This window comes from Fibrobacter sp. (genome assembly GCA_024399065.1).
Lineage (GTDB): Bacteria > Fibrobacterota > Fibrobacteria > Fibrobacterales > Fibrobacteraceae > Fibrobacter.
Genome location: JAKSIB010000013.1, coordinates 1 through 99040, shown reverse-complemented (window position 1 = coordinate 99040; position 99040 = coordinate 1). Strand labels below are relative to the sequence as shown.

Genomic DNA, 99040 nt, shown 5'->3' with positions numbered 1-99040 from the left:
CCTAGAATCTGATGTTGGAACAAACTATTTTTGCGAAAAACCCTTGACACTACCCGTCAATTTCAACGTTGCCATAAAGATTCTTGCATTCAATGACGAACGTGTGTTTGCGGGTCACCACCAGATAATCAATCTGGGCGGAAAGTCCGTTCTTCTCGATGTTCACATCGTGAGCAATCAGCATGTCCATGCCGCTGTTCTTCAGCTCGTAGGCAACCTGCCGTTCCCCAAACAAGCCCGCATCGGCAGCAACGATCTGACGGTCAATTTTATCCTTCAACTTACCGGAAGACTTGTCGGACAGGGCTCTCATCTTAGCGATGAAATCTTCTGCATCACTCCCCTCTTTCACCAGGACGGGACCAAAATATTTATTGAAAATCGTTTCTAGAATGGACATAGCTTTACTTATTATACATTTTCAAAAGCAAATGAGGAAATTATTTGGAGCTATTTCTATTCTAAATTGCAGCTAAGTCTTCTTTTACTCAACTCAGAATGTTGGATTAGTAATGATCGCAATTCGTGAAAGTATATTGCACGATTTAAACCTTCCTTCCGGAATACTCAGCATCCATTTCTTTTTCATATTTTTCCAGGATTTCCGAGTAAAATGAGGAATAGTCACTCTTTTTTGAAGGCGGAACAAAGAACACTTTCTTTTTTGCTCGTGTCATAGCCACATAATAGAGTCGCCGTTCTTCTGCATAAGGGAATTCTTCCGAAGTATCTAGGAACAACTGCATAATAGAAGCATCGCCAATATTGCTGGGGAATCCTTTACGACCATTCTTGTTGTTCAGAATGAATACATAATCCGCCTGAAGCCCTTTGGAAGCATGGACTGTCATAAATTTGATGTCCAAATCCTCTCGGCCACGAAGCGTAATCTTGCCTCCATCATGGATTTCTATTTCCTTGATGAAATTGGTCATAACGCGGATATCATCTTTATAACGCCCAAGGAATAATACAGAACTGCCCTTCGGCATTTCATTAAATCGCCAGTTCCACAGTCCAACCCCTAGCACATAATCTTGATTCTGGGACATCGTCTTTAAGGATTTTTTTACTTGAGTGGGATTTTTCATGACGAAGGAGCCACTTGCTTCAATAAGCCTCTGAGGGAATCTATAAGTGGTTTCAATCTTCCCCACATCCGTCTTGCCCCAGAACTGATCAAATTTCAAAATATAATTCACATCACTGCCTGCAAATCGGTAGATGCTCTGCCAATCATCTCCAACACAAAAAAGCTTATAATCCGATGAAGCCCGCAAAGCCTTCAGCAAATTGAATCGAGGTTTAGAAATATCTTGGTATTCGTCAACAATTACGAACTTATAAGGATTCTGGAATTTACCCTCGCGAATGACTTTCGCAGCATCATTTATCATATCATTGAAATCAATCATGTTCTTGGAGGCAAGCATTTCAAGATACGCTCCAAAAATCGGTTCAAAGAGATCAATGATATCGTTATTATTCTTTCGTTCCAAGACATTTGACAGCTGAGCATTCAAAGAACGAAGCTTTTCCAAGGTGAAGTTATTGGCCTTTGTGTGGTTAATCATTGTCGAAAACAACGAAGTAATGCATTTCATCACTTGACTGGAATCATGCTGATCCTGCAACAAAGCCCATAGTTCACAGCTTGGCATCGGCTTGAATTCGACGCCCATCTTTGCAAGACGATTCTTTAGGCACTCCAAAAGGTTACCCTCAAATTTTTCATAGGCAAAGCACTCCACCAGTTTCGTATTATTCAGCCTATGAGTCTGTCGTTTCCAAATCATGCTATCCATGTATGCCTGGCTAGCAGATTTACCGTCCCTTTCCTTGAACTTATCAGACACTCGCCCCTTCCTATTTATACCGAAATATTCAATATAGATATCATAGTCGGGTAAATAGAAATCCGGCTGATATTGCCTACGTTCAGCAGTAGCCGTTGGAAGCCTATAGGGTTCCTCGTATTGAAACTTCACCTGGTTTTGGAATAGGAAATTCGCGATATCCAGTTCACCGTAACTTTTGACCGCAATTCCATTCAAGGTCTTGGGAGGATTTTCTTTCGAAAATCGTTTGTAATCCTCTGGATTGTCGAAATCATCCCTACTTTTGGACTTCGTTGGATCAAATACCAGGTATTTAACCAGATGATCCGTATAATCCTTATCATTAAGCTTTTGGCGCAGCTGATCCATGACAAAGTTGGAAACATCCAGAAATACAGCCTTCTTTCCATCAACAGAGCCGAGAATCTTATTTCCCAGGGCATGAAATGTACTCGCCGTGATAGGCAAATCAATATTCGCCTTAATTTGCTCATTCATGTCCCTAGCCGATTTTTCAGTAAAAGACAGCAACAAAATATCTTCCGGCTGATAAAAACCCTTCTTCAGGAGATACTTGACCTTCCCTACGATAGTCGTTGTCTTTCCGGTTCCCGCGCCAGCCAGAATCAACTGGTTCGGGTATTCCTTGATAACAGCATCTATTTGCTGATTATCTAATGGATGGCCGTTTACGCCACCAATAACCTTTGGTGCCTCAGTCTTGCGATTTGAATATACCAACAGATTATGAATTTTCTTGCGTTCTTTGAGAGATGCTGTAACCTCAAAAAGTTCCTCCCACACCTTCTTATATTTTAAATAGTGAGGATTTTGCAGGAATTTGTCCGGAGTATATTTTTTAAGATTATCTAATGCTTCTTTATTCGATTTACGCCAATAAGCAAGATCTTCATGAGTACAATACCTGAAAGAATCGTTAAACATATCAAATACGCTGGATATGCAGATTTCAGCGAGTTCCGCTAGAGGTAAGCACCTTGTTTCCTCATATATTCTGAGATATGAGTCAATTGACGCTTCCATAGCTTTAAAGCTTGGGCATTTCTTAAGCTCTTTCTTTGATAAAACAAATATATCTTGCCAAAGAGGCTTATTAGATTCTAGCCAAGCCGTATAGACGTCGGCATTCTCCTTCAGACCCTTGCGTTCTTTTTCGGCTAATTCAATCCGTTCTATAATGCCACGACACAACTGCTCACGTTCTGCAGCGAGAGCATGACGTTTAGCAAAGAAATTACGGATGAAGGAGAACATATCAACCTTACTTCAATGAGATAACGGAATCATCTCCTAAACTACTTCGCAGTCTTTACAACGTAATCTAGCATCAGCGTGATATCCTGATACCACATCACTATACTTCCATCATGTTCGGCAACAAAAACGTAACCATTCTCATCATCTTTTCTTTTATATAAGATTCTGATTTCTTGATTCTGTTTATTTGTGTAATAGGCGTACTTAACAGCACCATCTGTTGATTCTGCATGATAGTGGATGTCGACTTTTTTATCGCAAGCAAGCAAATAAAGAACATAAGAATAAAGTTCTCTATTTATAGAGCTAGTTTGCATTTTAGTCAACAGTAAGATATCATCATTATTGTTTCTGCGAATAAAACGTTTTGGAATTTCAAAAATACTCTTGCCGTCTCTATCACTTGATTGACCGTGAAGACTATTTAAGATTCTAGCTTCCTTAACGAAATAAACCTTCCAACGTTCATTTTCATCAAAAGACTTACTACCAACGATAGCTTCAAGCTGAGGGATAATTTCTTTCTCTGAATCAACGCTGTCCATTAATTCTTTAAAGAACGATCTCTTATTGCCATTACGGTCCCTGAAGAGACGACCAAAACCATGGTCGCGATCACTATCCACCAGGAAACTTTGAATAGGTTTATTGGAAGGAAGCATATAGCTATCGGGACCACCATAGCAAAGTAACGCTCTTTTAAATAAAGAATTTTCCGCAATTTCAACCTTTTCGCCATTCTTATCAAAGAATAAATTGAACTTTTTATAGTATGATAAGAATTTGTCAAAACATTCCTGGTTAGACATTTCCTCGGACAGGATTTTGTTTAAAAGGCCATTTTCATTGATTTCCCAAATTCCTGAGAAATCAAATAGCATGCTGAGATTCCCTCCTAGGAATCCTTTTTCTGCTTCATATATTGCGTCACGCCATTCTTTACTATTCTTTATCAATTTTGACTTGATTGATTCTTCAACAACTTGTTCTGTGGTAAATGCAGTAAAACGATAAAGACCATGATCTTCTTTTTTCAATGATGCAAAGAATTCGTATATATCAAGAGTTTTACCAGCTTCAATCACTTGATATATACTTCGAGCCATCGCAAAGAATACGTCCATCTGCAAATTTAACGTTGGCTTTATTAAGTTATGGACAACTCGAAGTAATCTATTCAATTCAAACTCTTTATCGAAAGAACCATCAGGGTTCGAATATTTTAGCAGAAATTGGTATTCTGCAAAAAGAACAAGAATTTCCTCATTAGATTGTGCACGTTTTTCGTCTAAGGAGCCAATCAACCGCAAGAATGATTTTTTCTCATCTACATAAGAAATGCCAATTTCATTTACATTTGCAAAATGTATATCAGAAGTGGTCTTTTTTCTATAAACCAAAATATCAAGGAGGCGTTCTATTCTTTTGAAAGTTTCGCAAGATAGTACCGGTTTAGACGATTTTATAGGACCGATATCGGCAAAAGCATCTTTAAATAGTCTTGAAGTAAAACGAGCATCAGTTTCTTCAGTCAACGTTTTAAGTACATCGCGAATATTTTTTTGAGCGGATCTTACAGCCTCATCTTCCAGATTTACCACATAATCCATGAACATGGCAAATCGAAAAAATTTCATCATGTGAGCATCGTAATTCGTCTCAATGAATTCTTTACCTGTTACCGGATCTATACTTTTCTTACGAAATTCTGGATTCCAAAAGAATTCAGACCAAATTCCATTCACCTTACCCAAGAAAGAATCTCTTAAAGATTCACTATCTTGCACTAAAAAATTGCTAAGCTGAGCTTTAAAATTTTCAAAATGAGTGAGAGCCTTTCCGCGAGCGTTCATTTTAATATAAATGTTATCCGTCAAACCAATATCATTTATATTAAGATAAAGGAAGCGAATTGGAGCATCCTCGGATGTTAGCAAGTCGAATACGCCGTGCAAGTCATAACCTTTTTTTATTGTATTTTGTGCCTTTTCATGGATGGCATCAAGCATCACGAGCATAGACTTGATGGAAGAATCATTTTCAAAATCCGAAAAGAACCAGTAGTAGTTTCGGATTTCATCAGATATTTTAAATGTATCCGAAACATCATCTAACAACAAAACAACTTTTTCAACAAGGTTACTGCAGAACTTTCCGGTTACATGTCGAGTTTCATACTGGAAAAATCCCAATCTCTTCTTTACTTCTGAATCTGCAATTTTCTTTGAGTATTGTGCAAAATACCAATGCAGTAAAAAAAGCGTTGTTAATCGCTGCTGACCATCAATAGGAATAAATCTTTCTTCTTCAACATTCCCATAGATAAAGTTAATGTCCAGTATTTTTTTCGGATTAACAAGAGACTCAAAAATGTCATTTAAGAAATTATCTCTAATATGAGATGAAGTCTCATCCATTCGGCCTTGGGCATAATCTCTTTGAATTCTAGGTATATAGATGTTAAAGCCATCTGAGGTTTTATTGAGAATTTCCCAAAAACTTTTTTCCGTTGCTTCAGGCATGCAAATCATTTCTGCACTCATACTATAAAACCTCACTTAAATACTTAGAGATGCAATCAATCAAATCCTTTTTGTACGCATTTTTATCGTCCGAATGCCATCTTAGAAGATTTTTGGATCCAACAAAAGCCTTCATAAAGACTTTTTTTGTACAAAGAGGAATGAAAACATCCTTCATACTGTTTTCCAATATTGTTTGACGTTTTATCGGGAATACTGCATTTCTGTAAGAACGATTTGTTCCGGAATCTAGCAAAGTCAAATTTGCGATTGAATTATCTGTTCCCTCAAAATCTTCAAAATATTTAATCACAGCTTCATAAAGTTTTTTGAAATCATCCGCACCTGGTTGATTTTTATCCAAATAAAGTTTCTTTGATTCTATATCAGAAAGCAAAGTCGCAGCATTTCTGCCATCTTCTAAGCATATTTCATTTAATTCTGGTAAGACCTTTAAGTTTTTTAACCAAATAAGGCGATCATTATCTTCGGAGTCATTTCTACCATTGGTCGGCATACCATCAGCAACTGCGTTAATATGCTCTATGTCCCATGATATTTCTTCATCTTTGTATTTTTCAAATGGGAAACGTCCATTTTCCTTGCATAATTCAAGCCATGCAATATTGTACAAAAGCAAGACCTTCCTTACGCCATCCGAATTATCATAATCTAAAGATTCTACACAGGATTCAATGTCAGACTCGTCTGCTTTTTCATCACCAAAAATCAGTTGTTTTACTTCTGCAATAAGTTGTTGTTCGAAGTATCTTTTATGGCCAATACCTTGATCGTGTTCATTACGATATAGCTTAGAGAGTTTTAAAATGACATCAATATTGTCTGATTCAGCACAACAAACTATAAGTCCAATTTTGTGATACCAATGCACATTTTGGAACCAGTCCTTAAACATTCGATAATATTCACAGACTTCATCCCAAATGCATTTGACATATCCAACAGATTTATCCTTCTCCAAATAACGAACATAATTGCTGAATACATAGAAGGCGTATTTATCTTTATTCACACCTTCAAAGTCAACCGTAAATCGTTCTTCATTTGGATATTCCTCATCAGCATTTTTAAGGATGCGATCGTTTATATCTCTTGCCATCACCTGGAAAATAAAATCAATCCTTGTTGCATAACGATGTTCTCGATCGTTTACAAGAAAACTCCAGAATGATTTTTCCATCAATTTTGACTCTATTTCATCCCATTTTACAGAAATGTTCATTTGAGTTGATTCAAGATCTTTTGACAAATCTGCATTTTTTCGCAGTAAAAGAGCTTTAATTAATTCCGCATTGGTGAGCGGAATTTTACCCATATTTATTTTGGTAAAGACATCAATTTCCTTTTGTTGGTCACAGTTTAGAATCTCATACCAAATAACTTTTAAACCATTATCAAGAATCTTTTTAATTTCGTTTACATCACCGCGAATATGTACATCTTTATATAGGTTCTGAAAATAATCACATACGTATTTATAGGCATCGAGAATATAATGACAGTCTATATCACTCTCGTAATCCGACATGTTATCATCAACGGAAACCGCATCTCCGTAAGATTTCTCAAGCAATTCATTAAGACATGTTTCAAGACGTTCTTTTCCGTTATAATGCAATTCAAAAGGCATCACTTCAGGAGCAAATCGACTGGCTATAGCTCGGTAAAAAACGTAAATAAGGAATATCGTGGTTAGGCGCTGTTGTCCATCAATAACCTTATATGCTCCACCTTCATTTTTTGTAACAATTATGGGTTGAAGGCAATAAAATGATTTTTCGTCTTTCTTACAGTGGCTAAACTCACGAACATCTTCTAATAGATCTCGTACTTCTACTGGAGTCCATCTGTAACCACGCTGATAGGCGTCAATAAAGAATGACACATTCATTTCGCTTATATCAGCGATAGATTTAAGAGATACTTGAGTTTCGTTAATTACAGACATAAAGCCTCTTATTTGCTCGTAATAAACCACAGTGAATCTACCGACAAGGTATAGATTCAGCAAATTTTTTCAAAGTAAATTCTGTTTTGAAATCGAGGTGATTCCAATTACGCATAATCTTCAAAAAAATACCTATGTAAGCAAGTCTACAAACATCAATATCTACCTTTTTTTGAAGTTTTGCTGAGTGTGCAACCTCACAGCGAGCAGCATACAGAACTTTCAATTCTTCTCTTGCTTTCAATGTTTTTACAAAAGTAGTATGGGTCAAAAATTTTCTTATATGACGATACAAACGATCTGTATTTCCTTTTTCATATTTATCTACACATAGCGATTCTATCGCTATCGCCAAATTCAGTGCAGCATCTTCTTCTTTGAGTTGATATGAAAAACTTAAATGATAAAATTTTAAAGACTGAATTATTTTTTCACAAAAACTTTCTTCAAACAAGTTCAAAGATGCTTGCAAGCGTTTTTTCTTTAGAAAATCCATACACCGAATGACATCGGCATATGCATTGCGGCTAACAACAGACCACTTTGTAGCATACTCAAAATTTAATTCTGTTAAAGCGAATAATTCGTTAGCCCGAATGTTGAAGGGTACAGACATCAAATCAGATTTTTTTGCAGATAAATTTGTTAGAGATAGAAAATGCTTATAATCCCATGTTTCAAAATTATTTATTCTTGTAGACGAAATGATGTTACCACTTAATTTCTTTTTCATCAATGCAGAAATTAAAGTAAGTGTATAAACAGTCATTTTCAATTCAAATAGGATATACTTATAGCCATCGTACACACTACTTGGTTTTCTTAATATTGGTATGACGAGAATCGGATTATAGGCAATCCATTTGTAAACATCATTAAAACTGTATTGTTCAACATTTATATCAGAAATATTAAAATTCTTTAAATACGAATTTATAACGGTTTCTGTTTTTTTAAAACTATTTGTTTGTGGAAATAACGCACATTTCAAGTTTTTTTCATAAAAAAACTTCACTCGCTGTTTCTTCCAAAAGAACAGAAAATCGTCATTAACATAGCCCCAACCTCGTATCGGAAAAATGAGAAAATCCGGGGAACCACAATAAAACTTTGATAAAAAAGACGCAATGTTATTGTAAATATTATTTGAGGAGTGAAGAGGTGTGGCTCCTGCATTTTTCGTTAAGTAATCATAACAAAAATCGGCAATATAATTTAACGATATATAACACTGTTCCGAAACAAGGATCTTGGATACAGGATCAATTATTGTATCCAAACTATTCATAAAAGCAGTTTCTTTAGACGAATCCTTATTTTTACAAACAAAATCTTCTATAGAATCGTATTGAGAAAACAACTTTTGTTGTCCAACAAAAAAGCCAACAGCCTGTTTTATTTTTTTTACGATACGGACCTGATTAATCTTATTAATCGCATCAGAAATACTCACATTACACCTCGATTTGGCCGGTCATGAGGAGCGGGAGGAGGGCGTTGCGTTGGGTGGTCAAGGATTCGATTTGTTTGGAGTTTAACAATCGTTTTTGGAAGATTGGCGTAATTATACTATTAAATATTTCCAGAGTATCAAAATCTGGATAAACAACAAGTAAACTTTCAATATCAGATGGATTTATTGATGGGTATGAAGAAACACTATTCGCGGCAATCGTGCTCAAATACTGTATAGTACTTTCTTGAGATAAAAATGAATAAAGATAAAATGAAATATCCCCAACATTTTCTTTAGCATCAATAGTAACAAAACCCGTTGAAACTATTAAGTTAGAAGGAGGTTTTAATAAGATTCCAAAATGACGCTGTTCCGGACGAACCGTTGAGTACACAATAGTTCGATCTTTGACCTTTCGTTTCGCTCGACTTGGAGCATCCGCATATTTTTGAAAAGATACCTCTTCAATTGTATTTTCAAAAACGCCTGATGTTTCTAAATAAAGAATTTCATTAAATTCATTTTTTTTAGCAGTTGAACAATTTACATCAACCAAATCACCTAGTTTCTTCACTTCCCAATCTACAGGAATATTCCGATTAAGGACTTTATTGTAGACCTTTTCCTTCCCCGCGCATTGGAGGAAGGTGTAGTCGTAGATTGTCTTGGCGGTTTGTTCCAACACGCGATTCTGAGCACGAAGATTTTCAATGCGTCTATCAAAGTCAGAAAGCATATCACCGACTTTCTTTTGAACCTTCATACTCGGCAGCATGATTGGCATGTCTTCCATCGTAGATACAGCAAGTGTAAAGCGCATTCCACTTCCGGTTGCATTCAACTCGAAATATTTTTTGATGTAATCAGAGCTCATAAATGCATTCAGATACTTGCCATACACAATATCTTCATTTGGTTTCGCCAAGGCGCAATGGTAGCCAAGAACGACATCTTCAAAATCATCTGCAATGTAAGTAGAAATACCGATGTCATCACGAGTTTCACTATCCTTGGTAAAGGCGACAAAACCTTTCTTCAAAGAAAGCTTGTTTATATTACTATCGCTAGCCGATGCCACCATAAAAGAATCGTAGTCAGATTGCTTGATAGCCCAATTGTGGTAAACATCCGTAAAATTGCAAAGTCTTACAATTTTTTCACCCGGTTTCGTCTTTTTATCTACACTGCTGATCACAATTTCCGCAATATCAGCCAAACGATATTTTTTCATTTCCACAGCCATACAAATTCTCTATTGTTAAGTGTTAATCACTCAAAGGACACTTAAATTTTCATTCCTTTAAGGTTCTTGAGAATTTGATTGTCAAGTTCTAGTCCTTGGGCAGAAAGGGTTTCCAGTTCCTTGGCAAAGCCCTTTATCTTGGCCTTGAATTCCTCTGGCGTAATCTCTACGTATTCCACCTTGATATCAAAATATTGGCCAGCACTTAGACTGTAGCCTTTTTCCTTGATATCCTTGTAGCTTACGGCAACAGAAAAATTTTCTACATTTTTCTTTTTACGGAAGGTAGTTACAATCTTTTCGATTTCCTCAGGGCGTAAACGACGCTTCTGATTATTGCCTTCCTTGTATTCCTCGCCAAGTTTGCTGGCATCAATCAGAATAACCTTATCGGAGTCCTTCTTGAGAGATTTATCGAAGAACAATACGGAAACATTAGTAGGGGTGTTTGCAAACACATTGCCAGGCATGCTGACAACACCATTAATAATATGTTTATCCGTTAAGTGTTCAAGTATTTTATATTCAACACTCTTTTTCCCTTGTCCCTTTTTGGGCGGTTTACTTGTTAAAAAGCCTGTTGGAATAACAATAGCACCCTTGCCATCAGGTTTTATAGAGTTAATCACATGCTGAATAAAGCAAGTGTAAATGGCCATCTTGGGCTTGTTTGGGTCAATATTCTTCACCTTATTGGGAATACCAGCCCAAAAGCGAACACTGTCTGCTGCTAGGGTATCGGAATATTCAGGGAAGTCTAATTTGAACGGCGGATTACTTACCACAAAGTCAAACTTCTTGAGACAGCCATCTTTTTCAACATGGGCAGGCTCCAAAAGGGTGTTTCCCTGAACCACATTGGGCAAGCTACCTACCAAATTATTCAGAATCAAGTTCAATCGCAGCATTTCGCTGGACTTATCCGAAATATCCTGGCTGTAAATGGAACAACGGTCCTCGCCCACCTGGTGCGCAAGTGCCATAAGGAGCGTTCCAGTACCAGCACTGGGGTCATAACAGGTTGCACCCTTGTATTCAACTTCTGGATCCACCAAAAGCTGAGACATCACTTGTGCAATGGCTCGCGGGGTGAAGTATTCAGCATACTTGCCGCCACCGGCATTGTTGTAATCCTTAATCAAGTATTCAAAAATGCCGCTAAAGAAGTCGTACTTTTCATTGAAAACTTCTTCAAAGTTAAATTCGGCAATGTTCTTCACCAAAGCCTTGGCAAAAGCATCTCGCTTACCGATGTCAGTAACATAGGGGGTAACTGCAGCAAAAATATTCACCTTTGCCTTTCCCGATGTCACCACGGAGAACTGATCTTGATTGAAGGTTGCAATATCCACCAAAGTGGAATCCAGTAAAGCCGAGAAATCGCCCTGTGTAGAGGCGTTGTATAAATGGCTTAAAGTCTGATGAGGTTTGATTAAGGGAACTCCCCCACCCATGTAAGAGAATAAATCCTCCACCTCTTCATCAGTAAAGGAGTCGTATTCAACATCCCACTTTTCAGCTTTACTTAGACGCTTTTTGTATGGAGTCTTTTGATTCTTTGCTTCGAAGGCAAACTTATCATTAAAGAACTTGTAGAGAAATATCTCGGTGATAATCTTATACTCGTTACCACCATTTGCAAGACCGTATGCACCTGTAGTACTCTTAAGTGCGTCAATAAGTGCAATGGTTTTAGCTTTAAGTTCTTCGGTATTCATTTACACTCCATAACTATTATACTGATTGATATATTCATTAGAAATCAGATTGCTAATGAATTTTCGATCATCTAGACTTGCAATTAAATCAAGATCCATGAATTTGTGGCTTACACTGCCCAAAATATCCTTACGAAGTTTATCTTCGTTTTCGACGATGCCAGGATTCTTTTCAAAGAGATCGTCTGCAGAACTCTTGATTTCAATAAGGCTCTTCTGAATTTCAAATTCATCTTTAGAAAGCAAGGGTTTTTCTTTTTTGTCGCCTTGAATTCGCTTGGCATTTTCTTCAACAATTCGCTTGTGAACACGAACAAAACGTTCATCATCTTTGTAGTGAGCCTTTAACACACGATTCTTGCGATTGATTTCCTTGATTTTAGACATTACATCTTTCAAGTAGAAAATACTGTCTTCGGCTTCGGTCTTGTCCTTGGGAATGTAGCCGTGTTCTCTAAAGTATTTCTTGAATTCTTCGATAAGATTGACGAACTTGTCTTCCTTTTTATCGAAGTTTGCATCAAATTCAGCACGAACCTTTTCGGCTTCTTCCTTGAGACTATTAATGATAATCTTGAGCTCTTCTGAAATGCCCTTACGGAATTCAAAGTCAAGGCTATCAAGAATAGAATTGATCATGCCAGACACATCTTCACTATGGTCATTGCCTTCCTTGAAGTTAATAGTCGCAATGCGTCGATCTACTTCACGCAGCAAAACAGGAATGCCGCCAGGCAGCATGTTCTTGTACTTGTCCTGAAGTTCTTCGTTGCCACTAGAACGGATTCTATTGCCAAGGCCCTTAGCGTCTTCAAGGATTTTACGAAGATGGTACAACGGTTCCTTGTCATCAATTTCATCAATGACTTGACGGAATTCCTCATAATTTTCTGTAGGGAAATTCCACAAGAAGTTGGTCAATTCCTTAATCTGCTGCTTGACTTCTTCGGGATTTTCAATAATCACCAGACCAGGATTTGCAGGAATATCTTGATCAATGTCTTCCGTGGTTTTATTCAATTCTCGTAAGTAGCGGTCGTTGGTAGAATCAAAGTTTTCCTTGATATCTACAAAATCCACCACATAGCCATACTTGAAATCCTTGTACGGGCGGTTAACACGAGTCAAAGCCTGCAACAAATCATGACCATCAAGCTTACGGCCAAGATATAGTTTCTTCAAACGACTGGCATCAAAACCGGTAAGGAGCATTTTGTTAACAATCAAAAAGTCTGTTGTCATGTTCTTTTTGTAATCAACAATGTATTCTTTACGTTCCTTTTTGTCGCCTTCATCATGAAGGATCAACGACGCCTTCAAAGGCTTTTCAAAGAAAGAAGCGTTGTAATGCATCAGCTTATCAGCAGCCATGGTTGCAATTTCTTCTTTCTTTTTGTCAATAACGCTTACTGCAAAATCGTATCGTTCATTCCAAAGACTGTAAAGCTGACGAGCCTGTTCGTTGGTTTTGCAAACAATCATGGCTCCGATAGACTTATCTCCACATTCTACACGGAACGACGTAAAATCATCGATGATATAATCCAGCAATGCATTCAAATACTTCGGATGCTCAATGATGGTGTCTTTATCAATGTCGCTCTTTTTTACCTGAATCTGACTTGTCGAATTATGTTCAAGTTCATCAAGAATACCCTGCAAAGTCTCTTTGTAGTGGGTTTCTATAGGCTCACGCATTAACTTAAGGGTGTAACCATCGGCAATGGACTTGTCGTAATAGTACGTGTGAATATAATCGCCAAATACACGCCAGGATTCACGTTCTTCTCGAAGTAGTGGTGTGCCGGTAAGGGCGAGTTTAACAGCGTGCTTGTCCGCACTCAAAAGATTAGCCAGGAAAGCACCTTCGGGATTGTAGCCTCGATGAGCTTCATCAATAAAGAAAACTCTTTGCAATTTGGTATTGTAGCCTGCAGAGATATCTACTGGAGCTTTATCTTCGGCAAACTTCTGGATATTCACCACAGTGATTTCCAACTTGCCTTCGGCGCTCTTTACCAGCTCCGTATTCTTGATATCGGCCATAAGCTGGGCACGGTCTTCAACAGTCTGCACAACAAGACCTCGAGCCTGAAACTCTTCGCAGGCTTGTTCCATCAAGTCAATACGGTCCACAATGAAATAGAACTTTGCTGGAACAGACTTCTTTGCAAAATAATCCGTAAGACTCTTTACAGAGTAATATGCCAAAGCCGTTTTACCAGACCCCTGCGTATGCCAAATAATGCCGCTCTTTACACCTTCATCCAGTTTTTTACGGATTGCATAAGATGCGAAAAGCTGTTGATAACGCATGACGTGCTTTTCTAGAACCTTAATCTTTTCGCCATTTTCTTTTTCGATAGTCTTTTCCACATAGGCGAAGCCATAGCGAAGTAAGAACAAGAAACGTTCCCTACTCAGCAGCGAAGTCAGAATTCGGTTTGTAGGAGTAGTCACCTTGCAGTTTGTGACATACTCAGGATGGCACTTGAGAGAAAGGCAATTTCTATGCTTAAGAATCAGTTTTTCAGTATCTTCTGAAACATCTTGATATGGATACTTGGGTCCAAACTTTTCATCTTCTTCGCGGAATACATTGAAAAAAGCTTTTTCTTTGCCAATGCATGCATAAAATGCGCCCTGAACAGGAACTCGGTTGGTATTATCGTATTCCTGGTTGTTACTAAAAATCATCAACTGGGTGATGTTTAGAAAACGTCTAAAGCTTTTGTTAGGCAAGCGCTTTTGGTTAGTGCGATTTTGCTCAGCAACAACACCTTCTGCATTATTCGGCTTTTTTACCTCTATAAAAGCCAAGGGTAATCCATTCACAAAACAGGTGACATCAGGACGGAAACTGTCCCCTGTTTCCTGATTTTCGCAAGTAAGTTCTGTAGTGACAAGCCAACTATTATTTTCTGGATTTTCAAAGTCAATCAGCTTGATTCCTGAATTAGAAGAGAGAACTTGGTAAAATTCTCGACCAAGGTCGTCACTTCCAAGCTTACTCAAAGCAAACTTTGCAAAAATTTGAAGATCATGAGGCTTTTGATCCGGGTTCAAACGAGCAAGAGCCTTAAGGAATTCATCGGTAAGAACGTTATTATTCTTATCAAGTTTGCCTACTGGAGTTCCTTCGCCGTATTCAGCAAAATAAGTGTACCCCAAACGGCACAAATGGAGTGCCGCAGGAACCTGAACTCTAGTGCATTCGTTAAAACCAGCCATATTTACCTAACTCTAAAAAACATTCACCCAAGTGGGAATGTATTATATAGGCAATATAATTTAAAAATGAAGTCGTCAAGGCCGCGTCTTTTTTGTAATAGGCTTTTTGGGTTGCATCAAAGCCTTCAGTTTCTTGTGTATGGGGTGATTCCTGACAAAATGCTTTTTGGCGAAGGCAATGCGCTGTTCCAAGGGTATCTTGGTGTTTGCCAAGAGATAGCGGCTGAATCGGTCCACATAGTCGTAGGGGTCCCACTTGCCCATGTGCGCGCAGATAAAGTCCAGGAATCGATCAACGTCCATGTCGTCGGCCTTGCAGCAAATGGCTTCCGACATCCAGGCGAATCCGGCGTCGTTGTCGTAATCCGGGGACTTGCGGTCGTAAGGACATTCCTCCTCCCCCTTGTAGTAAAGACAGAATTGCAGATTTCTGGCTTCCATTAGGGCCTCCTCATGAACATAAAGATAACCTTTCGGGTAGGTCGCAAGGTCGCCTAGAAAGCGACAAAAAATGTCCTTGACAGTTACTGCTCAAGAGAGTATATTTTAGGTGCAGAATTGTGTTACCTCTGCTTTCTTACATTCAAACATCAGACCGTTTATAGCGAGGTATTGACATGAAGCCCATTAGCGAAATGCTTAACCGACAGCAGAACAAAATTACCAATCGTGAAGCGGTAGAACGTATTCATTCCGACAGCATGCCAAAAACAACGCTGAAGGAAGTCGAAGTCAAACTGCCCAATTACACGAGATGAGTAATCGTCTACAAATAGAACCTGTCAACGAAAACACATTCAAAACCATAGATGTCCGAGGCTGTTTTTCCAGCCCTAAAGTCAATGATTTCCATAGTCTTTTTGACTGTTCCTGGAATTTTGACCGTTTGGTTTTGAAGTCAAGCGAAGGAAATCGCGAACTTTTGAATTTACAAAAGAGCGGTTCTTTCAATGCATTTGCATGTATTGATGCTGAAAATGAAAGCCCGATTGCATTTTTCACCCTAGCCGCATCAACATTGTGCGTCCCTGCCCAATACCGCAAAGGTAAGGATCCTGCTTCTTGGGACTCCTTCCCTTCTATACAAATCGACTACCTTTTTGTGGACATGGATCTACGGAAATGCGGAGTAGGTTCTTTCATTTTAAACTGGATAAAGAAACAATCCCTTGATAGACGTTTTCAATTTGAGGCTTTCCGTTTCATATACTTGAATTCCATCAAAACTGAGCAGGCTATAAGATTTTATAAAAAGAATGATTTTGTTTTTGCAGACTGCGATGACGAACTAGATATTGAGCAAGCTTTAAATGATGGCACCTTCTGCGACGACAAAGAAATGGTCGTTCCCATGTTCTTTGACCTGAACAGCCTCAAGCTATAATCATCCACGATAGCCTCCTTTTAATTCAAAGATACCCATTCCCGAGTGCCGCGTGGTCGCTTGTATGGCGACAAAAAAAGGCCGTCCTCGGGCGACCTAAAGTCAAGTTATGATCATATTTTTCACGATTCTCAAATTCGTAAATCGGTCGATTCTGATTGAAAATATCCCTAGGGCAAAGGAAGATTTCCAGGTCAAAGACCCGACCTACACCCTTGACTCCATCCTCCTTCACCAAAACATCAAAGCGGATATAGCGGCTTGTATTTATCCATTTTTCCTCCATGTTAAAAGGCTGCCTACTATTAACACGCAGGAAAAATTTGTTCGAACGTCATATTATTGTAAAAAAAACTTAGGAGGGGTACGCCCTATTCCTCCCCTTCCTCACATTCCTTCTCGTATTCCCAGTCTTCTTCCAGGTCGCTCTTGGGAATTTCGAAGTCGCCGAAACACTTGCCCTTGGTTTCTGCCGTGAACTTTTCGGCATCTTCACGGGCGCTGCGGGCGATATAGGTCAAATAGCGGAATTAAAGGAACAAGAACCCATGAAAAAAGATGACATTAAAAAAAGCCCGCCGGCACTAAAAACCAGCGGGCTTTTGAGAATTAAACAGTTATTCTTTATCCTTTACGCAACGGATGGATATTGCATAAGCTGTCTTAGTTTCAGTAAAAGACATTTTTCCTTTATTAGGGTCATCATCAGCATAGTCAAAAGCCAAGGTGGAATACGTACTTGTTGACCCAATTAATGACAGCAAATCAGCCGTCCAGAATGCCGTATACTTGTCAGGATTCCAACAATCGGACGATCCACAATTACCTGTGGGAACGACACTGAATCCCAGTTCATCAGTTCCGTCCCATGTCGTGGATCTCAAAACTTCGGACGGATCGCCGGTTCCCCCACATGTGGCACGAGCGATTAGATCCTCAAAATCAGCCTTCGACGGCAAACGCCAACCCTCAGGGCAAACACCATTTGCACCGTAATAAAGCCGTTGTCCACCGTTAGTATGTACTTTTGTATTGACGGAAGAAGCAGGATATTGAATGTTTTCAGCAAACCATGTCCGATCACCGATGGTCACAGTCTTGTACTCATGATCATCGCGAGTATCGGTATAGGTACCCTTAACAGTCTCTTCACAGGGGGCAGCGCTGGAGCTCGGAACAGATGCGCTAGAGCTAGGAGCAGCTTCGCTAGAATAGGATGCGCTGGAGCTAGGAGCAGCTTCGCTAGAATAGGATGCGCTGGAGGTTATCGGAGCGGCCGCGCTGGAGGTTGCTGTGCTGGAGGCAGTATTTTGAATAAGTTCACCGTCGCCAAAGCAAATCCATTTTTCCGGATCATAGGGAGTGCTTCCGCACAAGGGCTCTTTGAGAGTGACGTAATTGTCACCGCAGATAAGTTTCACGACACCATTGCCTTTGTCACTGATGCTGCAGCTGGTACCGTTGTCGCCCTTGTCGCCCTTATCACCCTTCAGGCTGGCAAGCCAGTCTTCCAAGGACAATTCGGATTCAGCCAGTTCGAAGGCGCTCTTGCCGTTCCTGAGGGTGTCTAGGACTTCGCCATCGCAGCTAACTTCGATGCCTTCATTAATGATTTCGGCTGTACAGCTGGTGCCGTTGTCGCCATTGTCGCCATTGTCGCCCTTATCACCCTTGTCACCTTTCTTGCCGTCCTTACCATCCTTGCCGTTTTCGCCGTCCTTACCATCCTTGCCGTCTTCGCCATCCTGGCCCTTCAGGGGAACCCATTCCCCATCAGCACAGAAATACAGGGCAGCGGAATCAGTCACATAGGCCATTGCGCCCTGGTTGCTTTCGCTGCATTCACCAAGCTTCTCGTCAAAAATCGAGACGTTAGATCCTCCGTCAGATACGGTAGATTCATCTCCGCAAGCAGACAATCCCAAAATAACAGCAGATGCAACTACTGCATATTTACCAAATTGAGCACTCATACTCACTCCTTTAAAAAAAATCACGCGTTAAATGTAAGAAAAAAAAAACGATTTTGTCTACAAAAAGTAAGTCTATTTTTTTCAGACAAACAAAGCTTCTTGTGTATGGGGTGATTCCCGACAGAATGCTTTTTGGCGAAGGCTATGCGCTGTTCCAAGGGTATCTTGGTGTTTGCCAAGAGATAGCGGCAGAAACGGTCCACATAGTTGATTTCAAGATTCGCAAGAAGTTTGAATCAGTCCGTGAAAAAAAATACTTGGAAAGAAGTATTCAAGGGTTTCGAACTGCGTCAGACTTTGCGCATTGAGTTCCCCATTGATAGTAAAAAGACTTCGCTAGTTCTTCTCGCCCTTGGTAAAGCATGGCCCGATCTTGAAGTTGATAACTACCCATCATGGTCTCCTTTAGAGGGAGATGGAAGCCCGGTATGGGAATGCCCTATTCCTTAAAGCGGTACTTTCCCTTGCCGTGGCCCACAACAGGTTCTATCAAATCGAGGGCTTGCAATTTTTTCAAGGCAGCCGACGCCGATGAGGCTCCGCAACCAACAACTTCCATGACCCTAGAATGTCCAAAAATTTCATCAAGTTCTATTCCCCGTATAAACTTCACCAAATTTTCTTTGGCGGTCTTATTAAACGAGGATTCTTCCACAGCTAGTTCAATCTTTGCCTTTTTAGCATCAATTGTTGGTTTTTCAACACTAATTGTTGGTTTTTTGAAGTCAATTGTTGGTTTTTGACCTTTAAAATCCACATGCATGAACCGATTTTTCAGTTCATTATGTTCGCCCATGAGCATATTTCGGAAGAATTTTTCCAAGAATTCAGGATTTTTATCGATTCCCTTCTGCAGATTCTTATAGTTGGCGCGGACCAGGGCGTTTCTGAAATACCAGGAGTTCTTCGCAAAAATGTCGTTAGAAACCTTGAAGCCCAAGGAACGCAAGTACTTGATGGTAAATACAGCAGTCGTTCTCGTATTGCCTTCGCCAAAGGCATGGATTTGCCACAGTCTCGAAACAAAGTAGGCCAGGTGTTCCACAATTTGGTCCATGGATAAGCCTCCATAGATAAAATTGCGTTCCTGCTCAAAGTCGTAATCCAGGGCCATCTTCAGTTCAAAGGCTGCCCCGTACATTACGGACGCCCCGTTCAGAACCCATTCCTTTTTAGAAATGTCGTAGTCTCGGATTTTTCCGGCAAACTTATAGATTCCCTGGAATAGTTTTCCGTGAATTGCAATCAGGTACGAGGGCGAGAAATTGAAAGACTTTTCGCTGAGAATTTTTGCGATGCGTGCAGAAACCTTGTCAGCCTCTTCGGCATCATCTTCGTCGTCATTCCGTTCAGTCTTTAACTCGTAATAACTGTTGATCAGTTTCTGAGCTTCGTCAATGGTAATGTCGCCATCGATGTTACGGCGGGCAGTCTCAAAAAGGTACTTGGAAGGAGTTAGCCCATCGACCTGCTGCAAGCCAATTGCCGCGGACCAGGCAGAAGACATTTCATGCCGACTTGGTTCTGTATGACGAATGTATTCGTCAAAGTCTAGTTCAAACTTTTTCTTTTCCATTGCTCGTATGAACGATATGCGTACCTTGATTGTTTATATGAGGGAAATATAAGAAAAGTTACCCTTGTAATTCCAATGGCGGCCATCAAACCAGCAGAATTTCCAAAGCATTTTATTCTGCGTCGCAGTCGCCCCAGGAACATGCTTATATTCAAAGTCACTCATGCCCATGCAACCGGCAACGCCGTCTGCAACACGATTTTCAAGCAGATGCACATTCTGAATTTTTGTCGCCTCGTTACAGAAGAATTCAATTTTTTCTTCGGAAGTCAAAAAATCACGGTCCTTGCCGTAGTGAGACTTTTTCTCTGTAATGATGTCGTGATTGCCAAAGCACAAATACACCTTGGCATATTTCGTGGCGATGAACTTCAAAAACTCCACATACGTAAAGTAATCGTTGGCGATATCCCCCGCAATGCAGCAGGCATCGGCTGGCAAGAAGTTCCGCTCATAGATCTGTTCAAAGGCATTCTGCAGCGGCTCCCTGGAGCGGGTCATGGGGCTGTAGAAATCAACATGCAGGTCACTTATAAAATAATACTTCATCCTTCAAACTCCTTACAAACAATTCACGATAACGTCCACCATTATTTCCTTTTCTTCGGGCCTGGAGTGGTATGTGCAAATTTTGCACATGAGATGTTTTCTTGAGTTCAATTTTCAAAAGGGCATAGTTTCCCCATTGAATTTTGAACCATTTTTTTGCAAAACAAAAACACCTGATTTTCCATCAGGTGTTCAGGAGACTATCCGTAACGCTCGGGAGGAATAGTAGCTTATTCAAGAATATTGGCAAGGGCGCTTAGGTAAAGGTTTTGTAAAACCAATTATAATTCGTAAAAGGAGATCCCCGCCTTCGCGGGGATGACATGCAAAAGGTAGCCGGGGATGACATAAGACGGAAAACGCCCTATTCCTCCCCCAATTCCACGCCGTTCCTGCGGAATAAGGCGATGATTCCGTCATGTAGGGCACGAAGGACCTCGCCGGCCCCTCGAGGGGGAATCATATATCCACTTGTTTTCTTGCTTAGGAACTTGTAGTAATCCTTCGAGCCGTCAAGAATTCCATAATTGCACGGCATTTTCGCAGGCAGTGCGTCGATGCGCGCCTTATTATCCTTGATAAATTTCTTTACCTCATCGGCCAGGGGCTTGCAGGTTGCAATCAGGTGGTAATGTTCCGCCTCGTCGCGAGGATTATCCACGCATGGGGTATAGCCAAAGGTTTGGAATACGGTGTAGACGCGTCCGTCAAAGTACAGAAGGTAGCCCTCCTTTCTGCAGGGGAAGCCTCCTGCCCTGCTGTATTCAAAGACAGTACGCCCCTTGGGCTTTTGCGTGTTCAGTCTATCTGGTTTCATCATGGTCTCCTTTTTGATTTAAAGATAACCACTCCCGAGTGCCGCAAGGTCGCTTGCGTGGCGACAAAAAACTTCCTTGACAGCTGCGGCACAATGTTCAAAACAACGCACTGAAATTTCAACGACAGCCTTGACAACTAGTGCTTATATGTATAAATTTTATGCATCGACGAGCCGTCAGAACGTGCAATTGCATTTCTACAGGACCTCTGAGAGGGGTAAAGCCTCTCGGCTGCGCACTTAAAGCAAAATTTCGGAGGTCAAATGTCTTATCCAGCAATACACATCGCCCAACTTCTACTGACAAAGTTTAAGGATCAGTCTCACTCGCAAGAGCTCATGACCAACCTTAAATTGCAGAAGATGCTTTACTACGAGCAGGGCTTTCATCTTGCCGCCTTCGGCACACCCCTCTTCAACGAGAGTATCGAAGCATGGATGTACGGCCCAGTTGTCCCCGCTGTTTACGAACATTTTTCCGACAAAGGTTCTAGCGGTATCGAACCCGCAGAAAACGAAATCTTCGACTTGAGTGAAGACGAAGCCACCTTGTTTAATAACGTTTTCGACGTTTACAACCAGTTCTCCGCAACAAAACTGGTCGAAATGACACACTCTGAACCTCCCTGGTGCAATTCCGAGGTAGGAAGGGGCTGCGTTATTTCAAACGAATCCATGGAAGCGTTCTTTAAAACAAGGCTGAGCTAATGGGCAAACTTTGGCGACATCAGTAACCATTAAAGAGAAAGTAGTACTCCAACTTCCTAATAAAATCCACCCATACGTGCAAATTTTGCACATACCACTTTGGGATCAATTTCCCCTTCCTGAATGGCATTTCGAATATGGCGGCCAATTACAGCACGGTCTTTTAAAAGGTAGCCGGGGATGACATAAGACGGAAAACGCCCTATTCCTCCCCCAAATCCACGCCGTTCCTGCGGAATATGGCGATGATAACGGCGTGTAGGGCACGAAGGACCTCCCCGGCCCCTCGAGGGGGAATCATGTACCCGCTAGCTTTCTTGCCCAGGAACTTGTAGTAATCCGTCGAGCCGTCAAGAACTCCATAATTGCACGGCATTTTCGCAGGCAGTGCGTCTATGCGCGTCTTATTATCCTTGATAAATTTCTTTACCTCATCGGCCAGGGGCTTGCAGGTTGCAATCAGGTGGTAATGTTCCGCCTCGTCGCGAGGATTATCCACGCATGGGGTATAGCCAAAGGTTTGGAATACGGTGTAGACGCGTCCGTCAAAGTACAGAAGGTAGCCCTCCTTTCTGCAGGGGAAGCCTCCTGCCCTGCTGTATTCAAAGACAGTACGCCCCTTGGGCTTTTGCGTGTTCAGTCTATCTGGTTCCATCATGGTCTCCTTTTTGATTTAAAGATAACCACTCCCGAGTGCCGCAGGGTCGCTTGTGGGGCGACAAAAAACTTCCTTGACAGCTGCTGCACAAGAGAGTATATTTTCAACAACCAACCAAAGTAAAACCGTTTTTTTTGAACGCTTGTAAAACGGAAGGAAAATCAAATTGCAACAAGAAGAAATCGTACTTTCTCGTCAATGGAACATTCAGGTCATGTCCAATGCGCAATTAAAACATTTTGTATCCGAAGTGGACGCGCTTTGTGATGACGACAAACTTCAAGTTGTCGCCATTATCTTGGACTCTTTAAGGTCTTCCCCGAAGAAGGCTCTAGATGACAATGCGGTTATGCAGCTGTTTGAGAAATTCAATGGTTGTATTAAATCCTCAGCAAAGCTGGACTGCCGTGAAGAAATGAATGCTTATCTTGACGAGAGGTATGGCGTATGAAAAAAGTTTTCTTTGACACAAATATCCTTGTCAACTGGCTCATATCAACAAATTCCTGTCACGAAGACTCTGCTACATTGATAAAACGGTGCCTACAAGGAAAAATCAAGGGATATGTAAGTTCTCATTCTCTTACCGACGTATTCTACATCACTAGAAAGCATTTTTCTGTAGATGATAGAAAGAGCTTCCTGAGTCTTATAATCGATCGGTTCAACATTATCCCTGAATATGCCAACATGTTTTCTGCGGTTATTCATGATCCCAACAACAAAGATCTTGAAGATGGACTACAGATTCAATGTGCAGAAAAAGAACACGTAGATTATCTGGTAACAGAAAATTTGAAGGATTTTTTGGGCTCTAGAGTAAAAGTCCTTTCCGCACAAAGCGCCGTGTCAGAATTACGATAAGCAAATGAGGTAGCCCTCCTTTCTGCAGGGGAAGCCTCCTGCCCTGCTGTATTCAAAGACAGTACGCCCCTTGGGCTTTTGCGTGTTCAGTCTATCTGGTTCCATCAGGACCTCCTTTTTGATTCAAAGATACCCATTCCCGAGTGCCGCAGGGTCGCTTGTGGGGCGACAAAAAACTTCCTTGACAGCAGCTGCTCAAGAGAGTATATTTTAGGTGCAGAATTGTGTTACCTCTGCTTTCTTACATTCAAACATCAGACCGTTTATAGCGAGGTATTGACATGAAGCCCATTAGCGAAATGCTTAACCGACAGCAGAACAAAATTACCAATCGTGAAGCGGTAGAACGTATTCATTCCGACAGCATGCCAAAAACAACGCTGAAGGAAGTCGAAGTCAAACTGCCCAATTACACGAGATGAGTAATCGCCTACAAATAGAACCTGTCAACGAAAACACATTCCAAACACTCCTTCCCTTCTATACAAATCGACTACCTTTTTGTGGACATGGATCTACGGAAATGCGGAATAGGTTCTTTATATTCCATCAAAACTGAGCAGGCAATACAAGGAAATGGTCGTTCCTATGTTCTTTGACCTGAACAGCCTCAAGCCGTAATCATCCACGATAGCCTTGTCAACTGAATTTACAGTTCTTTTACATTTTCGCCCTTTACAAAACAGGTGGTTTAGTTACATTACATCCCGAGCGTTACGAATCGTCTCCTGAACACTTGAGTTAATCAAGTGTTTTTTTCTTATAGGAGATAATATGCCCTCTCAAAAAACAGAAATCGCCTCGCTGTTGGCGGATTGCGCCTTCAAGTATGTATATACCCGCGACAACCCAAAATCCCGGGAAAACTTGCGGCAGCTGATGTCTACGCTCATTGGCAAAAAGCTGAAAAAGGCGGAGCCTCTAGCTACAGAAATTTTCGCGTCCGCACAGCCCAATACCGAAAAGACATCCCGCTTTGATGTGCGCGTGGTCATGGACGATGGCGACGAGGCCGATGTAGAAGTCCAGCTATGGACCGAAAAGGACGATTACGCCAAGCGGCTTTCGTATTATGGAGCCAAGCTCTATGCCTCCCAGGCGGTCAAGGGCGCTAAATATAAGGAACTAAATAAATGCTATCAGATCATCATTTCGCAGGATTGCATTTTCCCGCATACATCCTGGCTCCTGAATTTGGATATTTCCGCGCAGGAAAATCGCATGTTCAAATTCGACACCATGCACTGGTGCATTATTCAGCTGAATTACTTGGAGCAGGCAATCCGCGAGGATGCGGGACACGGTAACAAGTACTTGCAAAACCTTCTGGATTTGTGTAAATTTATCGCGGAACCCACCCGGGTTGAACCTTTTGAAGATGTGTACGAGGACCTTATGGCATTCAGCGCAGACCAAATCGAAGCCTACCGCAAGGAAATGGAAGAACGCCGTAGGCTTGACGCGATTTCTACCCGCAAGTACACCGAAGAGCTGATCAAACAGCAGGAAGAACAAATCGCGGCAAATAAGCAGGTCATTGAAGCCAACAGGCAAGAGCTTGCGGCGAATAAACAGGAGCTTGCTGCCAACAGGCTGGAACTGGAAGCAGAAAAAGCCCGTGCCGACAAATACGCCGCAATCCTTAAACAACACGGCCTGCTGTAAAAGTTAATAAAGCTCCCCGCTCACTTATATATTATTCCATACATGAGTTTCATGTCGATTTCAGTTTTTGCTTTGGCCTTTAGCGGTCTTGCCGCTTATGCAATGGCAGCAACACCTTTTGCCACGGTTCCATGGAACGGGCATGTGGGTGCCGCAAGCTTCACCTTTGACGATGCCATGGAAGATCAGATCAAGAACCTCACCCCCATTCTGCAAGATATGCCCGAGGTGAGGGTCACGTTCTTCCTTTCTAACATGGGCGGAAACAACCTCCACCGAAACGGTGCGGGCTTTGCAAACCTGGCCAAGATGGGTAACGAAATCGGAAACCACACCGACGGGCACTTGCAGCTCCCCGACCAGAGCGCAGACAAGCTGAAATCCGAGATCACGGACTTTGCCACTGAAATCGAAGAGGTCATGGCCGAAAACGGGGCTGAGGTTAACGTGACCGCCGTGGCAACGCCATTCTGTGCCAACAACGAAACCGTTTCTGGCGAAATCGACAAGCGTCATTTTATTAACCGCGACTGCGGCTGGCATGGCCGCAACGACTGGGATGTGGAACCCAAGTGGCTAGGCATGGCTTCTCGCGTGTGGAATTCCTCTGCCACCGCCGCCGATGAACTTTTGGGCGCGTTGGATACTGCCGCCTACATCGGGAATTTTGCCGGAGCCAATCCCTGGGAAGTTCAGGTGAAGGGCGGCTCCTGGCTTGTGCTTTTGAACCATGGCGTCTCCAACGAAGGCGGCATGAGCATGACCCCCGAAGAAATCAAGAGCGCCTTCCAGCGGGCCATTAAAAACGACTTGTGGACTGCGCCCTTCAGCACCGTTGGTGCCTACCACATGGCTCATTTTACTTTGGATAAGGCCGAGGCCAAGGCCGATGGCGACAGCTACAAGGTCAGCTGGGAACTGCCCCACCAGCATTTGCCCAAGAGCATTCCCCTGAAAGTCAAGCTTACCGAAGAGTTCCTGAAGGAATCGGGCTTTGCCGCCACCGACAAGATTGTGCTGGTCCAGAACGATAAGGAAATCTCCCCCGCCGCCGACGGCAGCTACACTCTGGAATTTACAGCCCTGGGCGTTACCATCCGCAAGCAGGAAACCCAATCCATCGGCAGGCCCGTCAAGCAGGAACTGCGTAATCCAGGTCACAATTTAATGTACGACTTGAACGGAAAACGCCTCGAAACCAAGAACACACACAAAGTCAAGGTTTTTAGATAAAAATAAGATTGATAATCCTTCATTTTTTGTGTAGATTATATGCGTTAATTTTAAACCATAAAAAGGACTAATATGCGTAATTGCTCCTCCCTCAAGCTTGACGGCCCCTGCAAGGTCTATCTCGAAGAAAATGAACTTCCGAAGGCATGGTACAATGTCCGTGCCGATATGAAGAAGAAGCCGGCACCGCTTCTGAACCCGGGTACCGGCAAGCCCATGACCGCCGCCGAACTTGAAGGAGTTTTCTGCTCCGAACTGGTGAAGCAGGAATTGGACAACGACACTCCGTACATCGAAATTCCCGAAGACATCCGTACGTTCTACAGAATGTACCGTCCGTCTCCGCTGGTTCGTGCCTACTTCCTGGAACAGGCTCTCGGCACTCCGGCCCACATCTACTATAAGTTTGAAGGTAACAACACCAGCGGTAGCCACAAGCTGAACTCCGCTATCGCCCAGGCCTACTACGCCAAGCAGCAGGGCCTCAAGGGTGTGACCACCGAAACTGGTGCAGGCCAGTGGGGTACCGCTCTTTCCATGGCTTCTGCCTTCTTCGGCATCGACTGCCAGGTTTACATGGTGAAGTGCTCCTACGAACAGAAGCCCTTCCGCCGCGAAGTGATGCGCACCTACGGTGCTTCCGTCACCCCGTCTCCTTCCATGAACACCAATGTTGGCCGCAAGATCAACGAAGAATTCCCGGGCACCACCGGTTCTCTCGGCTGCGCCATTTCCGAAGCTGTTGAAGCTGCTGTGACTCAGGAAGGCTACCGCTATGTTCTGGGTTCTGTGCTGAACCAGGTTCTGCTGCACCAGTCCGTGATCGGCCTGGAAGCCCAGGCTGCATTCAAGAAGATCGGCGTCAAGCCCGACATGATCATCGGCTGCGCAGGTGGTGGTTCCAACCTGGGTGGTTTGATTTCCCCGTTCATGGGTGAAAAGCTCCGTGGCGAAGCTGACTACGATATTCTGGCTATCGAACCTGCAAGCTGCCCCAGCCTTACCCGCGGTAAGTACGCCTACGACTTCTGCGACACTGGTAAGGTCTGCCCGCTGGCCAAGATGTACACCCTCGGTTCCGGCTTCATTCCGTCTGCAAACCACGCCGGTGGCCTCCGCTACCACGGCATGAGCTCCATCCTTTCTGAACTCTACGATCAGGGCCTCATGCGCGCTGCTTCCGTGGAACAGACCAAGGTGTTCGAAGCTGCCAAGCTGTTTGCCCAGACCGAAGGTATCCTCCCGGCTCCGGAATCCAGCCACGCTATCCGCGCTACCATCGACGAAGCTCTCCGCTGCAAGGAAACCGGCGAAGCCAAGAACATTCTGTTCGGCCTGACTGGTACCGGCTACTTCGACATGGTTGCTTACCAGAAGTTCAACGACGGTGAAATGAACGACTACATTCCGACCGACGAAGACCTGGCTAAGAGCCTTGCTCAGCTCCCGAAGGTTGAAGGCTAATAGGCGCGAAGCGCAAGGTTCCAGGCTCGAGGTTCGAGAACGCGTTTCTTGAGCTGGCGAAGGATCTAGCAATCAAGTCCTGCAAGTTTATGCTTGCGGGGCTTTTTTATATTTAGGCGCGAAAATAACACTGCTGAAACACTGCGAGGTTCTCATGGAAAAGCGTACCAATCTTTTGACCAATGCTTTGATTTGGTTTGGCGTTGCGGTTTCTGTTTCTGAAATCGAGGCTGGTCTTGAAATTGGCGTGGCCTCCCCTGCCGGCGGAATTTGGCTGCCCTTGATTCTCGGTCATGTGCTGGGTGGCCTTATGCTTTTTGCCGTGGGCCTTATCGGTGCCAAGGTTCGCCTGAACGCCATGGAGACTACGGTTTCCACTTACGGTAAGTACGGTTCCAAGTTTTTCGCTTCCTTGAACTTGCTTCAGCTGGTGGGTTGGATTGCTGTGCTGAATGCCCAGGGGGCCATGGCTTTGGGTGGATTGAATGTGCCGCTCTCCATGCCTGTTGTTTGCGTACTTTTGGCTGTGCTGATTGCTGTGTGGATTTTCATTGGTCTTAAGAACGCCTCCAAGATTTCCATGGTGACCATGTCCCTATTGGCAGTGTTGCTGGCTGTGCTGACCGTTAAGTTGTTCGGTGCCATGGTCGTTGGTGCCGGGGTCACTGATGCCGCAGGGGCTCAGGGTGCCGCAGGTTCCGCCCACGAGGCTCTCACCTTCTGGCAGATTTTCGAGATTTCCATCGCCATGCCCCTCTCCTGGCTGCCGGTAATTTCCGACTACACCAAGGATGTGGAAAAGCCTTTCAAGGCTACGGCGGTTTCTGCTGCGGTCTATACTCTAGCAAGTTTCTGGATGTATTTCGTGGGTATTCAAATTGCAGGTACCGGTAGCGATATCGCAGGTGCAATCCTTTTGGCTGGCCTTGGTATTCCGGGCGTGATCATCGTGGTACTTTCTACTGTGACCACCAACTTCCTTGCTGCAAACTCCGCCGGCGAATCTGCAAAGTCCATCTACGGCAAACTGAATCCGAAGGCCGTTGGTGTTGTGGTTTGTGCCCTCAGCACCGTGCTCGCTATCTCTGGAATCGTGGATCACTACATCCACTTCCTTTACCTGATTGCATCTGTGTTCGCCCCTATGGCAGCGGTGCTTCTGGTAGCATTCTTTGCCGTGAAGGAACACCTGAACAAGAAGTGGTTCTGGGCCTTGAATCTTGTGGCATGGCTTGCTGGCTTCATCGTTTACCAGGTGGCAGGAGGCTCCCCTGTGGGCCCCACCATTACATCCCTCGCCGTGTCTGCTGTGATTACGCTGCTGGCTAAGTTAAAGAAGTAATTCTTTGGAAAGAGGTTCCTAGAACAGCTTCAGGAACTTTGCTGCTTTGCGGTGGTTGGCGGGGATTCCGCGGCCCAAGGCATCGAACTTTACGCCGTCTTTTCGAAGGGCTGGAGAAGTTCTGTATGGCAACTTCTTTTCGACAATGCTTGCGGGGGGAACATCTCCGCCACTGACCTTGTCTTCGTCGATGGAGTACCACATGGAGTAGCTGAAATCGGGAGTTGCTTCCTGGGGTGCTTCCGTGAAGTTTGCGCCGTACATGGCGTCATTCAGCATTCCGTCATCTACCATGCCGTAGAACACGCCCTGGGTCAATTCCTTGGAGAAGTTGTTTTCCAGGTCGCCGCGGAGCTGTGCGGTACCGCTCAATTTCTTATCGGCCACGGCCCACATAACTCCGTAAACTTGTGCGTTATCGGCAATGGTGCTGTTCACGATAATGGAAAGTGCGCCTACCTTTGCTTTGCCCTTGATTGTTCCGCTCACGAGCCAGGCATCGTCTTCAAGAACTGCGTCGTCGGTGATGGTGCCGCCGGTAACGAGGGCTCGGCCTTCGATTCGGGCGCTTCCGCTAACGGTTCCGCCCAATACCATAGCTTCGGGGCCTACGTAGGCGGTAGATGCCACGGTAGCCTTGGTGCTGACCCAGCCTCCCCCGTTTTTATGGCGGTTGTAACCGTTTGCAGTTTGGGTGGCGGCGTTGTAGCCAGCAGGAGTCCAGAAATCCTTGGTATAGCCTTCGGGCTTGCCGTTTTCCACGCGGATCATGTAAGGATAGCGGTAAATGCTGTAGTAGAACTGGTCCCAGGTAACGGTGTACAAATCCTTGGGCGTGGCAGTCACGGTAAGCCACAGGGCCTTATCGTCGGCCTTGGTTTCAATGTCCAGGTTGAATGCGGTCCCGGATTTCATTTCGCTATAGCGGGGCGTGCCGTCGGCACCTTCCGCCACCAGGCCAACGGTCCAGCTGGAGCCAGGATCGGGCATGGTTTCGGGAGTCAGGTTACAGCGATTTTTCTGCACCCAGCTATTGGAGGCTGCAGACCATTCCCAGTAGGTTTCGTTGCCCTTGCAGCCGTAGCTTTGGGCTGCCTTGGTTTGTACATTACCGCGGAATTTCACGGTGACCTTTCCTGCGGATTCGGGATAGAGGCGAACGATGTTGTAGCCGAATCGTTGGGGAGCCCAGTAACTGGGAACTTCATAATGAATTCCTGTATTGGAACAATCTTGTCCTTCGCTTCCTAAAGTATCAGCGCAAATAATTTCGACTTTGTTCAGCATGGTCACGCGGCTGTGCCTGCGGTAGATATCGCCGTTACCTACAGTGCGACGGGTAGAGAACTCGTAATCGCCCCAGGTCTTCTTGTAGAGCTGCTTCTTTGCGCCGGCGTATTCCAGGGTGGCGTTCTTCATGGCGAACTTGCCCAGCTGTTGAGTCAAATCCGTATAAGTCCAGTCGTAGGCGCCGATCATGGCGTCGAAAGGCGTCTGGGTGTCGTAACCAGCCTCCCCTTCGTTAATCTTGTTCATCCACATGCGATTGACGGCCTGCACGCCCTTCCAGCCGCCGCCGAATTCTTCTTTCAGGTGTTCCATGAACTGCCAGTTGCAATAGCGGTCGCGGGAACTGCCGTAATAAAGGTACGGGAAATTGATCAGCGCCTCGGAGCAGTAATGGGCGTCGGTGGGATTCACCTGATGGGCCATCCAGTTGGCGTGGGATTCGCAGATCCAGCCTGCGGTAGCGTTACTGCCCATCCATCCGGCAACACTTTGCAAGCCGTGGGCGTATTCGTGAGCCAGGCCCCACAGGTCCTTGAAGGCTCCAGAACCAAGCCAAAGGCCCGGAGAGCATTCGTCCTTCCCCGCAGCATTCTTGACGCAGGCTTCGGTGTTGGCACCGCCGTAAAGGGCTCCCATCTTGGAATCTTCAAAGATGTAGGCCACGCTCTTCAACTTTTCGTTGGCGTTGCTGGGCTGCGGGTACATCCATTGCATGGAATCGTGGTACACCGAAAAGATGTTCTCAAGTGTCTTCAAGGCATTCTGCGCAACGGTCGCATCCAAAGTTGCATTGTTGGCTGTACCGTCGTCGTGCTTAGCCTTTTTGCAGATTTCGAAATGTTCAGAATTTGCAAGCAGCGTATGGCCTGCAGAAACACAGACCGGTTTGTAGGTGGCAGCGTTTACAGAAAAAGCCGCACCCAAGAAAGCGAAAACAGAAAAACCGATACTTATACCGGAATTGAAAATTTTACCCATATCACATCCCTTTTGATGTTCCTAATATATGTAAAAAAGCCGGCGATTCAAACCGTCGGCTTCTAAAATTCGATCAAAGATGTGTTAAGGCTGTGTTTTGGGTTTTACGCGGCCAAGGTTCTTGAAGTCGGGGGTCAGTGCAGCGCAATGAGGGTCCTTGGGCGGTTGCCTGTAAAGCTGCAATTCCTGTGTGAAAAAGCCCTTGACGCTGGAGGAAATCTGCCACTTGGCTCCGGCTGCGCAACTGTCGATCTGAACCTTGGACACTGCAGAAAAACGGCTGCCGGTGACCTTCAGTACAAAGGCTTCCGTTTCCAGGCTGTCAGGCAACTGCAAACTCTTCGGGCCGCCAATCCTCTGGTTCTTTGCATAGAAATCCTTCTGTGCGTTGATGTACACCATCGCCTGCTCTTGCATTTCTGCAACATAGTTCTTCTTCTTCTGGACTTCGGCTTCTTCCATGCAACTGGAAATTCCAACGCAGGCAAACAGCAGAACAACGACGCCACCTACCCCGCCGAGAAATATCTTCTTCTGCGTAGGGCTGAGGGAGCTATTCTTGCCGCCTTTGCCCCGGCCTTCCCCCCCCTTGGACCATTCCAAAAGGCGAAGGCCCACAAGAACGTGGACGAAATTTCGGGGCATCACCAGGCCCACCACGGCAATCACGATGAAGACGACGCTCAGGAACATGAGAATGGTCAGCGCCGTGTCCGCCATGGGGAGCAGTTCCTTGGCTTCCTTCAGCAAACTAAGGAGCTGCTTATCTTCTTCGAAGTTGTCGGCGGCAAATCGGCCGGTGAAGTTATTGTAACGGGCAAGGCCCATGCCCACGGCGTTGTTCGCCATTTCAAGCACTGCACCAAGCACGCGGTTCAGCAAAAGGAACAGCATTCCCAGCACGCCGTTGAAGGCGGCCACCAGTCTGCCGGTTCGAACTACTGCCAAGCCATTCTTGTTCATATACCTCCCTATGGTCGTCGACGTTCTACCAACTCTTAACCCTTGCGGGCTTCCACAAGTTCCTTGGCCACCTTCTTGGCGGTGGTAAAGTCGGCCTTGCCGGAACCAAGCTTAGGTACCTTTTCCACCTGGAATGCAAGGGACGGAAGCATGATGGGCGGGAAGTCTGTGGCGCGGAGTTCAGAGAGAACCTGGGAAGGTTCCTTTTCGCCCTGGTAGAGGAGAACAATCTTTTCACCCTTGGCAGCGTCGGGAACGGTGGTCACCAGGTAGTCGCAGCCTTCGAGGACCGGAGTATCCTGGATCTTCTTTTCCACGGCACCGAGGCTGACCATTTCACCACCCAGCTTTGCAAAGCGGCTGTAACGGTCCACGATAGTCAAGAAGCCGTCGCTGTCCAGTTTACCCTTGTCGCCAGTCTTGTAGTAACGGATGCCGTCGATTTTCACGATCACGCTGTCGGTACGTTCCGGATCCTTCAGGTAGCCCTTCATGACCTGGCAACCGCCAATGAGAATCATGCCGGCTTCGCCTGTGGGCAACGGTTCGTTGGTGTCGGGGTCGGCAATGAGGAACTGGGTTCCCGGAAGAGCCATACCCACGGTTCCCGGCTTGTTGTTCACCAGCATGGTGGTATAGTCGTTCATCAAAGTGTTTTCACTGTTCACGGAAGCCACCGGAGCGGTTTCGGTACAGCCGTAGCCTTCGAAGATTTCCTTACCGAACTTGATACGGAATGCCTGGGTCAATTCCGGGCGCAAGGCTTCTGCACCGGCGATAATCAAGCGCACGTGCTTGAAGATCAACGGATGCACGTAGCGGCTAACGGTAAAGGCACGGAGGAAGGTGGGAGTTGCCACCAGGCAGGTCACCTTGAATTCTGCACAGACACGGGCCATGGTCTTCACGTCGGTGGGATCAGCCACAGCCACAATGGGGCAACCTTCCACAAGGTTCAGCAAAGTGGTCACCGTAAGGCCAAAGCTATGGAACAGCGGAAGTTCAGAAAGCATCACATCACCACGGCTAATATTCAAGATACAAGCCAACTGGTGCATGTTGCCGATCATATTGCGGTGGGTCAGTTCAATGCCCTTCGGGGTACCTTCGGAACCGGAACTGAACACGATCACGGCGTTGTTATCAAGCTTGGTGCGCTTGAAGTACAGGAGCTTAATGAGCCATGTGGGAATGGCGGCGCAGAACAGCAAGTGGGCTGCAATCTTTGCCTTGGGAATTTCCTTCATCAGGTCTTCGGCGTAAAGGATGCGGACCTTGTCAGATGCCACCTGGCTGTAGTCTCCACCCCTACCCTTCAGCTTCTGCACGAACATGCGGCTGGTAATCACCGTAGAAACTTCTGCACGTTCGCAGCAGTACTTTACGTTGTCTACAGAGGAGGTGTAGTTCAGGTTCACGTTGGTCTTGCCAAGGACCCAGAGGGCCAGGTTCACGATAACGCCTGCGGGGCTGGGCGGAAGCATGATACCCACGTTCACTTCGTTCTTGCCAAGTTTCTTCTTCAAAAGACCGCGGAAGCCCATGACGGCACCGATAAGCTTGTAGCCGGAGAAGTGGCCTCCATCGGGGTTATAGATGGCCGGTCCGTTCTTCACGTACTTCTTGCAGGTGGCAAGCCAGGTTTCTGCAATAGGCTTGTAGAAGTTGGTAGCGTAGGACCAGGCTTCAATGGAAATCTTACGGACAATGTGGCGGACCTGGTCAGGATCGGTGTCAGCAGGGATAGCGTCGCCGAAGCCTACCACCACAGTCTTGTCGGCAGCGGAAGCGTACATGTCGGAGCCGCTATAGCTGTAGTTGGAACCCCAGAGGCCCTGGATGTAGAACGGAATAATGGAAGCTTCGGTGCCTTCCACAGCGGAGGAGTAATCGATGCTGAAGGGTTCCACGTGAGGAGACTTGGAAACTTCGCCAGTGGGGAACATGACCACGGCCTTGCCTGCAAGCAAAGCCTCGTGGATCTTGTCCATGGCGGGCTTGGGGTCGTTGTTGTCGATGCGGATGGTGCCCAGGCGCTTCATGATGGCGCGGAGGTACCACTTTTCGAAATGGTCCTTGTTGCTAGCCACCACCAGAGCTCTGGGAGATGCCATCTGGATCATGGCCCAGTCGATAAAGCTGTGATGGTTACCCACCAAAAGAACAGCACCTTCGTTGGGGATGTTCTGCACGCCTACCACACGGATCTTGTAGCGGTAGAATGCCACGCGCAAAACGGAACGGACCAGTGCCTGGGGCAGGTTGGATAGAGTCCACATGAACACGACAAGAGAAATGCCTGCGATAATCAGGAAGTACATCTTATGGTTCATGCTGGTGTAATTGGTGAGGGCCGTGTAGCCAAAGAGGAAGGCAATGAGCACCAAGGCCTGGATCAAGTTTGCAAAGGCAAGAACGGAACCGGAATTGTTGGGTCGGGTGTTGTACTGCAACAACGCATTCACCGGCACCAGGTACATGCCGCCGAAGAAGCCCAGCAAGGCGTAAATCACAGAAAGCATAATGGGATTGACCATGAACGGGAGCAAGGCCATGCACACCGTAAGGCCGATCATACCCATGGGAATGAAGCCGGTTTCAATAAAGTCCTTGGACTTGTGGGCAGCAAAGATGGTACCCACCATGAGGCCGGCGATGGCGAACATCATGTAGTCCTGGAACATGTTCACCACGTTGGATCCGGACACATCCTGGAACACCAGAACGAACACCTGAGCGAATGCCCAGAACATGGCGAGGGCGATAATGGAGCCGCGGAGGTTGGGAACACGCCAGCCCAGGGTAAGGTGCTTTTTGACCTTGGACATGTTGGCGTTCTTGTTTTCGTACTTGACCTTAGGAATGAGGAAGCTGGCCACGGTGCCAAGAATGCTGGCTCCTGCCAAAAGCCAGGGAATCACGATGGAGTTGGAGGTAATCTTGTGGACTGCGGCGTAGGATTTCAAGGCTTCCAGGTCGATGAGGTTCACGCCTACGATTACAAGCCAGGAGGCAACGATAATGCCCGAGATACCGAAAATCTGAAGGAAGGCGTTGGCATAGCTCAGGTTACGGACACCGAACATTTCCTTAAGGATGCCGTACTTGGCCGCACTATGGACTGCAAATCCGCAGCCAAGACCAATGGAAAGCCAGAAGGCCACCTTGGCGCAACCGCAGGTTACAAGTACCGCCTGGGCCACCACAAAGCAGGTCATGGCCAAGGAGGACCATGCAAGAACCTTGTTCTTGGAGAACTTGTTGGTAAAGAAGCCTGCTAATAAGACCATCAGGATATAGGGCGCCACAAAGAACACCTGGAGCATGAAGGTCTGCCAGATCATGCCGCTTTCGTTGTTGAAAGATCCGGCAAGAATCTTCTGGGCGTAAACGAACACGCCGAACTGGACAAAGGTTGTCGCTAAAATAGAGAGGAAGTATCGAGTAGCACCTTTAACTTTCCACATAAGTTATCCTTTTTAATTATCCCTCTTGTTTACCCAAACAATTTTATAGTTCTACAATCTAGAATTAAAGCCCCCCTATGTTCTAGGAAGGGCTCTCAAAGTCTATTTAATAAGTGATTCCAGGTCCTTTACGGTCTTTGGAATGCTTACAGAAATGTTACGGAAGCCGCTTTTGGTAATGAGCAGGTCGTCTTCTACGCGGATACCGATCTTTTCCTTGTAATGCTTGCCGTTGATGGTGGCCTCGAAATCGCCGTACAGGCCCGGCTCGCAGGAAATGAGCATGCCCGGTTCCAGCACAACGTCCAGGGAGCGGCTGCCCGGATCACCTTCATGAATCTGCTCGCCAATGAAATGGCTCACACCATGGGGGCGCACATCATAAAGCAGCTTGAACTTGCCCTTGGCTCCCTTCACTAGGCGTTCGTCCAGGGCCTTCATAATAAATTCCCAGGGCACCATGCCGATTTCACGGAGAGAAACGCCGGGCTTGACGAACTTCTGGTATTCTGCTTGGGAATCCAGTACGATTTCGTACAACATCTTCTGCAGGGGATTGAACTTGCCGCCTACGGGAATGGTTCTTGAAATGTCGCTGTGGAGACTGTTCCAGCGGATGCCGAAATCCAGGAGCACAAGCTCCCCCGCCTTCAAAGGCTCGTCCTTCTTGACGTAGTGGAGGCAGCAGGCGTTTGCGCCGCCCGCAACGATGGTCGGGAACGCCAGGTCGCCGTCGCTGTTCTTCTGCATTTCATAGTCCAGAAGGAGGCCCAGCTGGCGTTCGTTTTTCAACTGCGACATGTTGGCAAGAACAGTGCGGAAGGCCTTGTCGGTAATGTCCTGGGCCTTTTCCGCGTCCTGGATGCGCTGCTTTTCCAGAGGCAGGCGCAGTTTCCAGTGAATGTCTGCTGCCGAGCGGATCTTGACTCCGGAGCCCTTGATGGCACGCTGGAGCTGGTTCTTGAAATGATCGTTGTGGTCTTCCTTGAACTTCTCGAAGTAGTAGGCGTAAATATGACGTTCGTCGGGAGTTCTCTTAGCCAATTTCGCAGCAATGTCCTGGACGGTTTCCCAGATTTCGTCGACCGGTCGAACGTCCTTGATTCCCGTAATATGGGCCACTTCATTATCTCCATCCAGATAGCCGAGGCGCTTTCCGTTCCAGAATTCCTTGAAGGGGTTCTTACGGGGTACAAAAAGGGTTTCTTCCATGGTCTTGGGGTTCAGGAGCAAATAGCAGCCGGCCTGGTTGATTCCGGTGAGGTACAAAAAGGCGGGTTCCTGGATCATCTTGTTCCAGGTCTGCACGAATGCTTCCTCGGAACCTGGGTCAATGGGCATCCCTGCCACGAGGCAGATGGAGTCCAGTTTTTTCATAAAAGCCTTGCGGCGGGCGCTATAAATATTCTTGCTATTGTACTCTTTAGACGAAATAAAAACTTGCGAATAGGCGCTTGCAGTCATTTTAGACCTCTTTAAACACATCCAAAGCCTAAAATATCTAAAAAAAGGCGAATTTCGCTGATAATTTTTCCTTTTTTACAATTCTTTTTAGAATTATTTATATACATTTTAGCCATCACAGACTAAAATGGAGCCTGAACTAATGTCTCTTTTTAAGAATTGGAAATTGATTGTTGCAACTATGACCGTTGCTATGTTTACTGCTTGCGCTGGTGGTTCTAACGGCGATTCTGACGATGCAGCATATGATGATGATGATTCCCCGGCAGCAACCGCTGATGGCGTAAAGGCCAAGAAGAAGAAGGAAGCCCCGAAGGAAGTCATCGACGAAAATAAGTTGAAGAAGGCTGAACAGGAAGCTACCGCTATCAATGAAGATAACCACAAGCTCCGTAAGGAAATCTTCGACGCCAAGAACAAGCTGGGTATGTCTACTGCACCTGCTGCAGAAGAAGACGCACAGTAATTGGATTGAATGAGCGAGATACAGCGCTATTCTTTATCAGATGACCTGAAACGAACAATTTCAGGTGAGAACGAAACGGTTTTCCGCTTGCTGGAGAGCCGTTTTTGTGTTCAAATACAAACCCGCTTGCCAGGCCTTACCATCGTGGCCAAGGAAAATGGCGACATAGCGGGTGTTTTTGCTGTACTCGACCAGTTGAAAATGGCTGCCAAGAACGGTGAAGTTCTTACCTCCAGACAGGTGGAACGACTGCTGGGTCCGGTCGAGGTTGAAGACCTCGGCGGATGCATTCCCGGCACCCCTGTCTTCAGGAACCGTTTTGGTGTTTCCGTTTTCGCAAAGACTCAGGCCCAGGCCGAGCTGGTGAACGCCGTCGAACGTAACGACGTGATCTTTGCCAAGGGCCCTGCAGGAACCGGCAAGACATTTCTTGCGGTTACTCTGGCTGTTGCAAGCCTGGAACGTCATGAGGCGGAACGTATTTGCCTGGTCCGTCCGGCAGTGGAAGCTGGCGAATCATTAGGCTACCTGCCTGGCGACCTGAAGGAGAAGATCGCTCCTTACCTCCGCCCCATTCACGACAGCCTTGCAGAATTGCTGCCTACTGAAAAGCTCCGCCGTTACGAGGAAGCGGGCGCCATCGAAGTGGCCCCCTTGGCCTACATGCGCGGTCGTACTCTGAAGCGAGCCTTCATCATTCTGGATGAAGCCCAGAATACTACGCCGGAACAGATGAAGATGTTCCTCACACGCCTCGGCCCCCACAGCAAGGCAATCATTACCGGCGACGCCACCCAGGTGGACTTGGCCAAGGGCCAGAAATCCGGCCTGGTTCATGCCATGAAAATTTTAAAGGGCATTCCTGGAATCGCCCAGGTGGACTTTACCGCCACCGACGTCCTGCGCCATCACCTGGTCAAGGACATTTTGCAAGCTTACGAACAAAAGGACAAGTAGTATGAAGAAGAAGCAGAAGAAACTTCATCTCATCATTGGTTGGGCGATTGTTGTCATTGCCGCCCTCTTCCTTTTCCCAGACAAGAACATCGCCCTTCAGGCGGAACGTCCCCATCTTGGTCAGGCTAGCTCCCGCACCATCGTGGCACCCATCAATTTCGAAGTTCCCAAGTCCGAACAGGAAATTGAAACGGAACGCAATCGCGCCGCCGACAAGGTGAACGCTATTTTCGAATTCAATAGCGATGAGACCAAGCGTATTTATGATGATTTGAAGACCTTCCTCCACAAGGTGGGTCAGTATGGTTCTTTGCAGAACCAGATCAACCAGGCCAGTGCACTTGAAGGTGGTGACTCCTCCGTTCAGGTCAAGGTGATCCAGGCTAGCCGCGTGTACGATGTGCTGAAGCAGCGTATTTCTACTTCCGCTATCAAGCCTTTGAGCGTGAATGCCAAGGCTCGCGACTCCCTGCTTTCTGTGTTCAACCAGGCTTTGCAGAAGGGTGTGTCCAATACCTTCATCGCAACCTCCGAAACCGCAGCACAGCTCTACCGCGACAACTACAAGCTTCAGGACGACTTCAAGTATATCGTCTATACAAAGCCCACCATCACCCTCCTCAAGGATAACGAAAAGTCCTCTGTGGAAGCCGGTGGTATCCAACCCCTCCGTCGCCGCATCGACGAAGCATTCGCCCAGTTGCAGATGAGCTTCCCCAACGATCAGGGCCTGCTCAGCTCCTTCTACGAAACTTTGTTCGTGTTCATGCTTCCTAACGTTTTCTATCTGGAAAAGGAAACCGATGCAAGCCGTCAGGAAGCTCGCCAGAAGGTGACCCTCATCAAGGGTATGGTGCCCCGCGGTATGGAAATCGTGGCCCAGGGCTCCCCCATCACCAAGGACATTCTTGAAAAGCTGGACGCCTTGCAGCGTGCCCAGCAGAAGGAAGAAAACTCCAGGAAGTTCACCGCTGTCTACGGTAACGCTTTGGTTTTGGTCATCATCATCACCTTCTTCTTCCTCTTTATTTTCGTTACTCCGTCCAATCGTTTGTTCAAGACTCCTCGTCAGCTCTGGAGCGTTATTGCCCTTACCTTGCTGCAGCTGGTGGCCTTCTGGGTTATGCACAACTTCTCCGGAAGCTTGAACTCCGTTGACATTCCGGTGCTGCCGGAGAACTTTGAATTCATGTGGCTGTATCCCTTTGCCCTCGCCCCGGTGACTGCAACGGTTCTTTTCGACCACCGCTTTGGTCTCGGCTTTACCATCTTCTCCGCATTCATTTTCGGCCTCTTGAACGGCTACGACCTTGCCGCAACTATTTTTGCAATTGCCATCACTTGCGTTGCCATGTTGCCTTTGATTAGAATGCGTTACCGCGTTCAGTTTGTGTGGAGTATTATCGCAGGCGTTGGTGCCATGGCTGCGGCTATCGCCATCATGTTCCTGCTCCGTAACCGTCTCTCCTTCGAAGCTTTCTACCAGAACGTCATCGTGGGTAGCGCTAACATCATCGTGTGCTCCGCCTTGGCTTCCGTGCTTCTGGTCCACTTGGCAGAACGCGTGTTCGGCATTACCACTGTGCTTACTCTCATGGAAATGTCCGACTTCAACCGTCCGGCCCTCAAGCGAATTTCCGAATACGCCCCGGGTACTTTCCACCACAGCATCCAGGTTTCCAACTTGGCAGAAAAGGTGGCCGACAGTATCGGTGCGAACTCCCTCCTGGTCCGTGTCATGGCTCTGTACCACGACCTTGGTAAAACCATGCGCCCGGAATACTTTACTGAAAACCAGAAGCAGGGCGTGAACCCCCACGATTCCCTTGACCCGGCTCAGTCCGTAAAGATTATTGTTGGCCACGTGGAACAGGGTGCCCTCCTGGCTCAGGAATACAACATTCCTGATATGGTGGCCGCAGGTATCCGTGAACATCACGGCTCTTCTGAAATCAAGTTCTTCTACCATAAGGCTAAGGAACTTGCTGCAGAAAAGGGTACTGAAGTCAAGATTGAAGATTACAGCTACAAGGGTCCGAAGCCCCAGAGCAAGGAAACTGCAATTTTGATGCTGGCTGATATCATTGAAGCCACCAGCCGCTCCATGACCGATACTAGCCCGGAAGCTCTTGCCGCCATGATCCACAAGACCATCGAGGGCCGCTTCATGGAAGGTCAGTTCAATGAAAGTAATCTTTCCGTGAAGGATTTGTTCAAGCTGGAAAAAGCCTTCCTGGATAGCTTGGATGGAACGTACCATACACGCGTGAAGTACCCCGGACAGAAATAAAATTGGGATTTTTTATGAAAAATTCCCGTTTTTCCCTTGACAAAGGTCTAAATCTTTGTATATTTGGCTTCGTAATCTTGAGAACAGGTTAAGGTAACTGATGAAAAAGAACAATCTCGTTTTGATTGCAGTCGGTGTCCTGCTCCTCGTTATCGGTTTCCTCTGCCTGGCAACAGGCCCTGCTGATAATCCGGTTTCTCTCACGGTTGCACCTCTTATTCTCTGCCTCGCCTACCTGGTGATCATTCCTCTTGGAATTCTCTGGAAGGGCAAGAAAGACGATAAGTAAACCCATTCGGGCGATTAGCTCAGCTGGTTCAGAGCGTCTGCCTTACAAGCAGAATGTCAGCGGTTCGAATCCGTTATCGCCCACTACCAAATAAAACGGAAACGTTTTGGGGTGGTAGCTCAATTTTGGTTAGAGCACCGGCCTGTCACGCCGGAGGTTGCGAGTTCAAGCCTCGTCTATCCCGCGAAAAAGACTCCTCACTTGAGGGGTCTTTTTCACATTTATAGGATGTGTGAATTCGTTATAGGTTCCGAGGGACGCATTCGTAGGTGCGGCGCGCCTCTCAGGTTTTTGCTACATTCCTCTTTGAGGTTTTCATATGGCTGAAAAGATTTCCGACATCGCAAAGGATTACCACCTGAACCACGGTCGTTGTGCAGTGTCCCTGGCTTATGGCTATTGGCGTGCCAAAGGAAAGTCCGATGAAGAGGCGCTTGCCTTGGCAGAAGAAATGAAAGCCTACTGTGGCGGCCGTTCTCCGGACGGAACCTGCGGCGCATTGCATGCAGCGAAACTGCTGGAACCAGAACACGCCGAGGAGTTGGCTGAATTTTTCAAGAAGGGAGCGCAAGGCTGTACCCTTTGCCGTGAGATTCGCCCCAACGCCATTATTCCCTGCAACCGCTGTGTAGCTCTTGCTGGCGAAGCTCTGGATTCTCTGAATTTGACTACGAAGTAATTGACTCTGGATTTATCGCGACGTCCCTCTACATAAAAAACAAAAGCCCGCGCTCACTGCACGGGCTTTAATTTTTTGAAGGTAGGCTTTTCGCAGATTTTTTTGCTCGCGGTTATTTTTCGAAAATCTTGATGTACTTGATCTGACGGCGGCTAGCGTTAAGGGCGCGTTCTCGTCCCAGGGCGCGGCCCTTCAGGTCGAACTGCTGGGGGTTCGGAGCCAACAGACGGGCCTTGACGCGATCCAGCTTGCGGATGGATTCTGTGGTGTCGCCGACTGTTGTGCCTGTGGTGTCGCGGGCGGTAGTATCGGCAATAGTAGTGTCGCCTACCCCACCTTCGCCGTTTTCTGCCACCTGCACGAAAATCCATACGCCGGAATTGATGTCACGGCTACGCTGGTCCTGCACAATGTTCTTGCCAGAAGGCAGCATGTAGAGCTTGCTCTTGTAGTTCTGCAGGTAGAATGCGTTGGGCGTATTCACGGGGGCTTCTTCCAGAACATAGCGCTGGTGGGCGCCCGCGTTCCAAGAGTAAGTTCCCAGGGTAACGCCTGCGGCAGTGGATTCGTTGGGCACATCAATCACGCGGTCTCCGTATTCAAAACGGTAGGTCACCGGGTTGTCGCCGATGCTCCAAATCTTTGCCTCGGTCTCTTCCCCGGAGCAGTCCATCATTTCCAGGCCGTTTGTCGACGTGCGACCAATGCACTTGCCGTCGGTCAGGGATTTGACGCGGGCGGTCATGTAGAACTTCTCCTTGAAGATGTCCTGGTACATGGCTTCTACAATCTGGCAGTGGATAATCAAGTCCTGTTCAGAATGGAGTTCGGAATCGTAGTTCAGGCCGTAGGGCCAGAAATGCTGGCTATCGCCCTTCAGCACGGCGGTAGGATCGCCGGTCAATTCCTTCAGCTTGGCCTGGGCCGTTTCACCCTGGAACACGCCGTCCTTAAGCATGTCGCGGTATTCGCTGGTGGTACCCATGCCCATGGTGTGGCCCATTTCGTGCATGGCGGTACGTACGTTCATGTAGGCTCGGCCCGCACCAAAGCGCATGGTGCCGTTGTAGCTGGCATCCGCAGTCTGGACGCCAGTGTTGTAGTAAACTTCGATGTGTTTGGACATGTGGGTGTACTTGTTGTACATATACACCGCGGAATCCATGGCCGCAGAGATGCGCTTGTAGGCATCCAGTTCGTCTTCGGAAGGATTTTCCACCTTGTTCAGGTGATATTCCACTTTTGCCTGGGCGCTGACCGCCATAGTCAGTGCGAAAATTGCAGAAATGGGTACAATAAGGGCTTTCTTCATAACACTCCAGTCCAACACCATTGTGAAATTTATCCAAAATTTGTAACAACATCAAGTAAAAAATTGACGCAGGCTACAGGTCGAGCCAAAATAGGTGCCCGAAACACTTATTTTTTCCGTTTATCGTTTCCAAACGGGCGCATTTTTGCTAAATTCAAACCCGTAATTCTTAAACCGGCGGCGCAAGTCGCCATTACAAAAACAAGAGGTAAAAAAATGGCAGTTTCTTATAAGGAACTCGGCTTGGTCAACACCAAGGAAATGTTTGCTAAGGCTGTTGCTGGTGGCTACGCTATCCCGGCTTTCAACTTCAACACCATGGAACAGATGCAGGCTATCGTTCAGGCTTCCGTCAAGCAGAAGTCTCCGGTTATCATGCAGGTTTCTAAGGGTGCTCGTAACTATGCAAACGGCACCATCCTCCGCTACATGGCTCAGGGTGCTGTTGAATACGCCAAGGAACTCGGCTGCGCAAATCCGCAGATCGTTCTCCACCTCGACCACGGTGACTCTTTCGAACTGTGCAAGGACTGCATCGACAACGGCTTCTCTTCCGTTATGATCGACGGTTCTTCTCTCCCGTACGAAGAAAACATCGCCCTCACCAAGAAGGTTGTTGAATACGCTCACGCTCACGACGTTACCGTCGAAGCTGAACTCGGTGTTCTCGCCGGTGTTGAAGACGAAGTTGCTTCTGAAGTTTCTCACTACACCAAGCCGGAAGAAGTTGTTGACTTCGCTACCCGTACTGGTTGCGACTCTCTCGCAATCTCCATCGGTACTTCTCACGGTGCTTACAAGTTCAAGCCGGAACAGTGCACTCGCAACGCTGACGGCATCCTGGTTCCGCCTCCCCTGGCATTCGACGTTCTCGAAGCCATCGAAAAGGAACTCCCGGGCTTCCCCATCGTTCTCCACGGTTCTTCTTCCGTTCCTCAGGACGAAGTTAAGACCATCAACGAAAACGGCGGTAAGCTCCCCGATGCAGTTGGTATTCCGGAAGAACAGCTCCGCAAGGCTTCCAAGTCTGCAGTTTGCAAGATCAACATCGACTCCGACTCTCGTCTCGCTATGACTGCTGCAGTTCGTAAGTACTTCAACGAACACCCGGATCACTTCGACCCGCGTCAGTACCTGAAGCCGGCTCGCGAAAACATGCAGAAGATGTACGAACACAAGATCGTCGACGTTCTTGGTTCTAACGACAAGCTGTAATAGATTGCGAGCTCCGCTCGCAAATTTCTAACAAGCATGAAAAGGACCTGCCCCACAAGGCAGGTCTTTTTTGTATATTGAAAATATGACACGCTCAAAATACATCGCTTCAATTGCACTTGTTTTCACAGCATGTTTTTGTGGAGGCTGCGACTCAAATTCCTCCACAGAAGCAGGTAAAACATTTGACCCAGAATGCGAAAAAAACACATATAAAGAATGCATGAAAAATGTAGAAGATTCAATCTTAGGTTCAATAGCATGTGACATTGCCGTAGAAGAAGCCTGTTATATCAAAGAATAAACCGAGAAATTTCCATGAATACTTGCCCCCACTGCGGCGCCGAACTTAAACCTGGCGCAACTTTCTGCCGCCACTGCGGTAGCAACAAAGACACCGGCTGGAAAGACGGTGCTGAATTCGCCGACGAAGAACTCCCCGACTACGACGAAATCCTGGAGAACGAGTTTGGAGAGGACTCCCAGGGCAACAAGAAGAAGCCCAGCGGAATGGGCATCGTCGGCACCATCGCTGCCATCATTGTAGCTCTAGCCTTTATGGCAGCCATGGTTCTGCATTAGTAACCTGGCTCTAATTTTTCTCGTCAAAAAAGAAACCGCGCGGTTACCCGTGCGGTTCTTTTTTCTATCCCAATGTCTTTTCCAAGGCTTCCAGAGTTTCTTCGGCCTCGGTAAAGTCGTAGTCGTCGATCTGTTCCTTTAGCTTTTGCAACATACGTTCCTGATCCTTTTCGAAGGCAATGTTTTCGATGTCGTCCAGGGCGCGTTTGCAATGGGTCGAGGAGCAGGACTCCACAGCATCCTTAAGCTTTCCGATGGCGTCCCTAAGCTTGTTCTGGGCCTCAGGATCCTTCTTCTTTTCCGTGATACTGTTCTGTTCAGAAGCGATATTTGCCAAAGCCTTTTCAAGGCCTTCCACAAGGTTAATCAGAGTAATATCAAACTCGTTGTATTCGTTCTGGTCAAATTCCTTTTGGAGCAGTCTCGTTTCCAACTTTAAGGCAATGGCTTGCATCGCTGTGGCACCCATGGTACCGCTGAGCCCCTTCACCGTATGGGCAATTCTTGCGGCATCTTCGTATTGATCCTTGCCAATATGCTTTAAGATAGAACCATGACGATTATTGAAGTCTCTGACAAAGCCCTGGAGGATCTTCAGGTAGACGCTTCTATTGCGGTTGGCATGGTACAAGCCAAGTTTTGCGTCGAAGTTATCAATCTTCTGGAACATAGAAATGAATGCTTCGTCTTCAGAAGAAACATCCTCCTCTTCCTTTTTCATGATATCAACGATGTTATCTGTATCGGCGTTGGAGTCGATGGGCAGGAACTTCGCCATTTCCTCGTAAAGGAGCGTCGGGTCGATGGGCTTTACGATATGGGCGTTCATGCCGGCCTGCAAGCACTCCTCGGTGTCCTTCTGGAAGGCGCGGGCACTCATGGCGAGAATCGGCACTTCCTTGAAGTACTTTTCCGGACGGGAACGGATTGCCTTGGTGGCGGTAAGACCATCCATAATGGGCATCTGGATGTCCATAAGAACGAGGTTGAATGCATTTTCCTTTAACAGGTCAAGGGCTTCCTTACCGTTGTTTGCAATCATTGCAGTAAGACCAACGCTATTCAGCAAGGAAACTGCAAGTTCCTGGTTCATCTGGTTGTCTTCCACCAACAGGATCTTTGCTTCCTTGAAGAAGATCTTGCGTTTTTCCTTCTTGGAGGCCTTCTGGTAGGTCAAATCCTCCCCTACAGCTTCCTGCATACCACTCAGCAGGGAACTGATCTGCAGCGGCTTCGGGATAAAGCTGTTGAAGCCAAGTTCCGTAGCCATGGTGGTGTGTGCTTCGTCAAAATCCAGCGGGTGCATCAACACCTTAGGAATGTTCAGCATCGTAGGATTCAGGCCGCGGGCGAATTCCAGACCGTTCGTAATGGGCATGGCGTAATCCACCAGGAACAAGTCGTAGGGATCTTCGCCGGCTTCTTCATGAGCCTGCACCAAGTCAAGGGCTTCATCCACAGAATGGGCTTCTTCCACAACGCACTGCAACTTCTCGAGGTAATGGCGCAGCACATCGCGAAGGTTGTCGCAATCGTCCACCAGCAAGACATTCTTGTTGCGGAACGTCTGTACCGTAGTCCATCGGGGTTCTTCTGCGTTGGGTGCCACAGGCAGTGTAATGGTGAAGAAGAACTGGGAACCGACGCCGGCAACGCTTTCAACCTGGAGCTGGCCGCCCATCAATTCTACCAGGGACTTGGAAATCACGAGGCCAAGGCCGGTACCGCCGTACTTACGGGTTGTAGAGCCGTCGGCCTGGGTAAAGGCATTGAACAACTTGGCCACCTGTTCCGGGGTCATACCGATACCCGTATCCTTTACACAGAAGGAAAGCTTTACGTTGTTGCCCTTCTTCTGGAGAAGCTTGACAATCAAGGTAATGTCGCCCTTTTCTGTGAACTTGGTGGCGTTATTGATCAAGTTTGTGAAAATCTGGGAAAGTCTCAGGGGGTCACCCATCAATACTTCAGGAATTTCAGGATCCACGTCCACAATTAATTCAATGGGACGGCCTGCGATACGAACTTCAGCCAAGGCTGCCACTTCGCCGATAACATCTTGAAGTACAAGCTGGGTGATTTCAAGTTCCTGTTTCTTGGCTTCGATCTTGGAGAAGTCCAGGATGTTGTTGATAATGCCAAGCAAGGACTTTGCTGCGCTACTGATGCGGTCCACGAAACTGTGTTGACGTTCGTCAAGCTGGGTTTCGGAAATCAAGTGGGCCATACCGATAATGGCGTTCATCGGAGTTCTGATTTCGTGACTCATGTTGGCCAAGAATTCGCTCTTTGCCAAGGTAGCCTGTTCGGCGATTTGTCGAGCCTCCACCACTTCGGAAATGTCAATCATGGTCACCATGTAACCCACCACGGATTCCTGCACCTTCAAGGTACAAGCTTCGCCACGGAACCAAATTTCATTCTGGTTGCTGCTGGATTTCAAGGCAAAGGAATCTTTCCAAAGTTCCTTCTTGTCGAAGGTGGTCTTCAAGGAATGAATCACTTCTTCAGGAATGCCCACATCCTTCAAGTCCTTCAGGGAAAGGCCGATCATCTTTCTCCATTCCACGCCAAGCAATTCAGCCAGCTGTCTGGATACGTACTTGATCTTACGGGCGCGATCAAAAATCATGACGATGGAGTGGTCTGCAGAAGTCATGATGGTATCCAAGATGGTATCCTTCTGGATGCCGCTGGTTTCATCGTTGATCATGAAGAGGTAGCGCATGGCACCGTCATCTTCCACAAGCACCTGGAACACAATGCTCCACCATGCAATTTCTCCGTCAGTATTACGAACAGGAACAAGAATCTTACGTTCGCTGGCCAGCATTTCGCCGCCCATGGCTACGCGGTGAGCAAACTTCTTGAAATGATCCGAGGGGAAATACTTGAAGAGGATATCGCCTTTGATGTCTTCCCCATCGTTTAGGAAGTCTACGATATAGGCGCTGGCATGAAGAATGTCAAAGGAATCGTTTGTAAGAATCAATCTGAAGTTGTCGCTACCTAGCAACGTGTCAAACATGGTACTGGAGCTGACACTTTCATTCAAGTCTTTTTGAATAAACTTGATGAACAAAATATGGGCAATCAAGGCTGCAAGGCCCATCATTATAAGAACAACGATGGCCACAATCAAGAGAACCTTGGAAAGGTTGTTTTCGATACCGGCAATGATCTTGTTCTGCTGCATGACATGCACCACATAGAACGGAGAGTTCTTGAGGGGTGCCACCATGAAGACCATCTGCTGATGCTGTTGGTTAGCTTGTTCAAAACGGAGGACTGTACCCGCCTTCAGAGTGTCGGCACTGTACTTGCCGGAAATAAGTTGCAGCAAGTTGGATACGGTATCTTGAAGAATTTTTCCTCGGCTTGTTTCGTACGGGAAATAGGTGAACATGTTGTCATTTTCCGTACCCATCAAGACGGTGATGCCGCCTTCATCTCGGGCAAGGTTTCCCATGGCAACTCGAATCTTGTACAGGTCGATATCTTCGGCGATGGAGCCTCTAAACTTCTTGTTCTTGTCCCAAATCGGATAAGAAATGGTCATGACCTGTTTATTAATATCGGAACGAACTTCCGGACCAGTGACTGCAATACCACGCTTTCTAGAGGATTCAAGGTACCAGGCCTTGGTTCTGATTTCAGATTTTTCTGTATTCAGCTTGATGCCACGACCCGAAAGGAATTCACCGTCCTTATTGCCGTAATAGACATCCACAATGCCGTCTTTCGATTGATACTGCCTGTAAAGAAGAGGTCTGGACTGCATATCCTTGGCCACGTTGGCCTGCATCTTCTTTGCAGCATTCAAAAAAGAAACTTTGTACTTTTCCAGAAGTCCATCCAAATCATTAACAACCTTGTCTTGCAAGGTTGCTTCGGTAGACTTGTAGGATGATGTGACAAGGATGTCCTTTACTGCGGAAGAAAAGACAAAAACAAGAATCAAGGCGGCAACGAGTACAGGTATGGTATAAACGAGAGAAATCTTCCAACGAAGTCGTCTACGTTGCGCGTTTAAAGGACTATGGGTCATGTTAACTCCTTAAAGAGCTAAGCATCTTTAAATTTGTCGTAAATAGAAGGGAGCTCGCTTTCGATTTCCATGAAAGCATTCACAACATCCGGGTCGAATTGTGTGCCACTTCCCTTTTTAATTTCGTTTACTGCAACATCGTGAGGGAACGGTTCCTTATACGGTCTGCGGGAAACTAGAGCATCGTACACGTCAGCCACAGCCATGAGGCGTGCGCCAACAGGAATCTCTGCGCCCTTCTTCTTTGTGGGATAGCCAAGACCATCCCAACGTTCGTGATGGTACAAAGTAATGTCTGCAGCAATCTTGATCAGGGGGTTTCCGCCAAGTTCGCGGGTTGCCCTGGTAAGCACGTCGAAACCGATTTGCGGATGTTCGCTCATGACGGCACGTTCGTTTTCATCCAGTCGGCCGGGTTTATGCAAAATTTCATCGGGAATACCCACTTTACCGATGTCATGAAGTGGAGCGGCACTTGCATAGAAATCAACAAAATCCTGGTTGGGAATGGCTTCTGCAAAATTGGGATGGACCCTAAGCTTGTTTGCAAGCATTTCAACGAGGACCTGGGTACGCTTAATGTGTTCACCGGTATCTGTATCGCGGTGTTCTGCCAAGGCACCCAAGCTGGTCAAAAGAACATTGACGGTTCTTCGGAGAGTCTTCGTCTGTTCGTTAACAATATCCTTGAGATGATCGCGCTGGTGCTTAAATTCAAGTTGGTTCTTAATACGGAGGCGAACCAAGTCCGGGTTGAAGGGCTTGGTAATGTAGTCTACAGCCCCAAGGTCGAGGCCGGTTTGTTCACTCTTGGAGTCGGCCTTTGCCGTCAAGAAAATCACCGGGGTATTATCCACAAGACCCTGGATTCGCATTTGCTTGAGAGTTTCGTAGCCGTCCATTTCGGGCATCATGACATCCAGAAGGATTAGATCCGGCTTCACCTTCTCTGTCAGCATGATGGCCTTTTTTCCGTTAAGGGCTACATACATGTCGTAGTCGTTAGAAAGGATACCCTCTAAGACTTCAATATTCGTCTTGGTATCGTCAACGACCAAAATTTTCGCTCTACCTAGTTCCATGGTCATAATATATGTACATAAATGCATCCACAATGAAATAAATCATTCTAGTTTATTCCAACTTGGAACAAAAAGTGGCTTTTTTAGCCTAAAAATCGGGATTTCTTATTTTTTTCTTATGCGTTTCATCACATTATGTGACTAGAACAGGCTCTCTGGAGCTTGATAAAGGCGTTGATGGGGTCTGCGTAGTTCCAGATTCCGCCTAAGGTAGCCACTCCGGCCAAGGGCAGCTTCTTGAAATCCGCCATGGTTTCGGGTTCTACCCCGCCCCAGGCGATTAAGGGAATTCTCACCGGTTCCTGAAGGGAATTGAGGATTGCGGAGTCTAAGGTTTTCACCGGTTCCAATGCGGAAAGAGGCTGGAAGAAGGGGCCGATGAGGGCTCCGCTGACCCAGTCCGGCAACTGGTTGTATTCTTCGAGACTATTGCAGAGGGCGACGCAGTTTACTCGCTTCCAGCATTCCGGAACCTCCCCCATGAGGCTGCGGGCCTCGGTGACGCATCCGCGGACATCCAGACGGTTGGCTAAGTCGGGGGTTCCACGAACCCAGATGCGGTCGCGGTATTCCATGGAAAGGCTCAGGAGCCAACGCTCGTATTCGTCGTCGGTAGCTCTCGGCTGACCGCCTCGGCTTCTCTTGTCCAGAATCAAGCGGGAAAGCCCCCGGCGGAACATCTCCTCGATGTCCTCGTATTCTGCAGAAAAACCATCTGGGCAGGTGACCAGCCAAAGTCTCAAATTTCTCGGTGTGCTTTCCATAGGCCAAAAGTTACAAATAAAACAATCTGCGTCGGTCTGAATAAAAAATTTTCAGGAAAAAATAGCCGTTTTAAGCACAAATAACAATTTTGTAAGCTTTTAAAAGCGAACTTTGCCTTCCGCAAGTCCGTTTTTCATCACACCTTTACACAGGACGTTAAAAAAATCGGTAATTTTTAGGAAAAATTTGAAAAAAGTTCGCTTTTCCTTAAAAAAACTAAGTAAATTTACGTTGGATTTTTGTAAAATCACGATTTTATATAACTAACACAATAATTGGAGACACACATGGCAAAGAAGATGATTGCGTGTGACGGTAACGAAGCTACCGCTAACGTTGCTTTTGCAGTTAGCGAAGTGGCAGCTATCTACCCGATTACACCGTCTAGCCCGATGGCTGAACACGCCGATAACTGGAGTGCAGCAGGCAAGAAGAATATTTGGGGTCAGGTTCCCCGCGTTTTTGAAATGCAGTCCGAAGGTGGCGCTGCCGGTACCGTTCACGGTGCTCTGCAGGCTGGTGCTCTGACCACTACCTTCACCGCTTCCCAGGGTCTTCTGTTGATGATCCCCAACATGTACAAGATCGCCGGCGAACTGACCCCGACCGTCTTCCATGTGACCGCCCGTGCTCTTGCTATGCAGGGCCTTTCTATTTTCGGTGACCACTCCGACATCATGGCTTGCCGCCAGACCGGTTTCGCTATGCTCGGCTCTTCCTCCGTTCAGGAATGCCAGGACATGGCTCTCGTGGCTCACGCTTCTACTCTCGAATCCCGCGTCCCGTTCGTTCACTTCTTCGACGGTTTCCGTACTTCTCACGAAGTCATGAAGATCGAAGCTCTCGAAGACGGCGTTATCCGTAGCGTCATCGACGAAAAGTATGTGAAGGCTTGCCGCGAACGCTGCCTCACTCCGGACCGCCCCACCATGCGCGGTACCGCTCAGAACCCGGACGTCTACTTCCAGGGCCGCGAAACCGTGAACCCCTTCTACAAGAAAGTTCCGGAAATCGTCCAGAAGTACATGGACAAGGTTGCATCCTTCACCGGTCGTCAGTACCACATTGTTGACTACGTTGGCGCACCCGATGCAGAACGCGTCATCATCTCCATGGGCTCTTCTACCTGCACCATCGGTGACACCGTTAAGTATCTCAACTCCAAGGGCGAAAAGGTCGGTCTCGTAAACGTACGTCTGTACCGTCCGTTCCCCATGGAAGCAGTTGTTGCTGCTCTCCCCAAGACCGTCAAGAAGATCGCTGTTCTCGACCGCTGCAAGGAACCGGGTTCCGCAGGCGAACCGCTCTTCCAGGACGCTCTTACCGCTGTTTCTGAAGCCGTCATGGCAGGCCAGATGGCTATGCCGAAGATGATCGGCGGCCGCTACGGTCTTTCCTCCAAGGAATTCACCCCGGCAATGGTCAAGGCTATCTTCGACGAACTTTCTCTCGAAGCTCCGCGCGCACGCTTCACCGTCGGTATCAACGACGACGTCTGCAACACCAGCCTCCCCATCGATCCGGACTTCAAGCTGGATTCCGACTTCTTCCAGGCCATGTTCTTCGGTCTGGGCTCCGACGGTACCGTTGGTGCAAACAAGAACTCCATCAAGATTATCGGTAACGAAACCGAAAACAACGCTCAGGGTTACTTCGTTTACGACTCCAAGAAGTCTGGTTCTATGACCACTTCTCACCTCCGTTTCGGTAAGAGCATCATCGACGCTCCGTACCTGATCGGTGAAAACGAAGCTGACTTCGTTGCTTGCCACCATACTCCGCATCTCGAATCCGTGGACATGCTGAAGTATGCAAAGCAGGGCGCAACCTTCCTGGTCAACACCCCGCACTCCGCTGAAACCGTCTGGGATACTTTCCCCCGTCCGGTTCAGGAAGTCATCATCAAGAAGCAGCTCAAGGTTTATGTGATCGACGCATACGCAGTGGCTGCTAAGACCGGCATGGGTCGTCGCATCAACACTGTGATGCAGACCTGCTTCTTCTCTAAGCTGGGCAACGTTCTTGATTCTGATACTGCTATCAAGTACATCAAGAAGTACGCAGAAAAGACTTACGCCAAGAAGGGTATGGAAGTGGTCCAGAAGAACTGGGACGCTATCGATGCTTCTCTTGCAAACCTCTTCGAAGTCAAGGTTCCGGCCGCTGTTACCAGCACCAAGGAATTCCGCGCTCCGATCCACGGCAACGCTCCTGCATTCGTCAACGAAGTGACTGCAGAAATCATCAAGGGCAACGGCGAAAAGCTCCCCGTTTCCAAGATGCCTTGCGACGGTGTATTCCCCACCGGTACCACCAAGTACGAAAAGCGCGACCTGGCCCTGAACATCCCGTCCTGGAATCCGGACGCTTGCGTTCAGTGCGGCAAGTGCGCTATGGTCTGCCCCCACGCTGCTATCCGCGTGAAGGTTGTGGACGAATCCGCTGTTGCTAACGCACCGGAAGGCTTCAAGTTCACCGCTGCCAAGGGCTTCAAGCTCGAAGGCTCCGAAAAGCCCGTATTCGCAATCTCCGTCTCCAGCTACGACTGTACTGGTTGCGGCGTCTGTACTCAGGCTTGTATCGGTAAGGACAAGAACGAAGAAGGCAAGAAGGCCATCAACATGGTGCCGCAGGAACCCATCAAGGTTCAGGAAGGCAAGTGCTGGGACTTCTTCGTTGACCTCCCCGAATTTGACCGCACCAAGGTTAACAAGAACCTTGTCAAGCAGGCTATGCTCCTCGAACCTCTGTTCGAATTCTCCGGCTCCTGCGCAGGCTGTGGCGAAACCGCTTACGTCCGTCTCGTTTCTCAGCTCTTCGGTGACCGCATGGTTGTAGCAAACGCAACTGGCTGCTCTTCCATTTACGGTGGTAACCTCCCCACTACTCCGTGGGCAAAGAACAAGGAAGGCCGTGGTCCGGCTTGGGCTAACAGCTTGTTCGAAGACAACGCTGAATTCGGTCTCGGTATGCGTCTTGCAATCACCAAGCATGCAAACCAGGCTGTAAGCCTCCTCGAAGCAGTGAACGTTCCTGCCGAACTCAAGGCTAAGCTCACTTCTCAGGATCAGTCCGACGAAGCAGGCATCCAGGCTCAGCGCGCTAACGTTGCTGAACTGAAGGCAGCTCTCGCTGGTGCAACCGACGAAGCTTCCGTAAGCCTCCGCGACGAATTCGCAGACTACCTGGTCAAGAAGTCCGTATGGATCTTCGGTGGTGACGGTTGGGCATACGACATCGGTTACGGTGGTCTCGACCACGTCATGGCAACCGGTGAAAATGTGAACATCTGCGTCCTCGACACTGAAGTTTACTCCAACACTGGTGGACAGGCTTCCAAGTCCACCAACCGTGGCGCCGTCGCCCTCTTCGCTGCCGCTGGTAAGCGCGCTGGCAAGAAGGACCTCGGTCTTATCGCCATGAGCTACAAGAATGTGTACGTTGGCCGTATCGCCATCGGCGCAAACGACGCTCAGGCCCTGAAGGTTCTCCAGGAAGCAGAAGCTCACAATGGTCCGTCTCTGATCATCTGCTACTGCCCCTGCATCAACCACGGCTTCGATCTCAACAGCCAGCTGGAACACCAGAAGATGGCTGTGGATTCCGGTTACTGGACTCTGCTCCGCTACAACCCGGCTCTCGCCGCCGAAGGCAAGGCACCCCTTGTTCTCGACTCCAAGGCCCCGACTATTCCGGTTGCAGAATACATCTACACCGAAAACCGCTACAAGCAGCTCACCCGTAACAACCCGGAAGTTGCTAAGAAGCTGGCCGAAGACCTCCAGAAGGAAGTGGATGCACGCTTTGCATTCTACACCGCAATGTCTCAGGACACTGAAGGTTTGATTAGCCTGTAATCAAGGCTAAAGCCTAACGGTTAAAAAGGGACTCCTCGCAAGAGGAGCCCTTTTTTTGTTTATTCAAGCCAAACGTTGTTGCCTCATAAAAGTCCTCCTCCCCCACCGAAGAATTTGCACATAGCGCGACTCGTCTACTCATCGGCGGACTTTTGTTTGAACGAGCCCCTCAATACAAAAAAGCAGGGCGGTCAAATGACCGTCCTGTTCTGGATAGATATATGAATTTCTAATCGCTTAGCGCAGAATTACTTCATAACCTTGAAGGTCTTGTTGCCGACCATCACCAGGAATGCACCGCGGTTTGCAAAGCGCACTTCCTGAGAAGCAGAGCCAACCTTGGAACGCATCATCACGCGGCCGTTCATGTCGGTAACGGTGATGTTGCTGCCAACCTTTGCATTTTCAATCACGATAGAGCTGTTGGTGGACCACACACGTGCGCCAGTCAAAGACTTCACGGAAGAATTGATGGCGAGAGAAGTATCCTTGGTGGTTGTGTCAATAGAAGCCTGAGTAGACTTGCCAGAAATGGTCACTTCGTAGAGCTTGCAACCTTCGAAGGCATTGATGGTGGTTTCCTTGTCGTAGGTAACGCCATTGTATTCGTTGCCGTCAATAGACTTCTTTTCCACGGTCGGCTTCGGCTTCCAGATCTTGAAAGTACCAGACAGGTGGAGCATGGAGAGGTAATGAACCAAACCATCGTAGTAGCGATACTGACCGGTCATGAGGCTAGCATCCCAAGCCATCTTGAGGTTCTTCTTGATAGCAGCTTCATAGGAAGGATCATTCATCAAAGCATAGGTTGCCACAGCATTGGCACCAGTTTCGCCCAAGGTGTAACTTTCACGAGGATTGGAGCCATCCCAGTTGAAACGAGCGTGCTTATAGCCATCCTTTTCAAAGAAGTTGATGATACGCTTAGCCATTTCTTCTTGGCGAGAAGCATCGGCACCGAACAGATAGTAGTCCATACCGAAGTTCATGGCACAACGCATGGCATCGTACATATACTTGTCAGCGTCGCCGTTGAAGCTTACTCCATGGGGAGTACCATCGAAGTTATTGTAGTCAGTGAACAAGCCTGACTGGCTGTTGGAAGACTTGTACAAGTGATCGCGGGTAGCCTTAGTTGCCTTGGCCCAGTTATCTTGCTGCTTGGTAGACCAGCGAGCGAAAAGATCCAGGTAAGCCGGCAGGTCATAAGACGGATCAGAGAAATCGGTGTTGCCCTGAGTCGGCTGGAAGGTAACGATGTAGTTGCCCTGATTGAAGAGCTTGTGGTTATAGTTGCTCCACATCTTGTCCAGGATGTACTGAGCATCTTCCATATACTGAGAATTGTCCCAACGGTTTGCAGCAAAGAGGAGAGACATCATGAAGTAAAGTTCGCCATCGGGTGCGCAGTTATCGTCGCCACCCTGACCATTGTCGCCACGCTTCCAGGCAAAGTAGCCGTCCCAGTCACCGCTCTTATGCCACATGTGGTTCTTGGCCCAATTCCAAAGCTTGTCAAATTCTTCCTTGTGTCCAGTCTGCACGGCAATCATCATACCGTAAGACATACCTTCGGAACGGACATCGTTATTGTTGATATCCTTGATATAAGCTTCGTTACCATTTTCGTAGTAGACCTTGGAATTGTTATCACCCTTGAAGTAGTGATTCCAAAGCTGATCCATCTTTTCCTGGATTTCAGCGTCGGTCTTACCCAAGTAGGTCTTGAAGGGGCTGGTGTAGTCACCGGTATAATATGCACCAGAGTAGTTGGTCTGATCGCAATCCGGGCCGAAGTAAGCGCCGTCATCAAAGAAAGACGGAGCGGTGTAGATAGTTTCTGCTGCAGAGGCTACGGTTGCGCCAAGCAGCAAGCTGAGAGAGAGAGTAGAGAGTTTTTTCATAGTCATGCCCTAAAATTAAACACCAACCAAAAAGATGTTTAGAGGAATAGGAAAGAAAGAGTTGTACGGTTTTACAACAGTTGCTTGAATTTTGTTGAAAAATTTTTTTAGAAAAATGAAGAAAAATAAGGCATTCGCCTTGACAAGGTTTATTCTTATTTCTATATATGGGTCGTTCGGTTGAAAAGCCTAACAAACCACTGGGGTGGTAGCTCAATTTTGGTTAGAGCACCGGCCTGTCACGCCGGAGGTTGCGAGTTCAAGCCTCGTCTATCCCGCTAAAAAGGATCTCTGAAAAGAGATCCTTTTTTGCATTTATACCCTACGCAAGATAGAAAGACCACAAAAAAAAACGCCCGTTTTACCGAGCGTCTATTCCATGCGTCATCTTAATCCGCCATAGTGTAGAAGGGCGTTTCGTCCTTGGTGCGAAACTCGTGCTTTTCGTAGTAGCCGATAAGTTCGCCGTTTTCGTCACGGAGGGCGATCATGTAGCCGTCCTTGTTCTGCTTTTCGTTGAAGAAGGTGTGCACCCAGTTGTGGGACTTGTCCGCCAGGAACCAGGCCATCACCTTGAGGATTTTCTCCTGGGATTCCGGGCTGTGGCACTTAAGCAAGTTGCGGCCGATGAGAGCGGCTCCCCCACGCTTGGCCTGTGCTTCGCAAGCCTTCGGATTCATATAGATGATTTCGTGCTTTAAATTGCAGATGACAATGGCGGTATCGTCCTGATCTAGAACGGACTTGAAAAACGGATTAAGCATTCATTAACCTGGAATCAAAATCGCGGGATATTTCGCGGTAGAAGGTGAAAGACTTGCCTTCGACCTTCTTGCTTTGATAAGTACAGTCGTCGGCCTGCTTGTACAATGTATCGAAGTCAATATTAGAATCTTTTCTGAAGAAAGAGGCACCAATACTTACGGATATCTTGTAATCCGGGATTTCATCAATGAGAATCCTCTCAATTTCCGCAAAGAGTCGGCCGATAGCCAACATGCCCTGTTCTTCTGAGCCCACCTTGTTCAGGAAGGCCACGTATTCGTCTCCACCAAGTCGCAACAGAATATCTTCGTCGCGGAAGGTAGTCTGCATTGCCTCGGCCACAGCGATAATTACCTTGTCGCCAACCTGATGGCCATAATTGTCGTTGACGCTTTTGAAGTTGTCTATATCGAAAAGGCAAAGCATGCCAGGCTTGTTTGCCAGGAGCGCCTGCTTGATTTTGTTGACGCCTCCGACGCGGTTGTAGAGGCCGGTCATCAAGTCCGTTTCGGCGGCGGTGATAAGTTCGTTTTCCTTGTTCTTCTGCTCGTTGATATTTTCGATAGCGAAGATAATCTGTTCCGGAACCCGTCCCTTGGAAGTGGGACCCACGGCCACATAACGGCCTCGACACCAGCCAAGACGCTTGCCGAAAAATTCCTGGGTTACAGTGCGCCTGCCCTTCAAAGATTCCGCCACGGCAGGAATATCACAGTAGTGCAAAATTGCGTCCTGACAAGACTCGTCAATGGCATCCTTCATAGCCAGGCGAAGCTGCTTGCCAAAGTCCTCATGGGCATCGAATTCCACCATGTTAGTCTTGTTGATTATGGCACGGAAGGCTCCGGATTTCACATCAATCTGAACAACCGTAATGTAGATGTCGGCCATGGCTTGGATATAGTGATTAAGCTCTTCATCGCCATTCAGTTCGGCCACCTTGTTTTCCAGAACAAAACGTTCGAACTTCATTCGGCTCATGTAGGAGCCCACCACAAGGCCAATAAAGCCGTAAATGACCACGTCCAGAATATCCAACACGAGAATATCAGCGGGCTTGAACTGTATTGCCAAGTGGATGAAAACCAGATCCAGCACAGCAGCGCAAATAAAGGCTCTGTAAGGGCGGTCCGTGAAAATCAGCGGGGTGAGCATCTGCATCACCAAAAGGGAAACGGTAATGCGATCAGGCGATGTTACAAAGGCGATATAGAGGCCAAAGGCCAGCAACACGCTATTGAACAAGTACATGAGGAAAAGAACCGTTTTCGGGCTCTTCTTGGTCACAAACCGTGTTGCAACAAAGATTCCTGCACAAAGGAGCGCGGCAGAGGAGTATGCTATGACATTGCTGTTCAAGGAGGCCACGGCTGAAACCGCAGAAATAATGAACATGATCGTAAAAAAGGCCACACCCATGAGAGCGTAGGCCCCCAGGGATTTCTTGTTGCTTTCGGAGACCGCGTCGTTGACCTTCGCAAGCTCGACAGGGTCCACCTTGGCGTAAAGCAAATAATTCTTAATCCATTTGAGCATGTGGAATTACAAACATCCTTTTTATACTGTATACAAAACAAAATCTACTATATAAATGGGAAATTTTATGGATTTTGCCTAAAAAACAAACAATTTCGGTAGAAAATGCGTTCTACATCACACAAAAAAAGGCCACCCCGAAAAAAATCGGGAGTGACCTAATAAGTGGTTAGTAAACAGTGGTTAGTAAACAGTAGTTAAATTACATTCCTAACCACTAACCACCAACCACTAATCACTAAACTAGCAACCGAGCTTTGCAGCCAGGTATGCTTCCAGTTCGTCGATCTTCACCAGTTCCTGCTTCATGGAGTCACGTTCACGGACAGTGACGTAGCCAAGCTTTGCCGGATCGGATTCGCCTTCGCCAACGGTGTCGAAGTCAACGGTGACGCAGAACGGAGTACCCAGTTCGTCCTGACGGCGGTAACGCTTACCGATGGACTGAGTTTCGTCGTATTCCACGTTCCAGCGCTGGAGCAGCTGTTCGTAAAGTTCTTCGGCCTTAGCCTTGACCTGGCCCTTCTTCACCAGCGGGAGAACGGCAACCTTCACCGGAGCAACCTTCGGGTCGAAGTGGAGAACGGTACGTTCATCGTTTTCCAGCTTCTGGACTTCGTAAGCGTCGCAGAGGAGAACGAGGAGCAAGCGTTCCACACCGAGGGACGGTTCCACAACGTAAGGAACGTAGCGGGTGTTCTTCACCGGATCAATGTATTCCTGCTTGACCTTGGATTCGTTCTGGTGAGCAGTCAAGTCGAAGTTGGTACGGCTTGCGATACCCCACAGTTCGCCCCAACCGAACGGGAATTCGTATTCGACGTCGGTGGTACCGTTGGAGTAGTGAGAAAGTTCTTCCTTGGCATGTTCGCGGAGGCGGAGCTTGGATTCGTTCACGCCAAGATCCTTGATGAGCCAGTTGAAGCAGTACTTACGCCAGAAGTTGTACCAATCAAGTTCGGTGCCCGGTTCGCAGAAGAATTCCAATTCCATCTGTTCGAATTCGCGGGTACGGAAGATGAAGTTACCCGGGGTAATTTCGTTACGGAAGGACTTACCGATCTGGCCAACGCCAAACGGGATGCGGGGGCGGACGTTGTCAACGATGTTCTTGAAGTCAACGAAGATACCCTGAGCGGTTTCCGGACGGAGATAAACCTTGTTGCCTTCGCCTTCGATAACGCCGATTTCGGTCTGGAACATGAGGTTAAATGCGCGGGGCTTGGTGAATTCGGTCTTGCCGCAGGACGGGCATTCGATCTTGTTTTCCACCATCATTTCGGCAATCTGGTCAAAGTTCTTGCCGGCGCAGCAGCCGTCACCCAGCTTTTCTTCGAGGAGGTGGTCTGCACGGAAACGTTCGTGGCAAGCGAGGCAGTCAACCAGCGGGTCAGAGAAGTTACCCACGTGGCCGGAAGCCTTCCAAACGCGGGGGTTCAAAAGAATAGAACTGTCGAGGCCCAACACATCCTTACGGCTGGTAACGAACTTCTTCCACCAGAGGTTCTTGATGTTGCGTTTCAGTTCAACACCGTACGGACCGTAGTCCCAAGTGTTGGCCAGGCCGTCATAAATTTCGGAACCCGGGAAAATGAAACCGCGGCGCTTGCAGAGGGAAATGATGTCTTTGAGGGCGTCTTGAACTTTCTTTGCCATTTTATATATCCTTTTTCGGCCAACCTTCTTTGAGGCATATCCTTGGGCCGGACTAGGAACCTACCTGGATGATAGGCCCTGACGGCGGAAAATATAGAAAAAAACTTACATAAGTGACAAACCGGGGGAAATAACTTATCTTTGCCCTCATACTTATGAATTTGAAAAGACTCGCCATATTCTGCACATTGCCCGTAGCCCTTTGGGCCAACGAGGGTGATTCTGCTAATTTGACTGAATCTGTGCAAGATTCTGCTTCCGTAACCACAGAAGTTGTGGCAGACAAGGTTACCGAAAGCGAATTCTCTGGAAACGCCTCCTTGGATTCCGCTGACGCAGGCAACGTGGATGCCCCGGCTTCCGCAATTGCCGACTCCCCCGCCTCCGAAGACGCAGTGGCAGCAGCCGACACCACCACCGATTCCGCCGACAACCAGGAAGCCGACGACGAAAAGGAAATGTCCCAGGAAGAGGCCGATGCCGAACTGGCTGCAGCCATGGGTTCCGCCATGGATAGCCTCCAGCAGGATTCCGCAAAGCTTTCCAACAAGCTGGTGTTGGACATGACCACCGCCTTTATTCCCACCGAAAGCCGCCGCATCGCTGGCCCCTACGGCATGAGAACCTACCGTATGCACCGCGGCGTTGACTTGGGCCTCTGCCACGGCGAAGACCGCACCATCGTGGCGGCATTCTCCGGCAAGGTAAAGCTGGTCCGCAATCAGGGTCGTCGCAAGGGTTACGGCAAGTACGTGATTATCGACCACGGCAATGGCCTTACCACCCTCTATGCCCATTTGGCTAGCTGGAAGGTGAATATCGGTGACGAAGTGCAGGCTGGCGATACTATCGGTATTGGCGGTAATACAGGCCGATCCTTTGGCGCACACCTCCACTTTGAAATGAAGTACAATGGCGTCTACATCGACCCCACCACCGTATTCAATTTCCAGGAAGGATCCTTCGTCAGTGCCATGGCTGAAATCGATCAGAATCAGATTCAGGCTGTAGAAGACGAATACCAGAAGGAACTCTCCAAGCACCGTTACTACAAGGTCCGTAGCGGCGACTGCCTGGGAAAAATCGCCAAGAAGTACGGCATATCCATTACCAAGCTGAAAAAGCTGAACAACATCAAGGGAAACATGATCCGCCCGGGCCAAGTGCTAAGATGTTCTTAAGGTGCGAGGCTTGAGGCCCCAGGCCTCGGGTTTAAACAATCCAAAGCAATTAAAAACGACGCGGTCCGAAGACTGCGCCGTTTTTTTTGACAAACAACTTTTTGCACGACGTATAGTAACTATGCAACCCTCTTATTAAATCACGCTATAGTCCACTTTTTAATATAGCAAAATCAATAACTAAGGCATTTGTTGAAGTTCTTTTTATTTGTAAAAACATTCCAACGACATTCTTTAAAATTTTCATGGAAAAGAGCATAGAAATACTCATACAAATAAATATACTCATCAAGTTCCTTATTCATTTTCATTTCGTTGTCTATACAACCTGGGGGAACCATCTTAATAATTTTATTTTCTCCGGATTTATTGCGACGTATGATACTAAAAACATTCCAATTACATTGTACGCCACGCCTTGAATAAAGATATAGAGGTGATTTTACAGTACCTGAAATAGACATGCGATTTTCATCCATAAACTTTTGAAGCAGTGCGTATAAGCTATCGGATATTTGCGACTTTGAAGTACATTTTTCCATAAAATCGTCCTTGTCTTTCCAAATATATTTCTTAAGACACTTCCGGCATTTATAAATCTCAGGAGCCTCACAAGGATACGGCAACAAGCGAAGCATATTTAATTTTCTTGAATTATTTGCAACAAAAGCGATAACAACACCATCGCCTGGGCCATAACTATGGGAATGGTTGTACATTCCCATAGTTATATAAAAGCCATCTTGATCGGGCAGAAGTTGCGAAGTTTCAAAAAATTCCTTCACATGCACAGCAAGATACTTAACGTCATCAAAATAATCCTGTGTTATCAGCTCTGTTTTATAATTTTCTCCATCAGCAAAAGCAATGTCATCTTTCGCCAGAGCGCAAACATTAAAAGCTAACAGAAAGACAATAAAAAATTTCATTTTCATACTGGACTTGTAGATTTTTTTATAGAGGGTTTTCCGCAAGCCATATTCATTAATCTGACGTTTTAAATATACGCTTTTTTCGTATCCATCGTCGGAGCAAATTCGGGTAAAGAAAATTATTCCCTGGCTTGATTGACAATTCTATCGTAGGCCTTGAGAATGGCGTCGTGGCTTAGGGTGCCGATGACTTCCCCACTTTCGTCCTTGACGCAAAGTTCCTGAATCTTGTTGTTCACGAAGATGCGAAGCGCGGTGTGGAGGTCTGTGGTGTCCGTAAGCATGGGAGCCTTTACGGTACAGTCTGAAATGAGCAAATGCTGGATCAAGTCCGGAGAGGAAATGTAGGCGGTCTTCACCACGGACATATCCAAAAGACCGATGTAACGGCCCTGATCGAACACCGGATAGACGTAGTTGACTTCAATATCCTTCAGTACGTCAGCCAGGGAATCCTCTGCCTTGAGGACCTTCATATCGCAATGCTCAATGACTTCGCCTACGGTGGTGATTCGCAGAATATCCTGGTCGATATCGCCGCGGTGTGCGGGGCTAGCAAACTTGTTCTGGACCTGGCTCTTGTAAATGCTCCAGGGGCGTGAGAAGGCAATGTGCATCACGGCGGCAATCAAAAGGCCCGGCAAAAGGCTGTAGCTTCCGGTCATTTCGCAGACCATGACCACGCCTGCAATAGGAGCCTTGGCTGCACCGGCAAAGAATGCGCCCATGCCCACCAGAATGAACATTTCAGGGTTACGGAGAACGCCCGGGGCAATCAGTTCGATAACGCCAGCGAAGGCTGCACCAAGAACACCGCCAATGAAAAGGGAGGGACCGAACACGCCGCCTGATCCGCCGGAACCCACCGTAAGAGCTGTAGCGATAATTTTTGCAAGCACAATAGCCAGCAAAATGAAAACGCCAAGAACCGTATGGGGCATCATGTCGTGCATGATTTCGGTGATGAATTCAAAGCCACCGCCAGCCACTTCGGGGTAAGCCCAGATAATGGCAGAAACGCAAGCGCCACCTACAGCAGGCTTAATCCAGTTGGGTTTGTTCCACTTGGCAAACCTGGTTTCGGATTCGTTATAGCAGCGAACATACAGGTAGGAGAACGGGAAGCAAAGAATGCCCAGGAAGGCGCAGGCCAAAAGTTCCGCACCATTGGTGAAGGGGAAAACCGGCACATCAGCGATGGCAGGGGCCGTTCCCACAAACGCAATATAGACCGTAAAGGCCACGACGGAGGAAATAATGGAAGTGGCAAACGCGTTGGATTCAAAGTCCTCGCGATACAGGACTTCGACGGAGGTCAATGCCCCCGAAAGAGGAGCCTTAAAGATAGCGCCCAAGCCCGCAGCAGTGCCCGCCAGGGTGAACTGCCCCCGCAGCGATCGCGGGACCTTAAAGAACTTGCAGATAGTGGAAGCTACACCAGAACCAATCTGGGAAACAGGGCCTTCGTAGCCGGCGCTTCCGCCTGTAGAAAGGGTAATAATGCTGGTGATGAACTTGACGGGAGCCACGCGCTTACGGATCTTTCCGCCTTCGTGATGGAAGGCCTTGATCATGTTGTCGGTGCCCTGCCCCGCTGTTTCGGGAGCGTCAGCCAGCCTATAGATGATAAAGCCAACAATCAAGCCGCCAATGGCCGGCATAATGGCGAAGGTCCACCAAGGGAGTGCATCCTCCCCTGTCCATGGTCCACGAATCCATGCGCTGGTGCTTTCCAAGCCAAAATGGAAAGCCACCGCCACAAGACCTGTAACGCAGCCAATAACCGCTGCCAAGAAAATCTTGGGCAGGTATCCGTTAATAACGAAAAACTTGGCAAAGCGCTGTTGGAGGTTTATCACAGACCCAAATTTAAAAAAAAGAGCCTCGCTCGGCATAACCGAACGAGGTTCTTGACAAGGTATTTTCCCGAAGCGAGCTCACGAGCGACCTCGTGCCTCGAACCTCGAGCCTATTAGCTCACCAGCATCATGGAGAACACCATGACGAACAAGGCAACGGTTTCACCCACGCCAAGCACCATCAGGTAGTTCACCAGGCCCTTACCGGTTTCACCGAGGGCGTTGCAAGCATCAGCAGCACTCTTACCGACGTACCATGCAGAAGCAAGCATACCGATACCGCCGAAAATACCTACGCCGAGATAAGCGGCCCAGTTTTCGGGAGCAGCAGCAGACTTGTTCAGGATGTACATCATGAGAAGCATGCCGTAAATCGTCTGAGCGATAGGCGCACCCACGAAGATAAGAAGCGTAAAGAGCGCATTCTTACCCTTCAGGTAAGCCTTCTTCCAGGCTCCGATAGCAGCCATGCCGGCTGTACCGCAACCCATGGCAGAACCCATAGCAGCGAGACCGAGAGCGGCCACTGCACCGAGCTTTGCCAAGGTTAAAAGCTGTTCATTATCCATAAAGTTGCTCCTTTAGGATTAAAGCACCATCATGGAGAACACGAGCACGAACAAAGCCACGGTTTCGACGATACCGAGAACCATGAGGTCGTTCACCATGCCCTTGCCGGTTTCACCGAGGGAGTCGCAAGCCACTGCACCAGCCTTACCCTGGTACCAAGCGGAGCACATCATGCCGAGACCACCGAAGATACCTGCACCGAGGCAGCCGCCCCAGTTGGTAAAGCCTTCAGCAGCAGCGCTGCTCAAGATGAAGTTCATGAGAAGCATGCCGTAAATGGTCTGGGAAATCGGAGCACCGACGAACACGAGCAGAGTGAAGAGAGCACCCTTGCCCTGTGCGTAAGCCTTCTTCCATACGGTAATTGCAGACATACCTGCAGTACCGCAACCAAGGGCAGAGCCCATTGCTGCAATGCCGAGAGCAGCAGCTGCGCCCATCTTAGCGAGAGTCACCATTGTATTCGGTTCCATTTTTTTATCCTCATTAATTAGCGGGAATTATCCCTTGGTTTAATTTTTTTGCTTGGCGAACGGAGTAAAAGCGAAGCCGCTCCATTCAAGGTTCAAGCCATTTGAAAATTCAAGTGTATTAAGACGTACTGCATGAACTGCCACACCCATGACGGCGAGGGCGATATTCAGGCCATGTACGAACAGAAGGATCAAAGCAGCGCCTGCAATGCCGATGGCGGAGCCAAACAGCGGAGAGAGCATGCCATTGAAAGCTTCGGCGATGGCGGCACCAGACATACCCACTGCAAAGAGACGGATATAGCTGATGACATCGGTAAAGCTGTTCACAATGTCCAACACGAGCATGGGGATGCTGATGAAGTCCTGCTTGAGGCGGCTAGGCGGCACAGAGAACAGGAGCAGAAGCACCACTTCCACGATGAACATGGGAATGACGAAGCCAGGCATTTCGATACCAAGCACCATGTTGCAAGCGAGGAAGAACATCACCCAGGCACCCATGAGCCAGCCCACCTGAGCCATGAAGGTGGAGGACTTGCGCTTGAAGCGAACCACCACGTTCCATGCGTGAGCAATGGTCAGGTGAACCACAGCAATGCAGAAGCAGAACAGCTGAATGTGCTGCATCTGGCTTGCGCCGGCGGCCTTCGGAATGAATGTTGCAGGCAAGGCGGTAAAGCCTTCGCAGAACTGCTTGTAGACTTCGAAGCGGGCCGGATCCGTGGGAGCAGTACTGCGAATCCAGTAGAGCGCATTACGGATGGGTTCCGGGAGGAAATTGTAGTTGGCAATATCCAGATAGTAGCTCCATCCAGCAATTTCCGGGGTAAAGCCCAGGAAGCTTGCGTTGATGACGCCCCACAGAATGGTTGCGCCACTCATCAGGTAGATGAAATGGAATGCGGCGGAATTTGCCTTAGGCATCTTCTTGCGGGCAAACAATGCAAGACCGAGGAACAGGAGACCATATGCGGTATCGCCCACGATCATTGCAAAGAATATGCTGAAGAAGCAAAGGAACACGGAGCTGACGTCCACTTCATTATAGCCCGGAGAAATACCGATAATGTCGTAGAGGCACTGCATGGGCTTGGTAAGCTTGTTATAGCCCAGAAGAGTCGGAACATTATCTTCTTCGGTGGGATCGTCTACCAGGAGGCCCCAACCGTTCTTCTTGGCGGCAGCCTGAAGTTCGGCAATGCGGGGAGCCGGGCAGAAGCCCTGAAGTGCAGCGACGTTACTGTCGCCGACCATGCCGGCAGCAGTTTCAGCCATTTTATAATCGTCGGTAACTTCGGAAAGGCGGCTTTCGATCTGGTTCTTGACGCCGGAAAGCTCACCGAGGCGCTTTTCTACGCGAGCAAGCGTTGCCTTGGCATTTGCTTCCATTTCGCGGTATTCTGCCAGAGACTTGGCCGGCATAGCGATTTCGCTATAGTGGCCAGTCACAGCCACAGGAGCTTCGCCCGTGCTGAATACGGCGTAATAGGTACCGTTGTCGTCGGAACCGAATTCCTTGATAGAGCCTGCGCCATCCACATCAAAAGAGTCCACTCTTACGTCAGCCACATAGAGCTTGACGAAGACACCCTTCTGTGCCAGGGCAGAAACAGTAGCCGGATCCAGATTGCCAAACTTTGCAAGCTTGGAAAGTTCTTCTTCGGCCTGTTCCTTGTCGGCTTCAGCCTGCTTGGAATCTGCCATCAACTGCTGGATTTCATCCACCAGAGATACACCAGAAACGGAAGCGTCGGAAGCCATGGCGGTAACGCCCTTGGGAGCCTTTTCCGGAACGTTTTCAAGAGCCTTCTGAACACGGGTCAGTTCGCCCTTGGCTGCGTTCAACTTGGATCCTGCGGCGGCTTGGAGCGGAGTCACGTGGATGATTTCCATGGCGCGGAGAGCGGCCAGGGATTCATCGACGGCATCAGCCACCGTAAGGATGGTAACTTTTTTCATCGGGGTAATCATGCGGCTGCCCCCTCTGCTTGTGCATCCTGTGCAGCGGCACGAGCCGTGGACTTACCCTTGGCAAGCTTGGAGCGTGCAACGCCAGAAGTCTGCTGGTCACCCAGGAAGATGTTGATCTTACGGATGTTGTCCTTGGCTTCCGGAATCTTAACCTTCTCGAAGAGGTTAACGCGCTGGCTGGTGGTGCGGAGTTCCATGGAAAGCAGTTCGTACTGCTTTTCAAGAACACGACGTTCCAGGCGCAGAGAGATAAGACCCTGCAGGGAACGGATACCGTCATCAAGCCAAACCGGCGTTGTAAAGAAGTCCGGGATGCTGATATTAAAGTCTACCCCATCGAATGTCGGGATGCGAACACCGGCGATGTTTCCTTCGCCCTGACGCACTTCCTTCACCGACAGGTATTTCGACCAGTCGATAGGTTCGGCATACAGCGAAATCCAGGAAGCCATGCTCTTACGGAGCTTGTCTTCCTCCTCGCGCTTTGCCATCACCCTCTCCTGGAGCGTACGCATTTCCATCTGCAGCTGCTGCTTCTTGAGCAACAACGTGGGCAGATAGCGCTGGAAGCGCTTCAATGCGTCGCGTTCCGCCTTGAGGGCGTTTTTGGTTAACTTGACCTTCGCCATATTACCCCTTCTTGGGCCAATACTGATTGATCATCTTGGAAGGAATACCGGTTTCTTCAGGTTCGAAGCAGTCTGCGAGGATTGCCCAACCCAAGTCGAGAGCCTGTTCCAGCGGAATGTTCACGGAAAGGTCCATCATTTCCTTTTCGAAACGCTGACCGTACTTCAAGAGCTTCTGGTCCCAGTTACTCATGTTGAAGCCCATGGACTGCTTTTCCAAGGTTTCCTTGTAGGAAGCGTAAAGCTGAATCATGGTGTTCATGATGGTACGGTGGTCGCTACGGGTCTTACCGTTCACCTGCTGCTTCAAACGAGACAGAGAACCGAACGGTTCGATACGGCCCTTACGGAGATAGAACTGACCTTCGGTAATGTAACCGGTGTTATCCGGAACCGGGTGGGTCACGTCATCGCCCGGCATGGTGGTCACGGCGAGGATGGTAATGGAACCAGCGTCGGTGAAGTCCACAGCCTTTTCGTAGCGGCTAGCGAGAGAAGAGTAGAGATCGCCAGGATAACCACGGTTAGACGGAATCTGTTCCATGGTAATGGCGATTTCCTTCATGGCGTCTGCAAAGTTGGTCATATCGGTCAAAAGAACGAGAACGTTCTTGCCTTCGGTTGCAAACTTTTCTGCAACAGCGAGAGATGCATCAGGCACCAGCAAGCATTCCACGATGGGGTCAGATGCGGTGTGCATGAACATCACGGTACGGCTGAGGGCACCATTCTTTTCCAAGAAGTCCTTCAGGTACAGGTAGTCATCGTGCTTAAGGCCCATACCGCCGAGAACGATCACGTCAACTTCAGCCTGCAAAGCGATACGAGCAAGCAATTCGTTGTACGGTTCACCAGCGATAGAGAAAATCGGGAGCTTCTGGGAAACGACGAGAGTGTTGAACACGTCGATCATCGGGATACCGGTACGCACCATGGTCTTGGGGATCACGCGCTTTGCCGGGTTCACAGAGGGGCCACCAATGGTAATGCGTTCGCCGTCAACTTCCGGACCGTTGTCGCGGGGCTGACCAGCACCGTTAAATACGCGGCCGAGGAGAGCTTCGGAATAGGGAACCTTCATGGGTTCACCGAGGAAGCGAACTTCGGAGTCGGTAGAAACGCCACGGGCACCGGCGAAGACCTGAAGGTCAACCATGTCGCCATCGATACGGATCACGCGAGCGAGAGAAGTACCGAAAGAGCTAGTGACCTGAGCCAGTTCCTGGTTTGCAACGCCCTGGGCGCGCAAAGAAATCACAGAACCAGCGATGCGTTCAATACGATGGTAAGCAACATTATGCATTGACAGTTACCTCCTTAACGGAAGCGGAAATACTTGCTTCGATATCCTTGAATTCAGCGGAATCCATGGCGACGCGGTTCCAGTCCTTGGTAGCCTGGGTAAGCTTCAGGAAGAAGGTACGAGCCACGTCCTTTTCTGCGAAGGACATCGGAGTCTTCAAAATGGAATAGACCTTGTCGAATACGTACTTCTGACGGTCGCCAGTGCAAGCTGCATCGATTTCGTGGTAGGCGTCCTGCTGCAGGTAGACGGAGTCGAGGTATTCGGACTTGAGGTAAGTGATAAAGTCTTCGATAGAAGTACCTTCTTCGCCCACCACCTTCATCATGTTGTTGACGTCAACGCCAGCAGCGAGGATGTGACGAGCATCGGCAACCTTCTTGGAATCGATGATGCCTTCGTACTTGGACCAGGAATCCAACGGGTGGATTGCCGGGAAGCGGCGCTGGTCGGAACGTTCACGAGAAAGGCCGAGGAATGCGCCCACCACCTTAAGGGTAGCCTGGGTCACGGGTTCTTCGAAGTTACCACCTGCCGGAGAAACGGAACCGCCGATGGTCACGGAACCAGTGGAGCCATCCTTCAGGCGAACAACGCCACCGCGTTCGTAGAAGGCTGCGATCACAGATTCGAGGTAAGCCGGGAAGGCTTCTTCACCCGGAATTTCTTCCAAGCGGCCGCTCATTTCACGGAGAGCCTGAGCCCAACGGGAAGTAGAGTCAGCAAGGAGCAACACGTTCAAGCCCATCTGGCGGTAGTATTCAGCCAGGGTCACGCCAGTGTAAACGGAAGCTTCACGAGCAGCCACCGGCATGGAAGAAGTGTTACAAATAATCAAGGTACGTTCCATGAGGGAGCGACCGGTACGGGGGTCGATCAATTCAGGGAATTCGCGAAGGGTTTCCACCACTTCACCTGCACGTTCACCACAAGCGGCGAGGATCACGATGTCCACGTCAGCGTAACGGCTCATGAGCTGCTGAAGCACGGTCTTACCGGCACCGAAAGGACCCGGAGTACAGAAGGTACCACCCTGCATCACAGGGAAGAAGGTATCCACAATGCGCTGCTGCATGGTCAGCGGCTTGGTGGGGCGGAGACGTTCTTCGAAAGCCTTGATCGGCATCTTCACCGGCCAGGTCTGGACCATCTTGATTTCAATCTTTTCGCCCTTTTCGTTCTTGACTACTGCGACGACGTCTTCAACGACATGTTCGCCAGCGGCAACGACAGATTCGACGGTAACCTTACCGAGAACCTTGAACGGCACCATGATGCGGTGAGTGAAAACGCCTTCCGGTACGGTACCGATGGTGTCACCAGCAACGAGAACGTCACCCGGCTTAGCAACCGGAGTGAAAGCCCACTTCTTGTCACGGGGAAGTGCCGGCAGGTACTTACCGCGCTGCAGGAAGAAGCCGCACTGTTCTGCAAGTTCAGGCAGCGGATTCTGAAGACCATCAAACACCTGGGTCAAAAGGCCCGGGCCCAATTCAACGGAAAGAAGTTCGCCGGTGAATTCAACTTCGTCGCCAGCCTTGAGGCCGGTGGTGTCTTCGAACACCTGAAGTTCTGCGTAGTCGCCGCGGATACGGATGACTTCGCTCTTCAGCGGAATAATTTCGGATTTGCCGTCAGCTGTCTTGGAAGGCAGCTTGGCGTATGCCACTTCGTTTTGAGACACGGCGCTTTCGAACTTGACGCGAATCAAGTTACCGTTGACGCCGATGATTTTTCCGATACTAGCCATTGAAAATGGACCTCCGGTCATTCCTGCACGTAGGCAGGATCGTTTGCATTAATAACTTTGATAACAGCTTCGTCGCCGGCCTTTTCAGAAAGGCGGGCCCAACGTGCACAAATCTGGAGCTTGATAGCATAAGCGTAGACGTGCTTCACAGTACCCTCCCCTACACCGGCGAGAGTATCTACGAGCCAGAAACGAGCCTTGTCAATGTCCTGCTCTTTTTCAATAGGACTTGCCTTGGCGAACGCATCTGAAATCATCTTGGCGAAAGTGACGTCGTAGCCAGGGAAGGAACGTTCGCTGAAACGAACTTCGGGGCCCCAAGCCTGAGCACGGAGCCTACCGGAAACGTTCTTCATCTGGATTTCGTGAGCCTGGTAGGCTGCAACGAATTCATCGTCAGATTCTTCGCCATTCAAAAGCGCGTCGAGAGCTTCCAACTCAGGCTGGTCGAGAACGCCTTCGCAACGGCTACGGAATTCATCCATAGTCAGCGGGGGCACGTCACCCAGTTCCAGCATGGGAAGCGACGACATTAAGTAAGATGGAGCGCTCATTGATAGCCTTTAATTACTTAGCCTGTGCTGCAGCGTTGACAACCTTTGCAAGCTGCGGACGGAGCAATGCGGAAAGAGCATCAGCCATTGCTGCGGAAGTAAATTCGTGGCTAACCTTGCCACCTTCGAGCTTGACGCGGAAGCCAAACTTGACACCCTTATCGCTTTCGACCTTGACGCCGCCAGCAACCTGCTTAGCAAATTCGCCAGTGACGAAGGAAGCGAGCTTCTTGGCATCGGCTTCGGAGAGGTCAACTTCCACATCGGAAGTGTAGCTCTTGGCAACAGCAAGGAGCATTTCCTTGACAGTAGATTCGTCCAGAGACTTTTCAACCTGGAGGGAGAGGAGGTCAAGAATCATCTTTTCGAGGTTCTTGCCTACAGAGAGGAGAAGATCGCGAGCAGACTGTTCGAGAGTACGTTCGCTACGTTCTGTAAATGCTTCTGCGTCCTTATCGGCCTTGGCAAGCTTTGCCTGGGCTTCTTCTTCAGCTGCCTTCACGATTTCAGCAGCCTTTTCCTTAGCCTTTGCAATGATTGCTGCAGCTTCGTTTTCAGCTTTATCGACGGCATCCTTCTGGATGCGTTCCATAAGGTATTGCAGATCTTCTGCCATATTATTTGTCTCCAATAAAAACGTTATCCATCCAAGTTCCATATATGCATGCGCACAGCACAAAACATCCCATACGGGACCCGATAGCATAAATTGACGATACCAATATACAAGTATTTTTTAGAAACGAACCAATTTTTTAACGTTTTTTTCAAAAAAAGTCAAATTTTGCCGATGAAGCACCATTTTTCGCCGATGAAACGACAACGAGCATGACATTTTTTACAAAATTTTTCAACAATTGCCTTTTTTGCGCCAAAAACCATAATTTATAGCGAATAAACTCATAATTTTTCGTGATAAGTAGCACTTGGAATCCATTGATCGACACAAACGAGAAAAATGAAGTCAAAACAGGCAGTTTTTTATAAGGAAGCCATCAAATACAGTTCTCTTTTTCTACATTTCACCCCGTAAATTTTTTATCCAAAGGGTAATACAATGAAACGTACTCATAACTGCGGCCAGCTCCGTAAGGAAGATGTTGGCCAGACCGTAACTCTCTGTGGTTGGGTGGACCGTCGCCGTGACCACGGTGGTGTGATTTTTGTTGACCTCCGCGACAAGTATGGCAAGACCCAGATTGTGTTCAATCCGGACTACAATGCCGACGTTATCAAGAATGCAGAAACCCTCCGTAACGAATACGTGATTTGCGTTACCGGTAAGGTCTATGCCCGTGAAGAAGGCAATGCCAACGAAAAGCTGGCTACCGGCGACATCGAAGTAAAGATCAGCGAACTCGAAATTCTGAACGCTGCCCAGACTTCTCCTTTGGCTATTAACGACCCCAACGAAGAATGTAAGGAAAACGACGACCTCCGCCTCCAGTACCGTTACCTGGACCTCCGTCGCCCGTGGATCCAGAAGAAGCTCATGCTCAAGAGCCGCTTCCTCCGCGCTGTCTACGACTTCTTCTATGAAAATGGTTTCGAAAACATCGAAACTCCGGTTCTCTGTAAGTCTACTCCGGAAGGCGCACGTGACTACCTGGTTCCCTCTCGTGTGAACGCTGGTAAGTTCTACGCTCTCCCCCAGTCTCCGCAGCAGTACAAGCAGCTCCTCATGATCGCAGGCATGGACCGCTACTTCCAGATTGCCAAGTGCTTCCGTGACGAAGACCTCCGTGCCGACCGTCAGCCGGAATTCACCCAGATCGACGTGGAAATGTCCTTCGTGGACCAGGACGACGTGATGGGCATGTTCGACAAGTTCGTTACCGAAGTTCTCGGTAAGGTTTGGAACTTCGAACCTCCCAAGAAGATCCGTCGCATGAAGTGGGCTGAAGCTATGCTCAAGTACGGTTCCGATAAGCCGGACCTTCGCTTCGACCTGGAAATCCATGACGTTTCCGAAATCGGTGCCAAGAGCGAATTCGGCGTGTTCAAGAACTGCGTTGCCGCTGGTGGCAAGATCCGCGGTATCGCTGCTAAGGGCTGCGTTGACTTCACCCGTAAGCAGATCGACGAACTCACCGCCTACGTTGCAAAGTACGGTTCCAAGGGTCTCGTATGGATGCGCGTCAAGGAAAATGACGAAGTTGAAACTCAGGTCGGTAAGTTCTTCACTACCGAACAGCTCAACGAACTCCGCGATGCAGTCGGCGCTAAGTGCGGCGACATGATGTTCTTCATCGCAGGTCCCGAAAAGATTGCTGCAACCGCTATGGGTCAGCTCCGTCTCGAAGTCGCTCGCATCAAGGGCCTCCGCGACCCGAAGAAGCGCGAATTCGTTTGGATCACCGAATTCCCGATGTTCGAATACAGCGACACCGAAGGCCGCTACATGGCTATGCACCACCCGTTCACCAACCCGCTGCCTGAACATCTGGACATGATGCTCTCCGGCAACCTGAAGGATTGCAACGCTGAAGCATACGACCTCGTTCTTAACGGTGTTGAAATCGGTGGCGGTTCCGTCCGTATCCACAACCCCGAAGTTCAGGAAAAGGTCTTCCGTCTCCTCGGTCTTACCGAAGAACAGGTTAAGGAAAAGTTCGGCTTCTTCGTCGACGCCTTCAAGTATGGCGCTCCTCCCCATGGTGGTCTCGCCTTCGGTCTCGACCGCGTTGTTGCAACTATGGAAGGTGAAGAATCCATCCGTGACTTCATCGCATTCCCGAAGAACACCAGCGCTTCTAGCCCCATGGACCAGTGCCCCAGCGACGTCGACCTGCAGCAGCTGCAGGACATCCACATCGCTGTGCAGATGCCCAAGAAGGCTTAATCGTTCTTTCAACGGAACTTTTAAAAAGTCGCGAGGTTTACGCCCCGCGGCTTTTTTATTTTTGTCTTTGTGAACAAACTCATTTACAGAAAAAACGTACTGATTATCTGGGGAATCCTGGAAGTGATTCTTTCAATCATCTGTGTTGTGATGATGAAGCTGAAGGCTCCCTATACGCCCCAAGGATTTCTCATTGACCAAAACTTTTTGAGTAATTTGGTTCAGTACAAGTATTATGACGCCTTACAGGATACGGCTGCAGGTCTTATTGCGCTTACAGGTTTAGGCTTTGTACTCTTTATCATTGAATTTGTAAGAGTACGTCGCAATCCCGCAAAGTCCTTTAACGAAAAATGGTTTTTCGCAGGAGTTTTGTTCGCGCCCCTAGTTGGCATTATAATATTCACTACTCCAATAAACAAAAATTTATCCATTAAATCTGACCAGCCCGCTTTTGTCCAAAGAGAATTTATCATAGACAAGCAAGCATCTGAATCCAAACGAAGCCACACTTACACTTTCGTATTCAACAGCGGCACCAAAGTGGATGTGAGCAAAGACGAGTATATAGTCACACCCCTGGGAATGGAATATTTCATCGTCTATCAAGGCGATTTAGACATTGGATTCTACCCTACCGACAAGTACCAACTGAAAGTCAAATAAAGTCGGTATATTATATTTTGTAAAGAATTACTTTGAGGCTTTTTATGCATACTTGTAGAATTTGCAAACAGGAATCTGAAGGAAAATCCATCTTCGCAAAGGAGATGATGTTTGATAACGCAGGCAACTTTGAATATTTCGAATGCCCTCATTGCAAGTGTCTGCAGATTGCCCAGGTCCCGGAGAATCTCGGCGACTTCTACGGAGAACGTTACTACAGCTACGCAACGCCGAAGGATACCAAGACCAAGGGCGAAATCAAGGACTCCCACCGCATTCTCGATGTGGGCTGCGGCGCCGGCGCGATGCTTTGTTCCATGGCTGCAAATGGCGTCAAGGATCCCGTAGGTTGCGATCCTTTTATCGAAGCAGACATCGTCTACGAAAACGGCGTCAAGATTTACAAAAAGAGCGTTCATGAAATGGAAGGTGAATTCGACATCATTATGTTGAACGATTCCTTTGAACACATGAGCGACCCACACGAAGTGTTTGATTCATTGAAGCGATTGCTTGCACCCAAGGGCGTTGTACGCATTACTCTTCCGGTGTACCCCAATATTGCATTCGACATGTACCAGGAAAACTGGTACCAACTTGATGCGCCTCGCCACATTGTTCTTCATTCACAGCAGAGCCTCAGCCTTTTGGCTCGTCAGCATGGAATGAAAATTGCACGATTCGTTTACGATTCCAACAATTCTGCAATTCTTCGAAGCTACTTCTACAAGAAAGGCATTACTTTCTTCAAGCAGAATCCCAACGAGATTTCCAAGTACTTCACGAAGACTGAACTGATTGACATCAACAAGAAAGTCATGCAAGCCAACCAGAAGGGACACGGAGACCACGCCACCGTATTCTTCGGTCATGCAGAATAAGCCTTTCTATCGGTCTTCAACTGTGGTAGACCAATGAAAGATTTGCGATCATGAACAAGATAATCTACAGAAAAAGCATTATGATCCTCTGGATAATTCTGGAGGTCATTTTTGCCGTGGCTACCGCAGTTCTGAGTGCAAAGAAGGCTGCGTTCGTAAACACTGGTGTTGTCATTGACGACAACTTTTTGAACGACCTTGTTCAGTACGAACTATACAACACAGCGCAACTCGTTACCTTATCGATTTTAATATTCTTTGCTGCAGGTCTAATGTTCTATTGCATCGGCCTACGACTGACGTTAAAAGACAAGTATATCAAGAAAAGGGATAGGAGCCTGCTTATCGGAGTGATAGGCCTTCCTTTAGCAGGATTTGTCTGTTTCGGAATTCTTCCCCTCTCCACCTTCCCCGAACGACTGAATGAACCTCCGAAGGTTCAAACAGAAAATGTTGTTCACAAATACACAATTAGTACAAAGTCTGGAAAGGACTACTATTTGAGATTTGGTAGCGGTTCTGAAATAGAAGTTTCCCGCACAACCTACAACAGCACCTTTATCAATCAATCCCATTACACGGTGTATCAAGGTAAAGTTCTAATAGAAGCCTTCCCCGCTAGCAGATATGTGCTTGTGCAAAAACAGCCGTAAGACCAACATTATACCAAATGTGACCTAGTTCACAATACAGACCGGGTTTTGAAACTTCTCATTTACATAACCTGTTTTTAGCAGTTTGTACAAAGTCCATTTTTTATTTTTTCGCTACCAAACGAAATCCCGGCTCGTCCGGAATAACTCATGGAGAAGTAAAAATGAAACTTTCTACTCGTGCAATTGCTGAAGCAATCGGTACTTTCTGGCTCGTATTCGGCGGCTGCGGTGCAGCTGTTCTCGCATGCGGCGTTCCCAACACTGGCATCGGCTACGTTGGCGTTTCTCTCGCCTTCGGTTTGACCGTTCTCACCATGGCATACGCTCTCGGCCACATTTCTGGTTGCCACCTGAACCCGGCTGTAACTCTCGGCCAGGTCGCTGGCGGTCGCTTCCCGGCTAAGGAAGCTCCGGCTTACATCATTGCACAGGTGATCGGCGGTATCATCGCTGCAGCAGTTCTCTTCTGCATCGCACACCCGGACCTCACCAACGCTGGTGTTGGCGCATTCGCAACCAACGGCTGGTCTGAATCCCTCGAAGGCGGCCGTAACGCATTCGGCGGCACCACCTTCGGCATGTGCAGCGCATTCCTCATCGAAGTTGTGCTTACTGCAATCTTCCTCTTCGTGATCATGGGCGCTACCGACGGCCGCGCTCCGGCTGGCTTTGCTCCCATTGCCATCGGCCTCTGCCTCACCCTCATCCACTTGATTTCCATTCCGGTGACCAACACCTCCGTGAACCCGGCCCGCTCTACCGCTGTAGCTGTATTTGTCGGCGGCACCGCAATCAAACAGCTGTGGCTCTTCTGGGTCGCCCCGATCCTCGGCGGCGTTCTCGGTGGCTTCGGTTACAAGTGCTTGGCTGAATGTAAATGTGGTAAGAAGTAAACCTCTTCATCAAACAATTTTTTCTCAGGGAAGACCTGTCGGCGTAATGCCGGCGGGCCTTTTTCGTATACACCACCATGAAAAATTTTTACACAAAAATGCCGTTTTTAATCAAAATTTTCGGTACTTTTTGTTCCACACCCATTGATGGCCATCACATTTACACACCTCTTACACATAAGCATGTAAACAATAGGTTAACAAAGATTTCATAATCAAATTGAGAATATATTTTGAACCCGGTAAATTGGTTGTTTGGTGAATTCTTTTTTTCAGGTGTTTTTTAACATGAATAAAAAATTATTCCAACTTTTGCCTTTTATTGCAGGTGCGGCGATTATCGGTTGCAGCGGCGAAAACGATTCCATTGTAGATTCCGGCCTCGGTGATTCTCAAATTGAAGACCCGAACGGAAATCTGGGCCCTATTGCCCCCCTAGATCCCAACGATCCTAACAACCAGATTACAGACCCCAACAATCCGAATCCGATGTTGTCCAGCTCCTCCCTGGGCATGGGCTTCAGCAGTTCTTCCATGGGTATTGGAATCAGCAGTTCCTCGATCCAGCAGGGCATTGCCGCCAGCAGTTCCTCTGCAAAGGCTCCTGTACAGAGTTCTTCCAGCGGTCTCAAGGATTACAACGACAACCACGCCCCTAAGGAAAGCTACCTGCCCGCAGCAGGCTTCTATTCCAACCTGACAATCCAGCCTCTCAGCGGAAACCAGGGCGGCCAGGTCAAGTGTACTTTTGACGGATCCTTCCCTACCCAGAATTCCGAATCCATTACGGCAGCCAAGCAGATTACCGAAAACACTGTCATCCGCTGTTCTGAATTCTTGAACGGCCAGGCCTTGGATACAACGACCCAGACTTACTTCATAAACGAAAGGGTTTCCATGCCGGTGGTGGCATTGACCGTGAATCATCATGACATGTTCGACTCTACCGACGGACTTTATGCCACTGGTAACCTGACCAATAATAACCAGGGCGGCGGCATGTGGGGCGGCATAGACGTTGGCGGTGACGACACCAACAACCCCAAGTGTACTGAACCTTGTAAACAGGCCAACTTCTGGAAAGAAGACGAACTCCCCGTTCATGTGGAATTCTTTGAAAACGGAAGCTCCACCAAGACCAAGAACTGGGAAATCGACGCAGGCATTTCCATTATCGGTAACTACAGCCGTTACAAGCCCAAGAAGAGCGTCGCCATCAAGATGGACGATTCCCTCTATAACGACAAGAGTCTGAAGTATTCCCTCTTCAAGACCCGTCCGGAAGCCAAACGCTTCAAGAGTTTCAATCTCCGTAACAATGGTAACCGCTTCTGGACCGACTACGCAGAAGACGCCATGCTCACCAGCCTGATGGAAGGAACCGAAGTGGATTACCAGCGTAGCCGCCAGGTTGTAGTTTTCTACAACGGCGAATATTTTGGCATCCACGACATGCGTGAACGTTTGAACCGCAGCTTTGCAGAAACCAACTACGGCATCGACAACAAGTCCATCAATGTCGTCAAGAACTGCAGCAACGGCGACAAGGGCTATCAAAATGGATGGTGCCCCAGCGGTACCAACGAAGCCTCCGCCAACGAATTTGCACAGTTGGTAAACCAAATTACTACCGGCAATTTCGAAGGTGAAAACAACCAGTCCTACAAGCAGGTTTCCGAAAAGTTGAACATGGTCAGCTTTGCCCAGTACATGATCGCAGAAATGTACTCCCATAATGGAGACTGGCCGAATAACAATATTCGATTCTGGGGTAGCCCCAACAAAGGCATCCCCTTCAAGGCAATGATGTTCGACCTTGACCATGGTTATGGTTTTACTCCGGGTATCAGGGGCTTTGATGTAGAAAACCAGAACATGTACCAATGGGTATTGGGTAGCGCCACCATGGACAACAATGGTGGAAACCAGGGCGGTCAGCAGCCAGGCATGGGCGGCTGGGACATGGGCGGCTTTGGCGGTGGTTTCGGCGGCTTTGGCGGCGGTGCAAATACCACCCTCGGTCAAATGCTCAAGAAGCTTCTTTCCAATCCCGACTTCAAGCGTCTATTCATCAACCAGGCAAGCATTCTCCTAAACGAATACTTGACTTACGAAAAAGTGCAGAAGGCTTTCCAGAACATCATGTCCACCATCCCCTCTTCCGAACAGCAGCGTGACGAACAGAGATGGCCCCGCAACCAGGCAAAATATCACTGGTCTCCGGACGGTAGCGACATTATGCAGTTTGCAAGAAACCGTACTGAAACCCTCAAGCAGGAAACCATGCAGTACTTTGGCCTTTCAAACGAAGTTAGCGTATCCATCAACGCCAGCGGCAAGGGATCCGTCCTTGTTGAAGGAACAAAGCTTCCCAGCTCCAGCTACAATGGAAAGTTCTTTGCCGGTAACAGCATGTTGCTGGAGGCAGTCCCCGCTTCTGGAGCAATGTTCATGGGTTGGTCCGATGGCAGCAGCGAGAATCCGCACATCGTGCAGATCAACGGTGCAACCACAATCTCCGCACAGTTCAAGTAAGCCGCAACGATTTTCCTCCTAACCCCCAGACCTGCGACCTTCACGGAAGCAGGTCTTTTTTTGTTGCCAGAGTCTTGCAGAAACCCTTAGCGCTCGGTCATGAAAAATTGTGCAAGCACATTTTTCGAGACTCTCGCTTGCGGGGGTTTTAGGGGGTGAGTAATTACACACCCCCTAGGAAAGGGGGTAGCGAACAACATGGTGTGAGCGAGGGGGACTTTTCCCCCGCCAAATTTTTTCTATATTTTACGGCGTAGATTTTTTAACCCGTCCGCTTTTTGGTGGACTTAAATCCAAAAGGAAGAAACAATGGCTGACAATCTGTCCGTCCTCGGCAAGGCTCGCAAGGCCTACCAGCCGAAACTCCCCGTCGCTCTCCGTAAGGGCGCTCTCAATGTCGCACTCAACAAGGGTAAGGCAACTGAATCTGTCCGCGATCAGAAGAAGATCAAGGCTCTGTTCCCCAACACCTACGGTGCTCCCTACATTCAGCTGAAGGCTGGCAAGGCTGCTGGCGAAGCTAAGGCTTTGAACGTTGGCGTTGTTCTTTCTGGCGGTCAGGCACCTGGTGGCCACAACGTTATCGCAGGTCTCTTCGACGGTATCAAGTCCATCAACAAGTCCTCCAAGCTTCTCGGCTTCCTCGGCGGTCCGTCTGGCCTCGAAAACGGCAAGTTCATCGTGATCAACGAAAAGATCATGGACTCCTACCGCAACACTGGTGGATTCGACATCATCCAGTCCGGCCGTACTAAGCTGGAAACTGAAGAACAGTTCAAGAAGTGCATGGCTGTTGCCAAGGCTCAGAAGCTGGACGCTATCGTGATCATCGGTGGTGACGACTCCAACACCAACGCTGCTGTTCTCGGTGAATACTTCCAGGCTAACGGCGCTTCCTGCGTTGTTTGCGGCTGCCCCAAGACCATCGACGGCGACCTCAAGAACGAATACATCGAAACCTCCTTCGGTTTCGACACCGCTGTGAAGACCTACTCTGAACTCATCGGCAACATCATGCGCGATGCTAACTCCGCTCAGAAGTACTGGCACTTCATCAAGCTCATGGGCCGTTCCGCTTCCCACATTGCACTCGAAGCAGCTCTCCAGACTCATCCCAACGTCTGCTTGATCTCTGAAGAAGTCAAGGCTAAGAAGATGAAGCTGAAGCAGGTCATCAAGTATGTTGCAGACATCGTTGCTGCACGTGCTGCTGACGGCAAGAACTTCGGTGTTGCTTTGATTCCGGAAGGCCTCCTGGAATTCATCCCGGATGTTGGCGTTCTCATTTCCGAACTTTCCGAAGCCCTCGCTCATCACGAAAAGGAAGTCGAAGGTCTCGACACCGCTGCTAAGGTTGAAAAGCTCTGCAAGTGGGTTTCCAAGGCTTCTGCTGAAGTTCTCGTTTCCCTCCCGGCATTCGTTCAGGCTCAGCTCATGCTGGACCGCGACTCCCACGGTAACGTTCAGGTTTCCCTCATCGAAACTGAAAAGCTCATCATCGACATGGTGAAGAGCGAACTCAAGAGCCGCAAGAACTTCAAGGGCAAGTTCTCCGCTCTCAACCACTTCTTCGGTTACGAAGGCCGTTGCGCAGCTCCGTCCAACTTCGACGCAGACTACTGCTACAGCCTGGGCTACACTGCTTCCGTTCTCGCTTTCAACAAGATGAACGGCTACATGAGCTCTGTTCGCGACCTGACCAAGGGTATCGAAAAGTGGACCGCTGGTGGCATTCCTATCACCATGATGATGAACATGGAACGCCGTCACGGTGCAGACAAGCCGGTTATCCAGAAGGCTCTCGTCGTTCTCGACGGTGCTCCGTTCAAGTTCTTTGCTGCTAACCGCGAAGAATGGGCCAAGACTGAATCCTACACCTATCCGGGTCCGATCCAGTACTGGGGTCCCAGCGAAGTTTGCGACGTTACCAACTTCACCATCAAGCTGGAACGCGGCGCCATGAAGGTTAAGAAAGGCAAGTAAAGCGCGGGTGCTCGCACACGCATTTTCTTGCCGCAAAACCTGCGCTGCAAAGCAGCGCCAGGTTGCTGCTCCCAAGGCTGCTAAGAAGGCAAAGTAATCGTAAGCCGAGAGTTGCAGGAGTGCTTGCACTCCTATAACCGAGGCGAAGATTACTGCGCTGCGAAGCTGCGCCAGTAAGGCGAGAGAAGCGCGAGAGCTCGCTCTCGCATTTCCGAGCCGATTAGCTAGCACTGCGAAGCAGTGCCAGTAATGGAAATCCCGAACTAAATCCGGGATGACATCGCACTTAAAGAGAGGTTCCCTCGCAATTGCGCGGGAGCCTTTCTTTTTTCATTCAATCAAATGCGCGATGCATTCCGCAGCAGCAATTGCATCGTTCACGACATTTTTCAACAAATTCAGCGACAAACAATATCGTACACGATATATTTTGTTATATTTACGCCATGCACGAAGAATTGAAACTAGACAATCAGCTTTGCTTTAGGCTTTATACGGCCTCCCGCCTAGTGACGCAGGCTTACCGCCCGTTGCTGGACAAGTTGAAAATTACCTACCCGCAATACCTGGTCATGCTGATCCTGTGGGAAAGCGACAACGTATGCATCAGCACCATCACGGAGCGTTTGCTGCTCGAAACGAACACAGTCACTCCCCTGCTGAAGCGTATGGAAGACTTGGGCCTCATCAAGCGCAAGCCCGGCAAGGAAGACGCCCGTCAGAAAATTATCTGCCTCACCGCCAAGGGAAAGGCCCTACAGAACAAGGCTGTCGAAGTTCCGTCCTGCCTTGTTAGCGAAATGTCCAAGAAACACGTAAACTTAAAAGAACTGGGCTCCATCGCTCCCGTTCTCGACAATTTGATTCACGCATTAAAATAAAAGGAGACGCCACATGGGTTGCGCAAACTGCAAAATTAGAGCACACTACGACAAGGATCCCAAGTCCCTCATCGGACGCATCTGGCGATTCCACATCAATTTCTGCCCCGGCTTCAAGAAGTACTTGAAGAGCCTCAGCGACGAAGAACGTATCGAAATCTGCCAAAAGTACGATATCAAGTAATTAACAACCCGTCGCACGAAAGCAGCCCGCGACTATCGTCCATTATTCCACCGCGAGACCCAAGGAGCCCCGCCTGTGAAAAAACTCTTCCAGAAAATCAAGGAACAGCTGGCCAAATTGTCCTTCAGGACCGGCGTCATCGTCCTGCTTCTCTGTATTCCCTGCTACATTTTCTCCTTCGCCCAGATGGCCCTGGATATTGACGCGTCCACCAAGGGCATACTTTGGGTCGTATTCTTTGGACTGGCAAAGACATTCCAATATGGCGGCCTCACCATTCTCGGTGTTGAAGGCGTTAAAAGATTGAAAGCAAAGTTCAAAAAGAACAAGCCTGCAGAAGAAACAGAACATGTTGAGCCCGCTGAAACGACAATTGATGGCGAGTAAAATTAAGACTTTTTAGAATTGAAGAATCAAAGGCCCCCGGCGCATTGCCGGGAGCCTTTTCTGTTTGAATTTTGCGACGAACTTAACGATTGACGTAACAGCGTTCGAAACTAACCGTTCTGCTGTTCGCTGGTGCTGAGCAGGTAGGCGTTAATAAACGGCTTGATCTTGCCATCGAGAACGCCTGCGGTGTCGGAGGTTTCCACATTGGTACGCAGGTCCTTCACCAGCTGGTACGGCTGCAGGACATAGCTACGGATCTGGCTACCCCATTCCACCTTCTTCTTCTCGGCCATGCGGGCGTCGCGCTTGGCTTCTTCTTCCAAGCGGTAATGTTCAGCCACCATGGTCTTCAGCATCTTGTAACAGGTTTCACGGTTCTGGATCTGGGAACGTTCCGTCTGGCAGCTGGCCATAATGCCTGTGGGCAAGTGCGTCATACGGACTGCGGAGTCAGTCTTGTTGATGTACTGACCACCGGCACCACTACTGCGGTAAGTATCCACGCGGACTTCAGACATATCCAAATCGAATTCGATGTCTTCGTGTTCCGGATAAAGGTAGACCGCGGTAAAGCTTGTGTGGCGACGGGCATTGGCGTCAAAGGGGCTGATTCGCACCAGGCGATGCACACCAATTTCAGAACGGAGCAGGCCGTAGGCGTTTTCGCAAGTCACTTCGATGGTGGCGCTCTTGAGGCCGGCGTCTTCCGCTTCCTGGAAGTCCACCACCTTAAAGTCCATCTTTTCGCGTTCAAAGAAGTGGGTATACATGCGGAACAGCATCAGGGCCCAGTCCTGGGATTCTGTACCGCCGGCACCCGGATGAATGGATAGCAAGCAAGCGCAAGCGTCATCAGGACCGTTCAGCATCTTCTTGAATTCCATTTCCTCGATCTTTGCCTTCAGTTCGGCAATGTCAGCGTCGATGGACTTGGTCAAGTCTTCGGACTCCTCATCCTTGCTCATTTCATAAAGTTCTGCAAGATCGTTGCAGGTATTGGAGACTTCATTCCACTTGTTCAGAAGTTCGCGCAAGTTGCCGATCTTCTTCATCATGGACTGAGCCTTTTCCTGGTCATTCCACAAGTTGGGGTCGTTAGAGTCCTTTTCGAGAACGTAGAGCTCTTCTGTCTTAGCCTCTAAGTCAAAGATACCCCCAGAGCTTATCTACGCGTGCGCGCAGGTCAATAAGCCCGGTATGTGTAGTCTGAAACGCCATTTAAATTCTCCAATTGAGGTACGAGGCTCGAGGCCCCAGGTGCGAGGTGCGAGGCTCGAGGTAAAATAAGACTGGTAAAGAAAAAAGCAACGGCATTAAGTCGCCGCTGCCTTTTTCAAAAATGTAAGCGGTTTAGTTATTGCCGCCGATTGCCTGGGGCGGAGTGTACTTAGCATCGAGGTACTGCACCTTGTAGGTCTTGCCAAGCTGGTCAAGGTAAGCCTTGAGCTGAGCCTGACGGTCCTGTTCGGCCTGCACGCGGAGGATGTAGTCGATCTGGTGCTTGTAGCTTTCGTACTTGCCGTCGTTCTTTTCGGTAAGCATGAAGATTGCCACCTGGTCCTTTTCAGTGTAAACGTCAGTGATTTCGCCGACCTTGATCTTAGCCACGGCCTTTGCGAAAGCGTCACCCTTGGACTTGCCAACAAACTTGGGAACTACACCGCCGTTCTTCTTGGCAGCCGGATCGTCACTGTACATGGCAGCGAGCTGAGCGAAGGTTGCCTTCTTGGCGCGAACCTGTGCTGCAAGACCCTTCAACATATCCTTGGCATCGGAGATTTCCTGAGCAGACTTGCCCTTGGTCTTGATGATGATCTGGGCACCGCTGATGGAGTCGTTAATGGCAACCTTAGTCTTGTTCAGTTCCCAGAAAGCTTCCTTCTGCTTTTCGGTGGGATCCTTAGGATACGGAACCTTCTTTTCCAAGATGATTTCGCTCTTCAGCTGATCTTCGATCTTTTCCTTGAACTGAGCCATGGTGGTGTTGGACTTCTTGAGTTCCTTCTGGAAAGCGTCTTCGCTGGGGAACTGAGCCTTGAACAACTTGGTAACGCTGTCGACCTTAGCAGCCGGAACCTTGATGCCCTGCTTCTTGCATTCGAGCTTGATGAGTTCCTGGCCCACCAGGTTGTCGATAACTGCATAGCGGAGCTGGGTCATGGTCTTGTCATCGATCTTCTGGCCACGGAGCTGCTGTTCGCCAAGCATCTTGGCCAAGCTATCAATCTTGCCAGCGGAAATGCCGGTCTTTTCAACACGGATCACATCCAGGCTCTTTGTATTCATCAACTGAGCAGAAGCAATACCTGCAGTCAAAAGGACTGCTGCAACACTACGAGAAATCAATTTAATGGACATTATTTTATCCTTGTTAGAAATTTTTCACGAAAAATATAGAAAAAGTGACTACAATGAAGTACTTTTCCGCCCGAATTGGAATTGAAAATGGGTCAGAAATCGCTTTTGCGGGTCTTAGGCAGCTGGATTTTTTTGCGCATCACAAAAAGACGTAGTGCAAACGTAAAAGCAGTTGTTATTAAGATCTGCGGAGTGCTTCCTAGGTTTGAAAAATCCAGTGCATAAAACAAAATTCCACCAATCAGAGCCGCCGTCGCATAAAAGTCGCTTTTGAGAACCTGTGGAATTTCGCTTACCAACAAGTCGCGAATCAAGCCGCCACCAGCCGCCGTAATGGCTGCAAACAAAATAATGGAATAAGGTCCAGCCGCCATGGCGCTAGCCTTTGCTGCACCAACAGCAGTAAAGAAGCCCAATCCCAAGGCATCTGCCACAAGAATCAAGGTTCGGATCTTACGAATCCTCTTGCGCATAACCAAATAAAAAAACGCGCCCACAATGCAGATGGGAATATAGATAGGATTGGTCAAGGCCGCCGGCGGCGTAGCCCCCAGCATCACATCACGCATGATACCTCCCCCAATTCCTGTAACCGTGGCAAGCACAATAAGGCCAAGCCAGTCCAACCTGTAACGAACAGCCTTTTCAGCCCCCGAAATAGCGAAGGCGAAAGTTCCCAGAATGTCAAGAATCATGAGAAGCATAAGCGAACGCAAATATAGAAAAGGGCGCGCAAACCTAAGTCCTAGTCTACAAACTTCTGATTTATAAAGTCATAGACATGGTATGTGTAAAAAGGCTTATTCTCCTCGTACGTCGTTCCTTCACCAATTCTTTTCTTGAAACCATCAACGAGCAGCTTTTTAGCCTGATCAATTACTTCGGCGGACAGAATTCCATCCACATTTACGTCTTGGCCAACCAAGGAATAAAGGTACTTTAATTTAAACTCGCCCTTGGAATAAACGACTTCGAAGAAAACGCCCACCTTTTCATAGTGATAAGCGTCTACAGCCTTTCCCACGTAGTTGCCTTCCTCATTTCCCTTTTCGTCCAAAACGACCCAATTCTTAATATCTTGTTGCTTGAAGGAAATGCGGTCACCACGGGCATACCCCTGCAACATACGGATTTCATTTGTAATGATGCCTTCGAATAAATCGCCCTGGCATTTAGTCACACCGACGAAGGGCAATTCATTATGGCCCTGCTTGTCGGACAATTGAACTTGAACCTGCAATTGTCGATTCTCTTTTTGGTATACACCAGCCAGGTACTTTTTCTTAACCTCAGGGAAAGTGCGTTTCGCCATTTCAATATATGGGGCGAAGACGTCGCTGTTTCCTCGGTTCACATTTACAACATTATCCTTGGTCAGCTCAGCAAAAGAACATGCAGCAGCAAAAATCGTAACGAACAAGATTTTACGAACAAAAGAAAACATATCAGACCTCCTTATACGTGAATAAAATAAAAAAGAAATCCTTCTTTTCAGAAGGACTTCTTTAAATCATTTTCTGATTCAAGATTTAATTAGTACCAAGCGAGAGCAGGAGCCTTGGCCGAAGGCGTACAAGTCGTACGACGAGAGCCAAGGCGACGCACTATCGCGACGGTTAGATGCGATTTTAGCCCAAGGTTACTTCGACCTTGTGGGTACCAGAAGTAAACACCGGTGCGACGTTGGAATCGATTTCCTTACCGTCGACAACCATCTTGGCAACGCCCTTGCAGACGTGCTTCGGGTTCTTCACGGAGATTTCGTAGGTAGCGCCACGGAACTTACGGGTCACCTTGAATTCGCCCCATGCGGAAGGAATACAAGGATTGATGATCAGGCCCTTGAAGCTTGCACGAACACCGATGATGAACTGGGTAGCAGCCTGGTAGGTCCAGGAAGAGGTACCGGAGAGCCATGCATTACGGCCCATACCGAACTGCTTGTGTTCGTCACCGAGGATGTTCTGCGGATAGCAGTACGGTTCGGATTCGAATTCGTCCAGCTTGACGTTCTTTGCAGCGGGGTTGATCTGGTTGTAGTACTGGAATGCCTTGTCGCCACGGCCAAGGATGGTTTCAGCGATCATCACCCACGGGTTGGTGTGGAGGAAGATACCGCCGTTTTCCTTTGCTCCAGGAGGATAGGTGGAGATGCCACCAACGGTCGGATCGAAGCCGCGGTAACCCGGAGTAGAGCTCTTCACACCGTTAGCAGTGTTCAGGAGCTTGTTCAGGCTGTCCATGCCCTGTACTGCGCGATCGCCGTAAGCGATGCCAGAAATCACAGACCAAGACTGGCTGTTGCAATAGATCTTGCCGTACTTAGCCTTGTTGGTACCGTAAGCGGTGCCGTCCTTGCCGAACCAGCGGATCCACCACTTGCCGTCCCAAGAACTGTCGTTGAAGGCCTTCTTGATTTCTTCGTACCACTTCTTGTACATGTCCAGGGACTTCTTGTCGCCGAGAGCTTCGCAGATGTCCATCATTTCCAGAAGGGCCTTTGCGTACAAGCCGGAGTTGAAGTTGGATTCAGCACCCAGCGGGAGGTTCATGCAGTCGTTCCAGTCAGCGAAGCCGAGGAGCGGAAGACCATGCTTACCCATGTGAGAGTGGGTGAATTCGAGAGAACGCTTCAAGTGTTCGAGGACAGTGCCCTTGGGGCGATCTGCGCGCTTCTTGCCAGCAACGTAGAACGGAATTTCTTCCTTCAGGAGTTCCAGCTTGCCGGTTTCCTTCAGGTAGTTGGCAACAGTGAGAACGATCCACAGATGGTCGTCACCGTACCAGTCGGCATACATCGGATTGCCCTTTTCGTCCTTGACGCCAGCCTTTTCACGGGAGTCACCGGCGTTAGCTTCGTTGCCGTTGTCTTCAGCAAGAGCGAGCGGAGCGTACTGGTGCATTGCGTTACCTTCGGGGCGCTGTACGGAGAGAAGGTTCTTGGCGAGTTCCAGAGCTTCTTCCGGCATGTGGCTCATAACGCCCATGAGGTCCTGGCTGGAGTCACGGTAACCGATACCGCGGCTGGTGCCGTAGCCCAGCTGGTACAGGGACAGGTAGCGAGACCAGTTCTTGGTGGTGTGGCACTGACGAGGATTGTGCACGTTCACCATGGAGTTGAAAGCTGCATCCGGGGTTTCCACCTGGATGGTAGAGAGGTACTTGACCCAGAACTGAGCGAGTTCTGCGAAAGCCTTGTCAACGTTCTTGAGGTCGCGGTACTTCTTGATAGCCTTGTTAGCAACCTTGAGAGACTGTTCCTGACCGAGCTGAGTGCAGGTACGGAAAGTCTTGCCGGCAGCAACCTTGCCAGCGTGAATCATGAGAGCAGCGATGTTGTCGCCACGGTCGCATTCAGAGTTGGAAAGTTCCTTGTTGCCGAGGGACAGCGGAGCAGCCCAGGAGCCCATTTCGTTGGAGCCGAGGAATACGCGGCGGTCGCCATCGAAGGAGGAAACCTTACCGTTGGCGGTAACGTAGTTCACGGCGAAGTCACGCTTCATGTAAGCGTACTGTTCGAGAACCAGGCAGCCATCCTTTTCCGGATGAGCCTTGAGGGTCATGGTCTGGGGAACCCAGTCAGCGTTGGTGAGCTGCTTTTCAGCTTCGAAGTGGCTGAATTCGTAAACGGGAACAATATCAATTTCCTTAGCGGCCTTAGAGATATTGGTAACCTGGATGTCCTGGAGGAGGGTGTTGGATCCGGTCGGAACGAAGATGGTGACCTGAGTGCGAACGCCCTGGCATTCAGCAATCCAACGCATGTAGGACAGACCAACGTGGCATTCCCACTTGTCCATCTTGGTGAGGGTCGGAACCACGAACGGAGAGAACACGCTGTAGCCGCCCTTAGCATCCTTAACGCGGATGTAAACAGTGCTTGCCTTGAAGTCAGAGCAGGGCATCTGAGCGATGTACTTGGTAATACGGTTCAGAGCGGGGTCGCCCTTGCAAACCAGGGTACCACCGGTAGTATCAACAATACCACCGAAGTTCAGGGTACCAACGTAGTTGCACCACTTGATCGGGGTTGCCGGGTTGGTGAGAACGTATTCTTTAGCAGCGTCATCGAAGTAACCGTACTTGGCGGCGGCCTTAGCGGACACCTTCTTTGCAGCGGGCTTCTTTGTCTTTGTTGTAGCCATTTTATCTCCGTAATAGAGGGGTTGTGATATAAAAGGTTCGAGGTACGAGGTTCGAGGTACGAGGTTCGACCCACGGCCTATGTACATCTTTTCATTCAAAATTTAGAAATAAAAAGAGCAACGAGAGAAGGAAATCTCCCCCGTTGCGTATACAAATGGTTTACTTTTCTGTGGAACCCTCGCCTTCAGCAGCCTGCTTGAAGTTTTCGAAGGGGCGGTTACCGAAGTTGATGTAGAAGTAGCCGTCCAGCTTCTTGTTGCGGACCGGGTCACGCAGAATACCGATAGCGGCACGGACATACTTAAGTTCCACGAGAATGTGGTCACGGGACATGCAGTTGAGGAACGGTCCTTCCGGATACAAGGTGGGGCGCGGTTCTTCTGCAATCATCTTTTCGAGATTTTCAATTTCCTGGACGAGGCGGCGTTCATGGGCTTCCAGGGTGCGGATAAGTTCCTTGTTGTCTGCGCCGAAAAGGAAAGCGAAGCCGAGGGTACGAGGATCGTCGTTGAAGCCGGTCAAGTGCTTGAGGACTTCCTTCTTGAGGACTTCCCTACCTTTGTCTGTAATATTGAAGACAACACGTTCCGGACGGTTACCGTCGCGTTCGGTACGACCCACGATGCATTCGTTCTTTTCGAGGGTGGTGAGACGGTTGTAAACGGTGGAAGTGCTCAGGTTTGCCCAGCGGTCCAATTCGCGTTCACGAACTTCGGTGATAATATCATAGCCGCTGCGTTCGTGTTCAAGGATAAGACCCAACAAAACCAAGTCGTAACGATTCATAAAACCTAGTCCTCTTCTATTCACTCTTCTTCAAGAGTATTCCAAGTTGGAATATGGTATCAATATACACTTTTTTTTACCAAAGAAACATTTTTTTTCTTTTTTTTGTTTTTTTCGAAAAAAAAACGGCCGAAAAACCGAAGTCTTTCAGCCGTATAATTTCAAACCGAATACGTTGTATTACTTCTGCAACGGAGTCTTCTGGAGCACCTTGCGAACGAGAGCCACAGTAAGGTCTTCCCAGTTGCTCTTGGTCATTGCGAAGGCGAAGCTGCTTCTGTCCTTGGCAAGGCCGTAGGCAAGAACCTTCTGGTCTTCCACAGAAACGATGCTGTACTTCAGGTCGGCATCAAGGGTAGAAGAAGAGGTCACACCGAAACCGTTATAAACGGTAGTGGTGGTTCTCCAGTAGGTAACCGGGGTAACGGAAACGACGATACCGGAAATGCCTTCAAGCTTTTCTGCATCAGGAAGGGGGAAACGAATGCGGTGCTTGCCCAGCGGAAGGTCGGTCATGGTGAAGACTTCCGGCTTCACATAGTTCACAGCAACCTTGGACTTGGAGTACTTGTTGAAGGCGGCTTCGGTGAAGTTGATGAACCAGTCTTCAAATTCAGTTTCGCCCATGAAGTCATCGTAAACGTCGTCGGTGTTACGAGCTTCGGGAATGGTCACGAGAACAGTGACTTCACTAGGAGCAGCGGTCCATTCAGGGTCAACACTCATTCGAGGACGGCTACAGCCGGTAAACATGAGCAGCACAGCTGCAGCAAAAATTAACAAGAATTTTTTCATTTGTTCCTCCATTTATTATGGTGACAAACAAAGTAATTTATTTTTGCATTTTTGTCTTGGCCACAATCATGAAAAGCATGGTCAGAAAGCCACCCGTAACCAGCATGATGGAGGCGCTGACCGCAATATTACCCATGCCCACAATGGGACTTGCGATACCACCCATCAGAAAACCTGCGGCACCCATGGCTGCAGAAGCCGTGCCTGCATTCTTGCGTTCGGCATTCAGGGCCAACGCGCTGGCCGGCGGCTGCATCAGACCGAACATGAAGGTCGTAGCCATAAAGCTAAGTTGGAGCAAGGGTAGCGGAGCGTGAGTCAATAGGCAAGCCGCCACCGCAAGAGAGGCGATGAAAACACCTATGCCCGCGATTTTGATGGCCTTGCGGTCGTTTCCGATTTTGCCAGAAGTTGCGCAGCCTACGGCAGTACAAAAGGCAATCAGTGCGAAGCAGAAGCTAAAGCCCATGGGACTCAATCCGTACAGTTTCTGGAAAATGAAGGGCGACGCAGCAATGTAGCCGAACAGCACAATCATGGAAGCGGTACAAACGGCAAAGAATCGAACGAATTCGCCGTTGCGGAACACTTTTACATACAAGCTAAAGTTTGCTAGAATAGACTTGTTGCTGCGACGACGCTTGGGCAAGGATTCCTGGAACTTGCCAGCCATGAACAGCAGAACAAAGCCATAGAGAAGCAAGACAGCGAAGGTTCCCTTCCAGCTCATGAAATTCAGCAAAAAACCACCCAGCACGGGAGCGGCAATAGGGGCTACCCCATTCACGGCACTGACCATGGCCAGGAACTTCGTCAGCACCGGACCGCGGTAACTATCGGCAGAAACGGAACGAGCAATCACGATGCCGCCAGAAGCAGCCAAGCCCTGGAGCAAGCGACATACATTGAACACAGCAATATTGGGAGCAAGAATGCAGGCCATGGTGCTAATTACAAACAAGATAAGACAAATCACCAGCAGGCGCTTGCGTCCGTACTTGTCGCTCAGCGGGCCGATGAACAGCTGGCCTACACTCAGGCCCAGCATGCTCATGGTTAAACTCAGCTGGGATGCCGAGGGTGTCGCCCTGAAGTATTCCGCCAAGTTGGGCAGAGCCGGCAGGTAGAGGTCTGTAACGAAGGGCCCGAAGGCAGAAAGCATTCCTAGAAGGAACATCAAGAACGTGAATTTTGATTTGGAACTCACGATGTATACACCTTAAAAAACAACAAGCGCCCGGTCCAGCCGCGCGCTTCACTCGAATGCGCGTTCTAGCCTTCCCCGCCATTGCGGATTGCGGACAACTGGACTTACTCCAACAAGGAAACGCGTTGTTTTCGGCACCATAGATAGAAATTTTGGGAAAAAATTCAAGATAAAAAGAAACCCCTGCGGAGGTCCGCAGAGGTTCCTTTAAGGATTTTGATTTGAACCGCGACGCGGCTCTAACCAGAAATCATTAAGCGTTTTCGAGGCGCTTCTGAATCATGTCGATGATGTCAGAGAGTTCCTTCGGAAGGTGAGCGCCGAACTTCGGATAGTGATTTTCCTTAACGTCAGCGAGTTCCTTCTTCCAGCCTTCAACATCAACGGAGGTGATTGCGGGGAGAGTCTTCTTGTAGCATTCAGCGAGGCCTTCAGTGTTGAGGGCGCCGTCTGCCGGCATCAGACCAATCGGGGTTTCCTTAGCATTGTCCTTGCCGTCGCAACGGTCGAAGATCCAAGCGAGGACACGGCTGTTGTCGCCGTAACCCGGCCACATGAAGCCACCCGGAAGTTCTGCATTGTCAGCGTCCTTACGGAACCAGTTGACGTAGAAGATCTTCGGGAGCTTGTCTTCGGTAGACTTCTTACCGATTTCGATCCAGTGCTTGAAGTAGTCACCCATGTTGTAGCCGCAGAACGGGAGGATTGCGAACGGGTCGCGACGGATCTTACCGACTTCAGCAGCGTTAATGGTGGAAGCAGCGGTGATTTCGGAACCAACGATGGAGCCGAGGAACACGCCGTGGTTCCAGCTCAGGGACTGGTGAACCAGAGGAATGGTGGACGGACGACGGCCACCGAAGAGGATTGCGGAGATAGGAACGCCTGCAGGATCTTCCCATTCAGCAGCGATGCAGGGGCACTGATATGCCGGAGCAGTGAAGCGAGCATTGGGGTGAGCCATTTCTTCGCCCTTAGGAGCCTTGTCCTTGGGGAGAGCGTCACGGGTCTGGCCCTTCCAGTCAACCAGCTTGCCAGTTGCAGGATAGCCAATGCCTTCCCACCATACGTCGCCATCTTCAGTGAGAGCGCAGTTGGTGTAGATGGTGTTCTTTTCAGCAGAGATAAGAGCGTTCTTGTTGGATTCTGCGGAGGTGCCCGGAGCAACGCCGAAGAAACCTGCTTCAGGGTTGATAGCGTAGAGACGGCCATCAGCACCAAACTTCATCCATGCAATATCGTCACCGATGGTTTCGACCTTCCAGCCCGGGATAGTCGGGATGAGCATAGCGAGGTTGGTCTTACCGCAAGCAGACGGGAATGCGCCAGTTACATACTTGACCTTGCCTTCCGGGTTGGTGAGCTTGAGGATGAGCATGTGTTCAGCCAGCCAGCCTTCGTCGCGAGCGAGAACGGTAGCGATACGGAGAGCGAAGCACTTCTTACCGAGGAGAGCGTTTCCACCGTAGCCGGAACCGTAGGACCACACGAGGTGTTCTTCCGGGAACTGGGAGATGTACTTGAATTCAACGTCAGCGCAGGGCCAGATGCCGCCGTCGGTTTCGCCGTTGTTGAGCGGCTTACCAACAGAGTGGAGGCAAGGAACGAAGTCAGCGTTCGGGTCTGCGTTGAAGATGTCGAGAACCTTCTTGCCAGCGCGGGTCATGATGTCCATGTTGAGAACGACGTATTCGGAGTCAGTGATTTCGATACCGTTCTTGGAGATTGCGGAACCGAGAGGGCCCATGCAGAACGGGATCACGTACATGGTACGGCCGTGCATACAACCCTTGTAGAGACCGGACATGGTCTTCTTCAGTTCAACCGGGTCAATCCAGTGGTTGGTCGGACCTGCGTCTTCTTCCTTAACGGAGGAGATGAAGGTACGGGATTCAACGCGAGCCACGTCAGACGGGAGAGAACGGAACAGGTAGCAGTTTTCCTTCTTAGCGAGCTTAGTAGCGAGACCTGCGTCTACGCACTTCTGCATAAGAGTGTTGTATTCTTCTACGGAACCGTCGGTAACAACAACGTTATCCGGTTCGCACATAGCGATAACTTCTTCAACCCAAGCCTTGATCTTCGGGTGCTTGATGTCGTTAAGAGTAAGAGACATTATTTAGCTCCTATTTGGTTAATGTTAAGGCGACCTGAACACGTGGTCCGTGCGCAATTCGCCCTTTCGAGAATTTTCGAACGCTGAAAATGTACAAAAAAAACACCCGATGTAGGAGAATTTTTTTTGAATTCGGGGTAAAATCACACCGAACCGACAGCAGCGGTCGATTTTCGGAAACCTTTCCCCCACTTTTTCCTTTTACGTTTTGTGCTATCTTGAAATTTTTTGGGAAAATTTGCGTTTTTCTTCCGTTTTCGCTAAAAATTTGATAGATTATGCGATGTAATTTTTTTGTTTACTTTTTTCTCCTTGAGGATGTATGAGCTGGTCTTATTCTAGAGAACATCAGAAGAATATTCTCTGCATGATTATGGCTGGTGGTCAGGGCAGCCGTCTGCAGCCCCTCACCCGCGACCGCGCAAAGCCCGCCGTTCACTTTGGCGGCACCTACCGCATTATCGACTTCGTACTGAACAACTTTATCAACTCCGGCATCTTCAAGATCAAGGTTTTGACCCAGTTCAAGTCCGACTCTTTGAACAAGCACATTTCCGCTGCCTGGAACCTTAACGCAAGCCTGGACCAGTACGTTGACCTGGTTCCCGCCCAGATGCGTACCGGCGACGAATGGTACCGCGGTACCGCCGACGCTATTTTCCAGAACATCAACTTGATTACCGACGAACGCCCGGACCTGGTGGCAATCTTCGGTGGTGACCACATCTACAAGATGGACATCAACCAGATGATCGACTTCCACCTCTCCCGCGCCGCTTTGCTCACCATCGCGGCAATCCCTGTTCCTATCAAGGAAGCTAGCGAATTCGGTATTATCGAAGTGGACCAGGACAACCGTATGATCGGCTTTGAAGAAAAGCCCAAGAATCCCAAGGAAATGCCGGGTCGTCCGGGTTGGTGCCTCGCCTCTATGGGCAACTACCTGTTCACCAGCAAGTTCCTGGTTCGTGAATTGATGAACGGTGCCAAGAACGGCGCAACCGACTTCGGCAAGCACATCATCCCGGCCCTCTACAAGGATTATCCGGTCTACGTTTACGACTTTAACACCAACATCGTCCGCGGCGAACAGGCAAGCACCAAGGGCTACTGGCGCGATGTGGGTACTCTCGACGCCTTCTTCGAAGCAAACATGGACCTTTGCTCCGAAAATCCGCCGTTCGACCTTTACAACAACTACTGGCCCATCCGCACCTTCAACTGGAACCAGCCTCCTGCACGTTTCTTCGCAGGTGATAACGAAGCCCATCAGGGTGCAGCTATCGACTCCATCGTGTCTGCAGGCTGCATCATCGGTGGCGGTACCGTGGTGAAGAGCATTCTTTCTCCGGGCGTTACCATCCAGAAGGACGCCATGGTGGAAGAATCCATCCTCTTCCCCAACGTGACCATCGGCCCGGGCGCAAAGGTCCGTAGAGCCATCATCGAAAAGGGCTTGCATATTCCTGCAGGCTTCCAGATTGGCTACGACCTTGAACGCGACAAGAAGCTGTTCCATGTGACAGAATCCGGCATAGTCGTTCTCGCCAAGGATACTATCATTAAGGCCTAGCAAGGCGAGTGAAGCGAGAGCAAGTTCACTTGCTCTCATTTCCGAGCCGAATAGGACAGCGCTCGTAGAGCGCCAGGCCTAATCAGTCATCTTAACTATGATTATAAAAAGCCTCGCTCATTGCGGGGCTTTTTTCATGCTTCAGGAGATAATTTTTCGTTTTGGGGCATTTTTACGGGAAAACCACACGGTTCATGGGAATTTTTCCCGTAATTTCGTTACGTTGTTCGCAATATTTTCGTCAATTCCACTACAAACAGTATTCCCAAAGGCATGCCAACCCCATTTTAGGCACCATTTGGGTACAAATCGGGGTCAATTTCAACCAAAACAGCGCAGTAATTACCTCCATTCGCGCCCCTTACCACAAACAAACTAATATTTTACGGGAAAATCGCTATCTAAAAGATCTATCTTCCCGTAAAAAACAGGCTTTTCTGAAAATTATCCCCAAGGACAACAATTTCACTGCGTTTGCTTTTTTTTAAATTTGCTTTTGTATGAGTGAAGATGTAACAAGCACACTTTCCCAGAAGGTGCAAGATATTGCAAAGTCCCCCAAATACCGCGGGGCAATCTTCCAGATCGAAGCTGACGAAAAAGGCCTCGCACTGGTGGATGTGAAGGTTGCAAGCCTCAAGGTCTACCTGATGATCGACCCGGATTGCGACAAGATTCTCGAGACAAGATTTTTTACCTACGGCGGCCCCATCTTTACAGCTCTGGCAGACACTTTCTGCAAGAAGATTCAGATGGCAACCGTAGACGACGCCTGCAAGATTACCGCAGAATCCATCGAAGAAGAACTCCGCGACATTCCCGAAGTTCGCGCCATTCCTGAAACCGCAGTCGAAATCAAGCAGATGAACGAACTGATTGCCAAGGTCCTTGAGGAATATCCCGAGAAGAAGGCGACAGCCATTATCGTCCGCGAGAAGATGGAACGCATCAAGTACCGCACCCAGACCGTGGAAGGCCGTGCAGAAGCCGACGCCGAATGGAACGCCCTCACCAAGGTGCAGAAGATCGAAAAGATCGAGGAATGGCTCCATAAATCCGTGCGCGGCACACTGCAAGGCGACGGCGGCGACCTGGAGATCCTGGACCTGACGGAAGACAACCACCTGAAGATTAAGTTCCAGGGTGCATGCGCCGGATGCGGCAGTGCCATGGGCGGAACCTTGTTCTACATCGAAGACGAACTGCAGAACAACGTCTACTACAACCTGGTGGTGGACCCCGAGGACCCCCTGGACAACATCAACCAGGAACCGTCCGTATTCGGCGGAGCACCCAGCGAAAGCGAAACCTAAAAAAAATTTTTAAACTAACCCCAAAGAGGATAATATGGCTAAAGAAGCTAAAGAATTGAAGCTGAAGTTCGTTGACCCGCAGCCCATGCGCTACGGTGAAAACTCTCACCAGTCCGCTGTTTTCTACCGCGATCCCACTTGCGATGAAGCAAGCCTCGCTACTGCAAAGCAGCTCCACGGCAAGGAACTTTCCTACAACAACATCGTTGATGCCGACGCAGCTCTCGAAATGGCTCGCGAATTCGCTGGCGAAAATGCAGTTGTCATCGTGAAGCACATGAACCCCTGTGGCCTCGCTACCGGCAAGACCCTCCGCAACGCTATGGAAGCTGCATGGGAAGGTGACCCGGTGTCCGCTTTCGGTTCCGTGATCGCTGTGACCAAGAAGGTCGACCTCAAGACTGCAGAATTCCTGAAGGGCAAGTTCGTTGAAATCCTCCTCGCTCCGGCATTCGAAGCTGACGCTCTCGAATTCCTCAAGAACAAGTCTAAGGACATCCGTCTCTTGGAAGTTGGCGAAATCAAGAAGGCCACCAAGATGAAGGTCTACAAGCACG

General features: G+C 48.4%; 79 protein-coding genes, 3 tRNA genes and 2 pseudogenes. 38 read left to right on the top strand and 46 right to left on the bottom strand.

Features of this window, described 5'->3' with window-relative positions; genetic code table 11:
* Positions 1–49 precede the first annotated feature (49 nt).
* From MJZ25_08370 to MJZ25_08330, 9 genes are all read right to left on the bottom strand, one after another.
* A complete protein-coding gene (locus tag MJZ25_08370; protein ID MCQ2124182.1) occupies positions 50–400 on the bottom strand; it encodes an NERD domain-containing protein in 351 nt (116 codons plus the stop codon).
* A gap of 145 nt (positions 401–545) precedes the next feature.
* Entirely contained in the window at positions 546–3113 is a 2568-nt protein-coding gene (locus MJZ25_08365; GenBank protein MCQ2124181.1) for a UvrD-helicase domain-containing protein, read from the bottom strand.
* A 41-nt stretch (positions 3114–3154) separates the two neighbouring features.
* Positions 3155–5659 (bottom strand): DUF262 domain-containing protein, encoded by a 2505-nt coding sequence (locus MJZ25_08360; GenBank protein MCQ2124180.1) that lies wholly within the window; start codon positions 5657–5659, stop codon positions 3155–3157.
* A 1-nt stretch (position 5660) separates the two neighbouring features.
* Positions 5661–7607 carry a DUF262 domain-containing protein gene (locus tag MJZ25_08355; GenBank protein ID MCQ2124179.1) on the bottom strand — a complete coding sequence of 649 codons (1947 nt, stop codon included), beginning with the start codon at positions 7605–7607 and terminating at the stop codon, positions 5661–5663.
* A 37-nt stretch (positions 7608–7644) separates the two neighbouring features.
* Positions 7645–9060, bottom strand: a complete 1416-nt coding sequence (locus MJZ25_08350) for a HEPN domain-containing protein (protein MCQ2124178.1) — start codon at positions 9058–9060, stop codon at positions 7645–7647.
* A gap of 1 nt (position 9061) precedes the next feature.
* Positions 9062–10306, bottom strand: coding sequence for a restriction endonuclease subunit S (locus tag MJZ25_08345; protein MCQ2124177.1), 1245 nt, complete (start codon positions 10304–10306; stop codon positions 9062–9064).
* Positions 10307–10347: 41 nt separating this feature from the next.
* On the bottom strand, positions 10348–12024 hold the full coding sequence (locus MJZ25_08340; GenBank protein ID MCQ2124176.1) for a type I restriction-modification system subunit M: 1677 nt from the start codon (positions 12022–12024) through the stop codon (positions 10348–10350).
* Positions 12025–15255: a type I restriction endonuclease gene (locus tag MJZ25_08335; protein MCQ2124175.1), complete on the bottom strand. Its 3231-nt coding sequence runs from the start codon at positions 15253–15255 to the stop codon at positions 12025–12027.
* A 75-nt stretch (positions 15256–15330) separates the two neighbouring features.
* Positions 15331–15696 (bottom strand): hypothetical protein, encoded by a 366-nt coding sequence (locus tag MJZ25_08330; protein MCQ2124174.1) that lies wholly within the window; start codon positions 15694–15696, stop codon positions 15331–15333.
* A gap of 176 nt (positions 15697–15872) precedes the next feature.
* Between MJZ25_08330 and MJZ25_08325 the strand changes: the two genes are divergently transcribed.
* Both MJZ25_08325 and MJZ25_08320 read left to right on the top strand, forming a co-directional pair.
* Positions 15873–16013, top strand: a complete 141-nt coding sequence (locus tag MJZ25_08325) for a hypothetical protein (protein MCQ2124173.1) — start codon at positions 15873–15875, stop codon at positions 16011–16013.
* Complete coding sequence (locus MJZ25_08320) at positions 16010–16639, top strand: GNAT family N-acetyltransferase (protein MCQ2124172.1); 630 nt, start codon at positions 16010–16012, stop codon at positions 16637–16639. The genes MJZ25_08325 and MJZ25_08320 overlap by 4 nt, the downstream gene beginning before the upstream one ends.
* 371 nt (positions 16640–17010) lie before the next feature.
* Here MJZ25_08320 and MJZ25_08315 read toward each other — a convergent pair whose 3' ends face one another.
* Together MJZ25_08315 and MJZ25_08310 are read right to left on the bottom strand one after the other, a co-directional pair.
* A complete protein-coding gene (locus tag MJZ25_08315) occupies positions 17011–17160 on the bottom strand; it encodes a hypothetical protein (protein MCQ2124171.1) in 150 nt (49 codons plus the stop codon).
* 96 nt (positions 17161–17256) lie between these two features.
* Complete coding sequence (locus MJZ25_08310; protein MCQ2124170.1) at positions 17257–18612, bottom strand: hypothetical protein; 1356 nt, start codon at positions 18610–18612, stop codon at positions 17257–17259.
* A gap of 231 nt (positions 18613–18843) precedes the next feature.
* Between MJZ25_08310 and MJZ25_08305 the strand changes: the two genes are divergently transcribed.
* Complete coding sequence (locus MJZ25_08305; GenBank protein ID MCQ2124169.1) at positions 18844–19062, top strand: hypothetical protein; 219 nt, start codon at positions 18844–18846, stop codon at positions 19060–19062.
* Here the strand turns inward: MJZ25_08305 and MJZ25_08300 are convergent.
* The 3 genes from MJZ25_08300 to MJZ25_08290 all read right to left on the bottom strand — a co-directional run bounded on the left by MJZ25_08300 (position 19052) and on the right by MJZ25_08290 (position 21557).
* A complete protein-coding gene (locus tag MJZ25_08300) occupies positions 19052–20188 on the bottom strand; it encodes a Fic family protein (GenBank protein MCQ2124168.1) in 1137 nt (378 codons plus the stop codon). The genes MJZ25_08305 and MJZ25_08300 overlap by 11 nt on opposite strands.
* 33 nt (positions 20189–20221) lie before the next feature.
* Positions 20222–20737 (bottom strand): metallophosphoesterase, encoded by a 516-nt coding sequence (locus MJZ25_08295; protein MCQ2124167.1) that lies wholly within the window; start codon positions 20735–20737, stop codon positions 20222–20224.
* Between the two features lie 364 nt (positions 20738–21101).
* Positions 21102–21557: a hypothetical protein gene (locus MJZ25_08290; protein MCQ2124166.1), complete on the bottom strand. Its 456-nt coding sequence runs from the start codon at positions 21555–21557 to the stop codon at positions 21102–21104.
* Positions 21558–21818: 261 nt separating this feature from the next.
* On the opposite strand from MJZ25_08290, the gene MJZ25_08285 reads away from it, so the two are divergent.
* On the top strand, positions 21819–22262 hold the full coding sequence (locus MJZ25_08285; GenBank protein MCQ2124165.1) for a DUF4065 domain-containing protein: 444 nt from the start codon (positions 21819–21821) through the stop codon (positions 22260–22262).
* A gap of 202 nt (positions 22263–22464) precedes the next feature.
* Here MJZ25_08285 and MJZ25_08280 read toward each other — a convergent pair whose 3' ends face one another.
* Positions 22465–22920, bottom strand: a complete 456-nt coding sequence (locus MJZ25_08280) for a hypothetical protein (protein ID MCQ2124164.1) — start codon at positions 22918–22920, stop codon at positions 22465–22467.
* A 166-nt stretch (positions 22921–23086) separates the two neighbouring features.
* On the opposite strand from MJZ25_08280, the gene MJZ25_08275 reads away from it, so the two are divergent.
* The 7 genes from MJZ25_08275 (at position 23087) to MJZ25_08245 (ending at position 29488) form a co-directional block, all read left to right on the top strand.
* A complete protein-coding gene (locus MJZ25_08275; GenBank protein MCQ2124163.1) occupies positions 23087–23371 on the top strand; it encodes a hypothetical protein in 285 nt (94 codons plus the stop codon).
* Positions 23368–23784 (top strand): PIN domain-containing protein, encoded by a 417-nt coding sequence (locus tag MJZ25_08270; protein MCQ2124162.1) that lies wholly within the window; start codon positions 23368–23370, stop codon positions 23782–23784. The genes MJZ25_08275 and MJZ25_08270 overlap by 4 nt, the downstream gene beginning before the upstream one ends.
* A 281-nt stretch (positions 23785–24065) precedes the next feature.
* Positions 24066–24206: a hypothetical protein gene (locus MJZ25_08265; protein MCQ2124161.1), complete on the top strand. Its 141-nt coding sequence runs from the start codon at positions 24066–24068 to the stop codon at positions 24204–24206.
* Between the two features lie 352 nt (positions 24207–24558).
* Positions 24559–25449, top strand: coding sequence for an Rpn family recombination-promoting nuclease/putative transposase (locus tag MJZ25_08260; GenBank protein MCQ2124160.1), 891 nt, complete (start codon positions 24559–24561; stop codon positions 25447–25449).
* A gap of 42 nt (positions 25450–25491) precedes the next feature.
* Positions 25492–26682 (top strand): polysaccharide deacetylase family protein, encoded by a 1191-nt coding sequence (locus tag MJZ25_08255; GenBank protein MCQ2124159.1) that lies wholly within the window; start codon positions 25492–25494, stop codon positions 26680–26682.
* 72 nt (positions 26683–26754) lie between these two features.
* The gene (locus tag MJZ25_08250) at positions 26755–28146 is read left to right on the top strand and encodes a TrpB-like pyridoxal phosphate-dependent enzyme (GenBank protein MCQ2124158.1); all 1392 of its coding nucleotides are present in this window, start codon (positions 26755–26757) and stop codon (positions 28144–28146) included.
* Between the two features lie 154 nt (positions 28147–28300).
* Complete coding sequence (locus MJZ25_08245; protein ID MCQ2124157.1) at positions 28301–29488, top strand: cytosine permease; 1188 nt, start codon at positions 28301–28303, stop codon at positions 29486–29488.
* A gap of 18 nt (positions 29489–29506) precedes the next feature.
* On the opposite strand, the gene MJZ25_08240 is transcribed toward MJZ25_08245, so the two are convergent.
* The 4 genes from MJZ25_08240 to MJZ25_08225 form a co-directional block, all read right to left on the bottom strand.
* A complete protein-coding gene (locus tag MJZ25_08240; protein MCQ2124156.1) occupies positions 29507–31756 on the bottom strand; it encodes a DUF6055 domain-containing protein in 2250 nt (749 codons plus the stop codon).
* A gap of 84 nt (positions 31757–31840) precedes the next feature.
* Positions 31841–32719, bottom strand: a complete 879-nt coding sequence (locus MJZ25_08235) for a hypothetical protein (protein ID MCQ2124155.1) — start codon at positions 32717–32719, stop codon at positions 31841–31843.
* Positions 32720–32754: 35 nt separating this feature from the next.
* Positions 32755–36186, bottom strand: coding sequence for an MFS transporter (locus MJZ25_08230; GenBank protein MCQ2124154.1), 3432 nt, complete (start codon positions 36184–36186; stop codon positions 32755–32757).
* Between the two features lie 102 nt (positions 36187–36288).
* Positions 36289–37650: a Xaa-Pro aminopeptidase gene (locus MJZ25_08225; protein MCQ2124153.1), complete on the bottom strand. Its 1362-nt coding sequence runs from the start codon at positions 37648–37650 to the stop codon at positions 36289–36291.
* 142 nt (positions 37651–37792) lie between these two features.
* Between MJZ25_08225 and MJZ25_08220 the strand changes: the two genes are divergently transcribed.
* From MJZ25_08220 to MJZ25_08190, 7 genes are all read left to right on the top strand, one after another.
* Positions 37793–38116, top strand: coding sequence for a hypothetical protein (locus MJZ25_08220; GenBank protein MCQ2124152.1), 324 nt, complete (start codon positions 37793–37795; stop codon positions 38114–38116).
* 9 nt (positions 38117–38125) lie between these two features.
* The gene (locus MJZ25_08215; protein ID MCQ2124151.1) at positions 38126–39073 is read left to right on the top strand and encodes a PhoH family protein; all 948 of its coding nucleotides are present in this window, start codon (positions 38126–38128) and stop codon (positions 39071–39073) included.
* 1 nt (position 39074) lies between these two features.
* Positions 39075–41363 carry an HDIG domain-containing protein gene (locus MJZ25_08210; protein ID MCQ2124150.1) on the top strand — a complete coding sequence of 763 codons (2289 nt, stop codon included), beginning with the start codon at positions 39075–39077 and terminating at the stop codon, positions 41361–41363.
* A gap of 100 nt (positions 41364–41463) precedes the next feature.
* Positions 41464–41652 (top strand): hypothetical protein, encoded by a 189-nt coding sequence (locus tag MJZ25_08205; protein ID MCQ2124149.1) that lies wholly within the window; start codon positions 41464–41466, stop codon positions 41650–41652.
* A gap of 8 nt (positions 41653–41660) precedes the next feature.
* Positions 41661–41735: transfer RNA gene (locus MJZ25_08200), tRNA-Val, on the top strand.
* Between the two features lie 25 nt (positions 41736–41760).
* Positions 41761–41836 (top strand) — tRNA-Asp (locus MJZ25_08195).
* Positions 41837–41971: 135 nt separating this feature from the next.
* Positions 41972–42331: a hypothetical protein gene (locus tag MJZ25_08190; protein MCQ2124148.1), complete on the top strand. Its 360-nt coding sequence runs from the start codon at positions 41972–41974 to the stop codon at positions 42329–42331.
* Between the two features lie 112 nt (positions 42332–42443).
* Here the strand turns inward: MJZ25_08190 and MJZ25_08185 are convergent, their stop codons facing one another.
* Positions 42444–43643: an RICIN domain-containing protein gene (locus MJZ25_08185; protein MCQ2124147.1), complete on the bottom strand. Its 1200-nt coding sequence runs from the start codon at positions 43641–43643 to the stop codon at positions 42444–42446.
* 216 nt (positions 43644–43859) lie between these two features.
* Between MJZ25_08185 and MJZ25_08180 the strand changes: the two genes are divergently transcribed.
* The 3 genes from MJZ25_08180 (at position 43860) to MJZ25_08170 (ending at position 45440) form a co-directional block, all read left to right on the top strand.
* Complete coding sequence (locus MJZ25_08180; GenBank protein MCQ2124146.1) at positions 43860–44858, top strand: class II fructose-1,6-bisphosphate aldolase; 999 nt, start codon at positions 43860–43862, stop codon at positions 44856–44858.
* Between the two features lie 85 nt (positions 44859–44943).
* On the top strand, positions 44944–45162 hold the full coding sequence (locus MJZ25_08175) for a hypothetical protein (protein ID MCQ2124145.1): 219 nt from the start codon (positions 44944–44946) through the stop codon (positions 45160–45162).
* Between the two features lie 14 nt (positions 45163–45176).
* On the top strand, positions 45177–45440 hold the full coding sequence (locus MJZ25_08170; GenBank protein MCQ2124144.1) for a zinc ribbon domain-containing protein: 264 nt from the start codon (positions 45177–45179) through the stop codon (positions 45438–45440).
* A gap of 64 nt (positions 45441–45504) precedes the next feature.
* On the opposite strand, the gene MJZ25_08165 is transcribed toward MJZ25_08170, so the two are convergent.
* The 3 genes from MJZ25_08165 to MJZ25_08155 all read right to left on the bottom strand — a co-directional run bounded on the left by MJZ25_08165 (position 45505) and on the right by MJZ25_08155 (position 51334).
* A complete protein-coding gene (locus MJZ25_08165) occupies positions 45505–49488 on the bottom strand; it encodes a response regulator (protein MCQ2124143.1) in 3984 nt (1327 codons plus the stop codon).
* A 17-nt stretch (positions 49489–49505) separates the two neighbouring features.
* Entirely contained in the window at positions 49506–50570 is a 1065-nt protein-coding gene (locus MJZ25_08160) for a response regulator (protein MCQ2124142.1), read from the bottom strand.
* A gap of 128 nt (positions 50571–50698) precedes the next feature.
* Positions 50699–51334, bottom strand: coding sequence for a hypothetical protein (locus MJZ25_08155; protein MCQ2124141.1), 636 nt, complete (start codon positions 51332–51334; stop codon positions 50699–50701).
* Positions 51335–51622: 288 nt separating this feature from the next.
* On the opposite strand from MJZ25_08155, the gene nifJ reads away from it, so the two are divergent.
* The gene (nifJ, locus tag MJZ25_08150; protein ID MCQ2124140.1) at positions 51623–55192 is read left to right on the top strand and encodes a pyruvate:ferredoxin (flavodoxin) oxidoreductase; all 3570 of its coding nucleotides are present in this window, start codon (positions 51623–51625) and stop codon (positions 55190–55192) included.
* 248 nt (positions 55193–55440) lie between these two features.
* Here the strand turns inward: nifJ and MJZ25_08145 are convergent, their stop codons facing one another.
* Positions 55441–57102, bottom strand: a complete 1662-nt coding sequence (locus tag MJZ25_08145) for a glycosyl hydrolase family 8 (GenBank protein MCQ2124139.1) — start codon at positions 57100–57102, stop codon at positions 55441–55443.
* A gap of 196 nt (positions 57103–57298) precedes the next feature.
* Between MJZ25_08145 and MJZ25_08140 the strand changes: the two genes are divergently transcribed.
* Positions 57299–57374, top strand: a tRNA-Asp gene (locus MJZ25_08140).
* A gap of 111 nt (positions 57375–57485) precedes the next feature.
* Here MJZ25_08140 and MJZ25_08135 read toward each other — a convergent pair.
* The 3 genes from MJZ25_08135 to MJZ25_08125 all read right to left on the bottom strand — a co-directional run bounded on the left by MJZ25_08135 (position 57486) and on the right by MJZ25_08125 (position 61053).
* On the bottom strand, positions 57486–57860 hold the full coding sequence (locus tag MJZ25_08135; protein ID MCQ2124138.1) for a PAS domain-containing protein: 375 nt from the start codon (positions 57858–57860) through the stop codon (positions 57486–57488).
* Positions 57853–59397: a GGDEF domain-containing protein gene (locus MJZ25_08130; protein ID MCQ2124137.1), complete on the bottom strand. Its 1545-nt coding sequence runs from the start codon at positions 59395–59397 to the stop codon at positions 57853–57855. The genes MJZ25_08135 and MJZ25_08130 overlap by 8 nt, the downstream gene beginning before the upstream one ends.
* 243 nt (positions 59398–59640) lie before the next feature.
* On the bottom strand, positions 59641–61053 hold the full coding sequence (locus MJZ25_08125; GenBank protein ID MCQ2124136.1) for a glycine--tRNA ligase: 1413 nt from the start codon (positions 61051–61053) through the stop codon (positions 59641–59643).
* A gap of 632 nt (positions 61054–61685) precedes the next feature.
* On the opposite strand from MJZ25_08125, the pseudogene MJZ25_08120 reads away from it, so the two are divergent.
* Positions 61686–61925, top strand: a pseudogene (locus tag MJZ25_08120) (M23 family metallopeptidase).
* Between the two features lie 177 nt (positions 61926–62102).
* A pseudogene (locus tag MJZ25_08115) lies at positions 62103–62225 on the top strand (LysM peptidoglycan-binding domain-containing protein).
* A 182-nt stretch (positions 62226–62407) separates the two neighbouring features.
* Here the strand turns inward: MJZ25_08115 and MJZ25_08110 are convergent.
* The 10 genes from MJZ25_08110 to MJZ25_08065 all read right to left on the bottom strand — a co-directional run bounded on the left by MJZ25_08110 (position 62408) and on the right by MJZ25_08065 (position 72894).
* Positions 62408–63169: a hypothetical protein gene (locus MJZ25_08110; GenBank protein MCQ2124135.1), complete on the bottom strand. Its 762-nt coding sequence runs from the start codon at positions 63167–63169 to the stop codon at positions 62408–62410.
* Between the two features lie 116 nt (positions 63170–63285).
* Positions 63286–65025 (bottom strand): chloride channel protein, encoded by a 1740-nt coding sequence (locus tag MJZ25_08105; GenBank protein ID MCQ2124134.1) that lies wholly within the window; start codon positions 65023–65025, stop codon positions 63286–63288.
* A gap of 113 nt (positions 65026–65138) precedes the next feature.
* Positions 65139–65594: a V-type ATP synthase subunit K gene (locus MJZ25_08100; GenBank protein ID MCQ2124133.1), complete on the bottom strand. Its 456-nt coding sequence runs from the start codon at positions 65592–65594 to the stop codon at positions 65139–65141.
* Positions 65595–65612: 18 nt separating this feature from the next.
* Positions 65613–66068: a V-type ATP synthase subunit K gene (locus MJZ25_08095; protein ID MCQ2124132.1), complete on the bottom strand. Its 456-nt coding sequence runs from the start codon at positions 66066–66068 to the stop codon at positions 65613–65615.
* A gap of 39 nt (positions 66069–66107) precedes the next feature.
* The gene (locus tag MJZ25_08090) at positions 66108–68042 is read right to left on the bottom strand and encodes an ATPase (GenBank protein MCQ2124131.1); all 1935 of its coding nucleotides are present in this window, start codon (positions 68040–68042) and stop codon (positions 66108–66110) included.
* The gene (locus MJZ25_08085) at positions 68039–68671 is read right to left on the bottom strand and encodes a V-type ATP synthase subunit D (protein ID MCQ2124130.1); all 633 of its coding nucleotides are present in this window, start codon (positions 68669–68671) and stop codon (positions 68039–68041) included. The genes MJZ25_08090 and MJZ25_08085 overlap by 4 nt, the downstream gene beginning before the upstream one ends.
* Position 68672: 1 nt before the next feature.
* Positions 68673–69974, bottom strand: a complete 1302-nt coding sequence (locus MJZ25_08080; protein MCQ2124129.1) for a V-type ATP synthase subunit B — start codon at positions 69972–69974, stop codon at positions 68673–68675.
* The gene (locus MJZ25_08075) at positions 69967–71724 is read right to left on the bottom strand and encodes a V-type ATP synthase subunit A (protein ID MCQ2124128.1); all 1758 of its coding nucleotides are present in this window, start codon (positions 71722–71724) and stop codon (positions 69967–69969) included. The genes MJZ25_08080 and MJZ25_08075 overlap by 8 nt, the downstream gene beginning before the upstream one ends.
* 17 nt (positions 71725–71741) lie before the next feature.
* Entirely contained in the window at positions 71742–72278 is a 537-nt protein-coding gene (locus MJZ25_08070; GenBank protein MCQ2124127.1) for a DUF2764 family protein, read from the bottom strand.
* A gap of 13 nt (positions 72279–72291) precedes the next feature.
* Entirely contained in the window at positions 72292–72894 is a 603-nt protein-coding gene (locus MJZ25_08065) for an ATPase (protein MCQ2124126.1), read from the bottom strand.
* Between the two features lie 441 nt (positions 72895–73335).
* Here MJZ25_08065 and aspS point away from each other — a divergent pair, with 441 nt between their 5' ends.
* From aspS to MJZ25_08015, 10 genes are all read left to right on the top strand, one after another.
* Positions 73336–75120 carry an aspartate--tRNA ligase gene (gene aspS, locus MJZ25_08060; GenBank protein MCQ2124125.1) on the top strand — a complete coding sequence of 595 codons (1785 nt, stop codon included), beginning with the start codon at positions 73336–73338 and terminating at the stop codon, positions 75118–75120.
* A gap of 69 nt (positions 75121–75189) precedes the next feature.
* Positions 75190–75786 carry a hypothetical protein gene (locus MJZ25_08055; GenBank protein MCQ2124124.1) on the top strand — a complete coding sequence of 199 codons (597 nt, stop codon included), beginning with the start codon at positions 75190–75192 and terminating at the stop codon, positions 75784–75786.
* Positions 75787–75830: 44 nt separating this feature from the next.
* Entirely contained in the window at positions 75831–76667 is an 837-nt protein-coding gene (locus MJZ25_08050; protein MCQ2124123.1) for a class I SAM-dependent methyltransferase, read from the top strand.
* Positions 76668–76717: 50 nt separating this feature from the next.
* Positions 76718–77320: a hypothetical protein gene (locus MJZ25_08045; protein MCQ2124122.1), complete on the top strand. Its 603-nt coding sequence runs from the start codon at positions 76718–76720 to the stop codon at positions 77318–77320.
* A gap of 164 nt (positions 77321–77484) precedes the next feature.
* Positions 77485–78216, top strand: a complete 732-nt coding sequence (gene aqpZ / locus MJZ25_08040; protein MCQ2124121.1) for an aquaporin Z — start codon at positions 77485–77487, stop codon at positions 78214–78216.
* 288 nt (positions 78217–78504) lie between these two features.
* Positions 78505–80751: a CotH kinase family protein gene (locus MJZ25_08035; GenBank protein ID MCQ2124120.1), complete on the top strand. Its 2247-nt coding sequence runs from the start codon at positions 78505–78507 to the stop codon at positions 80749–80751.
* A gap of 309 nt (positions 80752–81060) precedes the next feature.
* Positions 81061–82734, top strand: coding sequence for a diphosphate--fructose-6-phosphate 1-phosphotransferase (locus tag MJZ25_08030; GenBank protein ID MCQ2124119.1), 1674 nt, complete (start codon positions 81061–81063; stop codon positions 82732–82734).
* A gap of 446 nt (positions 82735–83180) precedes the next feature.
* Positions 83181–83615, top strand: coding sequence for a MarR family transcriptional regulator (locus tag MJZ25_08025; GenBank protein ID MCQ2124118.1), 435 nt, complete (start codon positions 83181–83183; stop codon positions 83613–83615).
* Between the two features lie 13 nt (positions 83616–83628).
* Positions 83629–83799, top strand: coding sequence for a hypothetical protein (locus MJZ25_08020; GenBank protein MCQ2124117.1), 171 nt, complete (start codon positions 83629–83631; stop codon positions 83797–83799).
* 75 nt (positions 83800–83874) lie between these two features.
* A complete protein-coding gene (locus tag MJZ25_08015) occupies positions 83875–84186 on the top strand; it encodes a hypothetical protein (protein ID MCQ2124116.1) in 312 nt (103 codons plus the stop codon).
* A gap of 110 nt (positions 84187–84296) precedes the next feature.
* Here the strand turns inward: MJZ25_08015 and prfB are convergent.
* The 9 genes from prfB to MJZ25_07970 all read right to left on the bottom strand — a co-directional run bounded on the left by prfB (position 84297) and on the right by MJZ25_07970 (position 95597).
* Positions 84297–85407, bottom strand: a protein-coding gene (gene prfB / locus MJZ25_08010; GenBank protein MCQ2124115.1) for a peptide chain release factor 2 whose coding sequence is annotated in 2 segments (ribosomal slippage) — positions 84297–85334 and positions 85336–85407 — 1110 coding nt in all. Because the reading frame shifts where the segments join, the coding sequence is not laid out codon by codon here.
* A gap of 132 nt (positions 85408–85539) precedes the next feature.
* Positions 85540–86547, bottom strand: coding sequence for a peptidylprolyl isomerase (locus MJZ25_08005; GenBank protein MCQ2124114.1), 1008 nt, complete (start codon positions 86545–86547; stop codon positions 85540–85542).
* 92 nt (positions 86548–86639) lie between these two features.
* The gene (locus tag MJZ25_08000; GenBank protein ID MCQ2124113.1) at positions 86640–87251 is read right to left on the bottom strand and encodes a trimeric intracellular cation channel family protein; all 612 of its coding nucleotides are present in this window, start codon (positions 87249–87251) and stop codon (positions 86640–86642) included.
* A gap of 41 nt (positions 87252–87292) precedes the next feature.
* Positions 87293–87991 carry a DUF2314 domain-containing protein gene (locus MJZ25_07995; protein MCQ2124112.1) on the bottom strand — a complete coding sequence of 233 codons (699 nt, stop codon included), beginning with the start codon at positions 87989–87991 and terminating at the stop codon, positions 87293–87295.
* Positions 87992–88175: 184 nt separating this feature from the next.
* The gene (locus MJZ25_07990; protein MCQ2124111.1) at positions 88176–90692 is read right to left on the bottom strand and encodes a glycosyl transferase; all 2517 of its coding nucleotides are present in this window, start codon (positions 90690–90692) and stop codon (positions 88176–88178) included.
* A 160-nt stretch (positions 90693–90852) separates the two neighbouring features.
* Positions 90853–91479 carry a PadR family transcriptional regulator gene (locus MJZ25_07985; protein MCQ2124110.1) on the bottom strand — a complete coding sequence of 209 codons (627 nt, stop codon included), beginning with the start codon at positions 91477–91479 and terminating at the stop codon, positions 90853–90855.
* 180 nt (positions 91480–91659) lie between these two features.
* Entirely contained in the window at positions 91660–92274 is a 615-nt protein-coding gene (locus tag MJZ25_07980; GenBank protein ID MCQ2124109.1) for a hypothetical protein, read from the bottom strand.
* Between the two features lie 37 nt (positions 92275–92311).
* Positions 92312–93481, bottom strand: coding sequence for a multidrug effflux MFS transporter (locus tag MJZ25_07975; GenBank protein ID MCQ2124108.1), 1170 nt, complete (start codon positions 93479–93481; stop codon positions 92312–92314).
* 253 nt (positions 93482–93734) lie between these two features.
* Positions 93735–95597: a phosphoenolpyruvate carboxykinase (GTP) gene (locus MJZ25_07970; GenBank protein MCQ2124107.1), complete on the bottom strand. Its 1863-nt coding sequence runs from the start codon at positions 95595–95597 to the stop codon at positions 93735–93737.
* Positions 95598–95919: 322 nt separating this feature from the next.
* Between MJZ25_07970 and glgC the strand changes: the two genes are divergently transcribed.
* From glgC to MJZ25_07955, 3 genes are all read left to right on the top strand, one after another.
* On the top strand, positions 95920–97170 hold the full coding sequence (gene glgC, locus MJZ25_07965; protein MCQ2124106.1) for a glucose-1-phosphate adenylyltransferase: 1251 nt from the start codon (positions 95920–95922) through the stop codon (positions 97168–97170).
* 500 nt (positions 97171–97670) lie between these two features.
* Positions 97671–98483 (top strand): NifU family protein, encoded by an 813-nt coding sequence (locus MJZ25_07960; GenBank protein ID MCQ2124105.1) that lies wholly within the window; start codon positions 97671–97673, stop codon positions 98481–98483.
* A 34-nt stretch (positions 98484–98517) separates the two neighbouring features.
* Positions 98518–99040 (top strand): IMP cyclohydrolase (locus tag MJZ25_07955; GenBank protein MCQ2124104.1); only part of this gene is annotated, 523 nt, incomplete at its 3' end.

Bases quoted from the DNA above. Each gene is read 5' to 3' on its own strand.
- MJZ25_08340 (MCQ2124176.1), bottom strand. From the start codon at position 12,024: ATGAATACCGAAGAACTTAAAGCTAAAACCATTGCACTTATTGACGCA.
- MJZ25_08245 (MCQ2124157.1), top strand. From the start codon at position 28,301: ATGGAAAAGCGTACCAATCTTTTGACCAATGCTTTGATTTGGTTTGGC.
- MJZ25_08075 (MCQ2124128.1), bottom strand. From the start codon at position 71,724: ATGGCTAGTATCGGAAAAATCATCGGCGTCAACGGTAACTTGATTCGC.
- MJZ25_08175 (MCQ2124145.1), top strand. From the start codon at position 44,944: ATGACACGCTCAAAATACATCGCTTCAATTGCACTTGTTTTCACAGCA.
- aspS (MCQ2124125.1), top strand. From the start codon at position 73,336: ATGAAACGTACTCATAACTGCGGCCAGCTCCGTAAGGAAGATGTTGGC.
- MJZ25_08295 (MCQ2124167.1), bottom strand. From the start codon at position 20,737: ATGAAGTATTATTTTATAAGTGACCTGCATGTTGATTTCTACAGCCCC.
- MJZ25_08370 (MCQ2124182.1), bottom strand. From the start codon at position 400: ATGTCCATTCTAGAAACGATTTTCAATAAATATTTTGGTCCCGTCCTG.
- MJZ25_08000 (MCQ2124113.1), bottom strand. From the start codon at position 87,251: ATGCTTCTCATGATTCTTGACATTCTGGGAACTTTCGCCTTCGCTATT.
- MJZ25_08225 (MCQ2124153.1), bottom strand. From the start codon at position 37,650: ATGACTGCAAGCGCCTATTCGCAAGTTTTTATTTCGTCTAAAGAGTAC.
- MJZ25_08325 (MCQ2124173.1), top strand. From the start codon at position 15,873: ATGAAGCCCATTAGCGAAATGCTTAACCGACAGCAGAACAAAATTACC.
- MJZ25_08330 (MCQ2124174.1), bottom strand. From the start codon at position 15,696: ATGGAAGCCAGAAATCTGCAATTCTGTCTTTACTACAAGGGGGAGGAG.
- MJZ25_08025 (MCQ2124118.1), top strand. From the start codon at position 83,181: ATGCACGAAGAATTGAAACTAGACAATCAGCTTTGCTTTAGGCTTTAT.
- MJZ25_08085 (MCQ2124130.1), bottom strand. From the start codon at position 68,671: ATGGCGAAGGTCAAGTTAACCAAAAACGCCCTCAAGGCGGAACGCGAC.
- MJZ25_08110 (MCQ2124135.1), bottom strand. From the start codon at position 63,169: ATGAAAATGAAATTTTTTATTGTCTTTCTGTTAGCTTTTAATGTTTGC.
- MJZ25_08345 (MCQ2124177.1), bottom strand. From the start codon at position 10,306: ATGGCTGTGGAAATGAAAAAATATCGTTTGGCTGATATTGCGGAAATT.
- MJZ25_08170 (MCQ2124144.1), top strand. From the start codon at position 45,177: ATGAATACTTGCCCCCACTGCGGCGCCGAACTTAAACCTGGCGCAACT.
- MJZ25_08215 (MCQ2124151.1), top strand. From the start codon at position 38,126: ATGAGCGAGATACAGCGCTATTCTTTATCAGATGACCTGAAACGAACA.
- MJZ25_08260 (MCQ2124160.1), top strand. From the start codon at position 24,559: ATGCCCTCTCAAAAAACAGAAATCGCCTCGCTGTTGGCGGATTGCGCC.
- MJZ25_08320 (MCQ2124172.1), top strand. From the start codon at position 16,010: ATGAGTAATCGTCTACAAATAGAACCTGTCAACGAAAACACATTCAAA.
- MJZ25_08285 (MCQ2124165.1), top strand. From the start codon at position 21,819: ATGTCTTATCCAGCAATACACATCGCCCAACTTCTACTGACAAAGTTT.
- MJZ25_08160 (MCQ2124142.1), bottom strand. From the start codon at position 50,570: ATGGAACTAGGTAGAGCGAAAATTTTGGTCGTTGACGATACCAAGACG.
- MJZ25_08300 (MCQ2124168.1), bottom strand. From the start codon at position 20,188: ATGGAAAAGAAAAAGTTTGAACTAGACTTTGACGAATACATTCGTCAT.
- MJZ25_08035 (MCQ2124120.1), top strand. From the start codon at position 78,505: ATGAATAAAAAATTATTCCAACTTTTGCCTTTTATTGCAGGTGCGGCG.
- MJZ25_08180 (MCQ2124146.1), top strand. From the start codon at position 43,860: ATGGCAGTTTCTTATAAGGAACTCGGCTTGGTCAACACCAAGGAAATG.
- MJZ25_08250 (MCQ2124158.1), top strand. From the start codon at position 26,755: ATGCGTAATTGCTCCTCCCTCAAGCTTGACGGCCCCTGCAAGGTCTAT.
- MJZ25_08155 (MCQ2124141.1), bottom strand. From the start codon at position 51,334: ATGGAAAGCACACCGAGAAATTTGAGACTTTGGCTGGTCACCTGCCCA.
- MJZ25_08030 (MCQ2124119.1), top strand. From the start codon at position 81,061: ATGGCTGACAATCTGTCCGTCCTCGGCAAGGCTCGCAAGGCCTACCAG.
- MJZ25_08255 (MCQ2124159.1), top strand. From the start codon at position 25,492: ATGAGTTTCATGTCGATTTCAGTTTTTGCTTTGGCCTTTAGCGGTCTT.
- MJZ25_08240 (MCQ2124156.1), bottom strand. From the start codon at position 31,756: ATGGGTAAAATTTTCAATTCCGGTATAAGTATCGGTTTTTCTGTTTTC.
- MJZ25_08265 (MCQ2124161.1), top strand. From the start codon at position 24,066: ATGAAGCCCATTAGCGAAATGCTTAACCGACAGCAGAACAAAATTACC.
- MJZ25_08100 (MCQ2124133.1), bottom strand. From the start codon at position 65,594: ATGGATAATGAACAGCTTTTAACCTTGGCAAAGCTCGGTGCAGTGGCC.
- MJZ25_08205 (MCQ2124149.1), top strand. From the start codon at position 41,464: ATGAAAAAGAACAATCTCGTTTTGATTGCAGTCGGTGTCCTGCTCCTC.
- MJZ25_08210 (MCQ2124150.1), top strand. From the start codon at position 39,075: ATGAAGAAGAAGCAGAAGAAACTTCATCTCATCATTGGTTGGGCGATT.
- MJZ25_08080 (MCQ2124129.1), bottom strand. From the start codon at position 69,974: ATGCATAATGTTGCTTACCATCGTATTGAACGCATCGCTGGTTCTGTG.
- glgC (MCQ2124106.1), top strand. From the start codon at position 95,920: ATGAGCTGGTCTTATTCTAGAGAACATCAGAAGAATATTCTCTGCATG.
- MJZ25_08290 (MCQ2124166.1), bottom strand. From the start codon at position 21,557: ATGATGAAACCAGATAGACTGAACACGCAAAAGCCCAAGGGGCGTACT.
- MJZ25_08020 (MCQ2124117.1), top strand. From the start codon at position 83,629: ATGGGTTGCGCAAACTGCAAAATTAGAGCACACTACGACAAGGATCCC.
- MJZ25_07985 (MCQ2124110.1), bottom strand. From the start codon at position 91,479: ATGAATCGTTACGACTTGGTTTTGTTGGGTCTTATCCTTGAACACGAA.
- MJZ25_08045 (MCQ2124122.1), top strand. From the start codon at position 76,718: ATGAACAAGATAATCTACAGAAAAAGCATTATGATCCTCTGGATAATT.
- MJZ25_08165 (MCQ2124143.1), bottom strand. From the start codon at position 49,488: ATGACCCATAGTCCTTTAAACGCGCAACGTAGACGACTTCGTTGGAAG.
- MJZ25_08125 (MCQ2124136.1), bottom strand. From the start codon at position 61,053: ATGGCAAAGAAAGTTCAAGACGCCCTCAAAGACATCATTTCCCTCTGC.
- MJZ25_08135 (MCQ2124138.1), bottom strand. From the start codon at position 57,860: ATGCTTAATCCGTTTTTCAAGTCCGTTCTAGATCAGGACGATACCGCC.
- MJZ25_08230 (MCQ2124154.1), bottom strand. From the start codon at position 36,186: ATGTGGAAAGTTAAAGGTGCTACTCGATACTTCCTCTCTATTTTAGCG.
- MJZ25_08130 (MCQ2124137.1), bottom strand. From the start codon at position 59,397: ATGCTCAAATGGATTAAGAATTATTTGCTTTACGCCAAGGTGGACCCT.
- MJZ25_08095 (MCQ2124132.1), bottom strand. From the start codon at position 66,068: ATGGAACCGAATACAATGGTGACTCTCGCTAAGATGGGCGCAGCTGCT.
- MJZ25_08360 (MCQ2124180.1), bottom strand. From the start codon at position 5,659: ATGAGTGCAGAAATGATTTGCATGCCTGAAGCAACGGAAAAAAGTTTT.
- MJZ25_08050 (MCQ2124123.1), top strand. From the start codon at position 75,831: ATGCATACTTGTAGAATTTGCAAACAGGAATCTGAAGGAAAATCCATC.
- MJZ25_08090 (MCQ2124131.1), bottom strand. From the start codon at position 68,042: ATGATTACCCCGATGAAAAAAGTTACCATCCTTACGGTGGCTGATGCC.
- MJZ25_07970 (MCQ2124107.1), bottom strand. From the start codon at position 95,597: ATGTCTCTTACTCTTAACGACATCAAGCACCCGAAGATCAAGGCTTGG.
- MJZ25_08145 (MCQ2124139.1), bottom strand. From the start codon at position 57,102: ATGACTATGAAAAAACTCTCTACTCTCTCTCTCAGCTTGCTGCTTGGC.
- MJZ25_08235 (MCQ2124155.1), bottom strand. From the start codon at position 32,719: ATGAACAAGAATGGCTTGGCAGTAGTTCGAACCGGCAGACTGGTGGCC.
- nifJ (MCQ2124140.1), top strand. From the start codon at position 51,623: ATGGCAAAGAAGATGATTGCGTGTGACGGTAACGAAGCTACCGCTAAC.
- MJZ25_08005 (MCQ2124114.1), bottom strand. From the start codon at position 86,547: ATGTCCATTAAATTGATTTCTCGTAGTGTTGCAGCAGTCCTTTTGACT.
- MJZ25_08335 (MCQ2124175.1), bottom strand. From the start codon at position 15,255: ATGGCTGGTTTTAACGAATGCACTAGAGTTCAGGTTCCTGCGGCACTC.
- MJZ25_07995 (MCQ2124112.1), bottom strand. From the start codon at position 87,991: ATGTTTTCTTTTGTTCGTAAAATCTTGTTCGTTACGATTTTTGCTGCT.
- MJZ25_08355 (MCQ2124179.1), bottom strand. From the start codon at position 7,607: ATGTCTGTAATTAACGAAACTCAAGTATCTCTTAAATCTATCGCTGAT.
- MJZ25_08280 (MCQ2124164.1), bottom strand. From the start codon at position 22,920: ATGATGGAACCAGATAGACTGAACACGCAAAAGCCCAAGGGGCGTACT.
- MJZ25_08310 (MCQ2124170.1), bottom strand. From the start codon at position 18,612: ATGAGTGCTCAATTTGGTAAATATGCAGTAGTTGCATCTGCTGTTATT.
- MJZ25_07990 (MCQ2124111.1), bottom strand. From the start codon at position 90,692: ATGGCTACAACAAAGACAAAGAAGCCCGCTGCAAAGAAGGTGTCCGCT.
- MJZ25_08365 (MCQ2124181.1), bottom strand. From the start codon at position 3,113: ATGTTCTCCTTCATCCGTAATTTCTTTGCTAAACGTCATGCTCTCGCT.
- MJZ25_08065 (MCQ2124126.1), bottom strand. From the start codon at position 72,894: ATGGCAGAAGATCTGCAATACCTTATGGAACGCATCCAGAAGGATGCC.
- MJZ25_07960 (MCQ2124105.1), top strand. From the start codon at position 97,671: ATGAGTGAAGATGTAACAAGCACACTTTCCCAGAAGGTGCAAGATATT.
- MJZ25_08190 (MCQ2124148.1), top strand. From the start codon at position 41,972: ATGGCTGAAAAGATTTCCGACATCGCAAAGGATTACCACCTGAACCAC.
- MJZ25_07980 (MCQ2124109.1), bottom strand. From the start codon at position 92,274: ATGAAAAAATTCTTGTTAATTTTTGCTGCAGCTGTGCTGCTCATGTTT.
- MJZ25_08220 (MCQ2124152.1), top strand. From the start codon at position 37,793: ATGTCTCTTTTTAAGAATTGGAAATTGATTGTTGCAACTATGACCGTT.
- aqpZ (MCQ2124121.1), top strand. From the start codon at position 77,485: ATGAAACTTTCTACTCGTGCAATTGCTGAAGCAATCGGTACTTTCTGG.
- MJZ25_08185 (MCQ2124147.1), bottom strand. From the start codon at position 43,643: ATGAAGAAAGCCCTTATTGTACCCATTTCTGCAATTTTCGCACTGACT.
- MJZ25_08070 (MCQ2124127.1), bottom strand. From the start codon at position 72,278: ATGAGCGCTCCATCTTACTTAATGTCGTCGCTTCCCATGCTGGAACTG.
- MJZ25_08270 (MCQ2124162.1), top strand. From the start codon at position 23,368: ATGAAAAAAGTTTTCTTTGACACAAATATCCTTGTCAACTGGCTCATA.